Below are 115,343 nucleotides of genomic sequence, written 5' to 3'. Positions count from 1 at the left end.
TATGGCGAGATGAAGGAGTTCTTCCCCGACAACGCGGTGGAGTATTTCGTCTCCTACTACGACTATTACCAGCCCGAAGCCTATGTGCCGACCACCGACACCTTTATAGAGAAGGATGCCTCGATCAACGATCACATCGAGCAGATGCGATTGTCGGCCACCAAGGCGTTGCTGGAGCGGCGCGACGTGGTGATCGTCGCCTCGGTGTCGGCTATCTATGGTTTGGGGGATCCCCAAGCTTATCTGAGCATGATGTTGCACCTGAAAGTGGGGGATGTGATCAACCAGCGGGATATCCTGCGCCGGCTCGCCGAGCTGCAGTACACCCGCAACGACATGGCTTTCCAGCGTGGCACCTTCCGGGTACGCGGCGAGGTGATCGACATCTACCCCGCCGAATCGGACAAGCTTGCCCTGCGGGTAGAGCTGTTTGATGAAGAGGTGGAGCGGCTCTCCCTGTTTGACCCGCTGACCGGCGCCATTGAGCAGACGGTGGTGCGCTACACCATCTATCCCAAGACCCACTATGCCACCCCGCGCGAGACCATCCTCGGCGCCATCGAGCACATCAAGGAAGAACTGCGGAATCGTCGCGAGCAGCTGTTGTCCCTCAACAAGCTGGTTGAAGAGCAGCGCATCAGCCAGCGTACCCAGTTCGACATGGAGATGATGCAGGAGCTGGGTTACTGCTCCGGCATCGAGAACTACAGCCGCTACCTCTCCGGCCGTGCGCCGGGGGAGCCGCCGCCCACCCTGTTTGACTACCTGCCGGGGGACGGTCTGCTCATCATCGATGAGTCCCACGTCACGGTGCCGCAGATTGGCGCCATGTTCAAAGGGGACCGCTCCCGCAAGGAGACCCTGGTGGAGTACGGCTTCCGGCTCCCCTCGGCGCTGGACAATCGGCCGCTCAAGTTCGATGAATTTGAAGCGCTGATGCCGCAGACGGTGTTTGTTTCGGCGACTCCCGGCCCCTACGAGCTGGAGAAGTCCGGCGGCGATGTGGTGCAGCAGGTGGTGCGCCCAACCGGCCTGCTCGATCCGGAGATCGAGGTGCGTCCTGTGACCACTCAGGTGGACGATCTGCTTTCCGAGATCCGCAAGCGGGTCGCCGTCGAGGAGCGGGTGCTAGTTACTACCCTGACCAAGCGGATGGCGGAAGACTTGACCGAGTATCTGGCGGAGCATGACGTCAAGGTGCGCTACCTCCACTCCGATATTGATACGGTCGAACGGGTGGAGATCATCCGCGATCTGCGCCTTGGCAAGTTCGATGTGCTGGTGGGCATCAACCTGCTGCGGGAAGGTCTCGACATGCCGGAGGTGTCGCTAGTGGCAATTCTCGATGCAGATAAAGAGGGCTTCCTGCGCTCCACTCGCTCGCTGATCCAGACCATCGGCCGGGCGGCGCGTAACCTCAACGGCAAGGTCATTCTCTACGGCGATACCATCACCAACTCGATGAAGGTCGCCATTGAGGAGACCGAGCGGCGCCGCGCCTTGCAGCATGCCCATAACCTCAAGCATGGCATCACCCCCAAAGGGCTCAACAAGTCCATTGGCGATGTGATGGACATGGGAGGCAGCCGCACGGCAGGCAAACCTGGCAAGGGGATGCGCAAGGCGGCCGAGCCGCAAGGGGAATACCATGTCCGCTCAGCCAGCGAGATTGCCAAAGAGATCAAGCGGATGGAGGAGCAGATGTTCCAGCATGCCCGGGATCTGGAGTTCGAACAGGCGGCGGCACTGCGGGATCAGATCCAGCGGCTGCGCAGCGAGTTGATCGAATCATGAGCCGTAAACGCTGGCTGATTTGGCAACGACTTCGTCGTCTCTATCAGGGCTTTCGCCACCCCGGTACCCCCTGGTGGGCGAGGGGACTGGTGATCCTTATCCTGCTCTATGGCATCAGTCCGGTGGATCTTATCCCTGACGTGGTGCCCTTGCTGGGTTGGTTCGATGATGTGACCCTGCTGCTGGTGTTGCTATGGGGCTGGGAGCGTTGTCTTCCCCCCGCAGTGCGCAGCGATCTGGAACAGGCCTCCTAGTTCACCTTTTCAACACCACGCTCGACATCACTCTGTGCGCTCCCACCCTCGAAGGAATCGGAAAAACGGTTTCATTTGAAGGTGGGCGCTGCGGGATGAAAAAGAGGCAGGCCCGGTGATTGTCGCCCGGATGGCATTGGCGTAGACTCCACGCCGTTCACTTTATGGGTATGGAAAAAATGGATCTGATCCTCTTTGCAATCGACTTTATCCTGCACGTTGACGTGCATTTGAAAGAGCTGTTCGAGAACTATGGTGTCTGGGTTTACGCCATCCTGTTTCTCATCATCTTCTGTGAAACCGGGTTGGTAGTAACGCCGTTCCTGCCGGGTGACTCCCTGCTGTTTGCCGCCGGTGCGCTTACCGTGGGTAGCGTGCTGGACGTCCATACCTTGGCGGCCGTGCTGATCATCGCTGCCGTGCTGGGCAACGTGGTCAACTACACCATTGGTCACTTCTTCGGCGAGCAGCTGTTCCGCAACCCGGACTCCAAAATCTTCCGCCGGGATTATCTGGAGAAGACCCACGCCTTCTATGCCAAGCATGGTGGCAAGACCATCATCATCACCCGCTTCCTGCCCATCGTGCGTACCTTTGCGCCGTTCGTGGCAGGGATGGGGGCCATGACCTATCCGCGCTTCCTGGCGTTCAACCTGGTTGGCGGTCTGCTGTGGGTACTCTCCTTCGTCTATGCCGGCCATTTCTTTGGCAATCTGCCGGTGGTGCGTCACAACTTTACCCTGCTGATCTTCGGCATCATTGGTATCTCCCTGTTGCCCATGGTAATTGGCGCGGTCAAGGCCAAGATGAGTACTGCCAGGGCGTAACCAGAAATACGGTCAGCCAGAACGAGAAGGGGGGGGAGCCATCATGGCTCCCCCCCTTTTTATCTCCACACGGGCATGACACTCAGTTGCAGCAGCGCCCTTTCACCAGATTGCCGATGGCCACCACGGTGAAGACCAGCAGGTAAGCGGCGAAGATGACGACCAGCCACTGGGGCATGGAGTAACCGAGGAACTGCCAGGTGATCTGGGCACAATCCCCTTCCGGCATAAAGAGCCAGGGAAGCCACTGATCGAGCGGAGCCCAGCTCGGGAAGTCGGCAAACGGGCTGCAGACGTTGAACGGGGAGGGGTTAACCTGATAGTCCACATGCTTGAGGGCCAGCTGGAAGCCGCGGAAGGCACTGTAGCCCCACAGCAACATGGCACTCCAGCGAACATACCACTTATCCGGCGCCACCATGCCGAGAAGACCAGCGGCCAGCACACCCAGGGTCGCCAACCGTTCGTAAACGCACATCACGCACGGGGAGAGGCCCAGCACATGCTGGAAGAAGAGGGCGCACAACTCGAGGAACAGGGCTGATGTTGCCAACAGGCCCCAAGCCAGCCGATGGGCGGCAATACGGCGGAGAAACTCGATCATCTCATTGATCTCTCAGAAAAAACAGTGGCTGAATTAGAGCAGAGCGGAACCGAAAAGAAAAGGGCCCTGAAAGGGCCCTCGGAAACCATCTCAATGGATTAATGCAGCGCCGGCTGTACCGCTGGCAGCGCACTCTCCATCACCAGCCATCCATGCTGATAGAACCACTCGGTGGCAGGACCAAGCAGCAATTCGACAGAGAAAAAGCCGATCAGCCCCAGCACCAATGTGTAGGGCAGCGCCATCCAGACCATGCGGCCATAGGAGAGACGCAGCAGCGGCGCCAATGCCGAGGTGAGCATAAACAGGAAGGCGGCCTGACCATTGGGGGTGGCGACCGACGGCAGGTTGGTACCTGTGTTGATGGCTACCGCCAGCAGATCGAACTGGGCGCGGTCGATGGCACCATTGAGCATGGCCGTCTTCACCTCATTGATGTAGACGGTGCCGACAAAGACGTTGTCACTGACCATGGAGAGCACCCCGTTGGCCAGATAGAAGAGGGCCAGCTGGTTCTCCGGTTTGGCTGCCAGTACCAGCTGGATCACCGGCTTGAACAGCTGCTGATCGATGATGACGGCGACCACGCTGAAGAAGACCGCCAGCAGGGCGGTGAAGGGGAGTGCCTCCTGGAAGGCTTTACCCAGCGAGTGCTCCTCGGTGATCCCGGTCAGGGAGGTGGCCAGCACGATGACCGAGAGGCCAATCAGACCAACGGCTGCCAGGTGCATGGCCAGACCGACAATCAGCCAGACCGCAATCAATGCCTGAACGATCAGCTTGGCCTTGTCTTGCGGGCTGCGTTTAGCTTCTTCGTAGCGGTTGTACTCCTCCATGATGCCACGCACCGTGTCCGGCAGGCGGGCGCCATAGCCAAACCAGCGGAACTGCTCCACCAGCACGCAGGTCAGCAGACCGCAGATAAAGACGGGGACGGTGACGGGTGACATGCGAATGGCAAATTCGGCGAAGTTCCAGCTGGCTTGCTCGCCGATGATGAGGTTTTGTGGCTCGCCCACCAGGGTGCAGACACCACCCAGCGCGGTACCGATGGCGGCATGCATCATCAGGCTGCGCAGGAAGGCACGAAAATCATCGAGATCCTGGCGATTGAGCTCGGCGACTTCCTTATCATCGGTATGGTCATGGCTGTGACCAAACTCCTTGCCGGACGAGACCTTGTGATAAATGGCATAAAAGCCGGTGGCGACGCTGATCACCACGGCAATCACGGTCAGGGCATCGAGAAAGGCTGACAGGAAGGCTGAGACCAGACAGAAGGAGAGGGAGAGCAGGATCTTGGAGCGTACGCCGATCAGCAGCTTGGTGAAGACATAGAGCAGCAGCTGCTTCATGAAATAGATGCCTGCCACCATGAACACCAGCAACAGCAGCACCTCGATATTGGCGACCAGCTCGTGTTTGACCTGATCGGCGGAGGTCATGCCGATCAACACGGCTTCGATCGCGAGCAGACCACCCGGTTGCAGGGGGTAGCACTTGAGGGCCATGGCCAGGGTGAAGATAAACTCAACGACCAGTAACCAGCCCGCAATGAAAGGATCAAGGTGGAAGGCAATCGGATTGATCACCAGAAATAGCAAGATGGCGCTTTTATACCACTGTGGTGCATTGCCCAAGAAGTTCTTGGCGAATGCCTGCCCTAGGCTTATTGGCATGATAATGGGTCTCAACTTTGTTGTTAGGATCTGCTTCTATGCAGTCAAGGATGATTCGACCTGTGCCTCCGGATGTTGGCCTTTATCTGTCTGATTCCTCGTGATTTTAATCAAAAAGCGTGACGATTATAAATGATAGCCGATGGATCTCTGCCCATGTGTCTGTTTTATAACCACCTTGTCGGGGTTGGCTGGCTCCCCTGCGGCGATTAGATACATATTCCCAACACTATATTTGCCATATGTGAGCAGAGGACTGACCTTATGCTTGCCAGCCATCATCGCTTTGATATCATTCGTCAGCCTTTTTACGCATTACAACAGAGTCAATTCATGGTTATAAAAGCGCAGAGCCCAGCTGGGTTTGCCGAGGAATACATCATCGAGTCCATCTGGAACAATCGCTTTCCTCCCGGATCTATTCTGCCCGCCGAGCGTGAATTATCCGAGTTGATCGGGGTGACGCGGACGACCTTGCGCGAAGTGCTGCAGCGACTGGCCCGTGATGGCTGGTTGACCATACAGCATGGCAAGCCGACCAAGGTGAACAATTTCTGGGAAACCTCCGGCCTCAATATTCTGGAGACGTTGGCTCGTCTGGATCAGGACAAGGTACCTGATCTGATAGCTCAGCTGCTCTCCGCCCGTACCCATATCTGCACCATCTTTATCCGCGGGGCGATCCGTCACAATCCGGAACAGGCCGCCGAGATCCTGCGTGGCGCCGATGGTGTCGAGAACAACGCACAGGCTTATGCCGAGTTTGATTATCGCCTGCACCACCAGCTGGCGTTTGCTTCCGGTAATCCGATCTACGCCCTGATCCTGAACGGTTTCAAAGGGTTGTATAGCAGAGTCGGCAGCTACTACTTCTCCGACAAGCAGGCCCGCGAGACCGCAGATGCCTACTACAAGACCCTGCTCAATCTGGCGGAGACCAAGAACCACGAAGCCGTGTTCATGACGGTGCGTCAGTACGGTATCGAGTCCGGCAAGCTGTGGACCCGCCTGCGTCAGGACATGCCAAGCGATCTGTGCGACAACTGATCCCTTGCCTGTGCTGTCCAAGAAACGCGCCATCCGGCGCGTTTTTTATTCTGCCGTGTTTGTGTTTATCCTTGATTGGCGGTGGTAATTGCTTGAACTGCATGGATATTTGGCCAAAAAGCTTGATCCAGCGCAAATGAACCCTGCATTTATCACTTTGGTGGCATAGGACCCAACCGCTGATTGAGGTCAAATGGAGGCATCAAGAGCGGAGCCAATATCCGCCAGAAGGAACACACCTTTCACCGGATGAAGGACACAACAATGAGTCTTCTTGAACACACCATCTGGACAGTACTGGGATACGGGGCCATGCCCTTTATCTTTCTGAGCGGATTCGTGGCGGTGGCAGTGACCTGTTGCATGCTGCTGAATGCGTTCGGGGTACAGTCCGCCGAGAAGTGAGTCGCTTCTCCATGCCGCCAAATGCCAGTCTTCGGACTGGCATTTGTTTTTTGTGTCTTTTAAAGCACTTATCCCGGCTGGGAAGGGGAAATCTTTGGTCAGGATGGTCGAACCTGCCGCCGATTTTGATTACACTGGCGCCCGTATTTCCCACTCACCCTTCTCTTATCAGGTGTTCAAGGTTTTCTATGGCTCTCAAGGCAACCGTATTCAAGGCCCAGATCAGTTTGTCTGATATGGATCGCAATCTGTATCAGGACTTCTCCCTCACGCTGGCGCGCCACCCCTCCGAAACCGATGAGCGGATGATGATTCGGCTGGCGGCCTTTGCCTGGCACGCTGCCGAGCGACTGGAATTCACCAAGGGATTGAGCGCCGATGATGAACCCGAGCTCTGGTGCAAGAACTACTCGGACGAAATAGAGCTCTGGATCGAGCTGGGCCAGCCCGATGAAAAACGGCTCAAAAAAGCCTGCAACCGCGCCCGTCAGGTGGTGCTCTATCTCTACGGCGGTCGTGGTACAGCCGTCTGGTGGAAGCAGAACCAGGGCAAGCTGAGCCAGCATGACAACCTCAGCATCATCGAACTCTCCGACAGCCAGACTCTGCCGCTCACCGCCATGGTCGAGCGCACCATGCAACTCACTTGCACCATTTCCGATGGTCAGCTCTGGGTCAGTAACGGCGCACTGGAAGTGACGCTGGATCCGGTGGTGCTGATGGGCAAACCGGCCCGCGAACTGTAACGGACGCCGCCCATGTTCAGCGCCTTGCTCAATATCGTCATTCCGGTGTTCGGTGTGGTCGGGCTCGGCGCCCTCTATGGGCGATTGCGACCGGGGGCCGCGCTCGGTTACGTCAATCGGGCCAATATTGAGCTGTTTACCCCGGCGCTGGTCTTCTCCGCGCTGGTCAAGTATCCGCTGGCGCTGGCGGAGCATATGCCGCTGATTGCGGCGGGGGCGCTGGTTATTCTATTACCCGGTCTGCTGCTCGCGCTGCTCAAACTCAAAGGGATTGAGCGGGCAGCCCTGATCTTGCCCGCCATGTTCCGAAATACCGGCAATCTTGGTATCCCCTTGATGGTGCTGGCATTTGGCGAGCAGCAACTGGGGGCCATCGTGATCCTCTTTGTGCTCTCCAATCTGCTGCACTTCTCGGTCGGCATGTTTATCCTCTCGGCCAATACCTCCCGCTGGCTGTGGCTGCGAAGCCCTGTGCTGTGGGCCGCGCTGGCCGGTTTACTGGTGGCCAACCTGCATATCACGTTGCCGGAATATGTGGTGACCACGGCCTCGCTGCTCGGCCAGATCTCGGTGCCCCTGATGCTCTTTGCGCTGGGTATTCGCCTGATGGAGGGGGAGCTTGATCACCTTGGCCTCGCGCTCAAGTGCAACCTGCTCTATCTGCTGGCGGGGGGATTGTCGCTGCTGCTGGCGATCTGGCTGTTGCCGCTCAAGACGGAGTGGATCCCGCTGTTGATGTTGTCGGTTTCCTTGCCCCCTGCGGTGTTGAATTACATGCTCTGCGAGCAGTATCACTGCCAGCCGGACAAGGTGGCCAGTATCGTGCTCGGCGGCAATGCCCTCTCTGTGCTGGTGATCCCGCTAGCGGTTTGGTTGGCACTTCATCTGCCTGGCTAAGTCAGATTGCATCGCTGCGGCGGTGCGACTCACTGGTCAATTGCTTGATCGAACCGAGTCACAGTCGTTCGCATCTCATCCTTGCAGGGGAAAGTTAGCCTATCAGGATCAGCAAGCTCTTCCATGCCATCTCTGTCCATCATTGCCTCCGTAATATATCTGTCGTCCCCGTATCCGACCCTGAGCCCCGGGCCTAACGGCGACAGCTATAGTTGAAAAAGAGCTGACTGACACTGTTTAACCAATGCCAGTGAGGGAAACCGGATGGGCACAAGTGAGCAATCTGATCCTGTGGGGCAGGCAAAATCGCGCTATGACCCGGCATTGCCTACCGGTTATGACTGGCGCAGACACCGCCGTTTTATCCTTAGTGGCGGTGGTTACAAGGCGGAATGTCGCCGTCGCAACTGGTTTCTGGAGTTGCTCAATCCGGTGCCCTATGTGGTGGTGCGAGACATAGCCATCGGCGGCATCGGCATTCTTGGGGCCATACGGTTGAAAGAGGGGGATGAGCTGGTGATTACCATTCCCTCTGGCGAGAAGCTGCGCGGTCTGGTCGTGAGATCCCAGCCAGACCCACTTTTTCCCAAACTCTATCGCACCGGTATTCGTCTGCATCGTTATCCGACGGCCGAGCTGTTTGCCCGCTGGCAAAGTTACATTCAGCCGCAAGATAAAGCGGATTTCGACCATGAGTGCCAAGTCTTGAAACAGGTACGCGGCGCGTGAGTCACGTACCATATCAGTGGTTGGTTTCCCCACATTCAGCATGATCTGTCGATGGACTTTGCGGATCAGCAGGCTTGTCTGGCCCAAGTGATTTATCTTGCTGCATGTGTTTTCATCTTTATGTTTTTATTGAATTTTATCTGTGCCTCTGAAGTCACGGAGGATACGGATCATTTTCCCTTTTCGTGATCCCCCCCGAAGTAGTTCCCCCTGATATCCCTTAGTATCTGGCCAGCATGACTCCCTTTAGGGGGAGGATAACAAGAACAAAAAGGAATGATGGATGAGATCCGTGAGCAACCAGTGTCTGTTGATGCAGATCCAGCCGACCATCTTGCGCTTTGCCAAGATGCTGGCGAGTGTGCTGCAGCTTGAGGTCGAAATTGTGGATGCCGATATGGTCCGGGTGGCTGGTACCGGGCCCTATGGCAAGTTCTTCGGACGTCAGTTGGAGGGGGATTCCCGCCTGCTGCGCTATGTGATTGATAATCAGCGGGAGAAGATCGTTACCCACACCAGCGATGATCCCGTGTGTGACGGTTGTACCTGCAAGGAGAGCTGCCGTGAGCGCGCCTTCCTCGGGGTGCCCATCATGGTGGACGAGCGCTGCATCGGGGTGATCAGTTTGGTGGCCTTCAGCGACGAGCAGCAGGCGCGCCTCAACAACAATCTGCAGGATGTGTGTGACTATGTGCGCCATATCTCCACCATCTTTGTGGCCAAGTTGCTCGATTCACGCGGGCTGTCGGACGGGGTCAACAAGGTGTTCCTCAATCTGATGACCAACATGGATCAGGGTTGCCTGCTGCTCGATGACAAGAGTCAACTGCTCTACGCCAACGAGGCGGCGCTCCATCATCTGGGTTGCCAGCAGGAACAGCTGCAGGGGCGCGAAGTGGGGATCCGCCCGCTCACCTTCTCCCAACAGGGGCTGAGTGGTCATCTTCAGCACATCATCACCTTTGAAGGTCGTCAGGAGCTGATCATCGGCCAGCTACACCATGTGCAGGGCCAGCAGCTCTTTCTGATGGCCTTTCATCAGTCCCACTCCGGTCAGGTTCAGGAGCCGGATCCGGATGTGCGGATCGATCAGCTGATCGGCGAGAGCAAGCCGATGCGCACCCTCAAGCGACTGCTGCACCGCATCGCCCAGAGTCCCTCCAGCGTGCTGATTTGTGGCGAGAGCGGCACCGGTAAAGAGGTGGTGGCACGCGCTGTCCATCGCCTGAGTCCGCGGCAGGACAAGCCCTTTATCGCCATCAACTGTGCCGCCATTCCCGAACAACTGCTGGAGAGCGAGCTGTTTGGCTATGTGAAGGGCTCCTTTACCGGTGCTTCCAGCGGTGGCAAGCAGGGCCTGATCCAGGCAGCCCATCAGGGCACCCTGTTCCTTGACGAGATTGGCGACATGCCGCTCACCATGCAGGCCAAGCTGCTGCGGGTGCTGGAGCTGCGGGAGGTGACCCCCATCGGGGCCAGCCGACCGGTGCCGGTGGATATTCGCATCATTGCCGCTACTCACCAGCATCTCGATCAATACATCGCCGAGGGGAAATTTCGTGAAGATCTCTACTATCGCATCAACGTCATCCCCCTCAACCTGCCGCCGCTGCGGGAGCGGGAAGGGGACGTGGAGCTGCTGACCCACTACTTTCTCAACCTGCACACCAGCCGCATTGGCATCGTCTATCCCGGTCTGGCACCCGAGGTGATGGCGCTGCTCAAGGGGTATCGCTGGCCGGGCAACGTGCGCGAGCTCAGCAACCTCATCGAATATCTGGTCAACGTCAGCCAGGCGGGCGAAGTGATTGACGCCAGCCTGCTGCCCCCCAACATCATCCGCAATCAGGAGCCCCATCACGTGGCGGCCCAGTCGATCCCGGTGACCAACCTGGATGCGGCGTTCAATGTGCCTGCCACAGCTCCGCTCGCCGCCACGCCGGAGAAGCTGCCTGAACCCGTTCCGGGTGAGAGCGGCCTTGAGAGCATGGAAAAACAGATGATAGAAGAGACCCTGCAGCGGCTCGGCAACAAAAAACTGGCCGCACAGGCGCTGGGGATTGGGATTGCCACCCTCTATCGCAAGATAAAGAAGTACGAGATTGCCGTGCAGAGCTGAAGATCTGGCGGCATCTATCCGGCCCGTGTCATTCATCAGATGGCACGGGTTTTTTTATGCGAACAAGGCTCTGCGCCATTGCCGAATTGTGCTGAACGGATTGGCGGGGCAGGGGAGTGGCTAAATGGCATGTCTAGTCCTGAAATAGGTTTACACATTTTCAACTAGCATTTTTCTACTCAGAACCCCCTATGTACCGCATCGGGGGTTCTGTATTTCAACGCATGATGCGGTCGCTCCGCGTTGTAAATATCCACCGCTTCACGCACCATTTCCCGCGCTTGCGTCAAATCCTGCGGGCTTTGCAGCAATAACTCTCCTTTCAAAATCCCGTTCACCCGCTCCGCCAACGCATTCTGATAACAGTCATACCCATCCGTCATCGAGCATTTCACCCCGTACCGTTCATGTAATGACTGATACAGCCCCGAGCAATACTGCACGCCGCGGTCCGAGTGATGGATTAGCTCCCCACCGCCACACCGTTGCTTCAGTGCTTTCTTGAACGCCATCGCCACCGACTCGGCATGCATCCCTTCGTGCACGTGATGGCCCACTATCTTGCGTGAGTACGCATCCGTCACCAGGCTCAGGTACAGCGGCCCGCTCCTGGCTGGCAGATAGGTGATATCTGCGACCCAGACCTGCTCCGGGGCCACCGGTGTGACCTGCTCTGGCCCCGCCTTGAGCAAGTTGGGATGACGGTAGAAACGGTGAAAACTGTGGGTGGTCTTGTGATACGCCCGTCTGGGTGGCACCAGCAGGCGGTGCTCGGCCAATATCCGAAACAGCCTGTCCGCCCGACCTTGAGCCCGCCATCCTCCTGACCCTGCAGCAGATAATGCAGCTTGCGAGTGCCCACCCGAGGTTGTCGCAGTCGAACCTGACGCACAAAACGCACCACCTGCAGCCCTTGTGCATGGCGCTCGTCGGCGACCCGATTGCGCTTGTAGTAAGCCTGCCGGCTTATCCCCAGAAACAGGCAAGCCCTGACAATGGTCAGCCTCTCGACTTGCCGCTGCGAGAGGACTTGCCGGGTCGCTTTTTTACGATGGAGACGCCGTAGTCATTCTTCAGTACATCGACGACGGCCTCAAAGAACTGGGCCTTCAGGCTCATCAGAGCCAGCTGTTGCTCAAGTTCCTTGATGCGCTGTTCGGGCGTCTGGTTGTCGGGGTCAGGCATGGTGATGCTCCTGCCGGCACGCACAGAAGCCCCCTGGCTCCAATCTTGCCGACCATGTTTACGCAACCATACCAGAACGGTGGAGCGGCCCTGAATGCCATAACGCACCTGAGCCTGTTTGTAGGTGAGCTCGCCTTTTTCAATCTGCTCGACCAGTGCCAGTTTAAAAGTCAGCGAGTAATCGCGCTGCGTCCGTTTCACACCTTGTCCCATCGGGTTCTCCATTTATTGGGGGGAAAGGTGTAAACCATATTCAGGACGGGACAGCAGAATGCAAAAAGCCCGCTCGATGAGCGGGCTTTTTTAATCTGGTGCGTCCTAGTGGATTCGAACCACCGACCCCCACCATGTCAAGGTGATGCTCTAACCAGCTGAGCTAAGGACGCAGGGTGCGCAATGCGACTTTTATTTCTTTACGCAGAAGTGGTGGGTTTAATTGGATTCGAACCAACGACCCCTACCATGTCAAGGTAGTGCTCTAACCAACTGAGCTATAAACCCACATCTGGAATAACTGCAAAGTTTTGAAACTGAATGGTGCGTCCTAGTGGATTCGAACCACCGACCCCCACCATGTCAAGGTGATGCTCTAACCAGCTGAGCTAAGGACGCATAATCAGTGTTCTGTAATGGTGCGTCCTAGTGGATTCGAACCACCGACCCCCACCATGTCAAGGTGGTGCTCTAACCAGCTGAGCTAAGGACGCATCACAAAAAAAGTGGTGGGTTTAATTGGATTCGAACCAACGACCCCTACCATGTCAAGGTAGTGCTCTAACCAACTGAGCTATAAACCCACTTTCTCTTACTTCACTACGCCAGCGCTGCTGACGTGGTCGGCATACTACCCATGCCCCCCAAGGCTGTCAACAGGCCATATGCACAAAGGAGACTGTTTGCCCAGTTCTTGCGCAGCCTGTTGATTTTGCAGGCGAGTTGTCGCTCGCCAAGCCCTGTTACTGAGATCGCGACAGGGTAGTGCAGGCTTCCGGAGTGGCAAAACGGCCGTAGATGTAGCGCAATCTCGCCCCCAGCATCAGGGCCGCACTGGTGAGGCCGACGATAAAGCCGATCCAGAAGCCCTGTGGCCCCATCCGTGGCACCAGCCAGTCGGTCAGACCCAGGATCATGCCGGTGGGCAGCCCCAGTCCCCAGTAGGCGACGATGGTGACGTAGAAGATCGCCTGGGTATCCTTGTAACCGCGCAGTGCGGCGGCCGCGACCACCTGCACCGAGTCGGAGATTTGATAGATGGCGGCGAAGAACAGCAAAATGGCCGCCAGGACGATCACCTGCTGATCATCGGTATAGATGGAGGCGATCTGCTCGCGCAGCAGTACCGTCATGGCGGCAGTGGCAGCAGCGATGGCCATCCCCAGCATCAAGCCGGTGCGAGCTGCCACCCGGGCGTGATGGGGTTGCCCTTCACCGATACTGTGGCCGACCCGGATGGTGACACCCACCCCGATGGAGAGGGGTAGCATAAAGACCAGGCTGGAGAAGTTGAGCGCAATCTGGTGGCTCGCCACTGTCTCGGCACCGAAAGGAGCCAGCATCAGGGCCACCACGGTAAACAGGGTCACCTCGCAGAAGATCGCCATGGCGATGGGGAAGCCCAAGCGGAACAAGCGCCAGATCCGGCTGCCGTTGGGGGGAGCCAGCTGGGAGAAGAGGCGGATCTCGGTGAAGTGACGGGAGAGCTTCACATAGAGGATCATCGCCAGCAGCATGGCCCACAGCACGATGGCAGTAGCCACGCCACAACCCACCCCGCCCAGTTTCGGCATGCCGAAGTGGCCGTGAATGAAGATGTAGTTGGCGGGAATATTGACCGCCAGCCCGACAAAGCCGATCACCATGGTAGGCATGGTGTGGGAGAGCCCCTCACTGAAGTTGCGCAGCACCTGAAACAGCACGAAGGCGGGCAGACCCCACAGGATGGCGTGCAGATAGCCGGTGGTCTTGGCCGCCATCACCGGTTCCACATCCATGAACTGCAACGCCAGCGGGCTGTAATAAAGCGCAATCATCGCCAGCGGGGTGACGATCAGTGCCAGCCAGAAGCCCTGATGAACGGCCGGGCGAATTGCCTCCCGTTTACGGGCGCCATTGAGCTGGGAGACGATGGGAGTGAGCGCCATGATGATCCCCTGCACCAGCAGGATCACCGGTAGCCAGAAGCTGGACGCCACCGACACGGCGGCAAGATCGACCGCACTCACCTGACCCGCCATCACGGTATCGACGAAGTTCATGGCGACCTGGGCCACCTGGGCGACCAGAATGGGGCTGGCTAGACGGACGAGCTGCTTCGCCTCGGACCAATAACGTTGCACTGACACCTCCGAGTGGATCAGATAAGAGTAAAAAAGAGCGGAAATCGGGAAGAGCCTTTGCACTTTCGGACGAAAGTGCAAAGGGTGGGGGAGGCATTCTAGCCTGAAATTCAACCAGGACGAAATAGTTGCCACCCCAAGGGGCAGGATCAGGCGTCTTCGTGATCGCTGATCAGCAGGTTGGCAGCGGCATAGGCAGCCTGCTCGCGCAGTTCGGCGGGCACCCGTTCATCGGCGGCGACCGCGTTGAGGGCGCGGATGGTGGCGGCGATGGCCTTCGGCACATAGCCCTGCTCGCCGGAGCCAATCTGGTTATAGGCGATACGGATCGCTTCACAGCACTCATAAACCATCATGATTTGCTTCCTTGAAAGTAAAAAGGCGAGCAAATATAGCGGTTTTGCTCCCATTTTGTCAGTCTTGCGGTTGTAATTTACGGCAAGCCCGTTAGTTTGGTTACCCCCTTTTCCTGTTTCGGCCTCTTTGATGCTGTTCTCTTCGCGCAACTCACTGGCGATCTTTCTGACGCTGTTTGCACTTCTCGCCCTGACGCTTAAGGATGGAGCGGACAAATATCTGGTACTCCATGGCTACTCCGTGATGGAGATGGTCTGGTTTCGCTTCTTTGTTCCTTTCCTCGGTCTGCTGCTGTTGTTGCCAAGGCGCACCATGTCGGCGCTGCTGGCGGTGGATCGCTGACTATTGTTGCGCTCGCTGCTGTTTCTGGTCTGTGCGCTGGTCTCGGTGATTGCACTGGCCCATGTACCGCTCAACGTCTACACCATCATTTGCCAGCTCGGTTCGCTGGCCTTCGTGGTGGCGGGCGTGATCTTTTTCAGGGAGCGTCTGACCCGGACCAAGGTGGCGGCCGTGCTGCTGGGGTTGTTTGGCGTGCTGGTGGTGACCCATCCCGACGGGGGCGACGCGAACCTCTACTATCTGCTGCCACTGGTCATTGTACTGGCCAACACCGGCTACAACCTTATCACCAAGCTGGTGGATCCACGTTTGACCACCCTCGATATCCTGATCGTCACCTGCTTCATGCTGGGGATGGTGGCAATGGCCGCACTCTGCTGGCAGCCTGCACTGTGGCGCTTCCCTGGGCTTGCCGACTGGCCCTATCTGCTGGCGCTACCGGTGGTGACCCTGCTCTCCCAATATTGCCTTATCAAGGCGATGCAGTATGCGCAGGCCTCTACTCTGGCGCCCTTCTTCTATTTCCAGATCTTTTTTTCTACCCTCTGCGGCTATCTGATGTTTGGTTAAATGCCGACCCTCAGTAGTATGGCGGGGTGTCTGCTCATCGTGCTGGCTGGCATAGTGGTCATCCATTCCCAGCGCCGGGCTCGTGTGCTGGCGCGGTCTGAGGCGGCGGAGCAGGTGTGACAGTTTGTACGAAACGAATTGTGTAAAAACGGATTATGTAAAAGAAGCGGCCACAGGCCGCGATAAAAAACAGAGCGTGTTACCAGAAACAAAGAGGTGATGATGTTTACCGGAATTGTGCAAGGTGTGGCCGAGCTGGTCGCCATCGAAGAGAGTGCTTCATTTCGTACCCACGTGATCCGCATGCCCAGCCGGGAGTGGGGGGAAGGGTTGGCCCTCGGTGCCTCGGTGGCTCACAACGGCTGCTGTTTGACCGTCACCCGGGTCGAGGGTGAGCTGGTCAGCTTCGATCTGATGCAGGAGACCCTGCGTCTCACCAACCTCGGCCTGTTGCAGGTGGGGGACAGGGTCAATGTGGAGCGGGCTGCCCGCTTTGGCGACGAGATCGGCGGTCATGCCATGTCTGGCCATATCATCGGCATGGCAGAGGTTACCTCGGTGATCGACACGCCCAACAACCGTCAGGTGTGGTATCGCCTTGCTCCCGAGCTGATGAAATATGTGCTGACCAAGGGGTACATCGGCATCGATGGCATCAGTCTGACCATAGGTGAGGTGCGCGAGCGGGAGTTCTGCGTCCACCTGATCCCCGAGACCCTGGCCCGCACCAATCTGGGTTGGGTAAAGGCGGGCTGGCAGACCAATATCGAGATCGATCCCCAGACCCAGGCAATCGTCGATACGGTGGAGCGGGTACTGGCGGCGCGCGGGGGTCACTGAAAGGAAACGGCTCGGTGTTAATCGCCTCATAAGCAAGGGCCTGCAGTGTGCAGGCCCTTGTTATTCATATGGTGAAAATATCTACTCAACTTTTTATGACTCGCAGTCACAACATCTGCTCAGCTCTTTGCGACTTGAAGGCACAGCAGCTGCTCGGCTTTTTGTGACTCGTAATCAAAACAGTTGCTCGTCATCCGCATCCACAAACAGCTGCAAACAGTCGCGGGCTTCGTCGCGGTGAAGCCGCAGGTGGATCGGATTGCAACAGGCCATGCAATCTTCGTAAAACTCCTGATCACCCTGGCTGGCATCCAGCTCGACCCGGGTATGGTGGCCACAGTGAGGGCAGACGATGCGCTTGCTGGTGTACTCGATCATGATAACCTCCTCGGGCCCTGAGGCCGCCTATCTACCCTGATTCTAGTCGGGCTGCAGGGGGTTAACCGCGAGCAAACGCACGTTTATGACAGAGATCAAGCCTGAGGGATGGCAAGGTGCAACCGGTTGGACTGGTCGTGTGCGAGAGGAACAATCTGGTTGAGAATGACAGGTGAAAAGAGGGAAATTGCCAACGGTTGTTTGGCAATCACAGGGGGCTGGAGCCCCCTGCGGATATGAGAACGCGAGCGCAGCAAGGCGCCGATAGGCGCTACTTGACCCAGCTGGCCAACATGTCGGCATTCAGCTCGGCCAGCGAGCCGAGCTGGTAGTTGGCGATGGCCAAGCGTGGGTCACCCACCAAAGCGGGGTCCGGCACGATCAGCGCTGTCATGGAGGCCGCCTTGGCCGCCAGCAGGCCGGTAAAACTGTCTTCGATGGCTAGACAATGGACGGGCTCTACCCCCAGTTTCTCGGCAGCGTGGATATAGACATCCGGGTGCGGTTTGCCGAAACGCTCCACCTCTGCGGAGTGCACCGCCATAAAGCGATCGCGAATGCCGAGTTTGCCGAGCACCGCTTCTACCATCGCAAAGGGGGAGGAGGTCGCCAGACCCACTTTCAGGCCGCGGGCCTCGATAAGGTCGAGCGCTTCCAGCACACCGGCTTTGGCCTGACCTTCGGAGAGGATCAGGGCGTTGACCTGATCCAGAATGCGCTGCACCACCTCTTCCTGGCTCGGGCCGCTCCACGGGCGCAGGCGATACCAGTGGGCAACCAGCTGATCGATGCGCACGCCGATGGTCGATTCACAATCCTCGACGGTGTGGGGGTGACCCAGTTCGGAGAAAACGGCGATTTGGGCCCGTTGCCAAAAGGGTTCCGAGTCGATCAGAACACCATCCATATCGAAGATCACGGCAGCTAACATCTTGTACTCCTGACAAATTTGAAGAGGGGATTATAAGCCTGACGAGGAAATGCAAAAGGGGCATTGCCATGCCCCTTGCGCCCGATCACATCGGCAAACGTTTGTTTTGCTGTGGCAAAAAAGCCCTTAGAACAGTACTTCGACCTTGGCGGCCACGGCTTTGGCGTTTTCCACCGCATCCTGGCAATCCGCTGCGCGGGCCAGCGCCACGCCAAGACGGCGGCGACCGGCGATCTCCGGTTTGCCAAACAGCCGCAGCTGGGCACCCGGCACCAGCGCCAATGCCTCACCAATCCCCTGATAGCGGATATTCTGGCTGTGCCCTTCGCGCAGTACTACGGCAGAGGCGCTCGGCCCGTACTGGGTGATGGTGCCGACCGGTAGCCCCAGAATGGCGCGCACATGCAGGGTGAACTCGGAGAGATCTTGCGAGATCAGGGTCACCATGCCGGTATCGTGGGGGCGGGGGGAAACTTCGCTGAACCACACCTCATCCCCCTTGATGAAGAGTTCGACCCCGAACAGGCCGTAACCGCCGAGGGCCTCGACCACCTTGGCCGCTACCTCTTTGGATCGGGCCAGCGCCAGCTCGCTCATCACCTGTGGCTGCCAGGATTCGCGGTAGTCGCCATCTTCCTGCCGGTGGCCGATAGGGTCGCAGAAGTGAATGCCATCGACGGCGCGTACTGTGAGCAGGGTGATCTCGTACTCGAAGGGGACGAAGCCCTCGACGATCACCTTGCCACGACCGGCGCGGCCGCCTTCCTGGGCGTAGGTCCAGCTCTCATCGAGCTTGGCGAGATCGCGCAGTACACTCTGCCCCTTGCCGGACGAGCTCATCACAGGTTTCACCACGCAGGGAAGGCCGATAGCCTCGACTGCGGCGACAAACTCCTCTTTGCTTTGGGCAAAACGGTAGGGTGAGGTGGGCAGACCTAAGGTCTCGGCGGCGAGGCGGCGGATCCCTTCCCGGTTCATGGTGAGCTGGGTAGCGCGGGCGTTGGGCACTACCTTGACCCCTTCTTGCTCAAGGGCAGCAAGGGTATCGGTGGCAATCGCTTCAATCTCGGGGATGATGAGGTCGGGTTTAACCTCGGTAACCAGGGCACGCAGGGCGTTGCCATCGAGCATGTCCAGCACGTGGGCTGCGTGGGCCACCTGCATTGCGGGGGCGTTGGCATAGCGGTCGGCGGCGATCACTTCGATCCCGAACCGTTGCAACTCGATGGCGACCTCTTTGCCAAGTTCGCCGGAGCCCAGCAGCAGGGCACGGGTGGCGCCGGGGCGGGTTGCGGTTCCAAACATACGATCTCTCCTGATGTCGATGGTCATTGTTGATGATCGCTATTACACGAATAGCGGACAAAAAAGAGGCACGCATGGCGTACCTCAGGAAACGGGTTTGTGAGCGCGCTGCTCCAGATGGGTCAGCAAGGTAATGGCGCCAATGATGATGGCGGCGCCAAGCCACAGACGGCCTGGGGGCGCCCAGCCAAATACCAGCCAGCCCGCCAGCACGTTCATCGGCAGCTTGGCAAAATCGAAAGGCTGTACGAAGGAGGCCTCCGCCACGCTGTAGGCGCGAGCGATGGACATCTGGGCCAGTGCCGTCAACACGCCGGAGGCGGCTACCAGCAGCCACTGGCTCTCTCTTGGCCACTGCCACTCCGGCAGGGCCAGCATGACGTTGAACGGGGTACTGAAAATAAGCAGATACACCACTATGGTGTGGGATGATTCGTTGGCCGCCTGATAGCGCACCATCAGGGAGTAACCTGCCCAGAACAGCGCCGCCGCCACCGGCAGCAGGGAGGCCCAGTTGAATTCGTCAGTCCAGGGGGCAAGGATCAGCATGGCGCCGGCAAAGCCCGCCAGGGTGGCCAGAATGCGGGTGCGGCTCACCTGCTCCTTGAGCAGCAGCGCGGAGCCCAGGGTGGCAAACAGCGGGGAGGTCATCAGCAGGGCGATCCCCTGCCAGATGGGGACGGGGTGCGCCAGTGCCCAGAGCCAGAGCTGGATGCCGATCACTGCCAGCAATACCCGCAACAGGTGCAACCGGAACTGATTGGTCATCAGGGATTGGCGCAAGCCATGGCGAACCAGCCAGGGCAGCAGGCAGATCAGGGCGATCAGGTATTGATGGAAAGCGACCTGGGTCGATGGGAGGCCAAGCTTGAAGCTGACATACTGGCTCAGGCTGTTGACGGCGGCGAAGCAGAGTCCTGCCACCATCATCCAGACTGCACCGGCCAAAGGAGAGTGCCTGCGCGAGGGTATCATGGGATCCGGGTCGCTGGAAAAAAGTGCGGCGGATCATAACGGCAATCGTTTGTTCTGCCAAGGGTTGAAGCGCGGCCGCAGGGTTGGCTGGCGAGGAAGTGGCCTTGCATCAAAAAATTTGAACAAGTTGAGCATCTATTTTCGCTATCAGCAAATAAGCACAATGTTTAGAGTGACCTCCATCGACAGCAACGCTGTTCAACCGACAACCAAATGGAGTTTCACCATGGCCAATATCCTCGTACTCAAATCCAGCATCCTGGGTCAATATTCCCAATCCAACGCCCTGATCGACGGCTTCCTGGCTGATCATCAGGATGATGCCGTCACCGTGCGTGATTTGGCAGCCCTCAACCTGCCGGTGCTGGATGGCGAGTTGGCCTCCGGTCTGCGCGGTGGTGACAACCTCAATGAACGTCAACTGGCGGTGATCGCCCAGTCTGACGAGCTGATCGCCGAGCTCAAAGCAAGCGATCTGGTGGTGATTGCGGCCCCCATGTACAACTTCAACATCCCGACCCAGCTGAAAAACTGGATCGATCTGGTGGCTCGTGCTGGCGTCACCTTCCGCTATACCGAGACCGGTCCGGTCGGTATGGTTGAAAATACCCGTGCGCTGGTGATCAGCCCCCGTGGCGGCATGCACGTTGGCAGTGCCACCGATCTGGTCACTCCCTACATGCTTACCGTGCTCGGTTTCATCGGTATCAAAGAGGTGGATTTCATCTACGCTGAGGGGATGGGTATGGGTCCGGATGCCCAGAGCAAGGGGATGGAAGCGGCCAAAGCGCAGCTTGAGGCTCTGGCTATCTAAGGGCTCTCTATCCCGTCAGGGGTTATCTCTTCAAGGGGTTGCCCCGCCAGATACAAGAACGCAGCCATCAGGCTGCGTTTGTTTTTTGGTTTGGTGTGATTGCGACAGCCGTTATTGCAACAAGACCGTAATGCTACAGAGAGTATCGCGGCAAGCGGTCGGTATAGACGTTCCGGCGGAGTCACTACTCCATCATAAAGCGGCGACAACCGCGCACCAGCAGCAATGCCACCGTGACCAGCAGGCCAAGCAAGAGGGTGGTCAGCCACTGTTCGGTACTTTGCGGCAAGTGGGGCGTGAAGAGGCTGATCATCAACAGGATACAAAGCGTGATCAACAGGCTCTGTCGGGTCATCAATATCATGGGGTCATCCTTGGTTTGCTCACCTGAAACGATTTTAATGCCCTCTTGTGACAGGGTGATGTATCCGTGCATCACCCTGTTGGGGCTCTTCAGACCATATCAGGTTTTTACCGCAGAACCAGCGCCATCACTGGCGCTGTGATCCCGATCCCGCTAGCTCTCTTTATCTGAACTGTTTCTGCGCTGGCTGGTAGTGAAAATCGCCGCTGGCGAGCCGCGCTTCCAGTGCAGTCTGATCGATCTCCTGCGCCTTGCAGAGATCATCAAGATCGTCATAGCGATCTCGCAGCTGCATATTGACGACGCTCAGCAGCATGTTGATGTCCATGGTGGCGAATTTTTTCAAATCCATGATTATTTCTCCCGATCCAGTGATTGCAGCTGCTCGATGGCGGCGCTGACGCTGTGCAGATGCTGGCGGATCGCCTCGCGGGATTCGCTAGGCAGATAGTCGGTCAGGGTATGTTGCCAGCTGCCCGCTTCACTTTTGAGCTGCAGGAAGAGGGCGAGCCCGGCATTGGTGAGGGAGACCAGGCTGATGCGTTTATCCTGCTCGCTGCTCTCGGTAAAGATGATCCCTTTTTCGACCAGACGGCGGATCTCGCGAGAGATGCGCACCTTGTCCATGCCGCTCGCCTCGACCAGCTCTTTCTGGCTGATGGGGTAGTTGGGGCCGAGCACCATCATCAGGCGCCATTGCGGCACGGTCAGCTGGTAACGCTGTTCATAAAACTGTTCGAAGGTATCCCGTAGCATCTCGGCGGCATGTACCAACTGATAGGGCGGGTAGTGAGCGAGTAACGCTATGATTTTTGACATATTACACCCTGCTGTGACGGCTGCATCAGATGCAGTTTCTTTTGATACTTTGACATTGATGATACGAAACTCAAGCTGATTTGTCTGACCCGGTTGCGATGAAATGTGCGGTGGCGCACGCCCTCAAGGAAAAACCGGGTCTGACCGACGGGATTTTAAGCCAACGCTGTTCAGCCTTTACGCAACCAGATGAGGGCGTTCTGCTTGAGCCAGGCCTCACGAGTGTGGATGGCGTAGAGCGCGGCCTCGTCTCGGCTGCCCGCTTGCCAGCTTTGTGGCTCCTGTTTGGGCAGCTTGCGCTGACCCAGCAGGCAGGCCGGAATGTGCGGGTTGGCCTCGATGGCGACCAGCAGATGGGGCTTGGCTGCCTCGGCACCCTCGGTAGCAAAGACCATCAGCGCCTTGTTATAGAGCAACCAGCTGGAGGCTTCATCGAAGCGCACCAGCAGGGCGGCCAACGCCTGCCAATCCCCTTGCAGTGCATAGAGGGTGGAGAGGTTGTAGCGGCAACCCAGCTCATCGGCCACGCAGATTGTCAGCAGCGCCAGATACTCCGCTTTGGCCTCGCCCAGCTTGCCAAGGCGCAGCAGGCAGTCGGCGCGGCCGGCTCTGGCGGCCAGCAGAGGACGCAGCTCGGGGGCACTCCAGCCGTGGCCGGCGATTTGCTGCCAGAAGGTTTCATCAAACAGCGGAGTGGCATCGGCAATGATCTTCTCGAACCAGCCGAGGCGGGCCTGATGATCGCGGCAGCTGTCGGCCAGCTCGAACCAGGTCTGCCACTGTTGGGCCTGCTCGCCATTGAGGGCCACATCGGCACTGGGGGTGGCCTGATACTGGTCGAGGTTGAGCAACTGGTTGAGGGCGGTTTTCATGTTCTGGCGCTGTCGTTTGCAGAACTCGACAAAGGGGAGTTCGCTGGCGGCTGCGCTATAGAGCATCTGGGCCATCTGCTTGTCGCGAAACAGGCTCAGCTCTGCGGCCAGACTGAAGCGGTACTGGGTGGTCGGGTCGTTCAAATCCTTCGGCTTGGGCCAGGTGGCAAAACCCATGCTGAAGCCATAACACCATTGACCGAGGGGGTGGCTCTGTTCGAACACCTGCTCGGGGTTATCGCTGGGCAGGCGGCATTGGCTCGGCAGGGCCAGCTGGGCGTCGTCGGCTTGGGATTCCAGCTCGGCGATCAGGTGGTTGAGGGCTTCTGCGCTTTTTTCATCCAACTCGGCATCCTGTTCCAGCAGACCAACCAGCGGGCGTTGCCAGTCAGGGCTTTCCGGCCCCACCAGACGAGCACAGAGAAAACCGTGCAGGGCCGGGTAGGTCATGTCCTGATCGCTGTGGCTCTGGATCCATTGATTAAGATGGCGGGTACGAGTGGATGGGTTCATCGACAGTTCCTCTGGATTTGAACAGCCGCGAAGTCTACCTAAAAGTGGGGTTATTTGCAGCAAATGGCCGCCTGTTTGGCGATTTAATCACCATTGGCGGATAAGATAGGGGCGAAAGGGCGGCTCGTGGTGGCTTGGGGACTAGGCCGGATCACCGCTCTTGAGGTAACATGCGCTCCCATAGGGGCCATGTTCAGTTGGCCCATCCGGGTAATGAAAAAAGAGAGCACCATGATACAGATTGGCAAGATGAACACCCTCACCGTTGTTGAACTCGAAGATCGCGGCGCCTGGCTTGCGGCCGATGAGTACGGTGAACTGCTGCTGCCCAAGCGTCAACTGCCGGAAGGGGTGAAAGAGGGGGATAGCGTGCAGGTCTTCCTCTATCTGGATGCCGACTGCGAACCGGTGATCACCACCGACAAGCCATTTGCCATGGTGGACGAATTTGCCGGTCTGAAAGTGGTCAATGCCAACAAGATTGGTGCTTTCCTCGACTGGGGCATGAAAAAGGATCTGTTTGTGCCCAGCCGCGAGCAGAACAAGCCGATGCAGGTGGGCCACGTTTATCTGGTGCGTCTGCAACTGGATAACGAAGGGCGCATGGTCGGCACCAGCCGCATCGAGCGTTTCCTGACCCCGGCCGGCAGCAACTTCAAGGTCGGTGACGAAGTGACCGCGCTGCCGGGGGAGCACTCGCCCCTTGGCATCAAGGTGATCGTCAACGGTCAGTATCCCGGCATGCTGTTCAAGAACGAAGTGTTTGGCCGGGTGATGACCGGTCGGCCGCAAACCGCCTGGGTCAAGCAGGTGCGCGAGGATGGTAAGCTCGATCTGACCCTGCAAAAGCCGGGTCTGGCGCGGGTTGATGACGCCGGTGAACGCATTCTGAGCCGGATGAAAAAGCAGGGCGGCAGTCTGGCGGTGGGTGACAAGAGCGAACCCGAGCTTATCTACAAGCTGTTCAGCATGAGCAAGGGCACCTTCAAGAAGGCGATCGGCGGCCTCTACAAGCAGGGCAAGATCGTCATCGAAGATAACGCCATCACTCTGGTGGCCACAGAGACCGACTCGGCAATGGATAGCGAATAAGATGCCGAGCCCCTGTGTTGGTCTCTGCAAGGCGAAGGATGGGCTTTGCCTTGGTTGTGGCCGCACCCTGACCGAGATCGGCCACTGGTCGGCGATGGATAGCAAGGCCCAGCTGGCGGTGATGGCCGAGCTGGATGGCTCGAAAAGTACCCACCGCTGCCCGGGTTGTGGTGAACCGGCCTATTGCGCCGTCTCTGCCGGTCAGACCATCGCCCAGTGCTGGTGCAGCCAGTTGCCGGTATTGCCGATGCAGGAGGCCAGCGCTTGCTGGTGCCGCCGCTGTCTGGCCAAGGCCATCGCGGCGCAGGATTAGCACAGAACAGCAATAAGAGTGCACAGAAACAAGAAAGGCGCCGATGGCGCCTTTTTTATGCCTGCTGCTGGCGATGCCAGCGCACATGCACTTGATCTTCGGTCAACAGACGGGGCAGCAGGAAGGTGGCGAAGATCACCTCAAACTCATCCTGATGATCCAGCAAACCGACCCACACTTCGACCCAGCGCTCCATATCGACCGGCTCACCCAGCTCGGTCGACCAGTCGGCATTGGGCAGAGTCGCCTCCACGGCGCCACGCTGCTCAAACTCCAGGGTGATGTCGACAATTTGTTCGGGGGCCAGCATATCGGCGGCCTGCTCAAGAAACTGATCATAGGCCCATTCGACCAGCTGATCCGGGGTACGCTGTTCCATGAAATCACTCCAGATACATCGAGGTTCGCTACTGTAACAATTATTGGCTGTGGCGGCCAGACCAGTGCGCCGGGCGTGGCTGGCCTGTCCAAGTTGCCGTTGGGGGAGTATGGTTAAGGCGCGGATCATCTGGCAGGGAGTGAGGGGATGAAGCAGCGGGGACGGCGGCAACAGATCAAGCGACGGCGCGAGGCCTGGTGGTGGCACTATCTGCCGCTTCACCGCGAGACGGTGGGCGGCCATCTGGGCCCACCGGAGAAACCCGATGAGCCCTGAGGATCAGTCGGCCTGATGCACCCGATTGAGGGTGATCTGGCCCAGTTGACCCATTTGACGGCGGATCCAGACCGAGCGCTTCTGCACATAGGGTGACGGGGGCTTGACCCGATAGCGCCACGGATTGGGCAGGGCGGCGGCCAGCAGGGATGACTCGTAGCGGGTCAAGCGGCTGGCCGGTTTGCCAAAGTAGGTGCGGGCGGCGGCTTCGGCGCCATAGATGCCGGGGCCGAACTCCACGATATTGAGATAGACCTCGAGAATGCGGGCCTTGTCCCAACCCAGCTCCATCAGCAGGGTAAACCAGGCCTCCAGCCCCTTGCGCAGGAAGCTGCGATCACTCCACATAAAGAGGTTCTTGGCGGTCTGCTGGCTGAGGGTGCTGGCACCGCGCACCCGTTCGCTGTGCTGGTTGTGCTTGAGTGCGGCGTTGATGGCATCCATGTCAAAGCCGTTGTGATCTGCAAAGCGCTGATCCTCGGCGGCGATCACCGCCAGTTGCAGCTCCTTGGAGATGGACTCCAGATCTACCCATTGATGGCGCACCTGGGTGATCTTGGCGGGCGGAAAGAGGGCCCGCTCGATACGCCAGCTCCACATCGGCGGATCGATAAAACGCAGCAAGGCGACCGAGCCGACCGAGCAGAGCAGCCCGGCCAGCGCGATCTTGCCTGCCCACCTCAACACCCGGCGCCCAAGCGATGCAGATGGACGCTCAGGGGCCACAGAGTCAGGGTCAGACTCCCACTGATAGTGGCTGGGATCATCGGGATCCGGAATTATTGGGGCAGCCATTCGATGTGGCAGAACTTCTCGTCAACACGGCGGGAGAGCAGCATGCGGGCAAACAGGTGCTCATACTCTTGTTCTTCATTGCCAAGGCCAACCCAGATCTCGGCATAGTCGGTATCGCTCACCGCAAAGCCCACGTCCGCTTCCCAGTCATCGGCCGGGTCGGTTTCGGCCAGCAGGCCGCGGTCGTTGAACTCCTGATTGAAGCGGGCGATCTCCTGCTCCGGCAGGTTGTCAGAGGCCAGCTCCATAAAGAGTTCGAGGGCGGTATCGAGCAGTTCCTCGACGCTGTGCATTTCGTCATTCATAGACATAAGCGGTCTGTTCCAGAAAAGAGAAAAAGGTGCCATCGCAGATCACAGCCTGCGGGGCGGCGCTATTCTAGCGGTCGGCAGACCCCTTGGCGAGATGAGGCGAGCCGCTGTGGCCTGTTTTTGTGCCAATAAAAAACCGGATCCAGTGACAGGATCCGGTCTTCATTGGGGGAAGGGGTCACGCATAGGGCGTCAGCTCATCCCTTCTTGTCATCGGCGAAGGTGATGTTGAGCTCCAGTACCGACAGCTCATCACTCTTCTGATCCAGTTGGACGGTTATCTTCTCCGGATCAATGTTGACGTATTTGCGGATCACATCGAGGATGTCCTGCTTGAGCTGGGGCAGGTAATCCGGCCCCCCTCTGGATGAACGCTCGTGAGCAACAATGATCTGCAACCGCTCTTTGGCCAGTTGTGCGGTGTTCTGTTTCTTGTTGGAACGAAAATAATCCAATAATGACATGTTTAACTCCCGAACAGTCGGCTAAAGAAGCCCTTCTTCTCTTCTTCCAGAAAACGAAATTCCTTGGCATCGCCCAGCAGGCGGGACACCGCATCTTCGTAGGCCTGACCGGCATCGGACTCCTTGTCCAGAATGACCGGTTCGCCGGAGTTGGAGGCGCGCAGCACCGCCTGGGACTCCGGGATCACCCCGAGTAGCGGGATGGCCAGGATCTCCTGCACATCCTGCACGCTCAGCATGTCGCCGCGGTTGACGCGGGTCGGGCAGTAGCGGGTCAGCAGCAGGTGCTCCTTGATGGGGTCTTCGCCACGCTCGGCGCGACGGGACTTGGAGGCCAGGATGCCAAGGATGCGGTCGGAGTCACGCACGGAAGAGACTTCCGGGTTGGTGGTGACGATCGCTTCATCGGCAAAATAGAGCGCCATCAGCGCGCCCGCCTCGATCCCCGCCGGGGAGTCGCAGACGATGTAATCGAACTTCATCTCCGCCAGTTGATCCAGGATCTTCTCGACCCCCTCACGGGTGAGGGCATCTTTGTCCCGGGTCTGGGAGGCGGGCAGGATAAACAGATTTTCCGAGCGTTTGTCCTTGATCAGCGCCTGATTGAGGTTTGCTTCCCCATTGATGACGTTGACGAAGTCATACACCACGCGCCGCTCGCAGCCCATGATGAGATCCAGGTTTCTCAGACCGATGTCAAAGTCAATGACCACTGTCTTGTGACCACGCTGGGCTAAGCCGGTGCTCAGGGCCGCACTGGTTGTGGTCTTGCCAACGCCACCTTTACCCGATGTAACGACTATGATTCGCGCCATTCTCGCTTCCTTGTAACTCTATTTGATACGGTCTATTCGGAGTTGTTCGTTGTCCAGCCGGACGTGTACCGGTTGCTGGATCAGGCCCGCCGGCAATGCATCGCTCAGCTGGAATGTGCCCGCGATGGAGAGCAGTTCGGCCTGTAATTGCTGGCAATAGATCCGGGCCTGGGTGTTTCCCCGGGCACCGGCAATGGCTCTGCCACGCAGGGTGCCATAAATATGAATGCTGTCGTCGGCGAGCACTTCAGCTCCCGGACTGACGGATCCCAGTACCACCAGCGAGGTGCCGGCGGCATAAATCTGCTGGCCGGAACGAACCGGTCCCACATGTACCTTGCTCGGGATCAAGGGGGCGGGTTCGGGCTCGGGAACCACCACAGGAGCGGCTGGTGCGGGGGCAGGCTCGGGTTCCGGTTCGCTCTTGCGACTCTTGCCCGAGGCCATCACGGCCAGTCCCACCGCCTTGGCGGCTGTCTTCATCTCTTCACTGCGCGCCCCCGTGATGCCGACCAGCACAAACTCTTCGGACTCCACCAGCTCTTTGAGCTGTTCGAAATCGGGAATATGTTCCAGTCGGGAAACATTGATCACCAGCGGTGCGCAATTAAAAAAGTAGGGTGCCTGGGCCACTTTTTCGGCCAACAACTGACGTATCCGCTCAGGCTCGCCATCGCTGATATGCAACACAGAAATAGTGAAGGTGGTCCCTTTCAATTCGTTATCGCGCTCAACCATGAATCTTCCCCGAGGCAGAGATGCTAATCCGTTATTGTTATTCAATTCCTGATGTTATAGTTTGCCCCCATCAGAGGCAATAAACTCGTCGGATTATATCAATTTCCATGTTGTGTGCAGTCTATAAAAGTCGCAAAAAAGCCGAGACCTACCTTTTTGTTGAAAAAAGAGAGGATTTCTCCCGCGTTCCCGAGCCACTGCTGAGCGCATTCGGGCGTCCCGAGCTGGTGTTGATGACCAAGCTGGATCCGGCCAAGCCCTTGGGACTGGCTGATGTCGGCAAGGTGATGGCCGCGCTGACCAACCAGGGGTTCTACCTGCAGGTGCCGCCGCCCCCTGAGAATTTGCTGGAGCAACACAAGGCCAGCCTGAAAAAACCATCCTGAATATCCAGCCCCGTGGTGCGTTCTGCCCAGCGGGGCTAATTCTTTGTGACTCTGCATGACGCATTCCGGCCCCGGTGAGGTGGCCTGCGATAATCCCGTGACAGGATCTGGCCAAATTAAACCCTCCCTTTGGTGATATTCACTTTTCGCTGTTTAAATAGAAAGTCAATCTGCTCCCAACACCATATCCTCAACCTTTGCTGGCGCTCACAAAAATAGCGAGTGGCGCACGCTCATATCCTCCATTTCAACGGCTATTGGCCCATTCATCGATTATTTTCAGCCCCTTCTTTGGGCGCTTTTGACCTCCACTGCTCGATGCGTTTTACATCAAATAGGGAGTAAAGAGGGCGGTGATAACTATGCTAAAACCAGTTTGCGCGATGCGCTGTGGCCAAAATGATGAGCTAACCCCCTGTTTGTGTACTTGATTGTTTGCCCTGATCACGAAAGTGCCACATAGGAGGCAATCAATGTGGCGGCGTGATAATCCGCAGGGTGAGCGGTAACCGCGTCTTGCCAAACAAGTGTATGACCAAAGGGGGGATATTGAGCTGAGGGGGCATCTCGATATCGATTAGTTGTGGAATCGTGACCGGGGCAAGATAGCAGGTACAGGTTTCATGTAGGGGCGTAATGTCCCTCTCAATGCATTGAGAAGAGTGAATCAAGGTATGTAATTAGAGAGGCATTTAGATAAGGCAATCAGCATTGCTGTGGCGTAGCAGGGGTATATCCGCGACGCCATGCCGTGAAATGACTGGTATACCGGTATAAGTGCCCAGCATTCCATTCGGGCAATAAAAAAGGCGGGATATCCCGCCTTTGTGCAGATGAGGGTCGCAACCCTTATTTATTCGCAGGCAACCTGCATCACCTTGATGGCCAGACCGCCACGGGAGGTTTCACGATACTTGGAGTCCATGTCCTTGCCGGTGATGTACATGGTCTCGATCACCTTGTCTAGGGAGACGCGCGGCTTGGAGGTACGACGCAGGGCCATACGGGAGGCGTTGACCGCTTTCATGGCTGCGATGGCGTTACGCTCGATGCAAGGCACCTGTACCTGACCGGCAACCGGATCACAGGTCAGACCCAGGTTGTGCTCCATGCCGATTTCGGCGGCTTCGCAGACGTGCTCCGGGCTACCGCCCATCAGCTCGGTCAGACCGGCAGCGGCCATGGAGCAGGAGACACCCACTTCACCCTGACAGCCCACTTCGGCGCCGGAGATGGAGGCGTTCATCTTGTAGAGGATACCGACGGCACCGGCAGCCAGATAGAAACGGGTGTACTCGTCGCGGCCAACCGGCTGGATGAACTTGTCGTAGTAAGCCAGTACGGCTGGGATGATACCGGCAGCGCCGTTGGTCGGGGCGGTGACCACGCGGCCACCGGCAGCGTTCTCTTCACTGACTGCCAGAGCGAACATGTTGACCCAGTCAACGATGTTCATCGGATCGCTCGAGAGGTTCTCGTTGGTGTTGAGCTGGCGGTAGAGCGGCGCGGCACGACGGGGTACGCGCAGCGGGCCGGAGAGAACGCCTTCGGTACGGCAGCCTCGCTCGATACCTTCACGCATGGTGTTCCAGATCTTGCCGAACTTCTTGTAGATCTCTTCCGGAGTGTTGAAGCACTTCTCGTTTTCCATCATCAGGGCAGAGATGGAGAGACCGGTCTGGCTGCAGTGGGCAACCAGCTCAGCGGCGCTCTTGAACGGATAGCGTACGGACATGTCGCCGCTGTCAGCCTTGCCGAAGTTCTCTTCGTCAACGATGAAACCGCCACCGATGGAGTAGTAGGTCTTGCTGTAGACCACTTCATCTTCGATCAGAGCAGTCAGCTTCATGCCGTTTTCGTGCAGCGGCAGGGCTTCGTCGTGGAATACCATGGCGTCACGCGGGAAGCTGACGGTGTGGCAGTGCAGGCCGATCGGCAGGCGCTCGGTCTGCTCAACACGGGAGATAAACTCGGGGATGGCATCGATATCGACATTTTCCGGCAGGTTGCCAGCCAGGCCCATGATGATGGCGGTGTCGGTATGGTGGCCTTTGCCGGTCCAGGAGAGGGAGCCGTAAACATCGACATTGATCCGGGTTACATCGCGGATCTTGCCGCCCGCGCGCAGCTCGTCAACAAACTGTTTGGCCGCTTTCATCGGGCCAACAGTGTGGGAAGAAGAGGGGCCTACACCGATTTTGAAGATATCAAAAACGCTGATCATGTCACTATTACCTCAGGGTAGAAGGGGGCGGCATGCCCACTCACAGAAATTTGGGAGATCCATGGAACGCGCTTGTCAGCGCAGGTCACAGAACCAGATAACCGTAGTGTAACGGCTCCAGACCTAAAAAAAGTTGAAATAGATCTATTTTTGTTGAATCTGAGGCGCGAGTATAAAATTTATTTTTGTGCTTATCCATTTTGTTAAGCGTTTGCCCATAAAAATACCCGGCGATGCCGGGCATTTAGGAACCAAATGGAGTCATTTGCCGTTTTTTAACATTCGGTAATGTTAACGGCGAGGCCGCCACGGGCCGTCTCCTTGTATTTGGTCTTCATGTCGTTGCCGGTCTCCCACATGGTCTTGATCACCTTGTCGAGCGACACCTTGTGCTCGCCGGTGCCGCGCAGGGCGAGGCGGGCGGCATTGATCGCCTTGACCGCCCCCATGGCGTTGCGCTCGATGCAGGGCACCTGCACCAGTCCGCCGATGGGATCGCAGGTGAGGCCGAGATTGTGCTCCATGCCTATTTCGGCGGCGTTCTCCACCATGGCCGGGCTGCCACCCAGCAGTTCGGTCAGCGCGCCAGCCGCCATGGAACAGGCGACTCCCACTTCTCCCTGACAACCCACTTCGGCGCCGGAGAGGGAGGCGTTCTTCTTATATAAGATGCCGATGGCAGCCGCGGTGAGGAAGTAGCGGATCAGCGTCTCGTCATCCACCTTGTGGACGAAGCGATCGTAGTAGTGCAGCACGGCGGGAATGATGCCCGCAGCGCCATTGGTGGGGGCGGTGACCACCCGGCCACCGGCGGCGTTCTCCTCGTTGACCGCCAGCGCAAAGAGATCGACCCACTCCATCACCATCAGCGGATCCTTGTTGAAGTTGGTCTCGCAGCTTAGCTGGCGGAACAGCCCCGGGGCGCGGCGCCGAACCTTGAGGCCGCCCGGCAGCACCCCTTCGCTCTTGCAGCCTCGCTCGACGCAGCCCTGCATCGCCTGCCAGATCTTGCGCAGCCCCGCTTTTATCTGCTCATCGCTACGAAATACCCGCTCATTGGCGAGGATAAGCCCCGAGATGGAGAGGCCGCTCTCCTGACAGTGGGCCAGTAGCTGGGCGCCGCTGTCGAACGGGTAGGGGACAGGGTGTTCGGCATCGGACTTGGCGGCCTCTTCTTTGGCGGTGGCAAAGTGGCTCTCTTCAATGATGAAGCCACCCCCGATGGAGTAGTAGGTCTGGCTGAAGCGCAGGTTTTCCTCTTTATCAAAGGCGCGCAGAGTCATGCCATTGGTGTGGGCCGGCAGGGTTTTGCGACGGTTGAAGATGATGGCACCGGTGCGCGGAAAATGGCTTGGTTGCTCGCCTGCCAGCTGCAGGTTCTGCTCCTTTTCCACTCGAGCCAGAATGGCGGGAATCGCATCGATATCGACCGATTCCGGTTCAAAGCCCGATAACCCCAGAATGATTGCCTTGCCGGTACCGTGCCCTTTGCCGGTCTGGCCCAGCGAGCCGTAACACTCCACTTCGACCCGCGTGACCTCTGGCAGATGGCCTTGCAGCTTGAGCTGCTGGACGAAGGCATAAGAGGCACGCATGGGGCCGACGGTATGGGAAGAGGAGGGGCCAATTCCGATGGAAAACAGGTCAAACACGCTGATCATGACATCAATCCGGTGATGGTTTATGTCTGTTTATTCTAGGATTTTTGCCGTGGATGGAAAGCGGGGATGTGCGGTGCTGTGACATGGACACAGATAATGGGGCTGGGGGGACCAAGAAAGTTGAAGGGGCTGATCCCCTTCAACCGGCCTGATCAGTCGAGAAATTCGCACAGGTAGGCGGTGGGGGTTTTCACTTCCAGTTTGAAGGAGGAGTGACCGGCAACCAGGAAGGATTCACCCTGGCTGTAGGTGTGCCACTCATCTTCATCAGCCAGCTGGATGGTGAGGGCGCCCTTGATCACCGTCATCCGCTCGGGGGCGGCGGTGTTGAACAGGTAGTCACCGGCGTTCATCACCCCGACGGTTGATTTCTCGCCTTTTTGTTCGAAACCGATGGATTTTACATTTCCGTCGAAATACTCGTTAACTTTCAGCATCTTTACATCCCTGTGTGTACGTTTGTGCAGCCAAACTAGCACAATCTTTTGCCAGTTGTCATGGGGGATGAGGTAAAAATCGCCGAGACCGCTTTGAATCTTCACTTTTTCGCAAACTTATTAATAGCCAAGGTTAATGATTTGCTGATTTAAAACAGCAATTAAATGTGAGATAACACGCGCAAACAGGGGAATGGGCAGCCGCTCATTCCCCTGTTTGGTTAATTGCACTGGGAAAAGTGTGAATTTTGCTACATAAAGGAACATATTGTGTTAACTAAAGGACTCATTAAAAACATCGGCTTCCAGGTTGTGGTCGCCATGGTACTGGGCGCAGTGGTCGGCGCGTTCATGGGTGAACAAGCCACCGTGTTTGCACCGCTCGGTACCCTGTTTATCCAGCTGATCAAGATGCTGGTGATCCCGTTGGTGGCGGTTGCCATCCTCTCCGGCGCCGCCAATCTGGGCGCCAGTCCGGCTGCGGGCAAGATCGGTGCAGCGACGCTGGCCTTCTTCCTCGTGACTTCAGCGTTGGCCGTGTTGCTGGCGCTGGTGATGGGGCAGATCTTCAAGCCGGGTGTCGGGGTCGATTTCGCTTCCGTTGCCTCCATGTTTGGCGGTGACTACGCCGATAAAGGGGCGCTGCCGGATGCAGTCGCCACCCTGCTTGGCATGATCCCCACCAACGTCTTCAACTCCCTCAACGAAGCGAACATCCTGCAGATCCTGGTATTCTGCATGTTCCTCGGCATTGCGCTGGCCAAACAGCCGCGCGAGCGGGCCAAGCCACTGGTCGATGGGCTCAATACCTTGGTGGATGCCTTCGTCTGGATGATCAACAAGGTGATGATCATCGCGCCGCTCGGAGTGTTCGGTCTGATGGCGGAAGCCATCGGTACCTATGGCTTCGATGTGCTGACCCTGGTACTCAAGCTGTTCGTGGTCTATGTGGCTGCCATCCTCATCTTCGGCTTTGTGGTCTACCCGCTGCTGGTGATGATGTTCTCCAACACGCCCGTGATGAAGTACCTCTCTGCCATGAAGAAGCCGCAGATCGTGGCCTTCTCCACCGCCTCTTCCATGGCGACCCTGCCGGTCAATATGGAGACCTGCGAGCATGATCTGAAAGTGACCAACGCGACCGCCTCCTTCGTGTTGCCGCTGGGTGCCACTATCAATATGAGCGGCAACGCCATCTATTACGGTCTGGTCGCCATCTTCTTCGCGCAGGTTTACAACATCGATCTGAGCGTCGGTGCCTGGGCGGCCATCATTGTGACCTCCACTCTGGGGGCGATCGGTCAGGCCGGTGTGCCGGGCCCAAGCTTCCTGGTGGTTGCCGTGCTGCTGGCGGCCGGGATCCCCATCGAAGGGCTGCCGCTGCTGTTCGCGCTGGATCGTCTGTTCGACATGATCCGCACCTCCCTCAATATCACCGGCGATGCGGCCTGTGCTGTCATTGTTGACCGCTTCAGCCCGGAATATGACCCAGAGCGCTGGAACAAGGCATAATTGCTTTGAGCTGGACTGAGATATAACAGCCCTAAGCTGACACTGCGTAACGCGAGCCCCTGCCATGATGGTGGGGGCTTTTTTATATCTGCCGGACAAGTATCAGAGCAACGGTGTGCACAAGAGATTGCTGACGGATTTAGCTGTGTTGAATGGAGAGTACAGGAGGAGAAAACATCAGTTGTGGGCATGGGCCGTGTGGCGTCAACCGGCCTGTTGTGGATGCCTGGGTAGGGGATTGTCAAACGACGGGTAACAAAAAGGGGAGCCTTGCTCCCCTCGGATATGATCTGCTGCTGGTTCTACTCCATCAGGCCATATGGTTAAACCATCCTGGTTACACCCTTGTGGCGAAAGAAACAGCGTCAACGTGATGAAATCATATCTATGTTGACCATCTCGGCATTATTACTGAAAAGCGCCAGTTGGTGGCGATTAAACAGACATGGCAAAGAGGGTCGGTCCGGATTGATGCCTCTCTATCCGGCTCAGAACTGTGACAGTGAGGGCAGAGAGACAGCAACCAGGGTGAAAAACACCGTGAAAACGGCAGTAACGACAAACTCTTTCATTTTTCTCTCCCTAAGTTGTTGGTTGATGCAGTCAAGATACCATAACAAGGGGGTAAAACAAGATGTAAATTGATAAAATAGCTTCTTTGTGTGTGTGGTTGGTTGAGATGGCTATTTTTGTCATATTGAGATGATTTTATCACCTGATCTGGTATGCCAGGCATTCAAGATTCTGCCTTTATGATTATTTCATTTAAATTCAATTAGTTGTTGAGCTACTGGTTGGTTTTGTGATGGGTTTTGTATGGAGCTCAAATGACTTTTTATAAGTTTTCACCCTTGTAATAGTGTCATTGAGGCCATAAAAAGTGTTCAAGACCATAGTTTGACGATTCCTGACGTAGATAGCCCATCCAAAAGAAGTCTATGGAGAGAGTCTGGTTGCCAACCCTTGTCGCACCATCACTTTATCAGTCCAGTGTCTCCGCATTTTTACAGCAAAACACTGGGGGCATAGGGAGGAGAGCCGTGCATCGGGGGGATATAGAGTGGCAGCTGGCTGTTTTATCACCGCCAATTTCCCCGTCGGCCTCGGAGTCGACATGGCCGCAGCAAGAGTGAGGTGCGCAATAGGGCAGAGGCATACTCTCTGGCTGGGCTGGGCTGGGCTGGGCTGGGCTGGGCTGGGCTGAGCTGGGCGCGAGCAGCGATTTGCGTGGGCGATGCACCTGCGTGAGTCATGTGATTGCAATACGAGAGCTGCGCCGGAGCATGGTTGGGTAAGATATCTGCGTCCCTTCTACAAGATTGAGATATAAAAAGCGGCGTATGACGAGGAGGCCGAACAAGCCCGTTTCAGGGTCGACAGAGCACAGGTCAACGCAATCCGGTTCGCAGTGATAAAACATCCACGACAATACCGGAACTCTGTTCGTAGGCTGAAGCCGGTTGGTGTGAGGAGGGGAAGGCTGGTGATCTGTCAGATGGCGCAAGGGTAGGGAATCAGGCAACCCTTATGGTGAGGGCCACAAAGCGTGCGGATGCCCCCGTTTTTGTAAGATATTAAAAAACCCTCCGATGGAGGGTTTTTGTCATCAACAGCTGGTAAAAAGCCGCGAGGCTTAGAACAGGGTGGTGGAGAGGTTGTAAAGCTCCTGATCGAACGGACGCTTCATGTTCTCGATGCAGTCGATGATGTCGTGGTGTACCAGCTCGTTGCGCTGGATACCGACGCAGCGACCACCGTGACCAGCCAGCAGCTGCTCAACGGCGTAAGCACCCATACGGCTGGACATGATGCGGTCACGGGCAGTCGGGGCACCGCCACGCTGAATGTGGCCCAGGATGGTGGCGCGGGTTTCACGACCGGTCAGGGCTTCGATGTCCTTGGCCAGCGCGTTCACGTCGGTCACGTGCTCACAGATGGTGATGATGGCGTGCTTCTTGCCCTTGGCTTCGCCTTCCTTGATCTGCTTGAGCAGCTTCTCTTTGTCGAAGGCTACTTCCGGCACGATCACATATTCGGCACCACCGGCAACGGCGGCAGACATGGCCAGATCGCCACAGTGGCGACCCATGATCTCGACCACTGAGATACGGTGGTGGGAGCTGCAGGTGTCACGCAGACGGTCGATGGCGTCAACCACCACGTTCAGAGCGGTATCAAAGCCGATAGTGAAGTCGGTACCGGCGATATCGTTGTCGATGGTGCCCGGCAGGCCGATGCAGGGGAAACCCTCTTCGGTCAGCTTCTTGGCACCCATGTAGGAGCCGTCACCACCGATGACGACCAGCGCATCGATACCGTGCTTTTTCAGATTTTCGATCGCTTCGGCGCGCACTGCGGGGTCTTTGAAGGCAGGGAAACGGGCGGAGCCGAGGAAAGTACCACCACGGTTCACCACGTCGGAGACGCTGTGACGCTCCAGCTTGACGATGCGATCCTGGTGCAGGCCGAGGTAGCCATCATAAATACCGTAAACTTCCAGGCCATGATGCAAACCGGCGCGAACCACGGCGCGAATGGCTGCGTTCATACCGGGTGCGTCGCCACCACTGGTCAAAACACCAATACGTTTGATTTGTTTGGTCATGAGTGCCTCTGGATCTGAGTTGTCAAATACGAATGTTTAAATAGACAAGCCACTTTTACTATATCGGCTTTCATATGGGATGCGGGGGCCACCATAGGAAAAGCGATACAAGAGAGGGGACGAGCCCCTCTCTTTGCCGTAATCAGCGATTACTTGGCAGCGCCAGCGATGATCTGGGAGAAGTCGTCCACTTTCAGGGACGCACCACCGACCAGGCCACCGTCGATGTCCGGCTGACCGAACAGGTCGGCTGCAGTGGCGCCAGTAACGGAACCGCCGTACAGGATCTGTACTTTGGCAGCAACAGCGGCATCAAAACCGGCCAGGTACTGACGGATGTGAGCGTGAACGGACTGAGCGATCTCCGGAGTGGCAGTCTTGCCAGTACCGATGGCCCATACCGGCTCGTAAGCGATAACGGCGTTGTTGAAGGAGGCGATGCCGCAACGGTCGATAACAGCTTTCAGCTGGGTCTCAACCACGTTCTTGGTCACGCCGGCTTCGAACTGCTCCAGAGTTTCACCGATGCACAGAACCGGCACCAGGCCGCCTTTCTGGATCGCTTCGTACTTGGCAGCAACCACGTCGTCACTCTCTGCGTGCAGGGTACGACGCTCGCTGTGGCCGACCAGAGAGTAGGTGCAACCAAAGGCTTTCAGCATGGAGGGGGCGTTTTCGCCGGTGAAGGCACCAGACTCGTGAACGTCAGCGTTCTGGGCACCGTAGGCAATCTTGCTGCCAGCGGTCAGTTGCTCAACCAGACCCAAAAAGATAACCGGCGGGCAGACGGCGACTTGTACAGAAGGATGAGCGGCAGCAGCCGGGGTCAGTCCTTTGATCAGAGCTTCTACAGAAGCTTTGGTGCCGTTCAGTTTCCAGTTACCCATTACCAGGTGCTGTCTCATCTTGTATATCTCCTAGGCATTTGATTGCGCGACATTATATGAATTGAACCGAGCCCAAGATAGCTGACCCGGCGGCAAATGACGTAATTTTTTTTCGCTTTCCTGATCCAAATCAGGAATGAAACGCTTGATCGCTCATTCGTTAACCTGCCCCCGCAAGCGAGCCCACCATACCCCAATCCATTCGTGGATGGCAGCTTCGGAATACATCAGATAACGCCCTTTGGGTAAATAACTGTAGAGGGGCTGGGGTACCTGGCTCTGCTTGGCGGTGTAGTCGGTGGGGGCCGGCACGGCCTTGAGTCCCTGACCCTGATAGAGGGCCATGGCACGTGGCAAATGAGTGGCCGAACTGACCAGCGCCACCTCTTTTCCTTTCAGATGGCGGCTGATACTGACCGCTTCATCATGAGTGTCTTTGTTGTTTTCAAACAACGTCATTCGCGAACGGGATATGCCGAGGCTCTCGGCCATCCGGGCATTGACATCGGCATTGGAGAGGGTATCCCCCGATACATAGCCGGAGAACACCAGTTCGGCGTCGGGATAGGCCTGGGCAAGGCGAACCCCTTCGAGAGTCCGTGCCAGCGAGATATTGTTCTGCCAACTGCGCATCGGCACCGCCGGGTCGCTGACATGGCCATTGCCGAGCACTACTATGGCATCGATGTTGGGATGCTGGCTCACCTCGAACGGCGGGAAGGTCTGCTCCAGCCCGCGGGCCAGTTCATAGCTCACCGGCCGCATCCCCATCAGCGCCACAATGAGCAGCGAGAGAGTGGCCAGCAGCTTGCCGGTTTTCTGAAAACGGGTGAACCAGAGCAGCAGCAGGGCGACCAGCAGCAGGGAGAGGGAGAAGGGGAGCGGCATCAACAGCTGACCAAGCCACTTTTTAATCACAAACACGGCAGACACTTCCTTGAGTTTTCAGCAAATTCGGGATGTGACAGAATACCTCTCTTTTTTGGGATGGCCACAACCCTGTGGCGCTAATGTTGAGTTTCTCCTTGAAGCACGATCAGAGTTTTGACGGGCGCGCCGACAAGTTCGCCCGCAACATTTACGACTCCACCAAGGGGCGCATCCGCACCACCATTGTCTGGAGCGACATCGAAGCCTGCCTGGCCCGCCTTGGCAACCGTCCGCTGCGCATCCTCGATGCGGGGGGCGGTTTTGGCTATTTCGCCCAGAAGCTGGCGGCCATGGGCCATCAGGTGGAGCTATGCGATCTGTCAGCAGAAATGCTGGAACTAGCCCGCAGCCAGATCGCCGAGAAGGGGCTGGAAGACAAAATCCGTCTCATCCATTGCCCCATTCAGGATCTGAAGCAACACGTGACCGGCACCTTTGATCTGGTGCTCTGCCATGCGGTGCTGGAGTGGCTCGCCGAGCCGCGCCAGACCTTGCTGGGTCTGTTCCCTTTCGTCAATGCCGGGGGCATACTGTCGCTGCTTTTCTACAACCGTCATGGTTTGCTGTTCCAGAGCCTGGTGGTGGGCAATTTTGACTATGTGCGCCTTGGTCTTCGCAAGAAGCGCCAGACTGCGCTTACGCCCACCAATCCCCAATTGCCGGAGCAGGTCTATGACTGGATTGGTCGCGGGGGGCTGCGCATCATCGGCAAGACCGGAGTGCGGGTGATCCACGACTATATGCGTCACAAGCAGGATCAGGTGGAGAAGTTCGACGATCTGCTGGCCATGGAGCAGCAATATTGCCGTCAGGAGCCTTTTGTCGCCCTCGGTCGCTATATCCATGTGATGGCCCAGAAGCCGGCCAGCTGATTGCTCGCAGTTCACGTCGATGTGAACCATGTTTTCGATGCTACTGGATGTAGCCGCGCGCACGATTTTGCGCCCAATACAACAACGAGATGACAACATCATGATGAGTACATCCCGTACCCTGCCAGAGCGTTCTTTGCCGGAGCTAGTAGGGTGGGTCAGGCAGGAGGGGTTGGCGTTGAGCCTGCCGACCGACCGGCTGGCCTTTCTGATTGCAATCAAGACCCTGTCCGAAGATGAGTCGGACCTGTCGGAGGCGGCGCTGCACGACGCCTTTGGCTATGTCAGCAGCGCCTTCGGCCAGATGGACGAGACCCTCACCGGTCGCGCCAACAACGCCATCAACGATCTCATTCGCCAGCAGCTGCTGTCGCGTTTCAACACCGACATGGTGGCGGGGGAGAGCCTCTACCGCCTGTCGCGCCTGGGTGTGAGCATCGTCGACTTTTTCATGGATCAGCGTCAGGTTGACTCCATCAAGCTCTCCATTCTGCTCGAGCACCTGGCTTCCGAGCTCGACACCGCCCGCAAGGCGGCGCTTGAGACCAACACCCGTGAACAGTGGGATGCCGAGGTGCTGCCGCGCCTCACCTTCTCGCTGGAAGAGACCCTGGGGCGAATCGATCTCACCCAGCGCGCCATGGATGAGCAGCAGAATCAGGTCAAGAGCGAGATTGCGGCCCTGCTGACCCAGAACTGGGTCGATGCCATTCACAGCTGCGAAAAGCTGCTGCACGAGACCGGCCAGACCCTGCGCGAGCTGCAAGATACCTTGGATGCCGCCGGCCACCGCCTGCAGGCGGGGCTGCTCAATATTCAGGAAGCGGCGCAGGGGCGCGACGATCTGTTCCACGTCGAGGAGCTGACTCACGCCTTGCAAGGTCGTCTTGATGTCATCACCAGCTGGGGTCAGCAGTGCATCGAGCTCTGGTCCCGCTACGACAGACACGTCCACAAATTTATCCGCAACGCCATCGATATGGACAAGAACCGCGCCTTCAGCCAGCGGCTGCGCGAGTCCATCCGCAATTTCGAGCAGCACAACTGGCAGCTGCGGGTGGCCGAAGAGCCCCGTCTGCTGGAGCTGCGCGACGAAACCATCGCCATCCACGACGAGGAGGTGACCGGTGAGGTGCCACTCGAGATGGAGTACGTCGAGATGGTGGACATCAACCAGGAGCTGGCTGAGCGCATCGAGCGTTATCTGGCCCGCTACCCCGAGCAGGGCCAGCAGCTGGACTTGGCCGATGTGCTGCGGGAATACCTGCTGGACTACCCGGCCCATGCCCACTTCGATGTGGCGCGTCTTCTGATCGACCAGGCCGTGCGCCTGGGCCATGCCAGCGGCGAGCGCGAACTGCATCGCCAACCCGCATGGAAACCCATTAACCAAGCTGGATCCAAGGTTCAGGCCTATGTCATTGATCAATTCTGAGTTTCCCTTGCCGCTGCGCCTTGCAGAGGCGATTGCCAACCCCTTGTTTCCGCGCATCGACACCGCCTTGCGCTCCGGCCGTCACATCAGTGCCGACGAGTTCGAGCAGCATTCGGCGCTGGTCGAGTATCACAGCGAGCTGGAGATCTTCTACGGCCGCTATCAGGTGGAGCTGATCAAGGCGCCGGAAGGCTTCTTTTACCTGCGCCCGCGCCCGAGCTCGGACATCGGCACCACTGTGCTCTCCGAGCTCGATATGCTGGTGGGCAAGGTGCTCTGCTACCTCTACCTGAGCCCGGATCGTCTGGCTTCCGAAGGGGTATTCGCCATGGCCGAGCTGCAAGAAGAGGTGCTGAGCCTCGCCGACGAGAAGCAGCTGCTGCGGATGGTCAACAGCCGCTCCGGCGGTACCGATCTCGACAAGAAGAAGCTGCTCGAAAAGATCCGTACCTCCATGCGCCGTCTGCGCCGCCTTGGCATGATCACCGCCCTTGGCAACGGGGATAAATTCCGGGTCAACGAATCGGTGTTCCGTTTCGCCGCTGACGTGCGCTCCGATGAAGATCCGCGCGCCGTTCAGCTGCGGATGATCCAGGAGGGTGAAGCCATCTTCCACGACGACGAAATGCCGAGCAGCGACTCGCTCTTTGATGACATCGAGGCGGATCTCGATGAAGAACAACTGGATCTGGAGGTATAACCGGTGCGAGGCAAGTTCAAATCCCTGACCATGGTCAACTGGAACGGCTTCTTTGCCCGAACCTTCGATCTCGACCAGCTGGTCACTACCCTTTCCGGCGGCAACGGCGCGGGCAAGTCCACCACCATGGCGGCCTTTATCGCGGCGCTCATCCCCGACCAGTCACTGCTTCACTTCCGCAATACCACGGAAGCGGGATCGAGCAGCGCCTCCCGTGACAAGGGGCTCTACGGCAAGCTGCAGCGTGGCCACTGCTACTCCCTGCTGGAAGTGATGAACAGCCGCGAACAGCGGATCTGGGTCGGCGTGCACCTCGAGCAGGTGGCCAACCGCGACAACAAGGTCAACATCACCCCGTTTGCACTGGTGGATGTGCCGGAGAATCTGGCGCCGACCGATCTGCTGCTGGAGAAGCTCGATGGCGGCAAGGGGCGGGTACGCGCCTTTACCGATCTGAAAGGGGCTGCCGCCGAGCTGGGGGCGCTGAAAGTCGCCAAATTCAATACGGTGACCGACTATCACAACTTCATGTTCGAGTTCGGCATCACCCCGAAGAAACTGCGTGATCAAAAAGATCGCGGCAAGTTCTATCGCCTGATCGAGGCTTCCCTCTACGGCGGCATCTCCTCGTCCATCAGCCGTTCCCTGCGCGAATACCTGCTGCCGGAGAACTCCGGGGTGCGCAAGGCGTTTGCAGACATGGAGGCGGCCATCTATGAAAACCGCCGCACGCTGGAAGCGATCAAGGAAACCCAGGGTCAGCGGGATCTGTTCAAGAACCTGATCACCGAGACCACTCACTATGTGGCCGCCGACTATGTGCGCAACGCCGCCGAGAAGAGCCGTCTCTCCGAGCTGGCCCTCAAGGCTCGCCAGGAGCTGGCCGACAAGCGCCGCATTCTGGCCGAAGAGAAACAGCGCGCCATCTATCTGGCCGACGAGGTGGAGCAGCTCACCAACCGCGAAAAATTGCTGACCGACGAGCTGGAGTCCGCCTCCGAGCATCTGGCCAAGGTGATGGCGGCCGTCAGCTTGCAGAAGAAGATCGAGATGTACCGCGCCGATCTGGCTGATCTCTCTGACAAACTCGAGCAGCAGCAAGCGGTAGTGGAAGAGATCCACGGCCAGCTGCTGGAGGTGGAAGAGCGCAAGGAGCTGGCGCAGGCCGAGGTAGACAGCCTCAAGACCCAGCTGGCCGACTACCAGCAGGCGCTCGATATCCAGCAGACCCGTGCCATCCAGTACCGTCAGGCGGTGCAGGCCCTCGATGCTGCCCGCGAGCAGTGCGAGCTGCCCGGGCTGACCGCCGAACAAGCGAGCGACACCCTGCACCAGTTCCGCGCCGCCGAGCAGAGCCTCACCAGCCGGGTGCTGGGGGCCGAGCAACAGCTGGCACTGGCCAAGGCGGCAGTGGCCGAGCACGAAGCGGCGCTGGCGCTGCTTTTGAGCATCGCTCCGGAAACAGTGCGCGAGGCCGCCTGGCCTACCGCGCAGGCGCTGCTCAAGCGTCACATCGAAGACAAGGCTCGCATCGCGCAGGGGCAGGGGCTGCGCGCCGCGCTGGCTCGCCTAGAGAAAGAGAGCGAAAGCCAGAAGAGTCTCTTCAAGCTGCGTGACGAGCTGCAGCAGGCCTCCGGCCAGCTGATTGCCAGCAGCGATGAGCTGGAGATCTTCCTCGAAGCCCAGCGCACCCGTCAGGAGGAGCTCTCCGAGCAGCAGGCGGAGGTGAACCAGCGCCGCGCCAGCCTCGAGCATCAGGGCACCCAGCTGGGCCGTGACATTGCGGAGCTCACCAAGCTGGCGCCACGCTGGCTCAAATCCTTTGAAAAACTCGAGCAACTGCGCGAGCAGAGCGGTTTGCCGCTCGCCACCGCCGAAGAGCTTTCGGCCGGTATGCAGACAGTGCTCGACAAGGAGCGCGAGTTCGAGCAGGAGAGCAATCGCATCGCGGCCCAGAAACAGGCGCTGGAGCTGCAAATTCGCAACCTGCAGCTGGGGGCTGGCGAGGCGGATCCCCGCCTTGCCCGCATCGCCGAGCAGGTGGGGGGCGTACTGCTCTCCGATGTCTATGACGACATCTCCATCGATGATGCCCCTTACTACTCCGCGCTCTACGGCCCGGCTCGCAGCGCCCTGGTGGTGCTCGACCTCGAAGGTGCCATCGAGCGGCTGAAAAAGCTGGAAGATTGCCCGGAAGATATCTACCTGATTCAGGGCAACCCCGACTCCTTTGACGAGGATCTGGTGGAAGCGGACGAGCTGGGGGACGCCGTGCTGGTGCGCACCAGCAAGCGTCAGGTGCGCTTCTCCCGCTATCCCGAGCTGCCGCTGTTTGGTCGCGCGGCGCGGGAAAAACGGATCGAGCAGCTCGACCTTGAACGCGAAGGGCTCATCGAGGGCTACGCCAAGGCCGCGTTTGAGCAGCAGAAGTATCACCGTCTCTACGGTCACTTCCGCGACTTTATCGGTCAGCATCTGGATATCGCCTTCCGCCCCGACCCCGAAGCCGAAGTGCAGGCCAAGCAGGCCGAACTGCGCGCGCTGCAAGGAGCCATTGGTGAGTGTGACAAGCAGCTGGCCGAGGCCAAAGCGGCCGCCGCCCAGCTGACTCGCCATATCCAGCTGGTGCAGGGGATGCTGCCCTTTGCTCACCTGTTTGCCGAGACAGAGCTGGCAGCCCGCCTCGAGGCGGCTCACGCCGATGTGGAAGCCCTGAAACAGGCCGAAGCCTTTATCGCCAAACACGGTAAGTCGCTGGAAAAACTGGAAACCATGGTGCAGGTGCTGCGTCAGGATCCGCAGGATCTTGCGGCGCTGCAGGCAGCTTACGATGAGGTGAGTGACCTGCTGGCCGAGCAGAAACGCCGTTGCTACGCCCTCGATCAGCTGGTGGCCCGTCTGCCGCACTTTGCCTATCAGGATGCGCAAGACCTGCTGGGCAAGGCCTCCGAGATGAGCGAGCGACTCAAAGATAAGCTGAAAGCGGCCGAGCTTGCCGCCCGCACCGCTGGCGAGCAGCACAAGCAGATTGCCCTGCGCCATACCGAGGCGTTGCAGCTGCGCACCGCCCTCAACTCCAGCGTCGAGGCCAAGCGCCAGACCCTGACCGAGTTCGAACAGGAGCTGGCGGCCATGGGGCTGACCCTCTCTGACGATATGGAAGAGAAGGCGCGCGCCCACAAGAAAGAGATTGAAGAGCTGCTGATCCGCACCCGTTCCCGTCGCACCAGCGCCGAGGCCCAGCTGCAGGTGACCAAGCGCGAGATCGAATCCCTCGGTGGTCGTCTCAAGCTGGAAGGCAAGGATTACTACAGCGCCCGTAAATCACTGGTGGGTCACAAGGCGAGCTGGTCGCGGGTGGTGCGGCTGGCGCGGGAGACCGACGTCGAGAAGCGTTTAAATAAGCGCGAGCTGGCGTATCTGGACAGCGACGAGCTGCGTTCCATGTCGGACAAGGCTCTCGGCGCCCTGCGGGTGGCGGTGGCCCACGACGAAGCTCTGCGCGATGCGCTGCGACTATCCGAGGGCAACCGCAGCACCGAGCAGAAGGTCGCCTTCTACGTGCAGGTCTATCGTTACCTTAAAGATCGCATCCGCAACGACATCATCCGCTCCGATGATCCAGTTGAGGCGATCGAGGAGATGGAGATCGAGCTGGCCCGTCTGGCCGATGAGCTCAAGCAGCGGGAAACCCACCTGTCGCTCTCCTCCCACGAGGTGGCGGCCAAGATCACCAACATCATCCGCCGCGAGCAGAACCGCATCCGGGTGCTCAACCAGGGCTTGCAGAACATCGCCTTCGGTCTGGTGCGCGGGGTGCGCCTCAACGTCAATATCCGCGAGGCTCATACCCGTTTGTTGACGGCGCTGGCCGATCAAACCGCCATGCACAACGATCTGTTCGCCGACAAGGAGCTCAGCTTCTCCGAGGCGATGGCCAAGCTGTTCCAGCGCCTGAACCCGCAGATCGAACAGGGGGATCGCAGCTATCAGGTGATGGGTGACGTGCTGCTCGACTATCGCAACTATCTGGAGCTGGAGATCGAGGTGCAGCGCGGGGCCGATGGCTGGCTGCGTGCCGAGAGCGGCGCGCTCTCCACCGGCGAGGCGATCGGTACCGGCCAGGCCATCCTCTTGATGGTGCTGATCAGCTGGGAGGAGGAGTCCCGCCGTCTGCGCGGCAAGGATATCGCCCCCTGCCGTCTGCTGTTCCTCGACGAAGCGGCCCGTCTGGATGGCAAATCCATCGCCACCCTGTTCGAGCTGTGCGAGCGGCAGGATATGCAGCTGCTTATCGCGGCGCCCGAGAACATCAGTCCCGAGAAGGGCACCACCTACAAGCTCATCCGCAAGGTGCAGGGCAAGCACGAGCATGTGCATGTGGTGGGCCTGCGCGGCTTCGGCTTTGCCGATGACAAGCTGATTGCCTGAGAGGTCTCTGGCCCATCCCGATACGGGATGACCGGTAAATAGGTTAAAGGGAGGCATTTGCCTCCCTTTTTACATGGAAGATATGGCAAAGTAGCCGCACCGTCGCTGCTGCCTGACAACAAGGCGAGTAACATGGTGAGTGCCTTGGATCTATGGCAAGGTGAGAGCTCCCGCCTGCAAGCGTGTCGCCAGCGTCACCGGCCGCATCGAAGATGCAAAAATAGCGCAGAGTGGAAAGAAGAGAGGAGAGGGGAAAGGTGCAACATATCCAGAAAGGGCTGCTGTTATCTCTTTGCCTGCTGCTGGCGGCCTGTAGCAGCCGTTATGACGAGAGTCACGGCGGCAACTGGCGCGGCTATAGCGAAACCGGCTATGCCAGCTATTATGCCGACCGCTATCACGGCAAAAAGACCGCCAGCGGCGAGTTATATCGTAACAACCTCAATAGCGCCGCCCATATGGAATTGCCCTTTGGCGCCATGGTGCGGGTCACCAACCTCGCCAACGTCAAGAGTGTAGTGGTCAAGGTCAATGACCGCGGCGCCTTTAAAAGAGGACGTATTATCGATCTCTCCAAATCTGCGTTTAGTGCCATCGGCAATATTCGCGACGGGATTATCAAAGTAAAGGTTGAGGTGCTGTGACCACTTACGATGTCGCAGAGTTTGGTGGAATATGATGGGCTCTGCAGATCTGTAGTGGTCAACTAAATCCGGACACTTGGTTAGGCCGTTCTTCGGCTTTTGCTGGTGGCATCCCGTCATTGTGGCAATGTGGACGACGCCAGTTGTAGTAATCCATCAGGTAGTAACTGATATCCCGCTTCGCCTCTCGCAAGCTCATATATCCCATAGCCGGGAGCCACTCTGACTTCAGGCTTCTGAACAACCGTTCCATCGGGGCGTTATCCCAGCAGTTGCCACGCCGACTCATACTCTGGGTCATGCGATAGCGCCACAGTCGTTGCCGAAATGCCCGGCTACCATATTGGCAGCCCTGGTCAGAGTGAAATAGCATACCGGATGGGCAACCCCGCTGCTGATAGGCCATCTCCAGTGCTTTGATTGCCAATTCTGCATCAGGCTTATCAGACATCGCCCAGCCCACGACCCGCCGGGTGTGCAGGTCAAGAACCGCTGCCAGGTAATGCCAACGGCCACCTGCCCAGACGTAGGTGATATCGCCACACCACACCTGATTGGGTTGCTGGACATCAAATTCGCGGGCCAGCAGATTGGGAATGTCCGGTCGTTCAGACCGAGCGACCTGATAGCGATGAGCGCCCGGTTGCTTGGATACCAGCCCGGCTTCCTTCATCAGGTTACGTACTTTGAATCGACCAATCTGATATCCCAACCCCCGCATCATCGACATCAAGGCGCGGCTGCCCGCTGAGTTCCGGCTCGCTTTGAACAAACGGCGCAACTCAGAGCGCGGCTGCATGCGCTCACGGTTAATCGCCCGCCTGCGGGCCAGATAGTCGTAAAAACAGGATGTTGGAACATCGAAAGCGCAACAGACCAGGGTGATGGGGGCTTGCTCCCTTAATCGGTCTATCAGCGCGTACGTGTGAACTCGTCCGCCATCAAGAGAGCAGTAGCCTTTTTTAGAATGTCCTTTTCTCGTTCGAGTCGATTGATACGGGCTTCCAGCTCCTGGATTTTTTGCTGCTCCGGAGTCAGTGCTTTGCCGATTGGGGTTGTGCCAGTTCGTTCGGATTGCCGTTGCTGAACCCAGCGACGGAGTACAGTTTCACCGACATCCAGTGAACGGCTGGCTTCAGGGACAGAATATCCCTGGTCGAGCACCAAGGATGCGGCTTCGAGTTTGAATTCGGCAGTAAATGAGCGACGTAATCTTGTCATTGAACACCTCAGGTCATGGTGGCGACTGTACCACCTAAAATGGTGTCCGGGATGATTAGACCACTACATGATGCCAATCTTGAGGACGCGAGCAGTATAACGAACACCTGAGCCGTTGAAGGCCATATCAACAATCTTGTCTTTAACGCCAAGCTTGCGGGCTTCATAGGTCTAGTTGAGCTGAAACACTTGCGGACAGGCGGGGCAACGATAGCGAACATGGCCAGCAGGGGTCTTCCCATGACGATATACGTGGTCAGAGTTGCAACGAGGACAGTAAACGGTGATGGATGCCATGAATCCATAAATCTCAAAAGCACCCACCATACCATCTCAACCGTTCGGAGGCATCACCAAAACAAGGTAAAAGGCTCGGCTATTGACTAAGTTGATAGAAGGCGAAGGATAAAACAGCGCCAGTTTGATACGACAACATCGCATGGGACCCGGATCATGGACAGAGCGCAGGGCGCAGCCCCCTTTTCATTGCAAGTGGATCTAAGGCAGGTGGTGTATGCCCTGTCAGCCTCGCTGGATCTGGTGGGCATTGGCGATGTGGCCCACGGTAAACGGGTCGGGATTATGGCTGCCGAGTGCAGTCGGGAGCTGGGGATGAGTGAGGCCGAGCGCTGTCTGCTGTTCGAGCTGGGGGTGCTGCATGATATCGGTGTCTCCTCGACCATCACCCATCATCATCTGGTCAGCGAGTTCGATTGGGAGTCCTCCCAGCGCCACTGCGAGGTGGGATATCAGCTGCTCAAGGATTTCCGTTTGCTGGCCCCACTGGCCCTGCCTATCCGTTATCACCACACCCACTGGCACCTGCTGCGCGAAATGGCTGATGTGGACCCCAATGTAGCCCGTCAGGCCAACCTTATCTTTCTGGTGGATCGCTGCGATGCGTTGGCGGCGCCCTACTATGGCGATGGTTCATTGTTGATGCATACCAACGAGATCCGCGCACGCCTGCAGGATTTCCGTGACGAGTTCTTTGCCCCCGAGCTGGTGGATGCCTTCCTCAAGGCGTCTCGCTCTGAGGCATTCTGGCTGCAGCTGGAAGTGCGCTCCATCAATGATTACATGCTGGAGATGCTGCAGGTGCGGGAGCCTTGCCTGACCTTCAACGGGGAGCTAAAAGCGCTGGCGCAGATCTTCTCCGGCATTGTCGATGCCAAAAGCCCATTCACGATGACGCATTCACTCGGTGTGAGCAGGTTGTCTCGGGCACTGGCAGAATTGATGGGAGTCAGTGCCATCCATTGTGACATGCTGGAGATCGCCGGTTTGCTGCATGATCTGGGCAAGCTCAGGGTGCCGGACGAGATCCTCGACAAGCCTGCCAGCCTGACGAAAGAGGAGCGGGCCATCATCAATACCCACAGCTTCGAGACTTACCAGATCCTGCGCCATATCGAAGGGTTTGAAGAGATTGCCTGTTGGGCGGCCTATCACCATGAGGAGCCTGATGGGGAGGGCTATCCGTTCCACCTGCCAGCATCCGCCATGGCGCTCGAAGCGCGGATCCTGCGGGTTGCCGATATTTTTCAGGCAATGGTGCAGGACAGACCTTATCGCCGCGGCCTGCCTGCCCGTGACGCATTGACCTTTATGCAGCAACTGGCGGATCAGGGGCGGGTCGATCCCGCTGTAGTGGCGGTGCTGGCCGATCACCTGCCGCAGATGATGATGGCAGCCATTCCGGATCGCGAGCCGGATCATGCCATCAATTGAGGGAGAGGCTGGCCGCTGACTCATACTGCTGCGAGCCAGCTATGCTTGGAACAAGCCGAGCATGGTGCCGGTACCGGCGCACAAGACGCCAGCTTGATGGACTACCGTAGGGGAGCAGATATGGAATCGCTAAAAGCCAAGGATTATATGCAGAGCAGACCCATCACCTTCACTGCCGACATGATGGTGCAAGCTGCGGTCGAGAAATTTCTGAACAGTCATCAGCTCGGTGGCCCGGTGGTGGATGAGCAGGGCCATCTGATTGGCTGGATCTCCGAGCAGGATTGCATCGCAGTGCTGCTTAAGGAGGCCTATCACTGCGAACAGGTGGCGCAGGTCAAGGATGTGATGCGCAAGGAGGTGCTGTCGGTGGGACCAGATACCAGCATTTTGAGTCTGGCGGAGATGATGATGGGACAAAAGCCGAAGATCTATCCGGTGGTGGAGGAGGGGCGTCTGCTCGGTGTCATCAATCGTCACAATGTCATGCAGGCCATTCACGCCCAGCTCACCACCTGTTTTGTCCATCACACCCACGGTTAGCCCTGTTTTTCTCTCTCCCAAGGCAAGCTTCGGCTTGCCTTGGCATATTTCATATGCTGCCATTTATTCGTGTTATGCCATCTTACAATAATTGTTCTGCCATATATGAAGATCGGCCAATCTCTCTGTCTTCCCATATATAACGCTACGTTAAGGCTTGCACCGTTCCCGCTCGCTCTTTAGGATCGCTCGCAGCTAATCGATATGGCCCCTCTGGGCACCTATTTAAGGAATTCGTACCTTGTCTCTCTCTATCGAGGCGCTGCGCCGCCGTCTCTCTGCCTGCATGAATCTCGACGCCCGCCGCCTTTCCAGCCGTCTGCACGGGGTCAAGAAGCTGCCTGAAGGCAAACAGGCCGCCGTGCTGGAGACCATCGCCGCTGATTTGGCCGCCGCCGAAGCGCGCTATCAAACCCGTCTGGCCGGAGTGCCCAAGGTCACCTATCCGGACAACCTGCCGGTGAGCCAGAAGCAGGCTGAGATCGCCAAGGCCATTCAAGAGCATCAAGTGGTGATCATCGCCGGGGAAACCGGCTCGGGCAAAACCACCCAGATCCCCAAGATCTGTCTGGCGCTCGGGCGCGGAGTGAAGGGTTTTATTGGCCACACCCAGCCGCGCCGTCTGGCAGCCCGCACCGTCGCGGCTCGTATTGCCGAAGAGATGGAGTCCGAACTCGGCCACTACGTGGGTTATAAGGTCCGCTTTACCGATCAGGTGAGCGAGCAGACCCACATCAAGCTGATGACTGACGGTATTCTGCTGGCGGAGATCCAGAACGACCGGATGCTCACCCAGTACGACACTATCATCATCGATGAGGCCCACGAGCGCAGCCTCAATATCGACTTCATTCTGGGTTATCTCAAGCAGCTGTTGCCCAAGCGCCCCGATCTCAAGGTGATCATCACCTCGGCCACCATCGACCCGCAACGCTTCTCCCGCCATTTCAACAAGGCGCCGGTGATTGAGGTCTCCGGCCGCACTTATCCGGTGGAGGTGCGCTACCGTCCACTATTTGTTGATAAAAAAAGCAGTGACAAGAACGAAGGTCTGGAAGAGCGTGACGAGCTGCAGGGGATCTTCGATGCGGTGGAAGAGCTGGCCCGCGAGGGGGTGGGGGATATCCTCATCTTCATGAACGGCGAGCGGGAGATCCGCGATACCGCCGATGCCTTGCGCAAGCTCAATCTGCGCGATACCGAGGTGTTGCCGCTTTACGCGCGTCTTTCCAACGCCGAGCAGAACAAGGTGTTCCAGCCCCATGCTGGGCGACGCATTGTGCTGGCCACCAACGTGGCGGAGACATCGCTGACGGTGCCGGGCATTCGTTACGTCATTGACCCGGGCACCGCCCGCATCAGTCGTTACTCCTGGCGTACAAAGGTGCAGCGCCTGCCCATCGAGCCGGTCTCCCAGGCCAGCGCCAACCAGCGTAAAGGGCGCTGCGGCCGGGTGGCGGATGGTATCTGTATCCGCCTCTACTCGGAGGAGGATTTCAACAGCCGTCCCGCCTTTACCGACCCCGAGATCCTGCGTACCAACCTGGCCTCCGTCATCCTGCAGATGCTGGCGCTCGGCCTTGGCAATATGGAGGCTTTCCCGTTCGTCGAGCCGCCTGAGTCGCGCCATATTAAGGATGGCCTGACTCTCTTGAAAGAGCTGGAGGCGGTGCGCGAGCTGCCCGCCACCGGTGAGCGCGAAGCCAAGTTGCAGCTGACCGAGACCGGTCGCCAGCTCTCGCGCATCCCACTTGATCCGCGTCTGGCGAAGATGGTGATCAGCGCGGCGCAGACTGGCTGTCTGAGCGAGGTGATGGTGATCACCGCGGCCCTCAGCATTCAGGATCCCCGCGAGCGGCCCATGGAGAAGAAGCAGGCCGCCGACGAGCAGCACAGACGCTTTGAGGACAAGGATTCCGATTTCCTTGCCTTCGTCAATCTGTGGAATTACCTGAAAGAGCAGCAGGATGCCCTTGGCAGCAACCCGTTCCGCCGCATGTGCCAGAAGGAGTTTCTCTCCTACCTGCGGGTGCGTGAATGGCAGGACATTCACTTCCAGCTGCGTCAGACGGTCAAGGAGCTGGGTTTTAAAGCCAACCATGAACCGGCGGATTTCAAGACGGTGCACTGTGCCCTGCTGACCGGCCTCTTGAGCCACATCGGCAACAAGGATCTGGAAAAGCCCGAGTTCCTTGGCGCCCGCAACGGCCGCTTCCACCTCTTCCCGGCCTCGGGTCTGTTCAAGAAGCCGCCCAAGTGGGTGATGGCCGCAGAATTGGTGGAGACCTCGCGCCTCTACGCTCGCATCAACGCCAAGATTGAGCCCGAGTGGGTGGAGCCGCTGGCAGGCCACCTCATCAAGCTGCACCACAGCGACCCACATTGGTCGAAGAAAAACGGCGCTGTAATGGCCAAAGAGAAGGTGACCCTCTATGGTCTGACTCTGGTCAACGAGCGCACCATCAACTTCAGCCGTATCGATCCGGCGCTGTGCCGCGAGCTCTTTATCCGCCGCGCCTTGGTGGAGGGGGATTTCGAGACCCGTCACCGCTTCTTCAGCGATAACCGCAAGCTCCTGGCCGAGGTGGAGGCGCTGGAGCACAAGTCCCGTCGGCGCGACATCCTGGTGGATGACGAGGACCTGTTCCGCTTCTACGATGCTCGTTTGCCGGAGGAGGTGATCTCCGCTCGCCATTTCGACAAGTGGTGGAAAGAGGCGCAAAAGCGGGACGCCGAGCTGCTCAACTTCGAAAAAGAGATGTTGATGAAGGGGGATGCTGCCCACATCAGCGATCTCGACTACCCCAACTTCTGGCAGCAGGGGCGCCTCAAGCTCAAGTTGACCTATCAGTTCGAGCCGGGGGAGGCCGCCGATGGCGTGACCCTGCATATTCCGCTGCCGCTCCTGAATCAGGTGGAGGTGAAGGGGTTCGAGTGGTTGATCCCGGGGCTGCGTCACGAGCTGTTGGTGGCCCTCATCAAGTCGATGCCAAAACCGATGCGCAAGAACTTTGTGCCAGCCCCCAACTATGCCGATGCGCTGCTAGCCAGCATCAACCCCGAACAGGGGCCGCTACTGGACGAGATGGAGCGTCAGCTGCGCCGCATGACCGGCGTCACCGTACCTCGTGAATCCTGGGACTGGACTGCTGTGCCCGATCACCTGAAACTCACCTTCCGGGTGGTGGATGATAAGCACAAGAAGGTGGCGGAAGGGAAAGATTTGGAGGCATTGAAAGAGTCGCTGCGTGGCAAGGTACAGGAGACCCTGTCACAAGTGGCGGACGATGATATCGAGCAGTCCGGCCTCACTCTGTGGAGCTTTGGTGAATTGCCCCAAGAGTACAGCCAGAAGCGCGGCGGCTTCGAGGTGAAAGCTTATCCGGCGTTGGTGGACGAGAAGGACTCGGTCGCTATTCAGCTGGTGGAGAGCCCGGTGGTGCAGCAGCAGCTGATGTGGGCCGGTCAGCGCCGGCTGGTGCTGCTCAACGTGCCATCTCCCATCAAGTATCTGCAGGAGAAGCTGCCCAACAAGGCCAAGCTCGGGCTCTATTTCAATCCGTTTGGCAAGGTTGCGGAGCTGATTGATGACTGTATCGCCTGTGGCTGCGACAAGCTCATCGAGCAGCATGGCGGGCTGGCTTGGGACGAGGCCGGTTTCGAGGCGCTCAAGGAGTTTGTTCGCGCCGAGCTCAACGATGCGGTAGTGGAGGTGGCCAAGCAGGTGGAAGCCGTGCTGACGCTGTCCCATGAGATCAAGAAGCGGCTCAAGGGCAAGATGCAGCTCGACACCGCTTTTGCCATGTCCGATATCCAGCAGCAGCTCGGCAACCTTATTCACAAAGGTTTTGTCACCGAGACCGGCTGGCAGCGGTTGCCTGATTTGCTGCGCTATCTGCGGGCCATCGAGCGGCGTCTCGAAAAGCTGGCTATCGATCCCAACCGGGATCGGGTCTACATGCTCAAGGTGCATAGCGTGGAGTCGGAGTACAAGGCGCTGCTGGCCAAGATCCCCAAATCCCAGCTTATTCCCACCGAGGTGGCCAATATCCGCTGGATGATCGAGGAACTGCGGGTATCGTTTTTTGCCCAGAATCTGGGGACCCCTTATCCGGTCTCCGATAAACGGGTGCTTAACGCCATCGCTCAGTGCTAAGCTGCTATCTGTCTGTTTTAACTGCGTGATATAGAGTGTGGGAAGGGGTTGCCAAGGTGGTGGGCCCTTTTAAACGGAAGTCAGGGAGGCAAGGATGCTGGGGATCTGGTTGAGTGTGGCGCAGGTGGTGATCAGCGGTTATCAACCCATCGCGGAACAAACCTGGGTGCAGTTGAACCCGGAATATTACCCGCTGGCGCGCACGCCGCCTGCGATGTTTGTGGCCTGGCGTGGCAATCAGTTTCCGCCGCTGGCCCAAAAGCAGAAGCAGGGTCGCTGGCAGATCCTCTTTCCAGCTAGGTTGGTGCCCCCCTTCGATCTGTTCGAGGGGGAGGCGCAGCTCTCCAAAACCTATCTGGCAAGGCTGCGGCGCATCGACGAGATGGCTTATGGGGTTGTCCCCGGGCAGGCTGTTGCGGCTGGTGCAATCGTGCAGCAGGGGAGTGGATCCCCTGCTTATCAGGCGCAACCTATCGCGCCCTTTATCGCCGAGTTTCGCACACCTCAAGAGGCGTTCGGTGGTGTTGATATGCCCATCGACCCCGACGAGAGCGAACCTCTACTGGCTCAGCTGGGAGTGACGTTTCGCACTGCGGGGATGAGTGGTGCCAAAGGAGATGAGGGAGTAGCGAGCGACGATATGGCGCTCGCCAGCCACACGGCTAGCTTATCCGCAGGCAGTGACGCCATGCTTACCCTCTCGGCTCCTGCGGCCGGCGGTCCACAAACTGTGTGTCATCAGGTCGCAGCAGGGGAGACCCTGTGGCGCATTGCCAACCAGTTATCCAGCGCCCGGGGAGCCGATACCTACAGCTATTTGCTGGCGCTGGTGGCAGAGAACCAGCAGCGGCTTGGCAAGAGCATTCGGGTCAGAACGGGGGAGGGACTCTACTGCCCGCGCGCCGAGACCCTGGCGCGGTTTGATGCCCTGAGCCCAGCCCAGCGTCAGCAGCAATTCGCCCGGTTGGAGCAGGGGCGCTAAATGCAGAGTCGGTACCTTGTATCCGAATTTGGCCCGTGGTAGTATTCGCGCTCGTTTTGCGAGGTGCTGACCGGTCGCAGTTAGCACCATAAATTCATCCAAAAGAGATACATACTATGTCTTTCGTATTCCAAGCTGAAGTCCGTTCTGACCTGGGGAAAGGTGCGAGCCGCCGCCTGCGTCAAGCTGACCAAGTTCCTGCCATCGTTTACGGTGCAGGCAAAGAAGCCCTGTCCATCACTGTTGACCACAAGAAAATGATCCTGGCTCAAGAGAAGCCGGAATTCTATGAGTCTGTACTGACTCTGGTTATCAACGGTGAAGAAGTTAACGTAAAAGTGAAAGCTATCCAGCGTCACCCGGTACGTTACAAGCTGATCCACCTGGACTTCGTTCGCGTTTAATAGCGAACCGTCAGGTTGAAGAAAAGCCACTCTCGGGAGTGGCTTTTTGCTATCTGGCATCTTGTGACAGGCTGAAAGGACTTTACCTGATAAGCCAGCAATGCGGTTATCCCAGCTGGCTAAGGGCCTGTTGACAGCGCTGCTCGGCGGCATCCAGCTCCAGCAGCACCATCCTGATATCTTCCATCTGCTGTTGCAGTGTCTCCCGTTTCTCCTCAACCAGTCCCAGCATGGTCTGTAACTGGGTGCGGCTGCTCTTGTCTGCATCATAGAGATCAAACAGCTCGCGGATCTCGGCGAGGCTGAACCCGAGCCGCTTGCCGCGCAGGGTGAGCTTGAGGCGAACCCGGTCCTGCTTGCTGTAAATGCGGGTTTGTCCCTCTCGGGCGGGATTGAGTAACCCCTGATCCTCATAAAAGCGGATACTGCGCGTCGTAATATCAAATTCCCGGGCCAGCTCACTGATGCTGAAGCGCCGTCCTTCATCCTTGTTGTTCATACAGACTTCTTGGCGAACTAAATCCTGTCTGCACCTTACCTAAACGTAAACTGCACTGCAACTCTTGTTCCATTGCGTCAGAACCCCTATGTTATGGCCATGTAACAAACAGAGGCTGGCAAATGGATATTGCAATTGTGGCGGCAAAACGGACTCCGATGGGGGCGTTTCAGGGGGCATTGGCAGAGGTAACTGCGCCTGAGTTGGGTGCCTATGCCATTGAGGCGGCACTGCAGCAAAGTGGGCTGAGTCCGGAGCAGGTCGATGAAGTGCTTATGGGCAATGTGCTGGCGGCGGGCGTGGGGCAAGCGCCAGCCCGGCAGGCGTTGTTGAAAGCAGGGTTGCCAGATAGTGTGCCTGCTACCACGGTCAACAAGGTGTGCGGATCCGGCATGAAAGCAGTGATGCTGGCGGCGGATACCATCCGCCTTGGTGACAACAGGGTAGTGGTCGCGGGGGGGATGGAGAGTATGAGCCGTGCCCCCTATCTGCTGGATAATGCCCGCAGCGGCTTTCGGATGGGGCATCAAAAGGTGCTGGACCACCTATTCCTCGACGGTTTGCAAGATGCCTATGATGGCCAGCTGATGGGGGTGCATGCCCAGCGCAGCGCCGATCTGGCCGGTTTGACCCGCAGTGCCATGGATGAGTTTGCTCTTGCGTCGTTGCAGCGTGCGCGCGATGCACAGCAAGCCGGCGCGTTTGCATCCGAGCTGGCAAGTGTCTATCGCGGTGAGTGCTTGTGGCTGGCCGAAGACGAGCAGCCCGGCAAGGGCAGACCGGAGAAGATCCCTACCCTGAAGCCAGCGTTTGGCAAGGAGGGCACCATTACGGCAGCAAATTCGAGCTCTATCTCGGACGGTGCGGCGGCGCTGATATTGATGGATGGCGCCACGGCGCAAGCCTGGCAGGTACCAGTGCTGGCACGGATCGTCGGTTATCAGAGCCATGCAGCATTGCCCGCCGAGTTTACCTCTGCGCCCATTGGCGCCATTTCACGCTTGCTGGCGCGTCTTGCATGGTCGGTGGAAGAGGTGGATCTGTTCGAGATCAACGAGGCCTTCGCCATGGTCACCATGCTGGCCATGAGCGGGGTCGGCATCCCTCATCACAAGGTCAATGTGCATGGTGGGGCCTGTGCGCTTGGTCATCCGCTGGGTGCGAGTGGCGCGCGCATTCTGGTGACGCTGATCGCCGCGCTGCGGCAACGGGGTTTGCGGCGAGGCGTGGCCGCGCTCTGTATCGGGGGCGGGGAGGCGACAGCTATCGCGGTCGAGGTGAATGACGAGACGAATTAATTGGTGGCTTCCATCGCCAGCAGTTGTTCCGTGACCCAGGTGGTGGCGGCCAGATAGAGGTGACTCACCTTATCCTCGCTCAGCCCCAGGCGGGCTGTTCTGGCCGTTACCCGTGACCAGTTGGCGCTCTCGTAATCTTCACAAAACGCGAGGTAGAAACCGAGATTGCCTTTTCGCTCCAGCAGCGCCAGCCGAATATCGTCGATAAGAGGGATAGTGCCGAGCAGCTTGTCCATCGGCTGCTCCATCAGTACATCCAGCAGGGAGAAGAGACCAGTGATAAAGGCCTGTTGTGCCTGCTGGCTCGGGGCGTGGGCGTGGGCCAGCAGTTCACAGAATCGGGCTCGGATCATCGACATCTGGTAGAGCTCGGCGCTCTTGCCCTTGCCGGCGCTGGTCGCGGCTACCAGCGAGACAAAGCGCTTTAGCTGGGTGTTGCCCAGATAGATGGCAGCCTGGCGAAATGACGAAATAGGGTTGGTGTGACCTTTGAGATGGTTGACATAGCGCAACAGCTTGAGAGAGAGGGAGATATCCTGACCGAGTAGCTGCTCAATCTTGTTGATATCAGGCTCTGCCTCGTTGACCACGTTGAGCAACTGCATCACCACGACTTGCGCTGGCTCCATAGTGGCTTGCTTGACCATCTCGGGTCTGCTGAAGAAAAAGCCCTGGAACAACTGGATCCCCAGCTGTTTGACCCGCTCGAACTCCGCCTTGTCCTCTACTTTTTCCGCCAGATAGGTGAGCCCCAGCGTCTGATGCCGCTGGATAAACACTTTGATCTGCATCAGGGGGGTGGCACGAAGATCAAACTTGATGATGTGGATAAAGGGGAGAAAGCGCTCCCAATCCGGCGACATGGTGAAGTCATCGAGTGCCAGTTGATATCCCAGCTTGTGCAGCTGTTTCACCTTTTCCAGCAGGGCATCATCCGGTGGGGAATCTTCCAGGATCTCAATCACCACTTTTTCGGGCGGCAGGCACTCTGCCAATCCCTCCAGCAGCAGTGAGTGGGGGAAGTTGATAAAGCAGGGGCGGCCGCCCAAGAGCTGATCGATATTTTGTTGCAGGAACTGTTCGACCACCAAGCGTGACGTCGCCTGTTGGGAGGAGATGCTCGGGAAGACATTATTCAGACTATCGCGAAAGAGCAGCTCATAGGCATGAGTTTTGAGGTCTCTGTCGAGGATCGGCTGTCTTGCTACGTAGGAATACATGCCTTGCTCCAGTAAAGGTACTGGGTTGATTTTATGGTGTTGCAGAACACTATGCCAGTGTTCACCTTATTGAGTAAGGCAATAATTGGCATAGCGTTTTTTGCAGGGAAGGAATTTAGAAGAGATAGCTCAATTGTGCACCAGCCAGCCAGGCATCCCCTTCGGAAGTGCCTTGGAAGGTGGAGGTCGTCATCGGATTACCCGGTTGCAGCTCCATTTTTTCAGTGACATCCACCTTTTTGCCATCGATCAGGGTCAGCCCCAGATCCACGGTCAGGTTGGGCGTGAACTGATACCCCATTCCCAGGCTGTACCAGAGCCGATCGGCATCCGGGATGGAAATGGTACGACGATCGGCTGGCACAGGGCTGGCGTCATAGGCCACACCGGAGCGCAGTTGCCACTTGGGAGTGACCTGATAGGTCATACCGATGGCGTAGCGCCAGCTATCTTCCCAGTGCTCATCCTTGATGTGCATGTTCTGCAAATTGTTGAGATCAGCTTCCAACTGAACGAATTTGCTCCAGTTGGTCCAGTTCAGGCTGCCGTGGATAGCCAGCTTGTCAGTCAGCTGATGGAATGCCGCCAACTCTGCCGTCGCTGGCAACGGCAGATCCAGACTGCCGGTATCTCTGATTTCGGTAACTGAGCCATCTGCATTGGGTCGGCCCACGATAGCATCTCCCGAGAGGGTCAAAGTGACATCGTGACGGTAGGAGAGGCCAATTCGGGTTTGTTCGGACAACTCCAGCAAGGTGCCGACATTCCAGCCCCATGCCCAGCCATCCCCTTGCAAATGTTTTGCGATCAGGTTGCGAGAAGGGAAGGTGCCACCGACTTCGCCTTCGCCCTGAATAGCAGAGATCCCGGCACCAATTGACCACATCTCATTGATGCGATAGGCGAGTGAGGTACCCAGATCCATGGTCTTGATATCGGAGACATTGCCAAAGTGTCCCGCGCTGTAGTTATCCGGCATCTTGACGCCAAGGCCGTAGTAAGAGGTTGCCGAGAAGCCGAGTCGCCACTGCTCGTTGAGTGGAATGATCAGATAGGCGTTGGGAACCCAGGCCGCGGCGGCAATATCGTGTGCACTGGCGTCGGAGGTGACGATACCGGCTTTGGTCGGCAAGCGGGTGTTACCTTCAATATTGACGTCAGGACTGACATAGATGACTCCGCCAGAGAGCGCCATCTGATCGAAGCGGGTCATGGCTGCTGCATTGCGGGAGAGCACACTGGCGTTATCCGCGATGGCGGCCTCACCGGCAAAGGCGCGTCCCATGCCTGTAGCGGACTGTTCAGCCAGCTGGAACCCGGCGGCATGAGTCTGACCCGCGATCACCAGCAGGGCGATGGCGGACGGTTTGATGATGGGATGCATGGCAAAATCCTTGCTGTTACCCGAAGGTTCAATCGGTCATATGAATGGAGGCAGGATTTTATATGGTATGACCAGTAAGGCAACGGTAATGGCCAGTATCTGGATAAAACAAGATTAAATGCTGGGATGATGCACTCTAATAGCTTGATTAAAAAAGAAAAACAAACAGGTGTGTGCTACATGTGTACGCTGAGCTGGCTTTTGCGGATAAAAAAGAGCGCCTGACGGCGCTCTTTCAATTCTATCAATAATCAGAACTTCATGTTGAACTGGGCAGAGGCCAGGAAGGCGTTGCCGTGGGAAGTTCCTTTCCAACGCAGGCTGTCGGAGTGGCTACGTAGACCTTCGTTGACGTCAACTTCTTTACCGTCCAGATAAGCCATACCAAAGTCAACGCTCATATCGGTGTTGATATGGTAGGTGGCACCGGCGCTGTACCAGATACGGTCTGAGTCGGGAATGCTCAGGCTGCGGTAGTCAGCTTCGATCGGGGTGTTGTCATAGGCAAAGCCCAGACGAGCTTCCCAAGCAGGGTTGACATACCAAGTACCGCCGATGGAATAACGGAGTGAGTCTTTAAATTTTTCTGGCTTTTGCAAACAGACCCCCGGATTGGCTGTACCAACACCACACTGGGAACCAGTTGCTTTAAGTTCTTCAAACGCACTCCAATCAGTCCAGTTAACTGAATAGTGCACTGCAAATTGTTGGTTTAGACGGTGGTAACCTGCGAACTCAGCCTGAGCAGGCAAATCAAGGTTTAGTTGTCCATCAACAGTTTTACCTCCAAGGCCACCTAAACCTGGGATTAGTGGGTTAATGTCATTGCTGTAATCACCTTTAAATTTGAGGTCAACTTGAGAGCGATATGTGAGAGCTAAACGGTTATTTTCGTTGATCTCATAAAGAGTCCCAATGTTCCAGCCAAAGCCCCAAGTATCACCTTTCATCGATGAAATTTTGGAGTCGGTGTTTAAGCCAGGGATCGGTAATGAGCCTTTGTATCGATTCAGCTCGGCCGCGCCGTAAACTGCGTTGATACCAGCACCAACACTGAACTGTTCATTAACCCTATAGGCGATATTCGGGTTGATGTTAAAAGTTACTAATTCTGTATCGCCAGCAGCTGAGCCTGCTGTAAAGGTTTTGGAGTATTCGGTGGAGAGACCGTAGTTGGAGAAGATGCCAATACCCCAAGCCCACTGGTCATTCAGCGGCTGAATAAAGTAGGAGGCGGGAACGAAGGCTGCCGGAGCAATGCCACTTTCGCTGGCTGGCGCCATTTTGTTCGCGCCAGCGTAAACAGCACCATCCACATCGACATCCGGTTTGATGTAGGTGCCGGAGACAGAAACTGCCATCTTGTCGAAGGTGGTCATGGCCGCAGGGTTACGGGCCAGAACGGAGGCGTTGTCGGCAATAGCTGCTTCACCGGCATAGGCGCGACCCAGACCGGAGGCCGAGTGCTCGTTCAACTGGAATGCCGCAGCATGGACTTGACCGGTGGCCAGCGCGATGGTGGCGGCAATCAGGCTCTTCTTGAAAATAGTTGTCGTCATGGTGTTCTCTCTTGTAGGCAGATTTTTTTGCCGATATTGGCTGCACGTTCAATGCAAACCTCGACAAAATCCGTTTTTATTTCAGCTTCTTCCCAATCAATTCTGGCGTGATTCTATGGATCTGGTAGGAGGTAAGAAATCAGACCAGTGACAGCAGAATACATAAAAGTGATCGATGTGTTAATCATTTGTTTTAACTTGCTGTTTAATTCATCATTTTCAGGGTCTAAAGATGGATTATTGACCTGGATTGCCGATCTCCGTCACAAAAATAATTTTGTCAATTTTTCGAAATCTTGAGGCAAATGAGTGACAAAGGGGAGTAATCAGGGGGGGAACAGGCAGCGGCTCGTGACCGCCGCCTGCTATTGAGGATGGATCTGAGGTTGTTAACCAGCGATGTTAAATGTCCCACTGCAGACGTGACTGCAGGGCGTTGGCAACGGGGGCAAGTGGCTCTTTCATCTCGCCAATCAGTACCATATTGGCGCCTTTGAGCTGGACAATCTCCCCTTTGAGGGTGCCATCTTCAAAGGTGGCCTGTTGCAGGGTTAATGGCACATGTTTGGGCACTAAAAAGAGGGTGACTGGCCCCATCTTTCCCTGGATCACCATGTGCAAGGCTGGTCCCTGATAAAACGAGCAGTGATTGACATAGGTCACCTTGAGCCCATCCATCCCGCTCAAGGTGGCGCCATACTTCTCCATCTTGGCATTGATGTTATGGAGATTGACCTGCTCATCGACACCTTCAATAAAGGGTTCTTCGCCATAGACATGAGCCATCGCTACCTGTGCGAGGGAGAGGGCCGCAGGAGCCGTTTCTGGCAGCGTGATCCAGCGGGTGCTCATTCCCAGCAGGAAGGCGACCGATGCAGCCAGGGCGATCTGGCGCCAGGATGTCGATGTCCGGAGCTTGACTGGCGCCGTGCCAAGGGGGCGGGATGGCTGCATATCATCTGGCGCATCACTGTCTTGCAGCATGGCTTGCCTGAGCAGGATCCGCTCGGCCAGTCCGGCGGGAACCTCAACCTGCATGGCATGCTTGAGAGTTCTGTCGAACTGTTTCATCTCGTCGAGATAGTTCCGATTAGCCTGGCTTGCTTCAGCGGTTTTGAGAAAGTCCGGTTGTTGATCGTTGGGCTGGATCATGGCGTTGCGGCGAAATTCGAGTTCATCCATGTCCGTGTCCTCTTGCTTGGTTCTTCTGCTCCATCGCCTCCTTGATCTGGTTGCGGGCGCGAAACAGGCGGGTCATGACGGTGTTCTTGTTGAGGCCGAGCATCTCGGCAATCTCCTCGCCACTGAATCCTCCCACGACTTGCAGCAGCAGTGGCTCCTGGTACTCCTCGGGCAACCGGGCGATGTGACGGTGCAACCACTCGTTCTCCATCTCCTGCTCGCTGTGCAGCGCATCGTGCTGGGGTTGAGGGTGATCGTCGAGATCCACTAGCTCCAGCTGTTTGCGTTCAAAGCGGCGGGCGTTCTCCCGTCTGAGGATGGTGATCAGCCACCCTTTGGCCGCCTTGTCATCCTGCAGGGTGTCGATAGCCTTCCAGGCACGCAGGAAGGTCTCTTGCACCAGATCTTCCGCCACGTTGGGATCCCGGGTCAGCCAGTAGGCATACCGATAGAGATCGCCATGCAGCGCATGAACCAGTGCTTCAAATTTGGTTTGTTTGTCAGCCATGGGATCAGAGACCGGCGAAGTGGCCGGATCATTTCCACCAATATGCTGCTGAGCACGTTTTTTTCTAAAAAACAGCAGTGCCATAGGGCAATCCTTGTCAGGGCGCGTAGCGGCGGGAGCGGGACCCCCCGTGCGCCAGCAGGTAAATCAGATGCGCAATACCGGCCGTTTCATCAGACCTGAGGGTACGCGCCAGAGCGCGCCACTCGATGGGCGGGCCAGAAGAGGGCCGTGCAAAACAGGCTCGCTCGAGTGCGGCGAGCGCGTTGCCGAGCCGATTATGCCCAGCGTCGGGCAACTGGCCTAATTGATAATAGGAGACCTGCCAGCGCAAGGTCGCCCATCGGATCAGTGCCTTGCGACTGGCATCCGGCTGGTGTTGGGCAAGGGCACGTTGCAGTTGATAGAAGGCTCGCCAGCGGGGCCAGTGGCGCCATAGCGTACGCAGCGCCACGGCCAGCACGACCCACCAAAGGCTCTCTCGCAGTGCCATCTGTGATGTCTGCTGATCAGGTTGCCGATTTGTCGTTGCCTGAAACGTCAGCGTGATGGCAGGCAGGCTGGCCTGCTCAATCCGGCCACTTTGGGTATTAAACCAGGGCAGATCAATGGGGGGGAGCTGATAGTCGCCGCTCTGCTCCGCGACCAGAGTCTGGCGCCACTGTCGCTCAAACAGCAGCTTGCCATCACGGTAACGCTCCTGCTGTTGCTCGCCATCCGGATGTGCCTGTATGCCGTTTGGCAGTTGATGGGCCATCAGGGGGGCAAGCTGTATCTGGCCGCTGTCACCATTTTCCATGGTCAGGGTGAGGATACGGATCAGTGGTTCACCCACTTCCCCCGTGGAGGCCGGTTCAAGCCGTTGACTCAGGGTCAGCCGGGTGGCCACCGGCGTGGCGGGGGCTTTGTCGACCCGAACCTCGAGTGGTGCCGCGCGGGCCGAGAGTTTTTGCGCTTTTCCCCCTTGCTGCGTGAGCTGCCCCTGCAAGCGGGGTGAGTCGAGATGCCAGAGCCCAGGCGCTTTTGCCTGAATAAGCCAGCTGCGGGTGAGCCGGCCAGGCAGACCTGCCTGAACGGGGGCGATCCACTCGTCGCTACCGAGGCGACGGATGGTGAAGTGGGCAGAGCTAAGCTCGCTCAGGGCCGGGTTTTGCATACTGGTGGGCAGCCACAGTGTCAGGCGGTAGATCACCGGCTGGCCGGGATAGAGCGGGCCCTGATGCTCAAGGCGGGCCTGCATCTCGAGGGGCGAGGGGGCTGCGGGTTGCGGCAGCGCCGTTGTTTTCACCTCTCTCAATGGCAGGGTGAGCGAGGGAGTGAACTCATTTCCGAGCTTGAGCGGGGCAATCACCACCTCGGTATTTGCGGGTGAATTGCTCTGGTGCAGCGGGATCTGCCAGCGAGTCAGTTGTTGTACCGGAGTCGTGACCCGGCTCATGGTCACTCTGCCCACTGCAAACTGGCGCAGTAGGGGGGTGATCTCCAGTTCGCTGCTCTGGCGCTCGCCATCCGCTTCGATGATCAGCAGCCAATCGCTGGGGTCAGCTCCCGGCAGCAGCTCTGCCCGGGGGGGTAGGGCCCAACCAAGTGGACTCGCCAGTGCGAGCAACAGCCCCCATCCTGCTCGCGTCACCAGGGTTCCTCCACCTTGATCAGATCCCGGCGCAGCGCCTCTTTACGCAGTCGCTGTTCCAGCAGCAACACCGGGGGAGAGGGGGGCAGGGGCATTGCCGTCGCCTGCTGAGCTGCCGATGGTTCGGGTTGCTTGCTGTTGCTGGTATCGGGAGCCGCCGCCGCTGCGCCCTGTAACAGAGAGAGGTTATAGAGCGCATCTTCATGGCCGGGTTCAAGCGCCAGAGCGGCCAGATAGGCCTCTTTGGCTGCGGCAAACTCCCCCAGTTGCAGCAGGGCATTGCCGCGGTTGTAGTGGGCAGTGGCGCTCGTCGCTTCCTGATAGGCTGCGATAGCTTGCCGATAGACTCCGGCCCGATACCAGGCGTTGCCGCGCCAGATCGGATCGTTGAAAGTGCGGGCGGCCTGTTGAAAATTTCCCTGTTGATAATCCTGCATCGCTTGCAGCTCGCCCCTCTCAGCTGCTTGCAGATCTTGCGGCGCAAGCAGTTGCCACCCCAGCATCAGCGCCACCATCAGCCGGGCGCCGACTCTGGCCAGCAAGGCCAATGGTAATAACGGGATCAGCAGCCAGGGGCCAAGATCCAGTGGCGCCGGGGTGAGGGCCGAGGTTGTTGTGGGCAGCGGTGCAAAGCGTGGCTCTTCGCTGCCAAGCCACTGCAGCTCACCGCCGAGGCGATTGGCCAGTGCGGCAATGGCCTGACTATCGGGGGCGGGCAACTGCGCGGGCATGCGGGCGGCAAACCCCAACTCATTGGCCGGAATGGCGGGCATGGGGGCCGGTTGACCGCTGCTGGCGAGCAGAATATCGAGGCGTGCCGACTGGGTGTCGCGGCAGAGAAGGCGTTGCTGGCAGGGCCACAGAGCAGCGATTTGGGTCATCTGATTCTGGGTGAGGTCGTCGGTGATCAGCAGCAGACGCGCTTGTTCTCCAGGGGCCAGCTGCTTCATGGCAAGTTCCACCGCCCGTGCCGGGTTGCTGCCCTGCAACGGCATGATATCGGGGCGCAAGTCGGGCAGCAGCAGCGAAAGGGCCTGATGATCCCGGGTTGGCGGCATGGCGAGGTAGGCATCGCCTGCGTAGAGGATCAGCGCAATGCGCTCGCCCTTTGCGCGGCTCAGCAGCTGCTGCAACTGCCATCTGACCCTGGTCGCCCGATCCGGTTTGAGGTCGGTGGCGGTCATCGAGCGTGACAAGTCCAGCAGCCAGATATCGAGCGGTGCCGCAGGCTGCTGTTGCAGCTCACCGCGCAGTGCGGGACCACTCAGGGCCAAAATCACGGGCAGGGTTGCCAGCCAGAGCCAGGGGCGCTGAGGACGGGAGGCTGGCAGCAGATAAGCCTGCATCGCAGGTGCGAGCAGCGGGGGCTGGCGACGACGGTGCCACCCTTGCCAGAGCCAGGGGATGAGTGCGATCAGCCACAGGGGGCGGAGCAAGATCAGCTCCATCTGCGCGCGCCTCGTGCCAGCCAGTTACGCACCATGCGAAACTCCAGTCTGCCGTGTCCTGATGGCAGAAGCAGCAAGCCACAAAGCAGTGCCAACGGCCAGGGGTAGAGCTCGATCACCGGCTGGTACTGGGCAATCGGCATGGGGGCAGGTTCAAGGGTATTGAGGGTCGCATTGATGGCATCGAGATCGCTTTGGGTTCGCGCCCTGAAATAGCGCCCCTGTCCTGTTTTTGCCAGCTCTTTCAGGAGCGGTTCGTCCAGTTCGCTGCTGGGATCGGCCTGACCGCTGCCTGCCTCATCATAGGGTTGGATAAAGGTATCGGGATCGGCCCCGACCCCCAGCGTGTAGATCCGTATTCCCTGCGCTGCGGCGAGTTTGGCCTCCTGCAGCGGGTCGGCATTGCCTGCGGTATTGCGGCCATCAGTGACCAGCAGCAGGGCGGTGGGGCGACCAGGATCCCCATGCTGACGTGCCAGCTGGATCGCCTCGCCAAGGGCGGTGGTTCGGCCGACCAGATCAAAATCGAGCTCGTCGCTCAAGGTCAACAGCGCCGGGATCTCCTGAGTGAGGGGAGAGAGCAGGTAGGCGTGATCGGCAAAGACGATGAGGCCCACCCTGTCTCCGGCCCGTTTGGCGATCAGCCTTTTGATCTGCTGACGCACCGCCGTCAGCCGCGCTTGCTGCTCGCCGTTATCGAGCATATCAGGGGTGCGCATGCTGTCTGACAGATCCACTACCAGCAGCAGATCCCGACTCCCTTCATATTGGATCACCGGTTCCCCCCACCACTGGGGGCGGCAGAGGGCGAGGATAAGGGCGCACCAGAGCAGCATGGCGCGCCAGAGCGGCAATCCGGCGTGGGGGCGCAGCAGCGCAAACCCGGGGTGAGCCAGATAGCCGCGGCGCAGGGGCGGCAAGCCGAAGCGCACCAGCAAGGGCAGCACCAGCGCCAGCGCAAACCAGGGCCAGGCCAGGATCATGGATTCCCCCGCGCGGCTTTGCGTCCTGGGCGGGTGGAGAGCTGCAAGAAGAGGGTTTGACCCCAGCGGCGATAATGTTGCCGAAGCTGTTCGCTCTGCTCGCTGCTCGGCTTCTGACTGCCATAGAGCCAACTGCTCCAGTGAGAGGCGAACTGGCTAAAATCGCTGCCGCCGTGACGATCGACGAAGGCGAGCCACGCCTCTCCCTGCAGCTGGCGCGCCTCGGGCCAGCGTTGCAATGCTTCATGACGCAGGGCCTCCTGTATGTGTGCCACCAGCAGTGCCGGATCTCCCTCCAGCTGACGACACCAGTGGCGGTAACGTATCACCCTGCGGGCAATCAGGACGATCAGCAGCAGCAATAACCCTGTGATCAATAGCCACAGTAGCGCCTGCACCCTGGGGTCAAGACTCTGTTCAATCAGATCCGCCCCCGGGTGGATGTCTCGCATCAGGGCGGCCAGCTGCGGAGTGATGGTATCGGAGGCTGGGCTGGTAATGTCGACGTCGGTGGAGGAGTTCATCCCTGATGACATAACCCCTCCTGCCACTGCTGTTGCAGCGTCTGGCTGTTATCGAGCAGGTAGAGGCGCTGCACCAATGGCAACAGCAACTGCTTGCCGTAGGCCAGCTGCTGCTCGGCAGCTTGTCGGTAGCGGTGGGAGAAACCGGCATGGCCCCCATCCAGCCAGCCCTGATAGTGCTGCCCTGGCCGATCGATGGCCACTGGCAGCTGGCCGTCAGGGGGAAGGGCTGCCTCGAGGGGGTCACGGATCTGCCAATAGTGAATATCGTGGCGGCGGGAGAGCAGTTGCAATTGCTGACAGAGCGCCGACTCGCAGGGTCTGTGATCGGTGATGATCGTCAGCTTGGCTCCGTGAGGCAGCTTCACGCCGGACAAGGTGTCGGCCAGTGAGTGAGAAAGCGCCCGGCGGGCCAGCCCTTGCTGATAGTGATGGCAGAGGGATTCGAACAGGGGCAGCACACTGCCGCGCTGGCTCTGGTGATGGGAGATAAGCCCGTGGCAGATCAGGGTGTTGTGCTGCTTCTCCCCTTGCCAGATCAAGGCTGCCGCCAGCTCGCAGGCGAGGCGCGCCTTGAGCTGCAGTGTGGAGCCGAAATACATGGCGGGAGAGAGATCGAGTAGCAGCCAGTGCGCCTGATCGAGCTCCTCGCTATAGAGGCGGGTATAGGGACGACCGAGGCGTGCGGTCACTCGCCAGTCGATATGGCGTACCTCGTCACCAGCCTGATAGGCGCGCAGCTCCCGAAACGTGAGTCCGGGAGAGCGGCCCGGTTTGCCGCGTTCGCTGCTGCTTCTGCCTGCGTGAGGTGGCTTCCTGGCCTTGGCCCAGAGCCGGATATTGAGCAGCCGTGGCAGCGACAGGGCGATATCGGGATGGAGCTCCGGCGCTAGGGACATGGCACCTGATCCAGCAGTTGAGCGATCAGGATATCGTTATCCAGATTGTCGGCCAGTGCCTGATAGCTGGGTATAAGGCGGTGGCGCAGCACCGGATAGGCTTGCAGCTGGATATCTTCCGGCAGCACATAGTCACGTCCGGCAAGCCAAGCACGGGCGCGGGCAGAGCGAGCCAGCCCCAACGTGGCGCGGGGGCTGGCCCCCACGGCAATCAGCGGCTCGAGGGCAGGGCAAAGGCCGCTGCCCGGGCGAGTGGCGCAGACCAGTTCCACCAGATAGTGCTCCAGTCGGCTTTGCATGGTCACCGCCAGCACTTCGCTGCGAGCACCTTGCAAGTTGGTCTGACTCAGGGTCACTGGCGCCGCACCGAGCTGTTCGCCGCTGGCGTTGAGCTGCAAGATGGCGAGCTCCATCGTGGGGCTCGGGTAATCCACCATCAGCTTGAGCAGAAAGCGGTCAAGCTGCGCCTCCGGCAGTGGATAGGTTCCCTCCTGCTCGATAGGATTCTGGGTGGCGGCGACCATAAAGAGAGGTGGCAGCCGCCAGCTCTTTTTGCCCACGGTGATCTGGTGTTCGGCCATGGCTTCAAGTAGTGCTGATTGCACCTTGGCCGGTGCCCGGTTGATCTCGTCCGCCAGCACCAGATGGTTGAATAGGGGGCCGGGCTGGAATACAAAACTGGCATCCTGCGGGTGAAACACCTCGCTGCCGGTGAGATCGGCGGGAAGCAGGTCGGGGGTAAACTGGATACGGGCAAAGCGTCCCTCGACGGCACCAGCGAGCGCCTTGACGGCACGGGTTTTGGCAAGACCGGGGGCCCCTTCGATTAACACATGTCCTTCACATAACAGGGCAATCAGGAGCCCTTCAATTAGCTCCTCCTGCCCCAGGATCTGACTGCCAAGATAGTCCCTAAGCGCTCTGAACTCCGCCGCTGCCATGCGATAAACCCGTTGTTTTTATGGAAGTTGATCTTTTTATACTCCAGTTGCTCCCCAAGGGCGAGCAAAGGGGCCTTGCCGCGCTTAATTTAGTTTCAATCAGCTGTATGAAACTTGTGATTGGATTGTTAAGATGTGGCGCAATGAGGTCAGACCTCTGCCTTTTAAACCAAGGAGCCAGGATGAAACAGCCATTGAAACTGACGACTCGCCAGGGCGAACGGATTGCCGTCGTGGCGGGGCTGCGTACCCCCTTTGCCAAGCAGGCCACCGCCTTTCATGGCGTGCCTGCAGTCGATCTCGGCAAACTGGTGGTGAGCGAGATGCTCGCCCGTACCGATCTCGATCCCAAGCTTATCGACCAGCTGGTGTTTGGCCAGGTGGTTCAGATGCCGGAAGCCCCCAACATTGCCCGCGAGATCGTGCTCGGTACCGGCATGAGCGTCAATACCGATGCCTATAGTGTCTCCCGCGCCTGCGCCACCAGTTTCCAGGCGGTGGCCAACGTCACCGAATCCATCATGGCCGGTACGGTAGACATCGCCATCGCCGGCGGTGCTGACTCCTCCTCCGTACTGCCTATCGGAGTGAGCAAGAAGCTGGCCCGCGCCCTGGTGGATCTCAACAAGGCGCGCAATCTGCAGCAGCGCTTCAATATTCTGCGGACATTGAGGGTCAAGGATCTGCTGCCAGTACCGCCCGCTGTGGCGGAATATTCGACCGGTCTCTCCATGGGACAGACCGCCGAGCAGATGGCCAAGAGTCACCAGATCAGCCGCGAGGCGCAAGATGCGCTGGCTCACCGCTCCCACACTCTGGCCGCGCAGGCTTGGGCTGATGGCAAGCTCAGCGGCGAGGTGTTTACCGCCCATGTACCGCCTTACAAGTCACCGCTCGAGCGGGACAACAATATCCGTGAAAGCTCGGATCTGGCGAGTTACGCCAAGCTCAAGCCGGTGTTTGATCGGGTCCATGGCACAGTCACTGCTGCCAACGCCACCCCGCTGACCGATGGCGCTGCTGCCGTGCTGTTGATGCGCGAAGGTCGGGCGAAAGAGCTGGGCCTCGAACCGCTTGGCTATATCCGCAGCTTCGCTTTCTCGGCCATCGATGTGTGGCAAGACATGCTGATGGGGCCCTCCTACGCCACGCCGCTGGCGCTGGACAGAGCCGGTATCACGCTCAGCGATCTGACCCTGATCGACATGCACGAAGCCTTTGCCGCCCAGACCCTGGCCAACCTCAAGATGTTTGCCAGCCACGAGTTTGCCCGTGACAAGCTGGGCCGCGATCAGGCCATCGGCGAGGTGGACATGGAGAAGTTCAACGTCCTCGGTGGTTCGCTGGCCTATGGCCACCCCTTTGCCGCGACCGGTGCGCGGATGATCACCCAGACCCTGCACGAGCTGCGTCGTCGCGGTGGGGGACTGGGGCTCAACACCGCCTGTGCGGCGGGTGGATTGGGCGTGGCTATGGTGTTGGAGGTTGAATGATGAGCGCTAAGACTTTTTCCCTGGATGTTCGCAAAGATGGCATCGGCATCCTCACCATGGATGTGCCGGGCGAGAGCATGAATACCCTGAAGGCCGCCTTTGTGGAGGAGATCCGCACCGTGCTGGCCGAAGTGAAACGCAACAAGGATTTGATCGGTCTGGTGATCACCTCCGGCAAGAAGGACTCATTCATCGCCGGCGCTGACATTACCATGCTGGCCGCCTGCACCAGTGCCAAGGATGCCGAGACCCTGTCGCGAGAAGGGCAGGAGATCTTTGCCGAGATCGAGGGGCTGACCATTCCTGTGATCGCCGCCATTCACGGCCCCTGCCTCGGTGGCGGGCTGGAGCTGGCGCTGGCCTGCCATGGTCGGGTGGTGACCGATCACGGAAAATCTGTGCTGGGATTGCCGGAAGTTCAGCTCGGTCTGCTGCCGGGCTCTGGCGGTACCCAGCGTCTGCCGCGCCTCATCGGGGTGGCCAAGGCGCTGGATCTGATGCTGACCGGCAAGCAGGTGCGGGCCAAACAAGCCAAGAAATTGGGGCTGGTGGACGATGTGGTGCCGCCGTCAATCTTGCTGGATGCTGCCATCAAGCTGGCCAAGAAGGGCAAACCGCGCCATCAGTTGAAACGGGATCTGCAGGGCAAGGTGCTGGAGACCAACAAGTTGGGTCGCAAGGTGCTGTTCGATCAGGCCAGCAAGGGGGTGAAAGCCAAGACCCGTGGCAACTACCCGGCGCCGGAGCGGATCCTGGATGTTGTGCGCATCGGCGTGGAGGAGGGAATGAAAGCCGGTCTGGCCGCTGAATCCCGCCACTTTGGCGAGCTGGTGATGACTGCAGAGTCTGCCGCCCTGCGTTCCATCTTCTTTGCCACCACCGAGATGAAGAAAGAGGTCACCTATCAGGGAGCCGAGCCGCGCAAGGTGGCCCATGCCGCCGTGCTGGGCGGTGGTCTGATGGGGGGTGGCATTGCGTTCGTCACCGCTACCAAGGCGGGCGTGCCGGTGCGGATCAAGGATGTGGCAAGCGCCGGGATCGGCAATGCCATGCGCTACAGCTACGACATTCTGGCCAAGAAGCTCAAGCGTCGTCACATCTTGCGCAGCGAGCTGGAAAAGCAGATGAGCCTGTTGACCGGTACCCTCGACTACTCCGGTTTCCACCGGGTGGACATGGTGGTTGAGGCGGTGTTTGAAGATCTCGCGCTCAAACACCAGATGGTGAAAGACGTGGAGCGTGAGTGCGGTGAGCATACAGTGTTTGCCTCCAACACCTCTTCCTTGCCCATCAACCAGATTGCGGCAGAGGCGGCGCACCCGGAGCGAGTCGTGGGGCTGCACTACTTCAGCCCGGTGGACAAGATGCCGCTGGCGGAGATCATCCCCCACGCTGGTACCAGTGCCGAGACGGTCGCCACCACTCTGGCCTTTGCCCGTGCTCAGGGTAAAACGCCTATCGTGGTGAAGGACGAAGCCGGTTTCTACGTCAACCGCATCCTGGCGCCCTACATGAACGAAGCGGCGCGACTGGTGCTGGAAGGAGAGCCGGTGGAGGTGCTGGATAGCGCACTGCTGGACTTTGGTTTCCCGGTTGGCCCCATCACCTTGCTTGATGAGGTCGGTATCGACGTGGGCGCCAAGATCTCCCCCATTCTCGAGAAAGAGCTGGGCGGCGAGCAGTTCCAGGCGCCCAAGGCGTTCGACAAGCTGCTGCAAAATGATCGCAAGGGACGCAAGAACGGCAAGGGCTTCTACCTCTATGGCAAGGCTGCACCGCGCAACAAGCTGACCGGCAAAGAGGGCAAGAAGACGGTGGACGAGAGCGTCTATGGCGTGCTCGGTATCAAGCCGTCTGCCAAGCTGGCTCGTCAGGAAATCGCCGAGCGCTGCGTGTTGCTGATGCTCAACGAAGCGGCGATGGCGCTGGATAGCGGTGTGGTGGCGTCGGCCCGTGATGGCGATATCGGCGCCATCTTCGGCATCGGTTTCCCGCCTTTCCTTGGCGGCCCGTTCCGCTACATGGACACCTTAGGAATTGATCATCTGGTTGGCCGTCTGGAGTATTATCAGAAGCGCCATGGCGATCGGTTTGCCCCCTGTGCCCGCCTCAAGGCAATGGCCGCAGAGCAGCAGACCTTCTACTGATAACCGCTGCAGAGTGACCGCAAGACAAAGAGGCCCGCACCCCATGCGGGCCTCTTTCTATGTTGTGGTTTGTTCGGGTTGTACGGCTTGGGCAGCGCTCATGCTGGCAGAAGCAACCGATTAAAAAACGGCCCACCGAAGTGGGCCGTCGAGATATCACGTCACGGGTCAGATCCCCGGTTTGCGCTCCGGGCAGCGGCCGATGATATCTGCAGGTAGATCGCCGTTATCCTGCTCCAGCACCACGTCGAATCCCCACAGTTGATGCAGGTGCTTGAGCACCTCATGGCGTGAGTCGCCAAGGGGTATGCGGTTGTGGGGCACATAGCGCAGGGTGAGGGAGCGATCCCCCTTCACGGCAACGTTGTAGACCTGAATATTGGGTTCCAGATTGCTGAGGTTGTATTGGGCCGACAGAGTATTGCGCACTTGACGATAGCCTTCGTCATTGTGGATGGCGGAGACCTTCAGATAGTTCTTCAGATCGTCGTCATCAATGGCGAACAGCTTCATATCCCGCATCACTTTGGGACTGAGGAACTGGCTGATAAAGCTCTCGTCCTTGAAGTTCTGCATGGCAAAGTGGAGGGTTTCGACCCAGTTGCTGCCGGCATAGTCGGGGAACCAGTATCTATCTTCCTCGGTCGGGTTCTCGCAGATGCGGCGCAGGTCAGTAAACATGGCAAACCCCAGCGCATAGGGGTTGATCCCCGAGTAGTAGCGGCTGTTGTAGGCCGGTTGATAGACCACGTTGGTGTGGCTATGCAGCACCTCCATCATGAAGCGATCGCTCAGCTTGCCCTCGTCATAGAGGTGGTTGAGGATGGTGTAGTGCCAGAAGGTGGCCCACCCCTCGTTCATCACCTGGGTCTGCTTTTGCGGATAGAAATACTGGCTTATCTTGCGCACTATGCGCACCACTTCCCGCTGCCAGGGCTCCAGCAAGGGGGCATTCTTCTCGATAAAGTAGAGAATGTTCTCCTGGGGTTCGGCGGGGTAGCGCCTGTCCTCCACACCCGCGGCTTTATGCTGCTTGGGCAGGGTACGCCACAGCTCGTTGACCTGAGTCTGAAGATAATCTTCCCGCGCCTTCTGACGCCGCTTCTCCTCTGCCATCGAGATCTTCTGGGGACGCTTGTAGCGATCGACCCCGAAGTTCATCAGAGCATGGCAGGAGTCGAGCAGCTGTTCCACCGCCTCGATGCCATGCTTCTCTTCACACTGGGTGATGTAGTTCTTGGCAAACAGCAGGTAGTCGATGATAGATGAGGCATCGGTCCAGGCCTTGAACAGGTAGTTGTTCTTGAAGAAGGAGTTGTGGCCGTAGCAGGCGTGGGCCATCACCAGCGCCTGCATCGGCATGGTGTTCTCCTCCATCAGATAGGCGATGCAGGGATCGGAATTGATGACGATCTCGTAGGCCAGCCCCATCTGACCGCGCTTGTAGTTGCGCTCGGTATGGATAAAGCGCTTGCCGAACGACCAGTGTTGATAGCCGATGGGCATGCCGACGCTGGAGTAGGCATCCATCATCTGCTCGGCGGTGATCACCTCGATCTGGTTGGGGTAGGTATCCAGCTTGTAGAAACGGGCGACCCGGGCGATCTCCTGGTGATAGGTCTCCAGCAGATCGAAGTTCCAGTCTGGTCCGTCATCCAGTGGCGCTACACGTTTTTCTGTTTCGATCATGTGACCTCCTCACGCCGCTTGTTTCTTGAACAGCTCGCGGAACACCGGATAGATATCCTCGACCTTGCGAATGTGCTCCATCGCAAAGTGGGGGAACTGGCTGGCTACCGACTCATATTCGTGCCACAGGGTCTGGTGGGCACGGGTGGTGATCTCGATGTAGGAGTAGTACCTCACCCTTGGCATGATGTCCTGCGCTAGGATCTCCCTGCATTGCGGTGAGTCATCAGCCCAGTTGTCACCGTCAGATGCCTGCGCCGCATAGATGTTCCACTGGTTGGCGGGGTAACGCTCGTTGATGATGTCGTTCATCATCTTGAGGGCGCTGGAGACGATGGTGCCGCCGGTCTCCTGGGAGTAGAAGAACTCGTGCTCGTCCACCTCCTTGGCCTGGGTATGGTGGCGGATATAGACCACTTCTACGTTCTTGTAAGTCCGGCTCAGGAACAGATAGAGCAGGATATAGAAACGCTTGGCCATCTCCTTGGTGGCCTGATCCATGGAGCCCGAGACGTCCATCAGACAGAACATCACCGCCTGACTGGAAGGGACGGGCCGTTTGACGAAGTTGTTGAACTTGAGATCGAAGGTGTCGATAAACGGCACCGCATCAATCCGCCGTTTCAGCTCCCTGATCTCCTTCTCGAGCAGGGCGATTTCGGCAAAGTGCTCATTGGGATCGGTGGCCAGCAGGGCCAGCCGATCTTCCAGTTCATGCAATTGGCGTTTCTTGCCTGCTTGCAGCGCCATGCGACGTGCCAGCGAATTTTGCAGGGAACGCACCACGTTGATGTTGGCGGGCACCCCGTTGGAGGTGTAGCCCGCACGATAGGTTTTCACCTCCATCAGCTGATTGAGCTGGGTTTTCTGCAGCCTGGGCAACTCCAGATCTTCAAACAGCAGATCGAGATACTCATCCTTGGAGATCTGGAACACGAAATCATCGGCCCCTTCCCCCTGATTGGATGCTTGTCCCTCGCCGGAACCCTGTCCACCGCCCCCTCCTTTGGGGCGGTCAATCTTGTCGCCGGAGACGAACTGATCATTGCCGGGATGCACCATCTCCCGTTTACCGCCGTGCCCCTGATGAAAATGGGGCTCGCCGATATCCTTGGTCGGGATGCTGATGCTCTCACCCTTGTCTACGTCCTGAATGCTGCGCTTGGAGACAGCATCCGAGACCGCTTGTTTTATCTGCTTCTTGTAGCGGCGGATGAAGCGCTGCCGATTGACAGCGCTTTTGTTTTTGCCGTTGAGCCTGCGGTCGATAAAATGCGCCATAACTCCCCCTTGAACAGTCAGGGTCAGGATGACTTGCGTACCCTGAGATACCATTCGGAGAGCAGTCGCACCTGTTTACGGGTGTAGCCTTTCTCCATCATCCGTTCGACAAAGTTATCGTGCTTCTTCTGCTCCTCGGCCGAGGTTTTGCTGTTGAAGGAGATAACCGGCAGCAGCTCTTCCGTGTTGGAGAACATCTTCTTCTCGATCACGGTGCGCAGCTTCTCGTAACTGGTCCAGTTGGGGTTACGGCCTGCATTGTTGGCCCGGGCACGCAGCACGAAGTTGACGATTTCGTTGCGGAAATCTTTCGGGTTGCTGATCCCGGCGGGTTTTTCAATCTTCTCCAGCTCGCTGTTGAGGGACGCTCTGTCAAACAGCTGGCCGGTTTCGGGGTCACGGTACTCCTGATCCTGGATCCAGAAGTCGGCGTAGGTGACGTAGCGATCGAAGATGTTCTGACCGTACTCGGAGTAGGACTCGAGATAGGCGGTCTGGATCTCCTTGCCGATGAACTCCACATAGCGCGGGGTCAGATAGCCCTTGATGAACTCAAGGTAGCGATCGTGCAGCTCTTGCGGGAACTGCTCGCGCTCGATCTGCTGCTCCAGCACATAGAAGAGATGCACCGGGTTGGCGGCCACTTCCGCGTGGTCGAAGTTGAAGACGCGGGAGAGGATCTTGAACGCAAAGCGAGTAGAGAGACCATTCATCCCCTCGTCCACACCGGCGTAGTCGCGATACTCCTGATAGCTCTTCGCCTTGGGATCGGTGTCTTTGAGGCTCTCGCCATCATAGACCCGCATCTTGGAGTAGATGCTGGAGTTTTCCGGCTCTTTCAGCCGTGACAACACAGAGAACTGGCCCAGCAGCTCGAGCGTGCCCGGAGCGCATTTGGCCTCGGTCAATTCGCTGTTGACCAACAGTTTTTCGTAGATCTTCACCTCTTCCGAGACGCGCAGGCAGTAAGGGACCTTGACGATATAAACCCGGTCGAGGAAGGCCTCGTTGTTCTTGTTGTTGCGGAACTGCTGCCACTCGGATTCGTTGGAGTGGGCCAGCAGAATGCCGTCAAAGGGGAGGGCGGAGAGCCCCTCGGTGCCGTTGTAGTTACCCTCCTGGGTTGCTGTCAGCAGCGGGTGCAGCACCTTGATGGGCGCCTTGAACATCTCCACAAACTCCATAACCCCCTGGTTCGCTTTACACAGCGCGCCTGAGTAGGAGTAAGCATCGGCGTCATCCTGGGCGAAGTGCTCCAGCATGCGGATATCGACCTTGCCGACCAGTGAGGAGATATCCTGGTTGTTGTCATCACCCGGTTCCGTTTTGGCGATGGCAATCTGATCGAGAATGGAAGGATTGACTTTCTCCACCTTGAACTTGGTGATGTCGCCGCCAAACTCGTGCAGGCGTTTGGCCACCCAGGGGGACATGATGGGACGCAGGTAACGGCGCGGGATGCCGTACTCTTTCTCCAGGATCTCCCCATCCTCTTCGATATCGAACAGGCAGAAGGGGTGATCATTGACTGGTGAGCCCTTGATGCGATAGATGGGCACCTTCTGCATCAGGGATTTGAGTTTCTCTGCCAGCGAGGATTTACCGCCGCCAACGGGGCCCAGCAGATAGAGGATCTGTTTCTTCTCCTCCAGCCCCTGGGCTGAGTGTTTGAGGTAGGAGACGATCTGTTCGATGGCCTCTTCCATCCCGTAGAAATCCTTGAAGGCGGGATAGCGTGCCACGACGCGGTTGGAGAAGAGTCGGCTCAGTCTGGGGTTGGCTGAGGTGTCTACCATCTCCGGCTCACCAATGGCGGTCAGCAGACGTTCGGCTGCGGAGGCGTAGCAGGCTTTGTCCTGCTTACACATATCCAGGAACTCCTGGATGGTATATTCCTCTTCTCTCGCTTTTTCATATCGCTGTTGGTAATGCTCGAATATGCCCATAACTTTGCCCTCGTTATAGTCGCTTACCCTGAAAAAAGTGGATGACTGCTTTTGTGTTGTGCGCTTTTAAAGCCTAGTCAACAGACTCCAGTAATCCATCACGGTTGATAGGTTAAATTCTGAAGAAACCTGCCCGATCCTTGTGCGGGGAGGGTCAGTCAACAACACCGCTATGTTACTGACTGTTAAATTATTTTTGCCACGATAGTGAGGTAAATGTCAAAGACATAAAAAATAAATGTTTATGGGAAAGAGGGAACTTATTGCGAAAAGATTAAGGGGTTTGACGAAAGGCAATGGGGCTGCGGGTTGGCGGGGTTATGGATGAGAATGTCATTACGTGAACGTCAACGTAAATTGCTTTGTTTGGAGTTTTGGCTCTAATTTTTACATTGACGCTACATTTTGAGTGCCCTAGATTGGCGATGTGTGAGCAGCAAGATGCTTTAGCAAGAGAGTTGACTGTTGCCTCACCAAGCTCTGTTTAAGCACGTTTCCGTTGGCTTGACCCTCGCAACCGCGAGGGTCTTCTTTTTCTGCGTCTGTAAACGCTTGTTTCTGCTGGTGGCTATTGACGCAGCCAGCACTCACCTAGCAAGGGTAGGCTTGTTGCACGGCCGCCAGGACGCGGGCAAACGGGTGGGCGGCCAACTGGCCTGCGCCCGCCAGCGATTTGGCCTTGACCCGGCTGGTCAGCGGTATGGCGATACCGCACAGGAAACGGGCCAGAACACGCGCATCCACCGAACCTGTCTTGGCAATCAGCGGATCGCACCAGGCGCGGATCCCCGCCTCGTTTGGCATGGTCAGTGAGGGCAGGGGCGGGAGATGCGCCACCTCGCCGCGACAAACCGAACAGTGGCCACAATGAACCGGCGCCCCCTCATCGGCAAAATAGCGGGCGAGGCGGTGGCTCAGGCACTCACTTGAGGTGAAAAAGTCGAGCATGGCTTGCAGTCTTGCCAGCTCGCTCTGCTCTTTTTGCAGGAACAGGGCGTGCAGGGCTTTTGCTTCCTGCTCATTGTCCCACCTTTGACGGTTGATCCGGTAGACCTCGGTCATCTGTTTGCTTTCAAGCTCGATCCAGCCTTGCTGCTGCAGGTAGTCGAGCGCCGCAACCGCCCGCTGTCGCTCCCCCTGATAGCCCTGCCAGAGGGCGTCAAAGTCCATGGTGCACCAACTGCGGGCTTGCGGGGCGCAGGCGAACAGTTGCTCCAGAAACTGGCGACGATCCGGATTGAAGCGACTCACTATCTCGCCTTTATCCAGCACAAACTTGAAGCGGTAGTCGGCGTAGTAGCTGTAGGCCGGGGTGATGATGCCTGCCATCTCCAGATAGACCAGCAGGGTTTTAAGGGGCAACTGGCGGATATTGGTGTCGTTGGAGAGGCGCAGCAGGGTGAATCCCCACTCGCTCCCGCTCTGCTTGATGATGGCAAGGAGCTGGAGGATGGCACTCAAATCCGGCGTATCGCCGTAGACGAAGTTCTCCAGCACCGGCAGCTGGCTCTGGTTGGCCAGCACGATACAGCGCGATGGCTGGCCATCCCGTCCGGCGCGGCCAATCTCCTGGCTGTAGTTCTCGATAGATTTGGGCAGATCGTAGTGAATGACCCGCCGGATATCCGCTTTGTCGATCCCCATACCAAAGGCGATGGTGGCGACGATGCAGTCCACCTTGCCCGCCATGAAGTCGTGCTGGATCTGACTGCGCAGCGCCGAGTCGAGCCCGGCATGATAGGCGCGGGCGTTGATCCCTTCTCTAATGAGTTGCTCGGCACAGGCTTCTGCGGTGTGTTGCAAGGTGACGTAGACGATGGTGGGGGCCGCCGGAGCGTTGGCCAGCTCCTGTGCGAGCCAGCTATCCCGCGCGTCGGGCGCCAGGGGAATGACCGCCAGATCAAGATTGGGGCGGTAGAAACCTGTGACCACGACCCCCTCCGGCGCGATGCCGAATTTGGTCTGCATATCCTGAATAACCGCCGGTGTGGCGGTGGCGGTGAGCAGCAGCACCTGCGGGATCTTCAGGTCATGGCGATAGCTCGGCAGCTTGAGGTAGTCGGGGCGAAAGTTGTGGCCCCACTCAGAAATACAGTGAGCTTCGTCAACCACCAGCAGTGAGAGCGGCACTTGCTGGATAAAACGGCGAAAACGCTCGTTCTTGAGTCGCTCCACCGAGATCATCAGGATCTTGAGCTGGTCATCCAGCGCCTGCTGCATCACTCGTCGGCTCTCCTCCGGGCTCTGGCTAGAGTCGAGGGTAGCGGCGCTTATTCCCTTGCTTTTAAGGAAGGCGAGTTGATCGTGCATCAGCGCCAGCAGCGGCGAGATAACCAGGGTCAGGTGAGGCAGGGCGAGGGCAGGCAGTTGATAACAGAGCGACTTGCCTGAGCCGGTGGGAAAGATGGCGGCGGCACTCTGACCTGCCAGCACCCGGCTGATCACCGCCTCCTGACCTGGCCTGAGTGCGGAGAAACCAAAATATTGGTTGAGCAGGGATGGGATCATGGCAAGGCTCCGCGGCAAATGGGGGATGATAGCACAGCGATGCCGGTCACGGGTGACACAGGAATGGTCGTGAGGGTAAGGGCAGAGAGTGTCGATAAAACGTACAAAAATGGGTGGTTGCGCTGTGGTTAAGGTTTTGTTGCGGTTTTTTGTGATGGAAACGGGATATTTTTTGGTGAGTCTCTGGAAAAAAAAGATGGCGAATGGGATATTCCGTCATGCAATCCGGTGACTGGCGGATCGGCCCGACAGAAGGCTGGCCACAGACACCACATTCGGGCGACAGGGGTCTCCCGATGAGTGGTTGCAGACAGGACTCATGATTCATGCACTACGGTGCTTAGGGACTTTTTTGATGACACAACAACACCCCCTCCTTCGGCTGGTCAATAGCACCAGTCTGGTCAGCCAGATCCTGGTTGGTCTGGTATTCGGTATCTTGCTGGCTCTGTTTGCCCCCGAGTGGGCGAAAACGGCAGGTCTGCTCGGTAGTCTGTTTGTTGGTGCACTGAAAGCGGTAGCCCCGCTGCTGGTATTCGTACTAGTGATGGCGGCCATCATTGGTCACAAGCAGGGTCAGAAGACCAATATTCGCCCGCTGCTGGCGCTCTACCTGTTTGGTACTTTCTCTGCGGCCGTGGTCGCGGTGATTGCCAGCTTCCTGTTCCCCTCCAACCTCCATCTGGTGGCCAATACTGCCGAGATCACCCCGCCGGGCGGGATCACCGAGGTGCTGCAGACCCTGTTGTTCAACGTGGTGACCAACCCGGTCAAGGCGCTGATGGATGCCAACTATATCGGGATCCTGGCGTGGGCTATCGGTCTGGGTATCGCCATGCGCCATGCCAACGAGAGCACCAAGGCGCTGATCACTGACCTGTCTCACGGTGTCTCCGCCATCGTGAAAGCGGTGATCCGCTGTGCCCCGCTCGGGATCCTGGGTCTGGTTGCCTCCACGCTGGCAGAGACCGGCTTTGACGCCCTGTTTGGCTATGCCCAACTGCTGGTGGTGCTGATCGGCTGCATGCTGTTTATCGCCTTTGTGGTCAACCCGTTGATCGTCTTCTGGAAGATCAAGCGCAACCCCTATCCGCTGGTGCTGACTTGCCTCAAAGAGAGCGGCGTTACCGCCTTCTTTACCCGCAGCTCTGCCGCCAACATTCCGGTCAACATGGCGCTGTGTGAAAAACTGCGCCTGCCCAAAGATACCTACGCGGTCTCCATCCCGCTGGGTGCCACCATCAACATGGCAGGTGCGGCCATCACCATCACTGTGCTCGCCATGGCGGCGGTACATACCCTGGGGATGGAAGTGGACATGGCAACGGCCGTGCTGCTCTCCGTGGTTGCCACCATCAGTGCCTGTGGCGCGTCCGGTGTCGCCGGTGGCTCTTTGCTGCTGATCCCGCTGGCGTGCAGCCTGTTTGGTATCAGCAACGACATCGCCATGCAGGTAGTAGCCGTTGGCTTTATCATCGGCGTGCTGCAGGATTCTGCCGAGACAGCGCTGAACAGCTCCACCGACGTGCTGTTCACCGCCGCTGCTTGCATGGCTGAAGATGAAACCTTGCTGGATGTGGCTCCGGTACCGAGCCGCGAAGCCTGATCTCGCAACGGTCAGTTTCGCAACACACTTGCGCCCTCTTCGGAGGGCGCTTTTTATTGCCGGATTTGCTCTCTTTTCCTCTTTAAGCAGGCTCTTTGGCTGATGTGCCGGACATTCTGTCGCCCTTGTCCAGGGCGCTGCCTTATCTTTGTCCCTTCGAGTTGTGCTTACTCCCTCTGTTGTGCGTCACACACCTTTGTCTGCTCTGCTAACAGCCGATTGCTATGGCTTACCCCAGATCTTCAGGATAATCACAGCATCACAGCATCACAGCATCACAGCATCACAGCATCACAGAAGAATGGAGGTGGCTGGCTGCGGCAGATGAACCCAACTCGTCCTATCAGACACGCCATCATGGTTTGGTTAGGGGGAGTAAACGTGTTGGCGATATTGAGCTGCGGGCAGGGGGGCGTCATGTTGATACCCGATGTGCTCTGCCATGGCGCTGGTGAGCATACAGATATCCAACAAGGTGGGGGGAGTAATAAGGAGAGTGCAGGGCAATCGCGGTGGCACAGCAGAGATAAAAAAGCCAGCCGACTATTCGGCTGGCTTTTTGCTATCAGTGGCAGCTGGGGGATTAACCGACCAGCTGATAAAGGATGGCGGAGATGGCGATCATCCCCATCACAGCGACAAATACGTTACTGATATGGCCCTGATACTTCGCCATGGCCGGTACGCGCTTGATGGCGTACATCGGCATGATGAACAGGATGGTTGCTATGATCGGGCCGCCCAAGGATTCAATCATGCCCAGGATGGAGGGGTTGGCAATGGCAGTGCCCCACAGGGTCAGGATGAAGAAGGCGATGATGAACATCTCGACTTTCTTGGCGTTCGGCTCTTTGCCGGACTTGCGCATGTTCTGCACGATCATCCCTTTCAGACCTTCACGGGCACCCAGATAGTGGCCGAAGAAGGAGGATACGATGGCTACGAACGCAACCAACGGACCGAAGTAGGAGATGATGGGGCTAGCATGCTGGTTGGCCAGATAGGAGAGCACGGCGATGTTCTGAGCCTTGGCTTCCGCCAGCTGGGCCGGTGTCAGGCTCATGACGCAGGAGAAGACGAAGAACATCACGAAGCCCAGCAGCACCATGGCGGTACGCTTGAGGATGGCATCGGCTTTCTCGACCGCCTGATCACCATGGTCGCGGCGCTGGGCAAGGGAGAAGCTGGAGATGGCCGGGCTGTGGTTGAAGGAGAAGACCAGTACCGGAATGGTCAGCCACAGGGTAGTGGCGAAATCCTTGGCAGAGGGCACTTGCTCCAGCGCGGCACCGGTCCAGTCCGGGATCAGGTACAAAGAGATACCGGCCAGAATGGCGATCAGCGGATAAACCAGCAGCTCGGTCACTTTCAGCATCAGCTTTTCACCGGCCAGCATCACCGACATCATGCCCATGATCAGCACGATGGAGAGGATCCAGCGCGGCGGGGCACTCATCTGCAGCTGGTTGACCATGAAGCTTTCCACGGTGTTGGTGATGCCCACGCCGTAGATCAGCACGATGGGGTAGATGGCGAAGAAGTAGAGCAGGGTGATTAATTTACCGGCACCCACGCCAAAGTGCTCTTCCACCACTTCGGTGATGTCTGCATTTGGCTTTTTGGAGGAGAGCACGAAGCGGGCCAGACCACGGTGTGCCAGATAGGTCATGGGACCTACCAGCAGCGCCATGACGACCAGCGGCCAGAAACCGCCCATACCCGCGTTGATCGGCAGGAACAGGATCCCCGCGCCAACCGCGGTCCCGAACAGACTGATGACCCAGGTAGAGTCGCGTTTTTCCCAACGAGTGGTTTGAGTAGAGCAGATCCCTTGCTCTGTTGACGCCGCAACTCCCTGCGTGCCAGTGACTGTGTTTGACATCTATCTCACCCCGAATGTGTGGTTCTTATTAAGTCGGCGCAAGGATACGGTTTTTCTAATCAAAAATGTTGATCAAATTCATCTTTACGGCACGAAAAACCGCACTTTCTTATGGAAATGTGATCAAAACAAGAAAAATTCAATTATTGTTTATCAATTGGCACGTTATTTTAGTGTTAATGATTAAATCTCGCCCAGCCAAATGTAAGTAAATTGTTATTTTGCGAGATGCTGGGCTAGCTGGTTGATCATGCTGGCGGTAGCCCCCCAGATAAAGTGCTGTTGCCAGGGGATCCAGTAGATAGTGTGTGCTTTCCCCCCTCTGGAAAGGGTCAGGGGGATGTGGTTGCGCCGATCCAGCAGATGGGTCAGCGGCACTTCAAAGGCGTGATCCACCTCATCCGGACTCAGGATGAGGGGATAGTTGCCATCGAGCAGCCCCAGCACCGGCAGCACCTCGAATCGTGACACTGTATTGAGCGGGTTGAGGGTGCCGATCACTTCAATCAGTCGGGCCGGAATGCCGAGCTCCTCTTCGGTCTCCCGCAGCGCCGTGGCAATGAGGTTTTCGTCGCCGGGATCCTGTCGCCCGCCGGGGAAGCTGATCTGCCCCCCATGATGACGCAGCCGTGGGCTGCGCCGAGTCAGTAACACGCTGAGCCCCTCATTGCGCATCACCACCGGGATCAATACCGCAGCCGGACTGAGCCCGCCAATGGCGAGGCGATGGGCCGGGGCGGGTCGCTGCAACTGGAAGCGGGTCAGCAGTTCGTGGCGATCCATGGCGGGGAGCTCTCCTGTGTGTTGCCTTGATGGTGGGGAGGGTTACAGCGCCGAGAGGGGCGGAAGGATGCGGGCGACTTTGTCATAGGTCTCCTGATATTCGCTGTCGGCGTCGGAGTCGGCGATGATGCCGCCACCGGCCCAGCAGTGCAGACGACCCGCTTCGGCGATCAAAGTGCGAATGCAGATGCTGGTGTCCATTCGGCCATGCTGGCTGAGATAGCCGATGCTGCCGCAATAGGCGTTGCGGCGCTGGGGCTCCAGCTCTTCGATGATCTCCATGGCCCGGATCTTGGGGGCGCCGGTGATGGAACCACCCGGGAAACAGGCCCGCAGCAGATCGACTCCTTGCCAGCGTGCATCCAGCTCACCGTGGATGGTGGAGACCAGATGATGTACCGCCGGAAACGACTCGACCGCAAAGAGATGAGGCACGCTGACCGAGCCCGGCCGGCTGACCCGACCGATGTCGTTGCGCAGCAGATCAACGATCATCAGATTCTCTGATCTGTCCTTGTCCGCCTGCGCCAGCTCCAGCGCGACTTGCCGATCGGTGGCCGGATCGGGGTGGCGAGGGCGAGTGCCTTTGATGGGTTTGGTTTCGATATGGCGACCATCAAGCAGCAGGAACCGCTCGGGGGAGAGGCTCAGCAGCGCGCTCTCTGGCAGACGGATAAAGGCTGAGAAAGGGGCTTTGTTGGCGGTTGCCAGCAGGCAGTAGGCCTGCCACTCATCCCCCTGATATGGGGCGCTGAAACGCTGGGTCAGGTTGATCTGGTAGCAATCCCCCGCGGCAAGGTATTCCTGAATGCGGGCAAACTTTTCGCCATACTCGGCGCGGCTCATATTGCTCTGCCACGCCCCCAGCAAGGCAAAAGCGGGTGCCGGTTTGGCCTGCTGCTGTTCAAGCCAGGCCAGCCGGTTGGCAAGGCCCGCTTCATCCCCCCAGTGCACCAGCTGCCAGTCGCCGGTCGCCACATTGCGCAGTAGCGCCCAGTCGTAGATGCCCACCGCCATGTCCGGCACCGCGATATCGGCGGTGGCCTGCACTGGTAGTCGCTCGAAGCGACGGCCCAGATCATAGCCAAACAGGCCGAGGGCGCCGCCAATAAAGGGCAGGTGAGTGGCGCACAGTTCCAGCTCCCCCAGCAGCTGTTGCTGGGTATGGGCCAGCAGGGCGAGGGGATCTTCGTGGTGTTTGCTGCTCTTACCATGCCGGGTGAGAGTGGTCACCTGGCCACGGGTTTCGAGGGTCGCCAGCGGATCGGCAGTGATGATATCAAAGCCGTTATCGGCACCGAGTGGTCCCGCCGATTCCAGCAACATGGCCCACGGCTGATGTTGCAGGCGGGCAAAAAGCTGATGGAGTTCAGCACTATGGTCTAGATGATGGATATGAAGTGTTGGCGTCATTTTATGTTACACAGGCAACAGTTTGGTTCCCGAACCCTAGTCGGTGCTGGTGGGCAAGCGTATCATAGGTGTCGGTGACTTAAGAAAAAACTGCCGTGTCGTTCGTTTTTTGCTGGTTGATAGTTTTTAGCCAGCACGTCAGCACGGCCCATCATATGGAAGCCCTTGCCCTGCTCCGTGGCAGCGACAAGGACCAGTGAGGATGATATGAGCATTATAAAAAAACAGGATTTCATCGATTCTATCGCAGATGCCCTCCAGTACATCTCCTATTACCACCCGTTGGATTTTGTTCAGGCTGCCAAAGCGGCGTATGACCGTGAGGCCAACCCGGCCGCCAAAGATGCGTTGGCCCAGATCCTGATCAACTCCCGCATGTCCGCCGAAGGTCATCGCCCGCTCTGTCAGGACACCGGCATCGTGACCTGTTTCGTCAAGATTGGCATGCAAGTGCAGTGGGACAGCGACATGACAGTGCAGGAGATGGTGGACGAAGGGACCCGTCGTGCCTACACCAATCCTGACAACCCGCTGCGCGCCTCCGTGCTGGCCGATCCGGCCGGCAGTCGCAAAAACACCAAAGACAACGCCCCTGCCGTGGTGCATATCGACATGATCCCCGGCAACAAGGTGGAAGTGAGCATCGCGGCCAAAGGCGGCGGCTCCGAGAACAAATCCAAGATGGTGATGCTCAACCCCTCTGACGATATCGTCGAGTGGGTGCTGAAAACCGTGCCGACCATGGGCGCAGGCTGGTGCCCGCCTGGCATGCTGGGCATCGGCATCGGCGGTACCGCCGAGAAAGCGGCGGTGCTGGCCAAAGAGGCCCTGATGGAGCACATCGACATTCAGGAGCTGATCGCCCGTGGCCCGCAAACCACTGAAGAGAAGCTGCGGGTCGAGCTCTACGACAAGGTCAACAAGCTGGGGATCGGTGCCCAGGGGCTGGGCGGCCTCACTACAGTGCTGGATGTGAAGGTGAAATCTGCGCCGACTCACGCCGCCTCCAAGCCGGTGGTGATGATCCCCAACTGCGCCGCGACCCGTCACGTTCATTTCGAGCTGGATGGTTCAGGGCCCGCCGAGCTGACCCCGCCGAAACTGAGCGACTGGCCGGAGATCACCCGTGAAGCGGGTGGCAATGTGCGCCGCGTCAATGTCGATGGCATCACCAAGGCCGAGCTGGCCAGCTGGAAGAGCGGTGATACCGTGCTGCTCTCCGGCAAGATCCTCACCGGTCGTGACGCAGCCCACAAGCGTATCGCCGACATGCTGAAAAATGGCGAAGGGCTGCCAGAAGGGGTCGATTTCACCAACCGCTTCATCTATTACGTTGGCCCGGTCGATGCGGTGCGTGACGAAGTAGTTGGCCCGGCAGGCCCCACCACCTCCACCCGGATGGACAAGTTCACCGACATGATGCTGGGTGAAACTGGCCTTATCGGCATGATCGGCAAATCCGAGCGTGGCCCGAAAACCGTCGAGAGTATCAAGCAGCACAAGGCCGTCTATCTGATGGCGGTGGGCGGCGCTGCTTATCTGGTGGCCAAGGCCATCAAGAAGGCGCGCGTGGTGGCTTTTGCCGATCTCGGCATGGAAGCGATCTACGAGTTTGAAGTGGAAGATATGCCGGTGACCGTTGCGGTCGACTCCGAAGGCAACAACATTCACGAAACCGGCCCGGCCTACTGGTCGGCCAAGATTGCCGAGCTGGATGGCAAGCTCTCCTCCTGAGTGACCGTTTCCGCTGCCGGTTAACGGTATCGGCCCTGTAAAGAAGGCGCGTCCATCCGGATGCGCCTTGTTGCTTTGGCTGGCCTGTTATGGGCTCAGGTTGGCCGTTTACGGCAAGCGGGTATAAAAAAGGATGGCGTGACGCCATCCTTTTTCGTTGTGCTTGTGCTCTGGCAGCAGACAGCAGAGCAATCGCCCTTGGCTTTAGGCCTTTTTCAGGTAGGCAGCAACCAGTACGATCTGCACGCCGTTGACCTTGCCTTCGATATGGAGCGGGTTGTTGGTCAGACGGATGCCCTTGACCAGGGTGCCGCGCTTGGCGGTAAAACCGGCGCCTTTCACGTCCAGATCCTTGATCAGGGTAACGGAGTCGCCCTCTTGCAGCACGGCGCCGTTGGAGTCAACGGTTGGTACGCTGTCGTCATCTTCGTCAGCAATACCAGCTTCAGCCCAAGCCTTGGCTTCGTCTTCCATGTACATCATGTCCAGCAGATCCTGAGCCCATACTTCACCCTTGCCGGAGAGTGCTTTGAGCTGGCGCCATGCCATCACCTGCACCGCAGGCACCTGGCTCCACATGCTGTCACTCAGGCAACGCCAGTGGTTCACCACCAGGGTATCCGGTTGTTCCAGCTGACCACGGCAGGTGTCACAGATAGCAACGCTGTGATCATCGTCGCTGGCGGGGGAGTGAGGCACCACGAAGGCGGTCAGCGCCTGCTCGGCGCTGCACAGTTCACACTTGGCGCCCGCGCGCGCTTGCAGAATGGCGTTGATGGTCATGTTGTTGGTCCCATAGCTAGTGTAAAGCGACCCGCGTTGGGCGGGGCGCGTGAAAGAGGGGGCGGAATATAGCATAAAACCCCGTACTTTGTCAGGTCTGCCCTGGGTCACAGGGTTGGCGGTGCTGTTGTGCGGCACAGATCGTCAGGTATTGAGAGTGCAATTTGAAGCGGGATCGCTAGAATGAGCCTCCTTTTTGACTGCAAGGCAGGGGCATTCGTGCTGGCTCAACGTTTTCAACACCTGGATCGACTGCTCACCCGCTACCGACGCTGGTGGCAGTATCAGCCATATCATCATCTGACCATGGCCTTTGCCGATGAGGCGCCCGAACTGGCGGCGTTGCTCAATGGGCTGACGCTCGGCCAGTTGGCAGAGCTCGATGCGGATATGGGCGCCCTCAGCAGTCTACTTGCCCCCTGGATTGCCGAGGGAGCCGAGCTGCAGCAACTCAGCCAGCTTGCCTGGTTTACCCCTGATCCCATCACTTGCAGCAAGGAGATGGCACTGCATATGCCGGGGCGCAAGCAGGCCCAGATCGAGTCGTTCACCGCCTGTCTGCCTGCCCATCAGGGCCCCTATCTGGAGTGGTGTGCCGGTAAGGGCCACCTTGGGCGGCTGGTGTCACTTCATCGACAGGCTCCGATCCTCAGTCTGGAGTTGCAAGATCAGCTTTGTGACGAAGGTCGGCTGCTGGCCGAGCGGGATGGCGCCAATATGACCTTTACCTGCGCCGATGCTTTTGCCCCCGAGTCGGCGGCGCTGATCGCCCCTGAACATCACGCTATGGCACTCCATGCCTGCGGCGAGCTGCACACCCATCTGCTGGAACGGGTAGCCGAGCGCAGTGCCAGTGGAGTGACAATCTCTCCCTGTTGTTATCACCTGATCCGCAGCAGCCACTATCGCCCGCTGTCAGCCGCGGCCAACGCCAGCGAGCTGGTGTTGAGCAAGGCGGATCTCAAGTTGCCGCTACAGGAGACGGTGACCGGTGGCGCGCGGATCGCCCGCCTGCGCGAGCAGGAAGTGGTGTGGCGGCTCGGGTTTGACTGCCTGCAACGTCAGGTGCGCGGGGTGGATGAGTATCTGCCGGTGCCCAATATGCAAAAGAGCCTGCTGACCGGCACGTTTGAGGCATTCTGCGGCTGGGCTGCCGAGCGCAAAGCGATTGTGCTGCCCGCCGGGCTGGACTATCCCGCCTGGTTGGAGCACGGGGAGCGCCGCTTTGGTGATGTCGCACGCATGGAGCTGGTGCGTCATTTGTTTCGCCGTCCCCTCGAGATCTGGCTGGCGCTGGATCGCGCGCTCTTTTTGCAAGAGCAGGGTTATCGGGTCGAAGTGGGGGAGTTCTGTGCCAAACCCATGACCCCGCGCAATATCCTGATCCGCGCCATGCGTGCCTGACATCCGGCTATTTTGAGCATTTATCTTGAACATTGATGATGGCTGACAGATTGAGCCTGTCAGCCATTTTTTTCATCACGAACAATAACCGTATGGCTGGTCACCTGGCCGTCTCGACTGTTCTAAAAATGGGCGAAAGATCACGCTATGGCGTTTTCGTTTGGGTTCTTTTTCTTTGTTTCAGCTGCACTGAATATCACAAGGTGAAATGGCTCACAAATTTTGCTCATTTCTTAATTCTCATCGTGAATTTAGTTGTTGAAACACCTACTCTTGGAACGCATTAATTCAAACAAGGACGATAAACATGTTCAAACCCAAGCGTTGTGCCTGGCTGATCGCTGCCGCCTGCGCATTGCCAAGCTATGCCGCAATGAGTGCAGCCATGAATATTCAACCCGATCCGCAAAATGCGGGAGGATATGTGATTGCGGCCCCAGATCTGGCTGCCATGGAAAAAGCCAAGACGGCTAATCCCATGTATGCAATATGGGCCAAGGCATTGGCGACCCGGTCAAATAAAATCGTTGATGCCATTGAACCGGGTTTGGCAAGCAATCCTGACAACGTAAAACGGGTTGAACGGGTATTTCCCCAATCTGAATGGGAATATTTAACCCAGATGGCAGCGCCGGAATATACTTATGTCCGCTTCTTGCGAGCCATCGGTAAATTCCCTGCGTTCTGTGGTGAATATACTGACGGGCGTGATTCTGATGCGATCTGTAAAAAATCCATTGTGACGGCCTTTGCGCACTTCTCTCAGGAGACCGGTGGCCATATTGCCAAGGACAATATTTCCGACAACCCGCTGGGGCTGGAGGAGTGGCAACAGGCGCTGGTGCATGTGCGGGAGATGGGCTGGTCAGAGGGACAGACCGGCTACACCACAGGCTGTGGCCAGAACGACTGGCAGAACAAGAAGTGGCCCTGTAGTACCGGACAAGGTTACTTTGGCCGCGGCGCCAAGCAACTCTCCTACCACTTTAACTACGGCGCCTTCTCCGAGGCGATGTTCGATGGCGATGCCTCCGTGCTGCTCAACAACCCGGGGCTGGTAGCGGACTCCTGGCTCAACCTCGCTTCTGCCATCTGGTTCTTCCTTACCCCGCAGGCCCCGAAACCGGCCATGCTGCACGTGATTGATCGCACCTGGGTACCCTCCAAGCGGGAGGCCGATGCGGGTATCGGCTATGGCTTTGGTACCACCATCAACGTGATCAACGGTGGTATCGAGTGCGGTGAGCAGAACAAGGACAAGGGGCAGCCGGTCAATCGTATCCGCTACTGGGAAGGGCTGGCCAACCACTACCAGATCCCGATCAAGGCGGATGAGAAGAACACCTGCTGGCAGCAGACTCCCTATGGCAGCCTCAATCTTAACGGTGCTACCGACGTGCTCTACACCAACTGGGATGGCAACTGGAAATACTATCCGGATCGCCCGGGCGGTTACTCCTTCGAGTGCGAGCTGGTGGGCTTTCAGACCGCTTATTCTGCGCTGGTGCCGGGTGATTACGAGAAGTGCGTGACCAACTTCTACGGCTCCCACGCCAACTGGCCGAAAGTGCGGGTCGTGGACAAATTGACTCCACCGCCGGTCGATCCGAGTGAACCCCCCATCGGTGGCAACCCGGCCTGGGAAGCGACCAAGGTCTACACCGCTGGCAGCAAGGTGAGCTACAAGGGCGCCGTCTATCAGGCCAAATGGTGGACGCAAGGGGATGATCCCGCCAAAGGTGGCCCCTGGGCGTTGGTGACGACCCAATAATAAGAGTAAGAGATAGTTCATCCATTGATTGATAAGGAGAGGGGGGCTTAGCCCCCTTTTAATATACTTTTTCGCTGGGGGGGGAATATGTGGCAGCGATTGAAAGAAGATCCATCAATCTGGAGGTGGAACTATATTTCCCAGCAGCTTTTCTTTCCCACTTAAAGTGATGTAAACGGCCCGCATCAAAATTATTGATGGCTGAGATTAATGTTTCCCCTTGCTGCTTAGCAATATTCAAAAACGTTGAGTGATGTTTTGCTAAACGATGGGTTCGCAGAGCACACCCATGACGCTATCCTTCTCGTATTTATGATGAGGGTGTTTATTCTTCCCATCTATCAACTCATGGTATCACCCAGCTCGCTATTTATTTCACGGAGTGAGAAATGAACATGTTGGATGTAAAAGTCATATGTATCTATTTGTTTACGGATGAGTGTGCGTAGTTCAGCAGATTATTTTCACTGGGAGCGAGGTAATCTTGTTCGATTTTAAAGAATCGTTAAGGTGCGCAGATGAATGGGGATTGTCGTCTCGTTATCTGAATGGGAAGTCGTATGCGGTTTAATCACTAAGCAGATAATAGGAAAGAGGAGTGCACCATGGAACTGGTGGTGATCCGCCATGCAGAGACGCAGGCCAATGCGGAAGGGCGTTATCAGGGCGCGCTGGATATCGGGCTCAACGACGATGGCGTGCTTCAGATATCCCGGCTGGCTGAGAAGGTGGCTGTGACAGAGCCGCCGTTCGATCGGCTGCTGGCATCCCCCCTGCTGCGAACAAGGGAGAGCGCTGCCATCTTGTCTCGTCAGTTGGGATTGCATGTGGAGCTTGTGTCAGCCTTTCGTGAGAGGGATGTCGGCCTGTTTGAAGGGCTGACGCAGGCAGAAGCAAGGGATCGCTATCCCGAACTGTGGGCGCGCAATATCACCCGGCGCTGGGCTGACGCTCCTCCCGGTGGTGAAACCATTGATGAGGTGATTGCTCGGGTCTCGCAGGGACTCACGGAACTTGCTTCGACCATGCAAGGGGAGCGGATACTGCTGGTGGCGCATGGTGTGGTCGCCAAGGTGATCCACGCCGTAACGATTGCCGGTTTTGATGACTTCTTTGAATGGCAATTGCCCAACGGCGGCATGCTGTCGGTGAGGCTCTCTCTGGCTGATGGTGGCCCACTGCGCTTTAGCCGTCCCCTTGATGGTTGTGATTGAAAAGTGCACCAAAAGCATGACGAGAAAAAGCGCTACCGAAGAGGAGTAGCGCTGTCTTTTGTATTCGTTGCGGTTGGTTATCTCTGCAGGCACAGGTTAGCAGTGTCACCAGAGGGCAGGGGGGGGCGCCATCAGGTCGGTTCCGGCTCCTCTTTGCGGCAGCAGTTGCGACCCTGCTTTTTGGCCAGATAGAGGGCGGTGTCGGCTCGTCTAACCATCTTCTCTACAGTGTCATGGCTGCCCTTGCTGGCGCTGATCCCGATACTGATGGTGAGGGAGATCTCAAGAGCCCCCTCCAGTGCATGGTGCTGGGATTCGATGGCTAGCCTGATCCGCTCGGCGCTGGCCCAGGCGAGCTCGAGGGAGGTTTCCGGTAGCAGTACGATAAACTCCTCGCCACCCCAGCGACCCAGCATGTCCACCTCCCGCAGTTGTTTGCTGATCCGTTTCACCAGACTCAGGATCGCCAGATCTCCCTGCTGATGGCCAAAGGTGTCGTTGACTTCCTTGAAGTGGTCGATATCGATCAGCAGCAGGCTCATGGTATGGCCGAAACGCTGGCAGCGCTGCATCTCGGCGTTGACCAGCTCGTTGAAGCGGCGCCGGTTGGCAATGCCGGTCAGGGGATCCGTGGTGGCGGAGACCTTCAACTCCTCCACCAGTCGGGCTCGCTCCGAGATATCCCGCAAGATGGCGGTCATCTCGGTGGTCGGGCCCAAATTGATTTTGGCGATGGTCACCTCCAGCGGGAATTCGCTGCCGTCTCGGCGCAGACCCATCACAGAGGCGCGGGCATGCATCGGGCGCGAATTGATGGGGGAGCTGCTGAAGGCTTTGAAATAGGTTTCGTGATTGGCGCGAAAACGCTGGGGAAGCAGGGTTTCCAACCGCTTGCCGAGATAGCTCTCGTCGATGCCGAACATCTCGCAGGCGGCGGTATTGATAAGCTCGATGCGTGACTCGCTGCTGACACTGATGATGCCGTCATAGGCGGAGTTGACCACCGCTTCGAAGCGGCGGCGACTGGTGGTGAGCGCCTCTTCCAACTGCATCCTGGCGGTGATGTCGATGGCGGTCACGATGATCCGGTTGATCCGTGCCTGCTCGGGGATGATTGGGGAGAGAATAAAGCGCCACCAACTGGTACGCGAGAGGCTGTCGATAGGCAGCTCGCTCTCGAGCCCTGTCTGCATGCGCACACATTCGTGCATTGGCGGCTCGATGGTATTGGTGATGTAGCGGGGAAACATCTCGCTCAACTGTTTGCCAATGCTGCCAAGGACATCCAGCTCGAACGCCTTGGCAAAGGTATCGTTGGCAGAGACCAGCACAAAGTGATCATCCTTGTCGAGGCTGAACACCGCCACGGCAGCGCCGATGGCGTCGAGAGATGACTTTATGTCGGCATGGGAACCCTGTGTAAACATGCGACCTCCACGGCGAATAACATATTGATATTCAGTATAGTGTGGTCGTTTGGCTAACTACTCTTCGATATCCAGCAACACCAGAATGGCGCTGTCGCCACCCCATTCGCGGGGAGCCTGATGGAAGGCGCGCACATTGGGGTGCTGGGCCAGCCAGCTGGGAATGCGCTGCTTGAGAATATGTTTGCCGATGCCGTGCATCACCGAGGCGACGTGAATGTTCTCTTTTTGGCAGAGGGTGAGCAGGGCGGCCAGCTCCTGTTTTGCCTGCTGCTGGTTCATGCCGTGCAGATCGAGATAGATCTCCGGCGGATAAATGCCCCGCTTGAGCTTTTTCAGCTCAAATTTTGACACATCTTCCCGCACGTAACGGGTCGGCCCATCATCGTCGAGATGGGGCTGATACTCATCGCTGAAATAGTGGTCAACCCCAAGCTTTTCGCGGGTTTCGCGCAATTCGCGTTTCTGCTTGACCGGGCGTAACTCGGCCCTTATGGTATCTTGCTTGATTTTCCGGGTACCTTTTATCGCATCGCGGAACAGCAGGGTTTCCTCGTCTGTCGGTGAGGGCGTTTTTTTCATCAGATGCTCATGTATTAGGTATGCGTCTTGCCCGCAACGTAAACGGGGCTCGGGCCGGATATTACTCGACTTGGAGGTGGATTTGGACAAGATATTTATCGATGAGGTGGTTGCCGAGATGCACACCATCCAGGACATGTTGCGTTGGGCCATGAGTCGTTTCAACGACGCCGGGATTTTTTACGGTCATGGAACCGACAACGCCTGGGATGAAGCTGTGCAGCTGGTACTGCCCGCGTTACATCTGCCACCGGATGTAGACCCGGCCATGCGCCACTCCCGTTTGACCAGCAGCGAGCGTCACCGTATCGCCGAACTGATTATCCGCCGCGTACAGGAGCGGGTACCCGCCGCCTATCTGACCAACAAGGCTTGGTATGCCGGTTGGGAGTTCTACGTGGACGAGCGGGTGCTCATTCCCCGTTCCCCCATTGCCGAGATGGTGGCCAACCGTTTCGCACCCTTCCTCAAACATGAACCGACCCGGATCATGGACCTGTGCACCGGCTCCGGTTGCATCGCCATCATCATGGCCCACGAGTTCCCTGAAGCGGAAGTAGATGCCATCGACATCAGCATTGATGCACTGAACGTGGCCGAGCGCAACATCAACGATCACGGGCTGGAGCAGCAGGTCATTCCGATCCGCTCCGATCTGTTCCGCGATCTGCCAGCGGGCGACAAGTACGATCTCATCGTCTCCAACCCGCCTTATGTGGACTCCGAAGATATGTCGGATCTGCCGGACGAGTTCCGTCACGAGCCCGAGCTGGCGCTGGCGTCCGGCTCCGATGGTCTCAAGCTGACCAAGCGTCTGCTGGCCCATGCGGCAGATTTCCTCAAGGATAACGGCGTGCTGGTGGTCGAAGTGGGCAACAGCATGATCCATCTGGAAGCCCAGTTCCCCGAGATCCCCTTTACCTGGGTTGAATTCGAAAACGGCGGTCACGGCGTCTTTGTGATGACCCGTGACGAGCTGGTGCAGTATCAGGATCATTTCGCCATCTACAAGAACTAAGCAGGAGCGCGCATGGCAGGGAACAGTTTTGGTCAACTCTTTCGGGTCACCACCTTTGGCGAGAGCCACGGCCTGGCGCTGGGCGCCGTGGTCGATGGTTGCCCGCCGGGGCTGGAGATCTGCGAGGCGGATCTGCAGGGAGACTTGGATCGGCGCAAGCCGGGTACCTCCCGCTACACCACGCCGCGCCGTGAGCCGGACGAGGTGAAGATCCTCTCCGGGGTGTTCGAGGGCAAGACCACCGGCACCTCCATCGGGCTGCTCATCGAGAATACCGATCAGCGCTCCAAGGATTACTCCGACATCAAGGATCTGTTCCGGCCGGGTCACGCTGACTACACCTACCACCAAAAGTATGGTCAGCGGGACTATCGCGGCGGTGGTCGCTCCTCCGCCCGCGAAACCGCGATGCGGGTAGCAGCGGGGGCGATCGCCAAGAAGTACCTGAAACAGGTGCACGGCATCGAGATCACCGGTTTTCTCTCCCAGCTCGGCCCCATCAAGGCCGAGGCGTTTGACGCGGCGCAGATTGAGCAGAATCCCTTTTTCTTCCCCGATGCGGGCAAGCTGGAAGAGCTCGATCAATACATGCGCGACCTGAAAAAAGAGGGCAACAGTATCGGTGCCAAGGTGCAGGTCATTGCCAGCAATGTGCCGGTGGGCCTCGGTGAGCCGGTGTTTGATCGTCTCGACGCCGACATTGCCCATGCCATGATGGGCATCAATGCGGTGAAAGGGGTGGAGATCGGTGACGGCTTTGCGGTGGTGGAGCAAAAAGGTTCCGAGCATCGCGACGAGATGACCCCGGCGGGCTTTGCCAGCAACCATGCGGGCGGCATTCTGGGCGGTATTTCATCCGGTCAGGATATCGTGGTGAGCATGGCGCTCAAACCGACTTCCAGCATTACGGTGCCGGGCAAAACCATCAATACCGAAGGCGAGGCTATCGAGATGATCACCAAGGGTCGTCACGATCCTTGTGTCGGCATCCGTGCCGTGCCCATCGCCGAAGCCATGCTGGCGCTGGTGTTGATGGATCATCTGTTGCGCCATCGTGCCCAGAATCAGGGGGTGTTGACTCATACCCCACAGCTGCGCTGATCGCTGTTGCAGCACATCGACTGATCGCACCCTGTTTGGGGAACAAGTTCGACAATACCAAAAAGGCGACCTTCGGGTCGCCTTTGCTATTTCAGGTGGCGGCTTATCCCGTCAATGCTTGCGGAGAGTGCGGGTCAGCAGATCCGCAGCGCCCGGATCGGCATTGAGGCGACACCTGGGGGGCGAGAACTTGTGGGGTTTGGGCAAGGCATGAATGGCCTCGTTGACTTTGAGGATCTGTTCTTCGCTCACGCTGTTTTTGGCAAACATCAGACTGACCGGCTGGTGGTGTAGTAACAGTTGGCAGCTGATAAACTCTTCGGCCCCCAGTTGGGCCAGCCGGTAGCGGGCATATTGCCACTCCATGATGATGCCATCGAGGCGGCGAGCCAGCAGCAGATCGATCATCCGCTCATCGGCGTTGTATTCGGTCGCCATTTTAAGCGCCGGGCAGCTATCCATCTGATGCATGGGGCGGGTGCCGCGCAACTTGCCTATCTTGAGCCCTTTCTCGTTGCACAACGCGGACAGATTATCGAGCTGCGCCCAGCGATCCTGATGGCCCGGGATAGGGTCATTGCTCAACAGCACATAGGCACTCTGGCGGTAGGGGGTCGAGAAGCGGGCATAGCTCTGGCGCTCCGGCAGAGGGAGGGCGGCCATCGCCACATCCAGCTGATCGTGTTCTACCAGATGCAGTGCCCGCGCCCAGGGAAGATCGCGAAACTTGGGGGCAAAGCCCGCCTGGGTAAGGATCTGGCGGGTCAGGCTGACATCCAGCCCATCCAGCTCACCCCGGTTGTTGATTTGGCTGAAGGGGGGCCAGTGACTCCAGGCCACGGTCAGGGTCTGACTGGCCTGCAGCGCAGGGCTTAGCAGCAGAAGCAGCAGGCCAATCCTTGCCTGCCAGCTGCCGCGGGGACGATATGACGTGGTCATAGCTAAACCTCGTTATTGTGTTCTTTTATCCCGTGCTTTTGCCCTGCGAGCCATGCCTGCGAGGGCTGATATTGTGTTGCCAGTTAATAGTGTGGTGCGTGCTACATCAATCAACGGGATTATTCGGGGGGCAGGAGGGGGATTTTCTGTTCGTGCTGGGAGGAGCATCACATTTTTCTCGTTTATCCCGGGCAACTCCGTTAGACTGCGCCTCTATTCTTTCCCCTTTGCTCTGCTCCCCGGGGAAATCGTTGTTTTCTCAATAGGCCCAGATCTTGTGAGATGGCATCGGCTCAGCAGAGGAGCCCCACCACAAATCCCCGGCGCCCCTATCTCTAGCAGGTAATTATGAGTTTTACTTCCCTCGGTCTGGCCGAACCCTTGTTGCGTGCCGTTGCCGAACAAGGCTACGACACCCCGTCTCCCATTCAGCAGCAAGCGATCCCCGCCGTTCTGGCTGGCCGCGATCTGATGGCGGCGGCCCAAACAGGGACCGGCAAGACCGCAGGCTTTACCCTGCCGATGCTGCAACGTCTGATGGAGAGCAAGCGCAAGGTTTCTCCGAACCGCATTCGTGCGCTGGTGCTGACCCCGACTCGCGAGCTGGCCGCCCAGGTGGGCGAGAGCGTGCGTAACTACGGCAAACACCTGCCGATGCGCAGCCACGTCGTGTTCGGCGGCGTCAGCATCAATCCGCAGATGATGGCGACTCGCCGTGGTCTGGACGTGCTGGTGGCCTGTCCTGGCCGCCTGATGGATCTTTACAACCAGAACGCCGTCAAGTTCGACGAGGTGGAGATCTTGGTACTGGACGAAGCGGATCGCATGCTCGACATGGGCTTTATTCGCGACATCCGCCGCATCCTGGCCCTGATGCCGAAGAAGCGTCAGAACCTGCTCTTCTCCGCCACCTTCGCTGACGAGATCCGCGAACTGGCCACCGGTCTGCTGGATAACCCGGCGGTGATCGAAGTGGCCCCGCGCAACAGCACCGCCGAGCGTATCGAGCAGCTGGTGCATCCGTGCGACAAGGCCAACAAGATCGCGTTGCTGAGTCATCTGGTCACCAGCAACAACTGGCAGCAGGTACTGGTGTTCACCCGTACCAAGCACATGGCCAACCGCGTTGCCGAAACCCTTGACAAGAACGGCGTCAGCGCCGCCGCCATCCACGGCAACAAGAGCCAGGGTGCCCGTACTCGCGCGCTGGCCGGCTTCAAGGATGGTAGCGTCAAGGTGCTGGTGGCGACCGACATCGCCGCCCGTGGTCTGGACATCGACAAGCTGCCGCAAGTGGTCAACTTCGAGCTACCCAACGTGGCAGAAGATTACGTGCACCGTATCGGTCGTACCGGCCGTGCCGGTGCTGCCGGTCACGCCATCTCGCTGGTGGCGGCCGACGAAGGGAAGCTTATCAAGGCGATCGAGCGTCTGACCAAGCAGAACATCCCCTGCGAGCAGGTGGCGGGTTTCGAAGCCTCCCGCGAGACCCTGGACAATATCGCCCGTGGTATCGGCGCGCCGCTGCGCAAAGAGCCCCGCGATCCGAGCGAGCAGCGCCGTGCGCCGCGTCCACAAGGGCAAGGCCAGCGTCAAGGTGCCGGTCGTTCCGCCTCCAATGGCAATGCGGGTGGTGCACGTACCGGTAACGGTGGCAAGCCCAAGCCGCAAGGTGGTCAGCGTCCGGCTGATGGCGCTGGCAAACCGGCTCAGGCCCGTCGTCCACGTCGCTCTACCCACAACCAGTAAGCGGCTTGGGAGCTGGACTCCCAAGCTTATGCTGTTGTCTAGTCCTGAAATAGGTTTACACATTTTCAACTAGCATTTCTCTACTCAGAACCCCCTATGTACCGCATCGGGGGTTCTGTATTTCAACCCATGATGCGGCCGCTCCATGTTGTAAATATCCACCGCTTCACGCTCCATTTCCCGCACTTGCGTCAAATCCTGCGGGCTTTGCAGCAATAACTCTCCTTTCAAAATACCGTTCACCCGCTCCGCCAACGCATTCTGGTAACAGTCATACCCATCTGTCATCGAGCATTTCACCCCGTACCGTTCATGTAATGACTGATACAGTCCCGAGCAATACTGCACGCCGCGGTCAGAGTGAAATAGCACACCGGATGGGCAACCCCTCTGCTGATAGGCCATCTCCAGTGCTTTGATTGCCAATTCTGCATCAGGTTTATCAGACATCGCCCAGCCCACGACCCGCCGGGTGTGCAGGTCAAGAACCGCTGCCAGGTAATGCCAACGGCCACCTGCCCAGACGTAGGTGATATCGCCACACCACACCTGATTGGGTTGCTGGACATCAAATTCGCGGGCCAGCAGATTGGGAATGTCCGGTCGTTCAGACCGAGCGACCTGATAGCGATGAGCGCCCGGTTGCTTGGATACCAGCCCGGCTTCCTTCATCAGGTTACGTACTTTGAATCGACCAATCTGATATCCCAACCCCCGCATCATCGACATCAAGGCGCGGCTGCCCGCTGAGTTCCGGCTCGCTTTGAACAAACGGCGCAACTCAGAGCGCGGCTGCATGCGCTCACGGTTAATCGCCCGCCTGCGGGCCAGATAGTCGTAAAAACAGGATGTTGGAACATCGAAAGCGCAACAGACCAGGGTGATGGGGGCTTGCTCCCTTAATCGGTCTATCAGCGCGTACGTGTGAACTCGTCCGCCATCAAGAGAGCAGTAGCCTTTTTTAGAATGTCCTTCTCACGTTCGAGCCGGTTGATGCGGGCTTCCTGCTCCTGGATTTTTTGCTGCTCCGGAGTCAGTGCTTTGCCGATTGGGGTTGTGCCAGTTCGTTCGGATTGCAGTTGCTGAACCCAGCGACGGAGTACGGTTTCATCGACATCCAGTGAACGGCTGGCTTCAGGGACAGAATATCCCTGGTCGAGCACCAGGGATGCGGCGTCGAGTTTGAATTCGGCAGTAAATGAGCGACGTAATCTTGTCATTGAACACCTCAGGTCATGGTGGCGACTGTACCACCTAAAATGGTGTCCGGGATGATTAGACCACTACACACCTCGCAGCCAGTTGCAGGAGTTGGCTAGTTTGGCCTTTATCGAGCGTAGCGAAAACATAGTGCTGCTGGGCCCAAGCGGAGTGGGCAAGACGCATTTTGCCATCGCACTGTCCTATCGGGCTCTGATGGCTGGCATCAAGACCAGATTTATCAGCGCAGCAGACCTGATGTTGCAGCTGCAAGCAGCTCAACGACAGGAGCGGCTTAATGCCTATTGCAGCCGTGTCGTGATGGGGCCGCGTTTACTGGTAGGCTACTTGCCGTTTGGACGTGAGGAAGCAAACCTGTTTTTCAATGTGATCGCCAAACGTTATGAGAAAGGGAGCCTGATCTTGACGAGCAATCTGCCCTTTAGCCAGTGGGCCAGCACCTTTGCCGATGATCAGACACTGACGGCAGCTATGCTCGATAGGCTGTTACATCATGCACACATCGTTCAGTTCAGCGGTGAAAGCTTTCGTTTGAAAGAGAAACGCAAAGCGGGGGCAACCCCCAAAACCAATTAACCCTATGTCCGGGTGGATCATTTTTCAATCGGCGAAATTAGCCAGAGTGGATCAGTTTTCGGTCGGCGTTGACACATCGCCACCGACTCGGCATGTATTCCTTCGTGTACGTGGTGGCCTACTATCTTGCGTGAGTAGGCATCCGTCACCAGGCTCAGGTACAGCGGCCCGCTCCTGGCTGGCAGATAGGTGATATCAGCGACCCAGACCTGCTCCGGGGCCACCGGCGTGACTTGCTCTGGCCCCGCCTTGAGCAAGTTGGGATGACGGTAGAAACGGTGAAAACTGTGGGTGGTCTTGTGATACGCCCGCTTAGGCTGCACCAGCGAGCGGTGCTCGGCCAATATCTGAAACAGCCTGTCCCGCCCAACCTTGAGCCCGCCATCATCCTGACCCTGCAGCAGATAATGCAGCTTGCGAGTGCCCACCCGAGGTTGTCGCAGTCGAACCTGACGCACGAAGCGCACCACCTGCAATCCCTGTGCATGGCGTTCGTCGGCGACCCGATTGCGCTTGTAGTAAGCCTGCCGGCTTATCCCCAGAAACAGGCAAGCCCTGACAATGGTCAGCCTCTCGACTTGCCGCTGCGAGAGGACTTGCCGGGTCGCTTTTTTACGATGGAGACGCCGTAGTCATTCTTCAGTACATCGACGACGGCCTCAAAGAACTGGGCCTTCTGACTCATTAGCGCCAGCTGTTGCTCGAGTTCCTTGATGCGCTGTTCGGGCGTCTGGTTGTCGGGGTCAGGCATGGTGATGCTCCTGCCGGCACGCACAGAAGCCCCCTGGCTCCAATCTTGCCGACCATGTTTACGCAACCATACCAGAACGGTGGAGCGGCCCTGAATGCCATAACGCACCTGAGCCTGTTTGTAGGTGAGCTCGCCTTTTTCAATCTGCTCGACCAGTGACAGTTTAAAAGTCAGCGAGTAATCGCGCTGTGTCCGTTTCACACCTTGTCCCATCGGGTTCTCTATTTATTGGGGGGAAAGGTGTAAACCATATTCAGGACGGGACAGGTTGACTGAAAAAGCCCTGCCAATCTGGCATAATGCCAGTCAGGATTAACTGACTGGCATTAGGCCGTTTGGCCTCTCTTCTCTATCTGGCTGTGGTCGCAGTCAGCGATATGCTTACTTGACGCGCATGCCAGGCTGGGCGCCTTCCTGCGGCTCCAGGATCCAGAGATCCTTGCCGCCCGGGCCTGCGGCCAGCACCATGCCTTCGGACATGCCGAAACGCATCTTGCGCGGCGCCAGGTTGGCCACCATCACGGTCAGCTTGCCTTCAAGATCTTCCGGGTTGTAGGCGGACTTGATACCGGCAAACACCTGACGGGTCTCGCCGCCGATATCCAGTTGCAGCTTGAGCAGCTTCTCGGCTTCCGGTACCGCTTCGGCCTTCTTGATCAGCGCTACGCGCAGGTCAATCTTGGCAAAATCGTCATAGGTGATGGTTTCGCTGATGGGGTCATCAGCCAGGGGGCCGGTCACTTTCGGTGCCTGCTCCTTGGCCAAGTCGTCCTTGGAGGCCTCGATCATGGCTTCAATCTTCGCCGGCTCGATGCGGGAGAAGAGGGCCTTGAACGGGGCAACGGTGTGATCGACCAGCGGCATCTCGATGCCATCCCAGCTGAGGGTTTCGGCCAGGAAGGCTTCGGCTCGTTCGGCCAGCAGCGGCATGACGGGCTTGAGGTAGGCCATCAGCACGCGGAACAGGTTGATGCCAACAGAGCAGACCGCCTGCAGCTCGGCGTCAGCCCCTTCCTGCTTGGCGATAACCCAGGGCGCCTTGTCGTCCACGTAGCGGTTGGCCTTGTCGGCCAGCGCCATGATTTCGCGGATGGCGCGGCTGAATTCGCGTGCCTCATAGGCCTCGGCGATGGTGGTGCGGGCGTTGGCGAATTCGGCGTAGAGCTCTGGCTCGGCACAGGTGGCCGCCAGCTTGCCGTCGAAACGCTTGGCGATGAAACCGGCGTTGCGGGAGGCGAGGTTGACCAGCTTGTTGACCACGTCAGCGTTGACGCGAGCCACGAAGTCATCGAGGTTCAGGTCCAGATCGTCGATGCGGCTGTTGAGCTTGGCGGCGTAGTAGTAACGCAGGCACTCCGGATCCAGGTGGTTCAGGTAAGTGGATGCCTTGATGAAGGTGCCCTTGGATTTGGACATCTTGGCGCCGTTGACGGTCACATAGCCGTGTACGTTGACCTTGGTCGGCTTGCGGAAACCCGCCCCTTCCAGCATGGATGGCCAGAACAGACAGTGGAAGTAGGCGATATCTTTACCGATGAAGTGGTAGAGCTCGGCGCTGGAGTCTTTGCTCCAGTAGCTGTCAAAGTCGATGTCGCCGCGCTTGTTGCACAGGTTCTTGAAAGAGGCCATGTAGCCGATGGGGGCATCAAGCCAGACGTAGAAGAACTTGCCCGGCGCGCCGGGGATTTCGAAACCGAAATAGGGAGCGTCACGGGTGATGTCCCACTGCTGCAGGCCGCTCTCGAACCACTCCTGCATCTTGTTGGCCATCTCTTCCTGAATGGCGCCGGAGCCGCGCACCCACTCAGAGAGCCATTTTTCAAATTGCGGCAGGTCGAAGAAGAAGTGCTCCGAGTCCTTCATCACCGGAGTGGCGCCGGAGACGGCAGATTTCGGATCGATCAGCTCAGTCGGGCTGTAGGTGGCGCCGCAGCTGTCGCAGTTGTCGCCATACTGCTCCGGAGATTTGCACTTGGGGCAGGTTCCCTTGACGAAACGATCCGGCAGGAACATGGATTTTTCCGGATCGAACAGCTGGGAGATGGTGCGGCTCTTGATAAAGCCACCATTTTTCAGGCGGCCATAGATCAGCTCCGCCAGCTCGCGGTTCTCGTCGCTGTGGGTGGAGTGATAGTTGTCAAAGCTGATGTTGAACCCGGCGAAATCGGCCTGGTGCTCCTTGGAGACAGCGGCAATCATCTCTTCCGGGGTGATCCCCATCTGTTGCGCCTTGAGCATGATCGGGGTGCCGTGGGCATCATCGGCACAGATGAAGTGCACCTGATGGCCGCGCATTCGCTGATAACGAACCCAGATATCGGCCTGGATATGTTCCAGCATGTGGCCAAGATGGATGGAGCCATTGGCATAGGGGAGGGCGCAGGTTACCAGCATTTTACGAGGATCAGTTGCCATATTACGTTCTTGATGTGCTTGTTGGGATGATAGAGTGCCGTGCATGTTACCCGAATTGGGGGTAGCCTGCCTAGGGTTGTGGCTGTGCCAACCTTGGCAGCACCTGCTGTTACGATGGCAGGCAAGCCACTGATTTGTGTGCGGTAACCGTTCACCTCAAGATAATGACAAGATAATGAGGAGTTAATGGTGATTGATTCAGTAAAACAGATCCTCGCCGAATTTAAGCCAGCAGGCTGGCACAAGGATCTGGTGGATGCCGGATTCGTTCGCGAGATCATCAATCAGGGTCAGGGGCTTACTATCCGGCTGGTATTGCCGTTTGCCGGTCTCTCGCTGCTCGATCAGCTCAAAGAGAACTACGATGCCAGGCTGCGCAGCGCCACCGGCGCCTCCCGTATCGATTGGGCACTGGAGATTGACGTCGCCAGCATGCCGCGGGCGCAGGGGCTCAATGCCGTGCAGGGCATTCGCAACATCATCGTGGTCGCCTCCGGCAAGGGGGGGGTGGGCAAATCCACCACCGCGGTCAATCTTGCGCTGGCGCTGCAAAGAGAGGGGGCGCGGGTCGCCATTCTCGATGCCGATATCTATGGCCCTTCCATTCCCACCATGATGGGTACCCTCACAGAGCGCCCGGTCAGCCATGACGGCAAGCTGATGGAGCCGGTGATGGCCTGCGGCCTCAAGAGCAACAGCATCGGCTATCTGGTCTCCGAGCAGGATGCCACCATCTGGCGCGGCCCGATGGCGAGCAAGGCGTTGGCGCAGATCCTCCATGAGACCCGCTGGGGCGAGGTGGATTATCTGGTTGTGGACATGCCGCCGGGCACTGGCGATATCCAGCTCACCATGGCCCAGCAGGTACCCACCTCGGCGGCGGTGATCGTCACCACCCCGCAAGATGTGGCGCTGGCCGATGCCCGCAAGGGGATCGCCATGTTCAACAAGGTCAATGTGCCGGTGCTTGGCATCATCGAGAACATGAGTTACCACGTCTGCAGCGCCTGTGGTCACCATGAGCCGCTGTTCGGTACCGGTGGCGGCCAGAAGATGGCAGAGCAGTATCAAGTGGCGCTGCTTGGCCAGCTGCCGTTGCACATCGATATCCGTCAACATATGGATGATGGCTGTCCGACGGTGTTCGGCGCACCGGAAGGAAGCCTGGCTCAGGCCTATTTGAAGCTGGCGCGGAGGGTAGGGGCTGAACTCTTTTTCAGCGCAAAACCGATTGCGACCCCCCTCTATGCCATGGCGCTGGATGAATAATCGGCGGTCGGTCACTTGAAAGGGAATTGAGGGTGGGCATGACCCACCCTTTTTTATATAATGGATCGGTTTAAACCATCCCCACTGCTCTTCTCTTTTAGGTATTTGTCATGTCTGATACTCAACATTCGTGTGTGATCATCGGTATTGCGGGCGCATCTGCGTCTGGCAAAAGTCTTATAGCCCAGACCATTTATGAAGAGCTGGTGGCCGAACTGGGCGCAGGTCAGATTGGTGTGATCACCGAAGATTGCTACTACCGTGATCAGACCCACCTGACCATGGAAGAGCGGGTCAAGACCAACTATGACCACCCCAACGCGCTGGATCACGACTTGCTGGTACAGCACCTTAGTCAGCTGGTCAAAGGTGACGCGGTTGCCATTCCCCAGTACTCCTACACCGAACACACCCGGATGAGCGAAGTGACCCCGTTTGCCCCGCGCCGGGTGATCATTCTGGAAGGGATCCTGCTGCTGACCGACAGCCGTCTGCGGGATCTGATGGATGCTTCCATCTTCATGGATACCCCGCTCGACATCTGCCTGTTGCGCCGTCTGGTGCGTGATGTGCAGGAGCGTGGTCGTACCATGGATTCCGTGCTCAAGCAGTATCAGAAGACGGTGCGTCCGATGTTCCTGCAGTTTATCGAGCCGTCCAAACAGTATGCCGATGTGATCGTGCCCCGTGGTGGCAAGAACCGCATCGCCATCGACATGCTCAAAGCGCGTATCCGCCACATGTTGATTGGTTAAGATGAAACAAGCCGGGTGATGCCCGGCTTTTTTAAAAGCACAATTTGTCAGGAGAGTCGCCCAATGCGTCTGTGTGATACCGATATTGAACGCCATCTGGATGAAGGCAAGATCGTCATTGAGCCACGGCCCGGGGTAGAGCGGATCAGTGGTGTCAGTGTCGATGTGCTGCTGGGTAACGAGTTTCGGGTGTTTCGCGATCATACCGCGCCCTATATCGACCTGAGTGGCCCGAGCAGCGAGATGGCCGATGCTATCGATCGGGTGATGAGTGACGAGATCCACATCCCCGATGGCGAAGCCTTCTACCTGCACCCGGGTCAGCTGGCGCTGGCGGTGACCTACGAATCCGTCACCCTGCCTGCCGATATCGTCGGCTGGCTGGATGGCCGCTCTTCATTGGCGCGCCTGGGTCTGATGGTGCACGTGACGGCGCACCGGATCGATCCGGGTTGGTCCGGTCGCATCGTGCTTGAGTTCTACAACGGCGGCAAACTGCCGCTGGCACTGCGCCCGAAGATGAAGATCGGCGCCTTGAACTTCGAGATGCTCTCCGGCGTCGCGGCTCGTCCCTACAACAAGCGGGAAAATGCCAAGTACAAGAGCCAGCAGGGCGCCGTTGCCAGCCGCATCAATCAGGATTGATAACTGGCAACACGGCAACGATTCAAGGGAGCACAAGGTGCTCCCTTTTTGCATCTGGAATCAAACGGATATGGGGTTGATGATGCTGGTCGGATGAGATTGGCGGGGCCGGGACGTTTTATCACCACTTCTGCCCGTTTTCCTGTCATAAAAATGAAATTATTGGCTTAATTATCAGCTATTTTTGCCCTTTTCCGCAATCATTGACGGCTTTAATTAATCGATGGCAAGCCGCATGAGGACTGGCTCTAGGATATTTTTTTCCAAAAAGCTCTTTTTTTTTATGGCTGAAATATTTCAATGGTGGCTATGGTGTTGGCCGCCATCTGGCATAATCCGCCGCAACTCATAAACAGGCTTTTTTTTATGTTTGAAATGTTTAGTGGTTTGGGTTTGTGGTGGTCAATCGGTTTGGTATTGGCCGTTTTTTTTGTGCTTGCCTATGAATTTATCAACGGCTTTCACGATACCGCCAACGCGGTAGCAACGGTTATCTATACCAAGGCGATGCCAGCTCACCTGGCGGTCGTTGCATCGGGGATCTTCAACTTTTTTGGTGTCATGTTCGGCGGTCTGGGTGTGGCCTATGCCATTGTCCATCTGCTGCCCATCGACCTGCTGCTTGGGATGGACTCCACCCAAGGGTTGATCATGGTCTTCTCCTTGCTGTTTTCCGCCATCGTGTGGAACCTGGGCACCTGGTTCTTCGGGATCCCGGCCTCCAGTTCACATACCTTGATCGGTTCCATTCTGGGGGTAGGCGGCGCCTATGCCTGGATCACCCATAAACCGGTGACAGAAGGGATCAACGTGGGCAAAGCGATCGACATCATGCTTTCCCTCATCATCTCTCCCACCATAGGTTTCATCATCGCGGCACTGCTGCTGCTGGCAATGAAACGCATCTGGACCAGCAACAAGATCCACAAAACACCGGAAGAGCGTCAGCTGGTGGATGGCAAGAAGCACCCGCCGTTTTGGGCGCGTCTTACCCTGGTGGCCTCGGCCATGGGCGTCAGCTTCGTGCACGGCTCCAACGATGGCCAGAAGGGGATCGGTCTGGTGATGCTGGTGCTGATCTGCATGGCGCCCGCCTATTTCGCGCTGGACATGAACAGCCGCGCTTATGACCTGGATCGGACCCAGGATGCCAACCAGCGCATCATGGAGATATACCAGCGTAACCAGTCCGCCCTCTCTGGCGTCATCAACTTCTCTGCACCGGCAACGGCTCAGGAAGAGCTGATGACCCACTGCTCCGCAGATGGCGTGCTGCAGGCGATGGCCACCCTGGATGCCCGTCTGGGTGCCGTGCGTACTTATGATCAGATGAGCCTGACCGACCGCCGCGAAGTGCGTCGTCTGCTGCTCTGTATCGATGACACTGCCCGCAAGGCTGCCAAGCTGCCGCTGCCCGCCAAGGAGCTGACCGATCTGGCCAAATGGCGCAAGGATCTGACCGCGACCGCTGAATACGCACCGACCTGGGTGATCGTCTCCATCGCACTGGCGCTGGGTTGCGGCACCATGGTGGGCTGGCGTCGTATCGTTCATACCGTGGGCGAGAAGATCGGCACCACCGGCATGACCTACAGCCAGGGCATTGCGGCCCAGATCACGGCTGCAACCTCCATCGGGGTCGCCAGTCTGACCGGTATGCCGGTGTCCACCACCCACATCCTCTCTTCTGCGGTGGCGGGGACCATGATTGCCAACAAATCCGGCCTGCAGAGCCAGACCATCAAGACCATCCTGATGGCCTGGGTATTGACTCTGCCGTTGACCATGCTGCTCTCCGGTGGCCTGTTCATCGTCAGCCAGCATCTGTTTGGCTAAATGCCAATACCATATTCGATAAAGGGCCTGCGGGCTAATGCAAGTCAGTTAAGAGAATTTGAGTCCCAACCCGCGGGGGATAAGGGCTAACGAGTGAGGGAGGCATGATGCCTCCCTCTTTTTATTGCATGCCAGTCAGGGCAAGGGTTGGAACCAACTTGACTCCTTAATCATGGAGCTACTTTTGATATTCAATATCTTGAATATTTAGTCATAAAAGTGCTTAACTGACTGGCATTAGGCCTGCGGGCCCTTTTTTGTGTTTCCTGTCCCCTCCTGAATACGGTTTACATCTTTCCCCCAATAAATGGACAGTCCTATGGGATAAGGTGTGAAACTGACACCGCGCGATGACTCGCTGACGTCTAAACTGACGTTGGTCGAGCAGATTGAAAAAGGTGAGCTCTATATTGGTCTCGTTTGAGGTCTATGAGGTGTCTAGGGAACTGGGGACGATTCATTCCTTTGACGTCTTGGGGTGCCATGCGACTCCTTTGTGAGCCAGCACTCTGTTGCTTTAATAGCCAGCTCGCTATAACTGCAAGGGGCTGAGCCAACGCAGCAGTTGCTGGCCAACCTGCGGGCTGCTGAGCAGGGCCATATGACTGGTGTGATAGACAATCAGGGTATGGGCAGGAAGAAAAGCCAGCTGATGGCGCGCTTCGTTGTGCTGACCGAGGGCGCTGCGTAGCGGCACCAGTCCATCGCCAATCAGCCGGTCGGCCAGCAGGCTGCGCTTGGTGGCAGTGGTCGCGGCAATGGCATAACAGTTGACGCTGCAGGGCAAGGGGAGTGGAACGCGGGGATCGCGCAAGGGCACGGCGGGGTCGGGTTGGGCCACTTCGTCGATCACCTTGCCGTGGCGCAGATCCTTGATGCCTGCACTGCGCAGCCGCGCCAGCTTGACGAAGGGTTCGCTGTAGGCTGTGGCGGGCAGCAACTGCTCCAGCCAGTGTCCGGCGTGTTCGAGCGGCGCGCCGTGGTGTGGTGTGCCTAGAAAGATCAGATTGGCAAGGCGTACAGGCCAGGTGAGCCCGGCCACGCCGGCATGGTGGCAGGCGCTACGGGCAACCAGTCCACCCATGCTGTAGCCCATTATCGTTATCTCTTTGAGCTCTCCCGGCCAGTGGGCGAACAGCTGTTCCAGCAACAGGGCCAGCGCCTGCCCGTTTTGTGCAATGGGCAGGCCCGAGTTGTAGCGCAGGTAAAGAGGCTGATAGCCAAGCGCGGCAGCAAGTTGCTCCCCGTGATTGACCGGCTTGCCTTGGTGCTCGGTCTGCCACTGCAGATCGTTCATGCAGAGGCCATGGATCATCAGCAGCACCCGTCCCTCGCGGAGTAGATCCTCCGGTATCGCTTGCCAATCGAGGGGCTTGCCCTGATAGCGCAGGGTCATGGGGGTGGCGAGGGCATTGTGGTGTTCGACCAGCTTGTCCCCCAACACGCCGTTGAGCGTGGCGATCAGGGCTGCACGTTTCGGGGGTTCGGGGATCTGGTGGGGTGGCGGTGTGGCTGGCAGGCGGCTGAGCAGTTCGTTGATGCCGCTGCTCAGGGTGTTGGCGGCGCCATGTACCCCCTTGTAGACCAGCCCGGTGATCCCGGCTGTTTTTCCCTCATCCCGTCCCTTGAGCCCCATACCGCTCAGTACCGCCTGATGTACCGCTTCGGTGATCTCTACCGCGGCGGGCAGCGCCAGAGTCAGCAGGTGCGCCAGCTCGCGGATATCCGAAAGATGCCAGGAAGATGATGGCGATGGGTCTGTGGCGTCGGTCATGGCAAGCCCTTGTGAAAACGGGTATCGCGTTGTCGTGCCGCGAAGAGCGCAGCGTATCTCTATATCAAACCAGCTTGCGCCCTTTGTGGCGGGTTTACCAGTAACGGGCTATGCATGGCGGGGCTGATAAGAACCGCTTGCGAAGCCGGTCACGGTAATGACAGGGAAAATCACCTCTACTTCGTCATATGAAGCCACATGGAGAGGTGAGGATGTCGCTGTTTGATGAGGTGCAGATACAGGCGCTCTGTGCAAAGTTGCTCGATAGCCAGAACGAGAAGGGGTGCTCCCTTGAGAGTCGGCATGGCCGCGAGTTGAAGGAGTTGTTGCAGGCGGTGGGCGGAGTCGAGTCAGTTGGGCGCAGTGCCCGTCATATATTGACCGAAGCGGGGCGGACTTATCTGACCGGACAACTGGCTCGGGCAGCGCCCCCTGAACCGGACAAGCGTGAGCAGTTGCAACGAATGGGAGTGAGTTTGCCTGCACGGTTCAATCAGGCCTGCTTTTATGCCCTCTGGCATGGGGACAGCAAGCATTCGCGGTCAGCATCCCTTGCCGCGCCACAGCTTGCGGAATTGTCGCTCACGCAGGATGAGGTGATCCGCATCCGTACCCTCGAACCGCTCTCACTGGTCGATCTGCAGGGTCAGCAGCACGATATGACTGTAATGATGGCGTTGTTGGGAGAGTTGGCGTTGCCGGAGCGGACTCTGGGCACGCTGGCTGCCATCGGCTGGCAGGGGGAGCGGGTCATTACGGTGGAGAACAAGGGTGCCTTTGTCGACTACCCGCTGCAACCCGGGCAACTGCTGCTCTTTGCCCCCGGTCGCAATACTACCCTGGCCAAACAGCTGATCCCGCTGCTGCCTGCGGGTGTGCAGTGGGCCCATTTTGGCGATCTCGATCAACGGGGTATCGATATTGCCATCGAGCTGGCGCGCGAGCTAAATCGACCGGCCATGCTCTGGCTTCCCTGTGAGTTGCAACCTTATCTGGAGCACTATGCCCGCCCTGTTCGCACATTTGCGACGGACAGTGGCAAGGTGCCCTGGCGTGTGGCGACGCAGGCTGATCAGGTTGATGGTCATGGCACGCCGGCAGGCGTTCCCTGGCTTGAGAAACTGATCACAGACGGGACTTGGCTGGAACAGGAGGTATTGATTCTGGCCCCTCACTGGCGGAGCTGGTCATTGGAAGCGATGGGCAATCAGGGGTGAAACGGGGAGCCCGCGCTCCCCGTCATTTTGTGGTCAGCTGTTTACTTGGCGTTGATGGGCCCCTTGGTGCCGGCATCATTATCGACCCAGCCATCTTCACCCTTGATGCGGCGATCCCCCTGAATGGTGTAGATGACCATGCCATCCTTGAACACCAGCGCGCCATCGGATTTCTTGGCATTGACCTTCTTGTCGTTGACCCACACCTGATCCTTGCCATCGATGCGGATATTGGCCACGGTGGCGCCGGTTTGGGGGAAGGTGGCGATCCAGTTGCCCGCATAGGGGCTGCCGTTGGTTGCCGCGGCCGGAGCATTGCCAACACTGGAAGCCGCGTTCTCAGCCTTGGTTTTGTTGATATCGCAGCCATTGAGCTCGCTCACCTGAGTGCAGCCCGAGCGCTCCAGCTTCTGCTCATAGCTCAGATTCAGACCGCCCTCCGCGGCCGGGGCGGCCGCGCCAAATCCCGCCTTGGCATTTTCCGCTTTGGTTTTGTGAATGTCACAGCCTTGCGCCTCGGTGACCTGGGTGCAGCCGGAGTGCTCCAGTTGCTCGGCATATTTGGCGCTGATGGCGTGGGCAGGGGTGATACCGAGCAGGGTCAGGGTGATGAGCAGAGCAGCATTCCTGGACATAGATAATCCCTCAAAGATGTAAGTCATGCAGGTTCACCCGCGCAGTTGCGGCAGTGAACGTCGGCCTCTCCTGAGCATCCGATACAGATGCGCAGCTGGCGTATTCACGTTAGCACCTTGGGCCAACCGCGCCCAGCGATGTGGCCGGAAGATAAGGCGAGAGGTGATACGGGAGTGCAGGGGAGGCGAGATGGCCGAGACATTTCTGCAGAAGAGGTCGTAACAAAAGATTAAGTCGCTGCACGGCATTATCATAATGATAACGACAGCCCCGCTGATATCATTTCAGCCCTTGAAACTGACCATTGATGATAATTCTCACCGGCGGAGGGATATTGCCTCTGATTATTATCACTCGGCTATTTTATGGCTTGGCTGATCCGCGCACCTCTTTATGGAATAAACCGCTGAAATAGCCGCCACTTTTGTGCTCTGCATCACACACTTTCGCCATTTATTAATATCTTCCTGCATTTTTGTAGTTTGGCACGCTTATTGATTGCCTTACATCGACGCTAACCGACGCGCTCACCCACAACCGGGATGCTGGTGACATCGTGAGTGAAAGGGGAGCTATCCATATCTCATCCAATGATTGGGGCGAACGATGAAAGCAGTTAACGAATTAATCAAAGAGATCAGAGCACTCAAATCCAACCTGCATGAAAAAGATTTTCTGCTGACCTGGGAGCAAACGCCTCAGGAGCTGGAGCTGGTATTGAAACTGGCCGAATCCCTCAAGACCCTGCGCGCCGAAAATATCTGCACCAAACTGTTTAACAGCGGGCTCGGTATCTCGGTTTTCCGCGATAACTCCACCCGAACCCGCTTCTCTTACGCCTCTGCCCTGAACCTGCTCGGTCTGGCCCAGCAGGATCTGGATGAGGGCAAATCCCAGATCGCCCACGGTGAGACCGTCCGTGAAACCGCCAACATGATCTCGTTTTGCGCCGATGCCATCGGCATCCGTGACGACATGTTCCTCGGTGCCGGCAACGCCTATATGCGCGAAGTGGGCGCCGCATTGGATGAAGGGTTCGAGAAGGGGGTGCTGC

At 57.9% G+C, this 115,343-nt stretch carries 97 protein-coding genes, 5 tRNA genes and 4 pseudogenes (2 of these 106 only partly in view); 46 read left to right on the top strand and 60 right to left on the bottom strand.

The features are described from left to right. The 3 genes from uvrB to ACTG1K_RS14470 all read left to right on the top strand — a co-directional run. A protein-coding gene (uvrB, locus tag ACTG1K_RS14480; RefSeq protein ID WP_440005844.1) for an excinuclease ABC subunit UvrB crosses the window boundary here: on the top strand, positions 1–1,794 show its 3' portion. Its footprint begins 219 nt before the window's first position; only the last 1,794 of its 2,013 coding nucleotides appear in the window; the start codon falls outside the window, past its left edge; it ends in the stop codon at positions 1,792–1,794. Continuing rightward, complete coding sequence (locus ACTG1K_RS14475) at positions 1,791–2,048, top strand: YkvA family protein (RefSeq protein ID WP_005360976.1); 258 nt, start codon at positions 1,791–1,793, stop codon at positions 2,046–2,048. Before uvrB ends, ACTG1K_RS14475 begins: the two co-directional genes overlap by 4 nt. Positions 2,049–2,227: 179 nt before the next feature. Next, positions 2,228–2,875, top strand: coding sequence for a DedA family protein (locus tag ACTG1K_RS14470; RefSeq protein ID WP_040069761.1), 648 nt, complete (start codon positions 2,228–2,230; stop codon positions 2,873–2,875). 82 nt (positions 2,876–2,957) lie between these two features. Here ACTG1K_RS14470 and dsbB read toward each other — a convergent pair whose 3' ends face one another. Beyond that, positions 2,958–3,479, bottom strand: coding sequence for a disulfide bond formation protein DsbB (gene dsbB / locus ACTG1K_RS14465; protein ID WP_440005842.1), 522 nt, complete (start codon positions 3,477–3,479; stop codon positions 2,958–2,960). Between the two features lie 98 nt (positions 3,480–3,577). Continuing rightward, a complete protein-coding gene (nhaB, locus tag ACTG1K_RS14460; RefSeq protein WP_440005840.1) occupies positions 3,578–5,158 on the bottom strand; it encodes a Na(+)/H(+) antiporter NhaB in 1,581 nt (526 codons plus the stop codon). Between the two features lie 333 nt (positions 5,159–5,491). Between nhaB and fadR the strand changes: the two genes are divergently transcribed. The 6 genes from fadR (at position 5,492) to ACTG1K_RS14430 (ending at position 11,101) form a co-directional block, all read left to right on the top strand. Next, on the top strand, positions 5,492–6,205 hold the full coding sequence (gene fadR, locus ACTG1K_RS14455; protein WP_026034983.1) for a fatty acid metabolism transcriptional regulator FadR: 714 nt from the start codon (positions 5,492–5,494) through the stop codon (positions 6,203–6,205). Between the two features lie 264 nt (positions 6,206–6,469). Next, positions 6,470–6,610, top strand: coding sequence for a TIGR02808 family protein (locus tag ACTG1K_RS14450; protein WP_005345965.1), 141 nt, complete (start codon positions 6,470–6,472; stop codon positions 6,608–6,610). A gap of 188 nt (positions 6,611–6,798) precedes the next feature. Next, positions 6,799–7,356 (top strand): YaeQ family protein, encoded by a 558-nt coding sequence (locus ACTG1K_RS14445; protein ID WP_005352343.1) that lies wholly within the window; start codon positions 6,799–6,801, stop codon positions 7,354–7,356. A gap of 12 nt (positions 7,357–7,368) precedes the next feature. Continuing rightward, a complete protein-coding gene (locus ACTG1K_RS14440; protein WP_005360972.1) occupies positions 7,369–8,253 on the top strand; it encodes an AEC family transporter in 885 nt (294 codons plus the stop codon). 264 nt (positions 8,254–8,517) lie between these two features. After that, positions 8,518–8,982: a hypothetical protein gene (locus tag ACTG1K_RS14435; protein ID WP_058056875.1), complete on the top strand. Its 465-nt coding sequence runs from the start codon at positions 8,518–8,520 to the stop codon at positions 8,980–8,982. 283 nt (positions 8,983–9,265) lie between these two features. Next, on the top strand, positions 9,266–11,101 hold the full coding sequence (locus tag ACTG1K_RS14430) for a sigma 54-interacting transcriptional regulator (RefSeq protein ID WP_252657410.1): 1,836 nt from the start codon (positions 9,266–9,268) through the stop codon (positions 11,099–11,101). A gap of 179 nt (positions 11,102–11,280) precedes the next feature. On the opposite strand, the pseudogene ACTG1K_RS14425 reads toward ACTG1K_RS14430, so the two are convergent. The 8 genes and pseudogenes from ACTG1K_RS14425 to ACTG1K_RS14390 form a co-directional block, all read right to left on the bottom strand. Beyond that, positions 11,281–12,499: pseudogene (locus tag ACTG1K_RS14425) on the bottom strand (IS3 family transposase). 96 nt (positions 12,500–12,595) lie between these two features. Then, positions 12,596–12,672 (bottom strand) — tRNA-Val (locus ACTG1K_RS14420). A gap of 38 nt (positions 12,673–12,710) precedes the next feature. Continuing rightward, a tRNA-Val gene (locus ACTG1K_RS14415) sits at positions 12,711–12,787 on the bottom strand. A 34-nt stretch (positions 12,788–12,821) separates the two neighbouring features. Then, positions 12,822–12,898 (bottom strand) — tRNA-Val (locus tag ACTG1K_RS14410). Between the two features lie 18 nt (positions 12,899–12,916). Then, positions 12,917–12,993 (bottom strand) — tRNA-Val (locus ACTG1K_RS14405). 13 nt (positions 12,994–13,006) lie between these two features. Continuing rightward, positions 13,007–13,083 (bottom strand) — tRNA-Val (locus ACTG1K_RS14400). Between the two features lie 159 nt (positions 13,084–13,242). Next, a complete protein-coding gene (locus ACTG1K_RS14395) occupies positions 13,243–14,622 on the bottom strand; it encodes an MATE family efflux transporter (RefSeq protein WP_252657324.1) in 1,380 nt (459 codons plus the stop codon). A gap of 149 nt (positions 14,623–14,771) precedes the next feature. Then, positions 14,772–14,978 (bottom strand): YaeP family protein, encoded by a 207-nt coding sequence (locus ACTG1K_RS14390; protein ID WP_005352334.1) that lies wholly within the window; start codon positions 14,976–14,978, stop codon positions 14,772–14,774. 130 nt (positions 14,979–15,108) lie between these two features. On the opposite strand from ACTG1K_RS14390, the gene ACTG1K_RS14385 reads away from it, so the two are divergent. The 3 genes from ACTG1K_RS14385 to ACTG1K_RS14375 all read left to right on the top strand — a co-directional run bounded on the left by ACTG1K_RS14385 (position 15,109) and on the right by ACTG1K_RS14375 (position 16,731). Next, a complete protein-coding gene (locus tag ACTG1K_RS14385) occupies positions 15,109–15,321 on the top strand; it encodes a hypothetical protein (protein ID WP_440005837.1) in 213 nt (70 codons plus the stop codon). A gap of 3 nt (positions 15,322–15,324) precedes the next feature. Next, complete coding sequence (locus tag ACTG1K_RS14380; protein WP_440005835.1) at positions 15,325–15,891, top strand: DMT family transporter; 567 nt, start codon at positions 15,325–15,327, stop codon at positions 15,889–15,891. 222 nt (positions 15,892–16,113) lie between these two features. Continuing rightward, entirely contained in the window at positions 16,114–16,731 is a 618-nt protein-coding gene (locus tag ACTG1K_RS14375) for a riboflavin synthase subunit alpha (protein WP_440005833.1), read from the top strand. Between the two features lie 174 nt (positions 16,732–16,905). On the opposite strand, the gene ACTG1K_RS14370 is transcribed toward ACTG1K_RS14375, so the two are convergent. The 4 genes from ACTG1K_RS14370 to ACTG1K_RS14355 form a co-directional block, all read right to left on the bottom strand. Then, positions 16,906–17,109, bottom strand: a complete 204-nt coding sequence (locus ACTG1K_RS14370; protein WP_005336871.1) for a CPXCG motif-containing cysteine-rich protein — start codon at positions 17,107–17,109, stop codon at positions 16,906–16,908. Between the two features lie 271 nt (positions 17,110–17,380). Beyond that, positions 17,381–18,040, bottom strand: a complete 660-nt coding sequence (gene hxpB / locus ACTG1K_RS14365) for a hexitol phosphatase HxpB (RefSeq protein ID WP_440005831.1) — start codon at positions 18,038–18,040, stop codon at positions 17,381–17,383. A 126-nt stretch (positions 18,041–18,166) separates the two neighbouring features. After that, positions 18,167–19,345, bottom strand: coding sequence for a formate-dependent phosphoribosylglycinamide formyltransferase (purT, locus tag ACTG1K_RS14360; RefSeq protein ID WP_440005829.1), 1,179 nt, complete (start codon positions 19,343–19,345; stop codon positions 18,167–18,169). An 84-nt stretch (positions 19,346–19,429) separates the two neighbouring features. Further along, on the bottom strand, positions 19,430–20,320 hold the full coding sequence (locus ACTG1K_RS14355; RefSeq protein ID WP_440005827.1) for a DMT family transporter: 891 nt from the start codon (positions 20,318–20,320) through the stop codon (positions 19,430–19,432). Positions 20,321–20,546: 226 nt separating this feature from the next. On the opposite strand from ACTG1K_RS14355, the gene ACTG1K_RS14350 reads away from it, so the two are divergent. Further along, positions 20,547–21,134 carry an FMN-dependent NADH-azoreductase gene (locus tag ACTG1K_RS14350; RefSeq protein ID WP_440005825.1) on the top strand — a complete coding sequence of 196 codons (588 nt, stop codon included), beginning with the start codon at positions 20,547–20,549 and terminating at the stop codon, positions 21,132–21,134. Positions 21,135–21,318: 184 nt separating this feature from the next. Here ACTG1K_RS14350 and ACTG1K_RS14345 read toward each other — a convergent pair whose 3' ends face one another. From ACTG1K_RS14345 to ACTG1K_RS14330, 4 genes are all read right to left on the bottom strand, one after another. After that, positions 21,319–21,498, bottom strand: coding sequence for a hypothetical protein (locus ACTG1K_RS14345; RefSeq protein ID WP_440005823.1), 180 nt, complete (start codon positions 21,496–21,498; stop codon positions 21,319–21,321). A gap of 163 nt (positions 21,499–21,661) precedes the next feature. Further along, positions 21,662–21,850, bottom strand: coding sequence for a DUF4250 domain-containing protein (locus ACTG1K_RS14340; protein WP_257724851.1), 189 nt, complete (start codon positions 21,848–21,850; stop codon positions 21,662–21,664). 2 nt (positions 21,851–21,852) lie between these two features. Beyond that, positions 21,853–22,317 (bottom strand): MarR family winged helix-turn-helix transcriptional regulator, encoded by a 465-nt coding sequence (locus ACTG1K_RS14335; protein ID WP_005336856.1) that lies wholly within the window; start codon positions 22,315–22,317, stop codon positions 21,853–21,855. Positions 22,318–22,487: 170 nt separating this feature from the next. Beyond that, the gene (locus tag ACTG1K_RS14330; protein WP_320545018.1) at positions 22,488–23,702 is read right to left on the bottom strand and encodes a UPF0149 family protein; all 1,215 of its coding nucleotides are present in this window, start codon (positions 23,700–23,702) and stop codon (positions 22,488–22,490) included. Between the two features lie 231 nt (positions 23,703–23,933). Between ACTG1K_RS14330 and ACTG1K_RS14325 the strand changes: the two genes are divergently transcribed. Then, positions 23,934–24,794, top strand: coding sequence for a CvfB family protein (locus ACTG1K_RS14325; RefSeq protein ID WP_265784033.1), 861 nt, complete (start codon positions 23,934–23,936; stop codon positions 24,792–24,794). Between the two features lies 1 nt (position 24,795). Further along, complete coding sequence (locus tag ACTG1K_RS14320; RefSeq protein WP_100653668.1) at positions 24,796–25,107, top strand: DUF1289 domain-containing protein; 312 nt, start codon at positions 24,796–24,798, stop codon at positions 25,105–25,107. Positions 25,108–25,162: 55 nt separating this feature from the next. On the opposite strand, the gene ACTG1K_RS14315 is transcribed toward ACTG1K_RS14320, so the two are convergent. Beyond that, entirely contained in the window at positions 25,163–25,486 is a 324-nt protein-coding gene (locus ACTG1K_RS14315; protein ID WP_005336851.1) for an HI1450 family dsDNA-mimic protein, read from the bottom strand. Between the two features lie 147 nt (positions 25,487–25,633). On the opposite strand from ACTG1K_RS14315, the gene ACTG1K_RS14310 reads away from it, so the two are divergent. After that, positions 25,634–25,762, top strand: coding sequence for a hypothetical protein (locus tag ACTG1K_RS14310; protein ID WP_019445852.1), 129 nt, complete (start codon positions 25,634–25,636; stop codon positions 25,760–25,762). Between the two features lie 3 nt (positions 25,763–25,765). Here the strand turns inward: ACTG1K_RS14310 and mtgA are convergent, their stop codons facing one another. The 5 genes from mtgA to minC form a co-directional block, all read right to left on the bottom strand. Further along, on the bottom strand, positions 25,766–26,557 hold the full coding sequence (gene mtgA / locus ACTG1K_RS14305) for a monofunctional biosynthetic peptidoglycan transglycosylase (protein ID WP_162632605.1): 792 nt from the start codon (positions 26,555–26,557) through the stop codon (positions 25,766–25,768). Next, positions 26,542–26,868: an HI1450 family dsDNA-mimic protein gene (locus tag ACTG1K_RS14300; RefSeq protein WP_005352317.1), complete on the bottom strand. Its 327-nt coding sequence runs from the start codon at positions 26,866–26,868 to the stop codon at positions 26,542–26,544. Before ACTG1K_RS14300 ends, mtgA begins: the two co-directional genes overlap by 16 nt. A gap of 197 nt (positions 26,869–27,065) precedes the next feature. Beyond that, on the bottom strand, positions 27,066–27,332 hold the full coding sequence (gene minE / locus ACTG1K_RS14295; protein ID WP_005336848.1) for a cell division topological specificity factor MinE: 267 nt from the start codon (positions 27,330–27,332) through the stop codon (positions 27,066–27,068). A gap of 2 nt (positions 27,333–27,334) precedes the next feature. Next, on the bottom strand, positions 27,335–28,147 hold the full coding sequence (minD, locus tag ACTG1K_RS14290; RefSeq protein WP_005336847.1) for a septum site-determining protein MinD: 813 nt from the start codon (positions 28,145–28,147) through the stop codon (positions 27,335–27,337). An 18-nt stretch (positions 28,148–28,165) separates the two neighbouring features. Then, entirely contained in the window at positions 28,166–28,885 is a 720-nt protein-coding gene (gene minC, locus ACTG1K_RS14285) for a septum site-determining protein MinC (RefSeq protein ID WP_058056865.1), read from the bottom strand. Between the two features lie 107 nt (positions 28,886–28,992). Between minC and ACTG1K_RS14280 the strand changes: the two genes are divergently transcribed. Beyond that, positions 28,993–29,271 carry a YcgL domain-containing protein gene (locus ACTG1K_RS14280; protein WP_005360946.1) on the top strand — a complete coding sequence of 93 codons (279 nt, stop codon included), beginning with the start codon at positions 28,993–28,995 and terminating at the stop codon, positions 29,269–29,271. Positions 29,272–30,124: 853 nt separating this feature from the next. Here ACTG1K_RS14280 and ACTG1K_RS14275 read toward each other — a convergent pair. From ACTG1K_RS14275 to ACTG1K_RS14265, 3 genes are all read right to left on the bottom strand, one after another. Continuing rightward, complete coding sequence (locus ACTG1K_RS14275) at positions 30,125–31,495, bottom strand: L-serine ammonia-lyase (RefSeq protein WP_005336844.1); 1,371 nt, start codon at positions 31,493–31,495, stop codon at positions 30,125–30,127. Positions 31,496–31,770: 275 nt separating this feature from the next. Next, complete coding sequence (locus ACTG1K_RS14270) at positions 31,771–33,156, bottom strand: L-serine ammonia-lyase (protein ID WP_416245210.1); 1,386 nt, start codon at positions 33,154–33,156, stop codon at positions 31,771–31,773. A gap of 152 nt (positions 33,157–33,308) precedes the next feature. Further along, a complete protein-coding gene (locus ACTG1K_RS14265) occupies positions 33,309–33,593 on the bottom strand; it encodes a pyrimidine/purine nucleoside phosphorylase (RefSeq protein WP_005336842.1) in 285 nt (94 codons plus the stop codon). Positions 33,594–33,863: 270 nt separating this feature from the next. On the opposite strand from ACTG1K_RS14265, the gene ACTG1K_RS14260 reads away from it, so the two are divergent. Next, positions 33,864–35,105 carry a dicarboxylate/amino acid:cation symporter gene (locus ACTG1K_RS14260; RefSeq protein ID WP_005360943.1) on the top strand — a complete coding sequence of 414 codons (1,242 nt, stop codon included), beginning with the start codon at positions 33,864–33,866 and terminating at the stop codon, positions 35,103–35,105. A 1,633-nt stretch (positions 35,106–36,738) separates the two neighbouring features. Here the strand turns inward: ACTG1K_RS14260 and pfkA are convergent. From pfkA to elyC, 3 genes are all read right to left on the bottom strand, one after another. Then, positions 36,739–37,710 (bottom strand): 6-phosphofructokinase, encoded by a 972-nt coding sequence (pfkA, locus tag ACTG1K_RS14255; RefSeq protein ID WP_005336840.1) that lies wholly within the window; start codon positions 37,708–37,710, stop codon positions 36,739–36,741. 149 nt (positions 37,711–37,859) lie between these two features. Then, complete coding sequence (tpiA, locus tag ACTG1K_RS14250) at positions 37,860–38,615, bottom strand: triose-phosphate isomerase (RefSeq protein WP_040069280.1); 756 nt, start codon at positions 38,613–38,615, stop codon at positions 37,860–37,862. A 135-nt stretch (positions 38,616–38,750) separates the two neighbouring features. Continuing rightward, complete coding sequence (gene elyC, locus ACTG1K_RS14245; protein WP_440005818.1) at positions 38,751–39,521, bottom strand: envelope biogenesis factor ElyC; 771 nt, start codon at positions 39,519–39,521, stop codon at positions 38,751–38,753. Between the two features lie 101 nt (positions 39,522–39,622). Here elyC and cmoM point away from each other — a divergent pair, with 101 nt between their 5' ends. The 5 genes from cmoM (at position 39,623) to ACTG1K_RS14220 (ending at position 47,609) form a co-directional block, all read left to right on the top strand. After that, positions 39,623–40,399 (top strand): tRNA uridine 5-oxyacetic acid(34) methyltransferase CmoM, encoded by a 777-nt coding sequence (cmoM, locus tag ACTG1K_RS14240; RefSeq protein WP_031227571.1) that lies wholly within the window; start codon positions 39,623–39,625, stop codon positions 40,397–40,399. Positions 40,400–40,499: 100 nt separating this feature from the next. Continuing rightward, the gene (gene mukF, locus ACTG1K_RS14235) at positions 40,500–41,834 is read left to right on the top strand and encodes a chromosome partition protein MukF (RefSeq protein WP_111901131.1); all 1,335 of its coding nucleotides are present in this window, start codon (positions 40,500–40,502) and stop codon (positions 41,832–41,834) included. Then, a complete protein-coding gene (gene mukE / locus ACTG1K_RS14230) occupies positions 41,815–42,534 on the top strand; it encodes a chromosome partition protein MukE (RefSeq protein WP_005336835.1) in 720 nt (239 codons plus the stop codon). Before mukF ends, mukE begins: the two co-directional genes overlap by 20 nt. 3 nt (positions 42,535–42,537) lie before the next feature. Beyond that, positions 42,538–46,965: a chromosome partition protein MukB gene (mukB, locus tag ACTG1K_RS14225; RefSeq protein WP_440005816.1), complete on the top strand. Its 4,428-nt coding sequence runs from the start codon at positions 42,538–42,540 to the stop codon at positions 46,963–46,965. 257 nt (positions 46,966–47,222) lie between these two features. Then, positions 47,223–47,609, top strand: coding sequence for a septal ring lytic transglycosylase RlpA family protein (locus ACTG1K_RS14220; protein ID WP_440005814.1), 387 nt, complete (start codon positions 47,223–47,225; stop codon positions 47,607–47,609). Positions 47,610–47,667: 58 nt separating this feature from the next. On the opposite strand, the gene ACTG1K_RS14215 is transcribed toward ACTG1K_RS14220, so the two are convergent. After that, positions 47,668–48,830 (bottom strand): IS3 family transposase gene (locus ACTG1K_RS14215; protein ID WP_440005812.1). Its coding sequence is split into 2 segments (ribosomal slippage): positions 47,668–48,575 and positions 48,575–48,830, totalling 1,164 coding nucleotides; the frame shifts between segments, so codons are not numbered across the junction. A 69-nt stretch (positions 48,831–48,899) separates the two neighbouring features. Then, positions 48,900–49,150, bottom strand: a pseudogene (locus ACTG1K_RS14210) (IS1-like element transposase); the annotation flags it as partial. A 133-nt stretch (positions 49,151–49,283) separates the two neighbouring features. Between ACTG1K_RS14210 and ACTG1K_RS14205 the strand changes: the two are divergent. The 5 genes from ACTG1K_RS14205 to rplY all read left to right on the top strand — a co-directional run bounded on the left by ACTG1K_RS14205 (position 49,284) and on the right by rplY (position 56,646). Beyond that, on the top strand, positions 49,284–50,561 hold the full coding sequence (locus ACTG1K_RS14205) for an HD domain-containing phosphohydrolase (protein WP_439963938.1): 1,278 nt from the start codon (positions 49,284–49,286) through the stop codon (positions 50,559–50,561). Positions 50,562–50,681: 120 nt separating this feature from the next. Continuing rightward, entirely contained in the window at positions 50,682–51,104 is a 423-nt protein-coding gene (locus ACTG1K_RS14200) for a CBS domain-containing protein (protein WP_362771543.1), read from the top strand. A 241-nt stretch (positions 51,105–51,345) separates the two neighbouring features. Then, positions 51,346–55,260, top strand: coding sequence for an ATP-dependent RNA helicase HrpA (gene hrpA, locus ACTG1K_RS14195; RefSeq protein WP_429151196.1), 3,915 nt, complete (start codon positions 51,346–51,348; stop codon positions 55,258–55,260). Positions 55,261–55,354: 94 nt separating this feature from the next. Continuing rightward, positions 55,355–56,242: a hypothetical protein gene (locus ACTG1K_RS14190; RefSeq protein ID WP_425857455.1), complete on the top strand. Its 888-nt coding sequence runs from the start codon at positions 55,355–55,357 to the stop codon at positions 56,240–56,242. Positions 56,243–56,358: 116 nt separating this feature from the next. After that, positions 56,359–56,646: a 50S ribosomal protein L25 gene (gene rplY / locus ACTG1K_RS14185; protein WP_005333252.1), complete on the top strand. Its 288-nt coding sequence runs from the start codon at positions 56,359–56,361 to the stop codon at positions 56,644–56,646. A 106-nt stretch (positions 56,647–56,752) separates the two neighbouring features. On the opposite strand, the gene ACTG1K_RS14180 is transcribed toward rplY, so the two are convergent. After that, the gene (locus ACTG1K_RS14180) at positions 56,753–57,145 is read right to left on the bottom strand and encodes a MerR family transcriptional regulator (RefSeq protein ID WP_005360322.1); all 393 of its coding nucleotides are present in this window, start codon (positions 57,143–57,145) and stop codon (positions 56,753–56,755) included. A 122-nt stretch (positions 57,146–57,267) separates the two neighbouring features. Here ACTG1K_RS14180 and ACTG1K_RS14175 point away from each other — a divergent pair, with 122 nt between their 5' ends. After that, a complete protein-coding gene (locus ACTG1K_RS14175; RefSeq protein ID WP_440005809.1) occupies positions 57,268–58,443 on the top strand; it encodes a thiolase family protein in 1,176 nt (391 codons plus the stop codon). On the opposite strand, the gene ACTG1K_RS14170 is transcribed toward ACTG1K_RS14175, so the two are convergent. The 11 genes from ACTG1K_RS14170 to ACTG1K_RS14120 all read right to left on the bottom strand — a co-directional run bounded on the left by ACTG1K_RS14170 (position 58,440) and on the right by ACTG1K_RS14120 (position 70,724). After that, positions 58,440–59,663 carry an EAL and HDOD domain-containing protein gene (locus ACTG1K_RS14170; RefSeq protein ID WP_005333249.1) on the bottom strand — a complete coding sequence of 408 codons (1,224 nt, stop codon included), beginning with the start codon at positions 59,661–59,663 and terminating at the stop codon, positions 58,440–58,442. The genes ACTG1K_RS14175 and ACTG1K_RS14170 overlap by 4 nt on opposite strands. A gap of 115 nt (positions 59,664–59,778) precedes the next feature. Further along, on the bottom strand, positions 59,779–61,047 hold the full coding sequence (locus ACTG1K_RS14165) for an OmpP1/FadL family transporter (protein WP_144713061.1): 1,269 nt from the start codon (positions 61,045–61,047) through the stop codon (positions 59,779–59,781). Positions 61,048–61,298: 251 nt separating this feature from the next. Next, the gene (locus ACTG1K_RS14160) at positions 61,299–62,606 is read right to left on the bottom strand and encodes an outer membrane protein transport protein (RefSeq protein WP_440005807.1); all 1,308 of its coding nucleotides are present in this window, start codon (positions 62,604–62,606) and stop codon (positions 61,299–61,301) included. Between the two features lie 402 nt (positions 62,607–63,008). Then, positions 63,009–63,788 carry a DUF3379 domain-containing protein gene (locus tag ACTG1K_RS14155; RefSeq protein ID WP_440005805.1) on the bottom strand — a complete coding sequence of 260 codons (780 nt, stop codon included), beginning with the start codon at positions 63,786–63,788 and terminating at the stop codon, positions 63,009–63,011. Next, positions 63,781–64,380, bottom strand: coding sequence for a sigma-70 family RNA polymerase sigma factor (locus ACTG1K_RS14150; protein ID WP_005333245.1), 600 nt, complete (start codon positions 64,378–64,380; stop codon positions 63,781–63,783). The genes ACTG1K_RS14155 and ACTG1K_RS14150 overlap by 8 nt, the downstream gene beginning before the upstream one ends. A 13-nt stretch (positions 64,381–64,393) precedes the next feature. After that, positions 64,394–65,905 (bottom strand): hypothetical protein, encoded by a 1,512-nt coding sequence (locus tag ACTG1K_RS14145; protein ID WP_440006830.1) that lies wholly within the window; start codon positions 65,903–65,905, stop codon positions 64,394–64,396. 20 nt (positions 65,906–65,925) lie between these two features. Continuing rightward, a complete protein-coding gene (locus tag ACTG1K_RS14140; RefSeq protein ID WP_440005804.1) occupies positions 65,926–67,377 on the bottom strand; it encodes a VWA domain-containing protein in 1,452 nt (483 codons plus the stop codon). Then, on the bottom strand, positions 67,368–68,360 hold the full coding sequence (locus ACTG1K_RS14135) for a VWA domain-containing protein (protein ID WP_425857467.1): 993 nt from the start codon (positions 68,358–68,360) through the stop codon (positions 67,368–67,370). The genes ACTG1K_RS14140 and ACTG1K_RS14135 overlap by 10 nt, the downstream gene beginning before the upstream one ends. After that, complete coding sequence (locus ACTG1K_RS14130; RefSeq protein WP_425857469.1) at positions 68,357–68,896, bottom strand: DUF4381 domain-containing protein; 540 nt, start codon at positions 68,894–68,896, stop codon at positions 68,357–68,359. Before ACTG1K_RS14130 ends, ACTG1K_RS14135 begins: the two co-directional genes overlap by 4 nt. After that, on the bottom strand, positions 68,881–69,783 hold the full coding sequence (locus ACTG1K_RS14125) for a DUF58 domain-containing protein (RefSeq protein WP_425857471.1): 903 nt from the start codon (positions 69,781–69,783) through the stop codon (positions 68,881–68,883). The genes ACTG1K_RS14130 and ACTG1K_RS14125 overlap by 16 nt, the downstream gene beginning before the upstream one ends. Beyond that, positions 69,774–70,724 carry an AAA family ATPase gene (locus tag ACTG1K_RS14120; RefSeq protein WP_139443808.1) on the bottom strand — a complete coding sequence of 317 codons (951 nt, stop codon included), beginning with the start codon at positions 70,722–70,724 and terminating at the stop codon, positions 69,774–69,776. The genes ACTG1K_RS14125 and ACTG1K_RS14120 overlap by 10 nt, the downstream gene beginning before the upstream one ends. A gap of 182 nt (positions 70,725–70,906) precedes the next feature. On the opposite strand from ACTG1K_RS14120, the gene fadI reads away from it, so the two are divergent. Then, positions 70,907–72,217 carry an acetyl-CoA C-acyltransferase FadI gene (fadI, locus tag ACTG1K_RS14115; RefSeq protein WP_058057647.1) on the top strand — a complete coding sequence of 437 codons (1,311 nt, stop codon included), beginning with the start codon at positions 70,907–70,909 and terminating at the stop codon, positions 72,215–72,217. Next, on the top strand, positions 72,217–74,364 hold the full coding sequence (gene fadJ / locus ACTG1K_RS14110) for a fatty acid oxidation complex subunit alpha FadJ (protein WP_213387377.1): 2,148 nt from the start codon (positions 72,217–72,219) through the stop codon (positions 74,362–74,364). Before fadI ends, fadJ begins: the two co-directional genes overlap by 1 nt. Positions 74,365–74,532: 168 nt before the next feature. Here fadJ and ACTG1K_RS14105 read toward each other — a convergent pair whose 3' ends face one another. From ACTG1K_RS14105 to ACTG1K_RS14090, 4 genes are all read right to left on the bottom strand, one after another. Beyond that, complete coding sequence (locus ACTG1K_RS14105; RefSeq protein ID WP_005333227.1) at positions 74,533–76,053, bottom strand: SpoVR family protein; 1,521 nt, start codon at positions 76,051–76,053, stop codon at positions 74,533–74,535. A gap of 9 nt (positions 76,054–76,062) precedes the next feature. Then, positions 76,063–77,334 carry a YeaH/YhbH family protein gene (locus ACTG1K_RS14100; protein ID WP_213389549.1) on the bottom strand — a complete coding sequence of 424 codons (1,272 nt, stop codon included), beginning with the start codon at positions 77,332–77,334 and terminating at the stop codon, positions 76,063–76,065. 23 nt (positions 77,335–77,357) lie between these two features. Beyond that, positions 77,358–79,280, bottom strand: coding sequence for a PrkA family serine protein kinase (locus ACTG1K_RS14095; RefSeq protein ID WP_033113275.1), 1,923 nt, complete (start codon positions 79,278–79,280; stop codon positions 77,358–77,360). Positions 79,281–79,871: 591 nt separating this feature from the next. Further along, positions 79,872–81,788: a RecQ family ATP-dependent DNA helicase gene (locus tag ACTG1K_RS14090; RefSeq protein ID WP_440005800.1), complete on the bottom strand. Its 1,917-nt coding sequence runs from the start codon at positions 81,786–81,788 to the stop codon at positions 79,872–79,874. Positions 81,789–82,143: 355 nt separating this feature from the next. Here ACTG1K_RS14090 and sstT point away from each other — a divergent pair, with 355 nt between their 5' ends. Further along, positions 82,144–83,394: a serine/threonine transporter SstT gene (gene sstT, locus ACTG1K_RS14085; protein ID WP_139473892.1), complete on the top strand. Its 1,251-nt coding sequence runs from the start codon at positions 82,144–82,146 to the stop codon at positions 83,392–83,394. 583 nt (positions 83,395–83,977) lie between these two features. Here the strand turns inward: sstT and ACTG1K_RS14080 are convergent. The 3 genes from ACTG1K_RS14080 to pabB all read right to left on the bottom strand — a co-directional run bounded on the left by ACTG1K_RS14080 (position 83,978) and on the right by pabB (position 87,385). Beyond that, positions 83,978–85,276 (bottom strand): serine/threonine transporter, encoded by a 1,299-nt coding sequence (locus tag ACTG1K_RS14080; RefSeq protein WP_107682926.1) that lies wholly within the window; start codon positions 85,274–85,276, stop codon positions 83,978–83,980. 216 nt (positions 85,277–85,492) lie between these two features. Further along, a complete protein-coding gene (locus tag ACTG1K_RS14075) occupies positions 85,493–86,059 on the bottom strand; it encodes a CoA pyrophosphatase (protein WP_111900929.1) in 567 nt (188 codons plus the stop codon). Positions 86,060–86,101: 42 nt separating this feature from the next. Next, positions 86,102–87,385 carry an aminodeoxychorismate synthase component I gene (gene pabB / locus ACTG1K_RS14070; protein WP_421334628.1) on the bottom strand — a complete coding sequence of 428 codons (1,284 nt, stop codon included), beginning with the start codon at positions 87,383–87,385 and terminating at the stop codon, positions 86,102–86,104. A gap of 294 nt (positions 87,386–87,679) precedes the next feature. Between pabB and ACTG1K_RS14065 the strand changes: the two genes are divergently transcribed. Further along, on the top strand, positions 87,680–89,206 hold the full coding sequence (locus ACTG1K_RS14065; RefSeq protein ID WP_005351759.1) for a fumarate hydratase: 1,527 nt from the start codon (positions 87,680–87,682) through the stop codon (positions 89,204–89,206). 204 nt (positions 89,207–89,410) lie between these two features. Here the strand turns inward: ACTG1K_RS14065 and ACTG1K_RS14060 are convergent, their stop codons facing one another. After that, positions 89,411–89,989 (bottom strand): PhnA domain-containing protein, encoded by a 579-nt coding sequence (locus ACTG1K_RS14060; RefSeq protein WP_005333203.1) that lies wholly within the window; start codon positions 89,987–89,989, stop codon positions 89,411–89,413. A 183-nt stretch (positions 89,990–90,172) separates the two neighbouring features. On the opposite strand from ACTG1K_RS14060, the gene ACTG1K_RS14055 reads away from it, so the two are divergent. From ACTG1K_RS14055 to ACTG1K_RS14045, 3 genes are all read left to right on the top strand, one after another. After that, entirely contained in the window at positions 90,173–91,393 is a 1,221-nt protein-coding gene (locus tag ACTG1K_RS14055; RefSeq protein WP_440005797.1) for a methyltransferase, read from the top strand. 307 nt (positions 91,394–91,700) lie between these two features. After that, entirely contained in the window at positions 91,701–93,164 is a 1,464-nt protein-coding gene (locus ACTG1K_RS14050; RefSeq protein ID WP_429155875.1) for a chitinase, read from the top strand. Positions 93,165–93,769: 605 nt separating this feature from the next. Further along, positions 93,770–94,378, top strand: coding sequence for a histidine phosphatase family protein (locus ACTG1K_RS14045; RefSeq protein ID WP_440005795.1), 609 nt, complete (start codon positions 93,770–93,772; stop codon positions 94,376–94,378). A gap of 131 nt (positions 94,379–94,509) precedes the next feature. On the opposite strand, the gene ACTG1K_RS14040 is transcribed toward ACTG1K_RS14045, so the two are convergent. Both ACTG1K_RS14040 and smrB read right to left on the bottom strand, forming a co-directional pair. Continuing rightward, entirely contained in the window at positions 94,510–95,805 is a 1,296-nt protein-coding gene (locus ACTG1K_RS14040; protein WP_440005793.1) for a sensor domain-containing diguanylate cyclase, read from the bottom strand. Between the two features lie 57 nt (positions 95,806–95,862). Next, positions 95,863–96,387, bottom strand: a complete 525-nt coding sequence (gene smrB / locus ACTG1K_RS14035; RefSeq protein WP_005333198.1) for an endonuclease SmrB — start codon at positions 96,385–96,387, stop codon at positions 95,863–95,865. 82 nt (positions 96,388–96,469) lie between these two features. Between smrB and prmB the strand changes: the two genes are divergently transcribed. Both prmB and aroC read left to right on the top strand, forming a co-directional pair. Continuing rightward, positions 96,470–97,405: a 50S ribosomal protein L3 N(5)-glutamine methyltransferase gene (gene prmB / locus ACTG1K_RS14030; RefSeq protein WP_005360393.1), complete on the top strand. Its 936-nt coding sequence runs from the start codon at positions 96,470–96,472 to the stop codon at positions 97,403–97,405. Between the two features lie 12 nt (positions 97,406–97,417). Further along, on the top strand, positions 97,418–98,506 hold the full coding sequence (gene aroC / locus ACTG1K_RS14025) for a chorismate synthase (protein WP_047440279.1): 1,089 nt from the start codon (positions 97,418–97,420) through the stop codon (positions 98,504–98,506). Positions 98,507–98,617: 111 nt separating this feature from the next. Here aroC and ACTG1K_RS14020 read toward each other — a convergent pair whose 3' ends face one another. After that, the gene (locus tag ACTG1K_RS14020; RefSeq protein ID WP_440005790.1) at positions 98,618–99,445 is read right to left on the bottom strand and encodes a substrate-binding periplasmic protein; all 828 of its coding nucleotides are present in this window, start codon (positions 99,443–99,445) and stop codon (positions 98,618–98,620) included. A gap of 348 nt (positions 99,446–99,793) precedes the next feature. Here ACTG1K_RS14020 and ACTG1K_RS14015 point away from each other — a divergent pair, with 348 nt between their 5' ends. Continuing rightward, a complete protein-coding gene (locus ACTG1K_RS14015; RefSeq protein WP_005333194.1) occupies positions 99,794–101,194 on the top strand; it encodes a DEAD/DEAH box helicase in 1,401 nt (466 codons plus the stop codon). A gap of 84 nt (positions 101,195–101,278) precedes the next feature. Here ACTG1K_RS14015 and ACTG1K_RS14010 read toward each other — a convergent pair. Next, a protein-coding gene (locus ACTG1K_RS14010) for an IS3 family transposase (RefSeq protein ID WP_440005788.1) occupies positions 101,279–102,414 on the bottom strand; the annotation gives its coding sequence in 2 pieces (ribosomal slippage) (positions 101,279–102,159 and positions 102,159–102,414; 1,137 coding nt in all). 70 nt (positions 102,415–102,484) lie between these two features. Here ACTG1K_RS14010 and istB point away from each other — a divergent pair. Then, a pseudogene (istB, locus tag ACTG1K_RS14005) lies at positions 102,485–102,991 on the top strand (IS21-like element helper ATPase IstB); the annotation flags it as partial. 62 nt (positions 102,992–103,053) lie between these two features. Here the strand turns inward: istB and ACTG1K_RS14000 are convergent. Then, positions 103,054–103,955: pseudogene (locus tag ACTG1K_RS14000) on the bottom strand (IS3 family transposase); the annotation flags it as partial. Positions 103,956–104,123: 168 nt separating this feature from the next. Continuing rightward, a complete protein-coding gene (gene metG / locus ACTG1K_RS13995) occupies positions 104,124–106,157 on the bottom strand; it encodes a methionine--tRNA ligase (RefSeq protein WP_440005786.1) in 2,034 nt (677 codons plus the stop codon). Between the two features lie 186 nt (positions 106,158–106,343). Between metG and apbC the strand changes: the two genes are divergently transcribed. The 4 genes from apbC (at position 106,344) to ACTG1K_RS13975 (ending at position 110,662) form a co-directional block, all read left to right on the top strand. Then, positions 106,344–107,426 (top strand): iron-sulfur cluster carrier protein ApbC, encoded by a 1,083-nt coding sequence (apbC, locus tag ACTG1K_RS13990; RefSeq protein ID WP_440005784.1) that lies wholly within the window; start codon positions 106,344–106,346, stop codon positions 107,424–107,426. Positions 107,427–107,536: 110 nt separating this feature from the next. Next, the gene (gene udk, locus ACTG1K_RS13985) at positions 107,537–108,181 is read left to right on the top strand and encodes a uridine kinase (protein WP_005345570.1); all 645 of its coding nucleotides are present in this window, start codon (positions 107,537–107,539) and stop codon (positions 108,179–108,181) included. Positions 108,182–108,244: 63 nt separating this feature from the next. After that, a complete protein-coding gene (gene dcd / locus ACTG1K_RS13980; RefSeq protein WP_005336719.1) occupies positions 108,245–108,826 on the top strand; it encodes a dCTP deaminase in 582 nt (193 codons plus the stop codon). A gap of 366 nt (positions 108,827–109,192) precedes the next feature. Continuing rightward, positions 109,193–110,662, top strand: coding sequence for an inorganic phosphate transporter (locus ACTG1K_RS13975; RefSeq protein ID WP_376890460.1), 1,470 nt, complete (start codon positions 109,193–109,195; stop codon positions 110,660–110,662). A 532-nt stretch (positions 110,663–111,194) separates the two neighbouring features. Here ACTG1K_RS13975 and ACTG1K_RS13970 read toward each other — a convergent pair. Then, a complete protein-coding gene (locus ACTG1K_RS13970) occupies positions 111,195–112,436 on the bottom strand; it encodes a lipase family alpha/beta hydrolase (protein WP_440005782.1) in 1,242 nt (413 codons plus the stop codon). Between the two features lie 212 nt (positions 112,437–112,648). Between ACTG1K_RS13970 and ACTG1K_RS13965 the strand changes: the two genes are divergently transcribed. After that, the gene (locus tag ACTG1K_RS13965; RefSeq protein WP_440005780.1) at positions 112,649–113,653 is read left to right on the top strand and encodes a Wadjet anti-phage system protein JetD domain-containing protein; all 1,005 of its coding nucleotides are present in this window, start codon (positions 112,649–112,651) and stop codon (positions 113,651–113,653) included. A gap of 41 nt (positions 113,654–113,694) precedes the next feature. On the opposite strand, the gene ACTG1K_RS13960 is transcribed toward ACTG1K_RS13965, so the two are convergent. Continuing rightward, positions 113,695–114,288, bottom strand: coding sequence for a hypothetical protein (locus ACTG1K_RS13960; RefSeq protein WP_252412833.1), 594 nt, complete (start codon positions 114,286–114,288; stop codon positions 113,695–113,697). A 607-nt stretch (positions 114,289–114,895) separates the two neighbouring features. Here ACTG1K_RS13960 and ygeW point away from each other — a divergent pair. Next, positions 114,896–115,343: the 5' portion of a knotted carbamoyltransferase YgeW gene (ygeW, locus tag ACTG1K_RS13955; RefSeq protein WP_005336811.1), read on the top strand. It continues 740 nt past the right edge of the window; the window shows 448 of its 1,188 coding nt (coding positions 1–448); it begins with the start codon at positions 114,896–114,898; its stop codon lies beyond the right edge, outside the window.

Source organism: Aeromonas sp. 102P (genome assembly GCF_051920345.1).
Taxonomy (GTDB): Bacteria; Pseudomonadota; Gammaproteobacteria; order Enterobacterales; family Aeromonadaceae; genus Aeromonas; species Aeromonas veronii.
This window is presented reverse-complemented; position numbering and strand designations above follow the sequence as displayed.

What these genes read in the sequence shown, in the direction of transcription:
- ACTG1K_RS14475 (WP_005360976.1), top strand. Translation starts at nt 1,791, where the DNA reads ATGAGCCGTAAACGCTGGCTGATTTGGCAACGACTTCGTCGTCTCTAT.
- ACTG1K_RS14470 (WP_040069761.1), top strand. Translation starts at nt 2,228, where the DNA reads ATGGATCTGATCCTCTTTGCAATCGACTTTATCCTGCACGTTGACGTG.
- dsbB (WP_440005842.1), bottom strand. Translation starts at nt 3,479, where the DNA reads ATGATCGAGTTTCTCCGCCGTATTGCCGCCCATCGGCTGGCTTGGGGC.
- nhaB (WP_440005840.1), bottom strand. Translation starts at nt 5,158, where the DNA reads ATGCCAATAAGCCTAGGGCAGGCATTCGCCAAGAACTTCTTGGGCAAT.
- fadR (WP_026034983.1), top strand. Translation starts at nt 5,492, where the DNA reads ATGGTTATAAAAGCGCAGAGCCCAGCTGGGTTTGCCGAGGAATACATC.
- ACTG1K_RS14450 (WP_005345965.1), top strand. Translation starts at nt 6,470, where the DNA reads ATGAGTCTTCTTGAACACACCATCTGGACAGTACTGGGATACGGGGCC.
- ACTG1K_RS14445 (WP_005352343.1), top strand. Translation starts at nt 6,799, where the DNA reads ATGGCTCTCAAGGCAACCGTATTCAAGGCCCAGATCAGTTTGTCTGAT.
- ACTG1K_RS14440 (WP_005360972.1), top strand. Translation starts at nt 7,369, where the DNA reads ATGTTCAGCGCCTTGCTCAATATCGTCATTCCGGTGTTCGGTGTGGTC.
- ACTG1K_RS14435 (WP_058056875.1), top strand. Translation starts at nt 8,518, where the DNA reads ATGGGCACAAGTGAGCAATCTGATCCTGTGGGGCAGGCAAAATCGCGC.
- ACTG1K_RS14430 (WP_252657410.1), top strand. Translation starts at nt 9,266, where the DNA reads ATGAGATCCGTGAGCAACCAGTGTCTGTTGATGCAGATCCAGCCGACC.
- ACTG1K_RS14390 (WP_005352334.1), bottom strand. Translation starts at nt 14,978, where the DNA reads ATGATGGTTTATGAGTGCTGTGAAGCGATCCGTATCGCCTATAACCAG.
- ACTG1K_RS14385 (WP_440005837.1), top strand. Translation starts at nt 15,109, where the DNA reads ATGCTGTTCTCTTCGCGCAACTCACTGGCGATCTTTCTGACGCTGTTT.
- ACTG1K_RS14375 (WP_440005833.1), top strand. Translation starts at nt 16,114, where the DNA reads ATGTTTACCGGAATTGTGCAAGGTGTGGCCGAGCTGGTCGCCATCGAA.
- ACTG1K_RS14370 (WP_005336871.1), bottom strand. Translation starts at nt 17,109, where the DNA reads ATGATCGAGTACACCAGCAAGCGCATCGTCTGCCCTCACTGTGGCCAC.
- hxpB (WP_440005831.1), bottom strand. Translation starts at nt 18,040, where the DNA reads ATGTTAGCTGCCGTGATCTTCGATATGGATGGTGTTCTGATCGACTCG.
- purT (WP_440005829.1), bottom strand. Translation starts at nt 19,345, where the DNA reads ATGTTTGGAACCGCAACCCGCCCCGGCGCCACCCGTGCCCTGCTGCTG.
- ACTG1K_RS14355 (WP_440005827.1), bottom strand. Translation starts at nt 20,320, where the DNA reads ATGATACCCTCGCGCAGGCACTCTCCTTTGGCCGGTGCAGTCTGGATG.
- ACTG1K_RS14350 (WP_440005825.1), top strand. Translation starts at nt 20,547, where the DNA reads ATGGCCAATATCCTCGTACTCAAATCCAGCATCCTGGGTCAATATTCC.
- ACTG1K_RS14345 (WP_440005823.1), bottom strand. Translation starts at nt 21,498, where the DNA reads ATGATATTGATGACCCGACAGAGCCTGTTGATCACGCTTTGTATCCTG.
- ACTG1K_RS14340 (WP_257724851.1), bottom strand. Translation starts at nt 21,850, where the DNA reads ATGGATTTGAAAAAATTCGCCACCATGGACATCAACATGCTGCTGAGC.
- ACTG1K_RS14335 (WP_005336856.1), bottom strand. Translation starts at nt 22,317, where the DNA reads ATGTCAAAAATCATAGCGTTACTCGCTCACTACCCGCCCTATCAGTTG.
- ACTG1K_RS14330 (WP_320545018.1), bottom strand. Translation starts at nt 23,702, where the DNA reads ATGAACCCATCCACTCGTACCCGCCATCTTAATCAATGGATCCAGAGC.
- ACTG1K_RS14325 (WP_265784033.1), top strand. Translation starts at nt 23,934, where the DNA reads ATGATACAGATTGGCAAGATGAACACCCTCACCGTTGTTGAACTCGAA.
- ACTG1K_RS14320 (WP_100653668.1), top strand. Translation starts at nt 24,796, where the DNA reads ATGCCGAGCCCCTGTGTTGGTCTCTGCAAGGCGAAGGATGGGCTTTGC.
- ACTG1K_RS14315 (WP_005336851.1), bottom strand. Translation starts at nt 25,486, where the DNA reads ATGGAACAGCGTACCCCGGATCAGCTGGTCGAATGGGCCTATGATCAG.
- ACTG1K_RS14310 (WP_019445852.1), top strand. Translation starts at nt 25,634, where the DNA reads ATGAAGCAGCGGGGACGGCGGCAACAGATCAAGCGACGGCGCGAGGCC.
- mtgA (WP_162632605.1), bottom strand. Translation starts at nt 26,557, where the DNA reads ATGGCTGCCCCAATAATTCCGGATCCCGATGATCCCAGCCACTATCAG.
- ACTG1K_RS14300 (WP_005352317.1), bottom strand. Translation starts at nt 26,868, where the DNA reads ATGTCTATGAATGACGAAATGCACAGCGTCGAGGAACTGCTCGATACC.
- minE (WP_005336848.1), bottom strand. Translation starts at nt 27,332, where the DNA reads ATGTCATTATTGGATTATTTTCGTTCCAACAAGAAACAGAACACCGCA.
- minD (WP_005336847.1), bottom strand. Translation starts at nt 28,147, where the DNA reads ATGGCGCGAATCATAGTCGTTACATCGGGTAAAGGTGGCGTTGGCAAG.
- minC (WP_058056865.1), bottom strand. Translation starts at nt 28,885, where the DNA reads ATGGTTGAGCGCGATAACGAATTGAAAGGGACCACCTTCACTATTTCT.
- ACTG1K_RS14280 (WP_005360946.1), top strand. Translation starts at nt 28,993, where the DNA reads ATGTTGTGTGCAGTCTATAAAAGTCGCAAAAAAGCCGAGACCTACCTT.
- ACTG1K_RS14275 (WP_005336844.1), bottom strand. Translation starts at nt 31,495, where the DNA reads ATGATCAGCGTTTTTGATATCTTCAAAATCGGTGTAGGCCCCTCTTCT.
- ACTG1K_RS14270 (WP_416245210.1), bottom strand. Translation starts at nt 33,156, where the DNA reads ATGATCAGCGTGTTTGACCTGTTTTCCATCGGAATTGGCCCCTCCTCT.
- ACTG1K_RS14265 (WP_005336842.1), bottom strand. Translation starts at nt 33,593, where the DNA reads ATGCTGAAAGTTAACGAGTATTTCGACGGAAATGTAAAATCCATCGGT.
- pfkA (WP_005336840.1), bottom strand. Translation starts at nt 37,710, where the DNA reads ATGACCAAACAAATCAAACGTATTGGTGTTTTGACCAGTGGTGGCGAC.
- tpiA (WP_040069280.1), bottom strand. Translation starts at nt 38,615, where the DNA reads ATGAGACAGCACCTGGTAATGGGTAACTGGAAACTGAACGGCACCAAA.
- mukF (WP_111901131.1), top strand. Translation starts at nt 40,500, where the DNA reads ATGATGAGTACATCCCGTACCCTGCCAGAGCGTTCTTTGCCGGAGCTA.
- mukE (WP_005336835.1), top strand. Translation starts at nt 41,815, where the DNA reads ATGTCATTGATCAATTCTGAGTTTCCCTTGCCGCTGCGCCTTGCAGAG.
- ACTG1K_RS14205 (WP_439963938.1), top strand. Translation starts at nt 49,284, where the DNA reads ATGGACAGAGCGCAGGGCGCAGCCCCCTTTTCATTGCAAGTGGATCTA.
- ACTG1K_RS14200 (WP_362771543.1), top strand. Translation starts at nt 50,682, where the DNA reads ATGGAATCGCTAAAAGCCAAGGATTATATGCAGAGCAGACCCATCACC.
- ACTG1K_RS14190 (WP_425857455.1), top strand. Translation starts at nt 55,355, where the DNA reads ATGCTGGGGATCTGGTTGAGTGTGGCGCAGGTGGTGATCAGCGGTTAT.
- rplY (WP_005333252.1), top strand. Translation starts at nt 56,359, where the DNA reads ATGTCTTTCGTATTCCAAGCTGAAGTCCGTTCTGACCTGGGGAAAGGT.
- ACTG1K_RS14180 (WP_005360322.1), bottom strand. Translation starts at nt 57,145, where the DNA reads ATGAACAACAAGGATGAAGGACGGCGCTTCAGCATCAGTGAGCTGGCC.
- ACTG1K_RS14175 (WP_440005809.1), top strand. Translation starts at nt 57,268, where the DNA reads ATGGATATTGCAATTGTGGCGGCAAAACGGACTCCGATGGGGGCGTTT.
- ACTG1K_RS14170 (WP_005333249.1), bottom strand. Translation starts at nt 59,663, where the DNA reads ATGTATTCCTACGTAGCAAGACAGCCGATCCTCGACAGAGACCTCAAA.
- ACTG1K_RS14165 (WP_144713061.1), bottom strand. Translation starts at nt 61,047, where the DNA reads ATGCATCCCATCATCAAACCGTCCGCCATCGCCCTGCTGGTGATCGCG.
- ACTG1K_RS14160 (WP_440005807.1), bottom strand. Translation starts at nt 62,606, where the DNA reads ATGACGACAACTATTTTCAAGAAGAGCCTGATTGCCGCCACCATCGCG.
- ACTG1K_RS14155 (WP_440005805.1), bottom strand. Translation starts at nt 63,788, where the DNA reads ATGGATGAACTCGAATTTCGCCGCAACGCCATGATCCAGCCCAACGAT.
- ACTG1K_RS14150 (WP_005333245.1), bottom strand. Translation starts at nt 64,380, where the DNA reads ATGGCACTGCTGTTTTTTAGAAAAAAACGTGCTCAGCAGCATATTGGT.
- ACTG1K_RS14140 (WP_440005804.1), bottom strand. Translation starts at nt 67,377, where the DNA reads ATGGAGCTGATCTTGCTCCGCCCCCTGTGGCTGATCGCACTCATCCCC.
- ACTG1K_RS14135 (WP_425857467.1), bottom strand. Translation starts at nt 68,360, where the DNA reads ATGATCCTGGCCTGGCCCTGGTTTGCGCTGGCGCTGGTGCTGCCCTTG.
- ACTG1K_RS14130 (WP_425857469.1), bottom strand. Translation starts at nt 68,896, where the DNA reads ATGTCATCAGGGATGAACTCCTCCACCGACGTCGACATTACCAGCCCA.
- ACTG1K_RS14125 (WP_425857471.1), bottom strand. Translation starts at nt 69,783, where the DNA reads ATGTCCCTAGCGCCGGAGCTCCATCCCGATATCGCCCTGTCGCTGCCA.
- ACTG1K_RS14120 (WP_139443808.1), bottom strand. Translation starts at nt 70,724, where the DNA reads ATGGCAGCGGCGGAGTTCAGAGCGCTTAGGGACTATCTTGGCAGTCAG.
- fadI (WP_058057647.1), top strand. Translation starts at nt 70,907, where the DNA reads ATGAAACAGCCATTGAAACTGACGACTCGCCAGGGCGAACGGATTGCC.
- fadJ (WP_213387377.1), top strand. Translation starts at nt 72,217, where the DNA reads ATGAGCGCTAAGACTTTTTCCCTGGATGTTCGCAAAGATGGCATCGGC.
- ACTG1K_RS14105 (WP_005333227.1), bottom strand. Translation starts at nt 76,053, where the DNA reads ATGATCGAAACAGAAAAACGTGTAGCGCCACTGGATGACGGACCAGAC.
- ACTG1K_RS14100 (WP_213389549.1), bottom strand. Translation starts at nt 77,334, where the DNA reads ATGGCGCATTTTATCGACCGCAGGCTCAACGGCAAAAACAAAAGCGCT.
- ACTG1K_RS14095 (WP_033113275.1), bottom strand. Translation starts at nt 79,280, where the DNA reads ATGGGCATATTCGAGCATTACCAACAGCGATATGAAAAAGCGAGAGAA.
- ACTG1K_RS14090 (WP_440005800.1), bottom strand. Translation starts at nt 81,788, where the DNA reads ATGATCCCATCCCTGCTCAACCAATATTTTGGTTTCTCCGCACTCAGG.
- sstT (WP_139473892.1), top strand. Translation starts at nt 82,144, where the DNA reads ATGACACAACAACACCCCCTCCTTCGGCTGGTCAATAGCACCAGTCTG.
- ACTG1K_RS14080 (WP_107682926.1), bottom strand. Translation starts at nt 85,276, where the DNA reads ATGTCAAACACAGTCACTGGCACGCAGGGAGTTGCGGCGTCAACAGAG.
- ACTG1K_RS14075 (WP_111900929.1), bottom strand. Translation starts at nt 86,059, where the DNA reads ATGGATCGCCACGAACTGCTGACCCGCTTCCAGTTGCAGCGACCCGCC.
- pabB (WP_421334628.1), bottom strand. Translation starts at nt 87,385, where the DNA reads ATGTTGCTGGAATCGGCGGGACCACTCGGTGCCGATAACGGCTTTGAT.
- ACTG1K_RS14065 (WP_005351759.1), top strand. Translation starts at nt 87,680, where the DNA reads ATGAGCATTATAAAAAAACAGGATTTCATCGATTCTATCGCAGATGCC.
- ACTG1K_RS14060 (WP_005333203.1), bottom strand. Translation starts at nt 89,989, where the DNA reads ATGACCATCAACGCCATTCTGCAAGCGCGCGCGGGCGCCAAGTGTGAA.
- ACTG1K_RS14055 (WP_440005797.1), top strand. Translation starts at nt 90,173, where the DNA reads ATGAGCCTCCTTTTTGACTGCAAGGCAGGGGCATTCGTGCTGGCTCAA.
- ACTG1K_RS14050 (WP_429155875.1), top strand. Translation starts at nt 91,701, where the DNA reads ATGTTCAAACCCAAGCGTTGTGCCTGGCTGATCGCTGCCGCCTGCGCA.
- ACTG1K_RS14045 (WP_440005795.1), top strand. Translation starts at nt 93,770, where the DNA reads ATGGAACTGGTGGTGATCCGCCATGCAGAGACGCAGGCCAATGCGGAA.
- ACTG1K_RS14040 (WP_440005793.1), bottom strand. Translation starts at nt 95,805, where the DNA reads ATGTTTACACAGGGTTCCCATGCCGACATAAAGTCATCTCTCGACGCC.
- smrB (WP_005333198.1), bottom strand. Translation starts at nt 96,387, where the DNA reads ATGAAAAAAACGCCCTCACCGACAGACGAGGAAACCCTGCTGTTCCGC.
- aroC (WP_047440279.1), top strand. Translation starts at nt 97,418, where the DNA reads ATGGCAGGGAACAGTTTTGGTCAACTCTTTCGGGTCACCACCTTTGGC.
- ACTG1K_RS14020 (WP_440005790.1), bottom strand. Translation starts at nt 99,445, where the DNA reads ATGACCACGTCATATCGTCCCCGCGGCAGCTGGCAGGCAAGGATTGGC.
- ACTG1K_RS14015 (WP_005333194.1), top strand. Translation starts at nt 99,794, where the DNA reads ATGAGTTTTACTTCCCTCGGTCTGGCCGAACCCTTGTTGCGTGCCGTT.
- metG (WP_440005786.1), bottom strand. Translation starts at nt 106,157, where the DNA reads ATGGCAACTGATCCTCGTAAAATGCTGGTAACCTGCGCCCTCCCCTAT.
- apbC (WP_440005784.1), top strand. Translation starts at nt 106,344, where the DNA reads ATGGTGATTGATTCAGTAAAACAGATCCTCGCCGAATTTAAGCCAGCA.
- udk (WP_005345570.1), top strand. Translation starts at nt 107,537, where the DNA reads ATGTCTGATACTCAACATTCGTGTGTGATCATCGGTATTGCGGGCGCA.
- dcd (WP_005336719.1), top strand. Translation starts at nt 108,245, where the DNA reads ATGCGTCTGTGTGATACCGATATTGAACGCCATCTGGATGAAGGCAAG.
- ACTG1K_RS13975 (WP_376890460.1), top strand. Translation starts at nt 109,193, where the DNA reads ATGTTTGAAATGTTTAGTGGTTTGGGTTTGTGGTGGTCAATCGGTTTG.
- ACTG1K_RS13970 (WP_440005782.1), bottom strand. Translation starts at nt 112,436, where the DNA reads ATGACCGACGCCACAGACCCATCGCCATCATCTTCCTGGCATCTTTCG.
- ACTG1K_RS13965 (WP_440005780.1), top strand. Translation starts at nt 112,649, where the DNA reads ATGTCGCTGTTTGATGAGGTGCAGATACAGGCGCTCTGTGCAAAGTTG.
- ACTG1K_RS13960 (WP_252412833.1), bottom strand. Translation starts at nt 114,288, where the DNA reads ATGTCCAGGAATGCTGCTCTGCTCATCACCCTGACCCTGCTCGGTATC.